The organism is Frigoribacterium salinisoli, from assembly GCF_054781095.1.
In genome coordinates this window covers 56,094-168,531 of sequence record NZ_BAAGVB010000001.1, presented here as the reverse complement: position 1 = coordinate 168,531, position 112,438 = coordinate 56,094, and the positions used below count along the sequence as shown (strand labels likewise).

105 protein-coding genes, 2 tRNA genes and 1 riboswitch (2 of these 108 only partly in view) are annotated in these 112,438 nt (G+C 73.8%); of the genes, 39 read left to right on the top strand and 68 right to left on the bottom strand.

Going from position 1 to position 112,438, the window contains the following annotated elements; translation table 11 throughout:
- The 3 genes from ACYVHQ_RS00815 to ACYVHQ_RS00805 all read right to left on the bottom strand — a co-directional run.
- Positions 1–101, bottom strand: partial view of an SDR family oxidoreductase gene (locus ACYVHQ_RS00815; protein ID WP_460510009.1) — the 5' portion only. The gene continues 910 nt to the left of window position 1, outside the view; the window shows 101 of its 1,011 coding nt (coding positions 1–101); the start codon lies at positions 99–101; its stop codon lies beyond the left edge, outside the window.
- A gap of 85 nt (positions 102–186) precedes the next feature.
- Positions 187–984, bottom strand: a complete 798-nt coding sequence (locus ACYVHQ_RS00810) for a hypothetical protein (RefSeq protein WP_460510007.1) — start codon at positions 982–984, stop codon at positions 187–189.
- 166 nt (positions 985–1,150) lie between these two features.
- Entirely contained in the window at positions 1,151–1,828 is a 678-nt protein-coding gene (locus tag ACYVHQ_RS00805) for a DedA family protein (protein ID WP_460510005.1), read from the bottom strand.
- A gap of 195 nt (positions 1,829–2,023) precedes the next feature.
- On the opposite strand from ACYVHQ_RS00805, the gene ACYVHQ_RS00800 reads away from it, so the two are divergent.
- Positions 2,024–2,350 (top strand): DUF7882 family protein, encoded by a 327-nt coding sequence (locus ACYVHQ_RS00800; RefSeq protein WP_460510003.1) that lies wholly within the window; start codon positions 2,024–2,026, stop codon positions 2,348–2,350.
- Here ACYVHQ_RS00800 and ACYVHQ_RS00795 read toward each other — a convergent pair.
- The 10 genes from ACYVHQ_RS00795 to mnmA form a co-directional block, all read right to left on the bottom strand.
- Positions 2,347–2,715 (bottom strand): DUF3054 domain-containing protein, encoded by a 369-nt coding sequence (locus ACYVHQ_RS00795; protein ID WP_460510001.1) that lies wholly within the window; start codon positions 2,713–2,715, stop codon positions 2,347–2,349. The two genes, ACYVHQ_RS00800 and ACYVHQ_RS00795, sit on opposite strands and share 4 nt — an antisense overlap.
- A complete protein-coding gene (locus ACYVHQ_RS00790) occupies positions 2,712–3,371 on the bottom strand; it encodes a spermidine/putrescine ABC transporter substrate-binding protein (RefSeq protein WP_460510000.1) in 660 nt (219 codons plus the stop codon). Before ACYVHQ_RS00790 ends, ACYVHQ_RS00795 begins: the two co-directional genes overlap by 4 nt.
- 64 nt (positions 3,372–3,435) lie before the next feature.
- Positions 3,436–4,269: a DUF3097 domain-containing protein gene (locus ACYVHQ_RS00785; RefSeq protein ID WP_460509998.1), complete on the bottom strand. Its 834-nt coding sequence runs from the start codon at positions 4,267–4,269 to the stop codon at positions 3,436–3,438.
- Positions 4,262–5,107, bottom strand: coding sequence for a hypothetical protein (locus ACYVHQ_RS00780; RefSeq protein WP_460509996.1), 846 nt, complete (start codon positions 5,105–5,107; stop codon positions 4,262–4,264). The genes ACYVHQ_RS00785 and ACYVHQ_RS00780 overlap by 8 nt, the downstream gene beginning before the upstream one ends.
- Before the next feature lie 88 nt (positions 5,108–5,195).
- Entirely contained in the window at positions 5,196–6,695 is a 1,500-nt protein-coding gene (gene gatB / locus ACYVHQ_RS00775) for an Asp-tRNA(Asn)/Glu-tRNA(Gln) amidotransferase subunit GatB (protein ID WP_460509994.1), read from the bottom strand.
- Positions 6,695–8,242 carry an Asp-tRNA(Asn)/Glu-tRNA(Gln) amidotransferase subunit GatA gene (gatA, locus tag ACYVHQ_RS00770; protein ID WP_460509992.1) on the bottom strand — a complete coding sequence of 516 codons (1,548 nt, stop codon included), beginning with the start codon at positions 8,240–8,242 and terminating at the stop codon, positions 6,695–6,697. Before gatA ends, gatB begins: the two co-directional genes overlap by 1 nt.
- Before the next feature lie 2 nt (positions 8,243–8,244).
- Positions 8,245–8,544: an Asp-tRNA(Asn)/Glu-tRNA(Gln) amidotransferase subunit GatC gene (gatC, locus tag ACYVHQ_RS00765; protein WP_460509990.1), complete on the bottom strand. Its 300-nt coding sequence runs from the start codon at positions 8,542–8,544 to the stop codon at positions 8,245–8,247.
- A gap of 79 nt (positions 8,545–8,623) precedes the next feature.
- A complete protein-coding gene (locus ACYVHQ_RS00760) occupies positions 8,624–10,075 on the bottom strand; it encodes an alpha/beta hydrolase (RefSeq protein ID WP_460509988.1) in 1,452 nt (483 codons plus the stop codon).
- 132 nt (positions 10,076–10,207) lie between these two features.
- Positions 10,208–12,631, bottom strand: coding sequence for an NAD-dependent DNA ligase LigA (gene ligA, locus ACYVHQ_RS00755; RefSeq protein ID WP_460509986.1), 2,424 nt, complete (start codon positions 12,629–12,631; stop codon positions 10,208–10,210).
- 7 nt (positions 12,632–12,638) lie between these two features.
- Positions 12,639–13,757: a tRNA 2-thiouridine(34) synthase MnmA gene (gene mnmA, locus ACYVHQ_RS00750; protein WP_460509984.1), complete on the bottom strand. Its 1,119-nt coding sequence runs from the start codon at positions 13,755–13,757 to the stop codon at positions 12,639–12,641.
- A 46-nt stretch (positions 13,758–13,803) separates the two neighbouring features.
- Here mnmA and ACYVHQ_RS00745 point away from each other — a divergent pair, with 46 nt between their 5' ends.
- Positions 13,804–15,114 carry an MFS transporter gene (locus tag ACYVHQ_RS00745; protein ID WP_460509982.1) on the top strand — a complete coding sequence of 437 codons (1,311 nt, stop codon included), beginning with the start codon at positions 13,804–13,806 and terminating at the stop codon, positions 15,112–15,114.
- Positions 15,115–15,144: 30 nt separating this feature from the next.
- Positions 15,145–15,227 (top strand) — tRNA-Leu (locus tag ACYVHQ_RS00740).
- 45 nt (positions 15,228–15,272) lie between these two features.
- Here the strand turns inward: ACYVHQ_RS00740 and rdgB are convergent.
- Genes rdgB through murI form a run of 3 tightly spaced genes read right to left on the bottom strand, consistent with a single transcriptional unit; the run spans position 15,273 to position 17,486 of the window.
- Positions 15,273–15,869, bottom strand: a complete 597-nt coding sequence (gene rdgB, locus ACYVHQ_RS00735; protein WP_460509980.1) for an RdgB/HAM1 family non-canonical purine NTP pyrophosphatase — start codon at positions 15,867–15,869, stop codon at positions 15,273–15,275.
- Positions 15,866–16,594 carry a ribonuclease PH gene (gene rph / locus ACYVHQ_RS00730; protein ID WP_460509978.1) on the bottom strand — a complete coding sequence of 243 codons (729 nt, stop codon included), beginning with the start codon at positions 16,592–16,594 and terminating at the stop codon, positions 15,866–15,868. Before rph ends, rdgB begins: the two co-directional genes overlap by 4 nt.
- Before the next feature lie 58 nt (positions 16,595–16,652).
- The gene (murI, locus tag ACYVHQ_RS00725; RefSeq protein WP_460509976.1) at positions 16,653–17,486 is read right to left on the bottom strand and encodes a glutamate racemase; all 834 of its coding nucleotides are present in this window, start codon (positions 17,484–17,486) and stop codon (positions 16,653–16,655) included.
- Between the two features lie 100 nt (positions 17,487–17,586).
- On the opposite strand from murI, the gene ACYVHQ_RS00720 reads away from it, so the two are divergent.
- Entirely contained in the window at positions 17,587–18,876 is a 1,290-nt protein-coding gene (locus ACYVHQ_RS00720) for a nicotinate phosphoribosyltransferase (RefSeq protein WP_460509974.1), read from the top strand.
- Between the two features lie 12 nt (positions 18,877–18,888).
- Here ACYVHQ_RS00720 and ACYVHQ_RS00715 read toward each other — a convergent pair whose 3' ends face one another.
- From ACYVHQ_RS00715 to ACYVHQ_RS00705, 3 genes are read right to left on the bottom strand one after another with little or no spacing between them, the layout of a single operon-like run.
- Positions 18,889–19,149, bottom strand: a complete 261-nt coding sequence (locus ACYVHQ_RS00715; protein ID WP_460509972.1) for a DUF3039 domain-containing protein — start codon at positions 19,147–19,149, stop codon at positions 18,889–18,891.
- A 46-nt stretch (positions 19,150–19,195) separates the two neighbouring features.
- Positions 19,196–20,761 carry an ABC transporter permease gene (locus ACYVHQ_RS00710; protein WP_460509970.1) on the bottom strand — a complete coding sequence of 522 codons (1,566 nt, stop codon included), beginning with the start codon at positions 20,759–20,761 and terminating at the stop codon, positions 19,196–19,198.
- Complete coding sequence (locus ACYVHQ_RS00705) at positions 20,737–22,719, bottom strand: ABC transporter ATP-binding protein (RefSeq protein WP_460509968.1); 1,983 nt, start codon at positions 22,717–22,719, stop codon at positions 20,737–20,739. The genes ACYVHQ_RS00710 and ACYVHQ_RS00705 overlap by 25 nt, the downstream gene beginning before the upstream one ends.
- A 301-nt stretch (positions 22,720–23,020) precedes the next feature.
- Between ACYVHQ_RS00705 and ACYVHQ_RS00700 the strand changes: the two genes are divergently transcribed.
- The 5 genes from ACYVHQ_RS00700 (at position 23,021) to ACYVHQ_RS00680 (ending at position 26,496) form a co-directional block, all read left to right on the top strand.
- Positions 23,021–23,713 (top strand): phosphocholine cytidylyltransferase family protein, encoded by a 693-nt coding sequence (locus ACYVHQ_RS00700; protein WP_460509966.1) that lies wholly within the window; start codon positions 23,021–23,023, stop codon positions 23,711–23,713.
- Between the two features lie 32 nt (positions 23,714–23,745).
- Positions 23,746–24,540: an ABC transporter permease gene (locus ACYVHQ_RS00695; RefSeq protein WP_460509964.1), complete on the top strand. Its 795-nt coding sequence runs from the start codon at positions 23,746–23,748 to the stop codon at positions 24,538–24,540.
- Positions 24,540–25,316, top strand: a complete 777-nt coding sequence (locus ACYVHQ_RS00690) for an ABC transporter ATP-binding protein (RefSeq protein WP_460509962.1) — start codon at positions 24,540–24,542, stop codon at positions 25,314–25,316. Before ACYVHQ_RS00695 ends, ACYVHQ_RS00690 begins: the two co-directional genes overlap by 1 nt.
- A 9-nt stretch (positions 25,317–25,325) precedes the next feature.
- Entirely contained in the window at positions 25,326–26,138 is an 813-nt protein-coding gene (locus ACYVHQ_RS00685) for a hypothetical protein (protein ID WP_460509960.1), read from the top strand.
- A 76-nt stretch (positions 26,139–26,214) separates the two neighbouring features.
- Positions 26,215–26,496, top strand: a complete 282-nt coding sequence (locus ACYVHQ_RS00680; RefSeq protein WP_460509958.1) for a hypothetical protein — start codon at positions 26,215–26,217, stop codon at positions 26,494–26,496.
- Between the two features lie 24 nt (positions 26,497–26,520).
- Here the strand turns inward: ACYVHQ_RS00680 and ACYVHQ_RS00675 are convergent, their stop codons facing one another.
- The 6 genes from ACYVHQ_RS00675 to ACYVHQ_RS00650 all read right to left on the bottom strand — a co-directional run bounded on the left by ACYVHQ_RS00675 (position 26,521) and on the right by ACYVHQ_RS00650 (position 32,956).
- Positions 26,521–26,814: a helix-turn-helix domain-containing protein gene (locus ACYVHQ_RS00675; protein ID WP_460509956.1), complete on the bottom strand. Its 294-nt coding sequence runs from the start codon at positions 26,812–26,814 to the stop codon at positions 26,521–26,523.
- A 102-nt stretch (positions 26,815–26,916) separates the two neighbouring features.
- A complete protein-coding gene (locus tag ACYVHQ_RS00670) occupies positions 26,917–28,152 on the bottom strand; it encodes a CDP-glycerol glycerophosphotransferase family protein (protein WP_460509954.1) in 1,236 nt (411 codons plus the stop codon).
- Positions 28,153–28,242: 90 nt separating this feature from the next.
- Positions 28,243–29,118 carry a glycosyltransferase family 2 protein gene (locus tag ACYVHQ_RS00665; RefSeq protein WP_460511202.1) on the bottom strand — a complete coding sequence of 292 codons (876 nt, stop codon included), beginning with the start codon at positions 29,116–29,118 and terminating at the stop codon, positions 28,243–28,245.
- The gene (locus tag ACYVHQ_RS00660; RefSeq protein WP_460509952.1) at positions 29,115–29,921 is read right to left on the bottom strand and encodes a CDP-alcohol phosphatidyltransferase family protein; all 807 of its coding nucleotides are present in this window, start codon (positions 29,919–29,921) and stop codon (positions 29,115–29,117) included. The genes ACYVHQ_RS00665 and ACYVHQ_RS00660 overlap by 4 nt, the downstream gene beginning before the upstream one ends.
- 4 nt (positions 29,922–29,925) lie before the next feature.
- Positions 29,926–30,969: a glycosyltransferase family 2 protein gene (locus tag ACYVHQ_RS00655; protein ID WP_460509950.1), complete on the bottom strand. Its 1,044-nt coding sequence runs from the start codon at positions 30,967–30,969 to the stop codon at positions 29,926–29,928.
- A 151-nt stretch (positions 30,970–31,120) separates the two neighbouring features.
- Positions 31,121–32,956, bottom strand: a complete 1,836-nt coding sequence (locus tag ACYVHQ_RS00650; RefSeq protein ID WP_460509948.1) for a S1C family serine protease — start codon at positions 32,954–32,956, stop codon at positions 31,121–31,123.
- A gap of 135 nt (positions 32,957–33,091) precedes the next feature.
- Between ACYVHQ_RS00650 and ACYVHQ_RS00645 the strand changes: the two genes are divergently transcribed.
- On the top strand, positions 33,092–34,291 hold the full coding sequence (locus tag ACYVHQ_RS00645) for an aminotransferase class I/II-fold pyridoxal phosphate-dependent enzyme (RefSeq protein ID WP_460509946.1): 1,200 nt from the start codon (positions 33,092–33,094) through the stop codon (positions 34,289–34,291).
- A 65-nt stretch (positions 34,292–34,356) separates the two neighbouring features.
- Here ACYVHQ_RS00645 and ACYVHQ_RS00640 read toward each other — a convergent pair whose 3' ends face one another.
- The 5 genes from ACYVHQ_RS00640 to ACYVHQ_RS00620 all read right to left on the bottom strand — a co-directional run bounded on the left by ACYVHQ_RS00640 (position 34,357) and on the right by ACYVHQ_RS00620 (position 40,775).
- Complete coding sequence (locus ACYVHQ_RS00640; protein WP_460509944.1) at positions 34,357–35,199, bottom strand: carbon-nitrogen hydrolase family protein; 843 nt, start codon at positions 35,197–35,199, stop codon at positions 34,357–34,359.
- A gap of 9 nt (positions 35,200–35,208) precedes the next feature.
- Positions 35,209–36,348, bottom strand: coding sequence for a glycerate kinase (locus ACYVHQ_RS00635; protein ID WP_460509942.1), 1,140 nt, complete (start codon positions 36,346–36,348; stop codon positions 35,209–35,211).
- Between the two features lie 98 nt (positions 36,349–36,446).
- Positions 36,447–36,520, bottom strand: a tRNA-Met gene (locus ACYVHQ_RS00630).
- A gap of 86 nt (positions 36,521–36,606) precedes the next feature.
- On the bottom strand, positions 36,607–39,531 hold the full coding sequence (locus ACYVHQ_RS00625; RefSeq protein WP_460509940.1) for a UPF0182 family membrane protein: 2,925 nt from the start codon (positions 39,529–39,531) through the stop codon (positions 36,607–36,609).
- 119 nt (positions 39,532–39,650) lie between these two features.
- Positions 39,651–40,775 (bottom strand): YlbL family protein, encoded by a 1,125-nt coding sequence (locus ACYVHQ_RS00620; RefSeq protein ID WP_460509938.1) that lies wholly within the window; start codon positions 40,773–40,775, stop codon positions 39,651–39,653.
- Between the two features lie 99 nt (positions 40,776–40,874).
- Here ACYVHQ_RS00620 and ACYVHQ_RS00615 point away from each other — a divergent pair, with 99 nt between their 5' ends.
- Positions 40,875–42,239, top strand: coding sequence for a zinc-dependent metalloprotease (locus ACYVHQ_RS00615; RefSeq protein WP_460509936.1), 1,365 nt, complete (start codon positions 40,875–40,877; stop codon positions 42,237–42,239).
- A gap of 849 nt (positions 42,240–43,088) precedes the next feature.
- On the opposite strand, the gene ACYVHQ_RS00610 is transcribed toward ACYVHQ_RS00615, so the two are convergent.
- Together ACYVHQ_RS00610 and nudC are read right to left on the bottom strand one after the other, a co-directional pair.
- The gene (locus ACYVHQ_RS00610) at positions 43,089–44,801 is read right to left on the bottom strand and encodes an ATP-dependent helicase (protein WP_460509934.1); all 1,713 of its coding nucleotides are present in this window, start codon (positions 44,799–44,801) and stop codon (positions 43,089–43,091) included.
- Positions 44,798–45,730, bottom strand: a complete 933-nt coding sequence (gene nudC, locus ACYVHQ_RS00605) for an NAD(+) diphosphatase (RefSeq protein ID WP_460509932.1) — start codon at positions 45,728–45,730, stop codon at positions 44,798–44,800. The genes ACYVHQ_RS00610 and nudC overlap by 4 nt, the downstream gene beginning before the upstream one ends.
- Positions 45,731–45,803: 73 nt before the next feature.
- On the opposite strand from nudC, the gene ACYVHQ_RS00600 reads away from it, so the two are divergent.
- Complete coding sequence (locus tag ACYVHQ_RS00600) at positions 45,804–46,802, top strand: phosphotransferase (protein ID WP_460509930.1); 999 nt, start codon at positions 45,804–45,806, stop codon at positions 46,800–46,802.
- A gap of 72 nt (positions 46,803–46,874) precedes the next feature.
- On the opposite strand, the gene ACYVHQ_RS00595 is transcribed toward ACYVHQ_RS00600, so the two are convergent.
- Positions 46,875–50,135, bottom strand: coding sequence for an ATP-dependent helicase (locus tag ACYVHQ_RS00595; RefSeq protein ID WP_460509928.1), 3,261 nt, complete (start codon positions 50,133–50,135; stop codon positions 46,875–46,877).
- Positions 50,132–53,290 (bottom strand): PD-(D/E)XK nuclease family protein, encoded by a 3,159-nt coding sequence (locus ACYVHQ_RS00590; RefSeq protein ID WP_460509926.1) that lies wholly within the window; start codon positions 53,288–53,290, stop codon positions 50,132–50,134. Before ACYVHQ_RS00590 ends, ACYVHQ_RS00595 begins: the two co-directional genes overlap by 4 nt.
- Before the next feature lie 107 nt (positions 53,291–53,397).
- Between ACYVHQ_RS00590 and ACYVHQ_RS00585 the strand changes: the two genes are divergently transcribed.
- On the top strand, positions 53,398–53,622 hold the full coding sequence (locus tag ACYVHQ_RS00585; protein WP_460509924.1) for a DUF3107 domain-containing protein: 225 nt from the start codon (positions 53,398–53,400) through the stop codon (positions 53,620–53,622).
- 2 nt (positions 53,623–53,624) lie between these two features.
- The gene (locus tag ACYVHQ_RS00580; RefSeq protein WP_460509922.1) at positions 53,625–53,909 is read left to right on the top strand and encodes a hypothetical protein; all 285 of its coding nucleotides are present in this window, start codon (positions 53,625–53,627) and stop codon (positions 53,907–53,909) included.
- Between the two features lie 69 nt (positions 53,910–53,978).
- Here ACYVHQ_RS00580 and ACYVHQ_RS00575 read toward each other — a convergent pair whose 3' ends face one another.
- Positions 53,979–54,617 carry a ferritin-like fold-containing protein gene (locus ACYVHQ_RS00575; RefSeq protein WP_460509920.1) on the bottom strand — a complete coding sequence of 213 codons (639 nt, stop codon included), beginning with the start codon at positions 54,615–54,617 and terminating at the stop codon, positions 53,979–53,981.
- 162 nt (positions 54,618–54,779) lie between these two features.
- On the opposite strand from ACYVHQ_RS00575, the gene ACYVHQ_RS00570 reads away from it, so the two are divergent.
- Positions 54,780–56,258 (top strand): DEAD/DEAH box helicase, encoded by a 1,479-nt coding sequence (locus tag ACYVHQ_RS00570; protein WP_460509918.1) that lies wholly within the window; start codon positions 54,780–54,782, stop codon positions 56,256–56,258.
- Positions 56,259–56,321: 63 nt separating this feature from the next.
- On the opposite strand, the gene ACYVHQ_RS00565 is transcribed toward ACYVHQ_RS00570, so the two are convergent.
- Entirely contained in the window at positions 56,322–57,176 is an 855-nt protein-coding gene (locus ACYVHQ_RS00565; RefSeq protein WP_460509916.1) for a PHP domain-containing protein, read from the bottom strand.
- A gap of 104 nt (positions 57,177–57,280) precedes the next feature.
- Between ACYVHQ_RS00565 and ACYVHQ_RS00560 the strand changes: the two genes are divergently transcribed.
- A complete protein-coding gene (locus tag ACYVHQ_RS00560; RefSeq protein ID WP_460509914.1) occupies positions 57,281–58,303 on the top strand; it encodes an endonuclease/exonuclease/phosphatase family protein in 1,023 nt (340 codons plus the stop codon).
- A 49-nt stretch (positions 58,304–58,352) separates the two neighbouring features.
- Positions 58,353–59,840 carry an aminopeptidase P family protein gene (locus ACYVHQ_RS00555; protein WP_460509912.1) on the top strand — a complete coding sequence of 496 codons (1,488 nt, stop codon included), beginning with the start codon at positions 58,353–58,355 and terminating at the stop codon, positions 59,838–59,840.
- Positions 59,841–59,900: 60 nt separating this feature from the next.
- On the opposite strand, the gene ACYVHQ_RS00550 is transcribed toward ACYVHQ_RS00555, so the two are convergent.
- The 4 genes from ACYVHQ_RS00550 to ACYVHQ_RS00535 form a co-directional block, all read right to left on the bottom strand.
- Positions 59,901–60,680, bottom strand: coding sequence for a copper resistance CopC family protein (locus ACYVHQ_RS00550; protein WP_460509910.1), 780 nt, complete (start codon positions 60,678–60,680; stop codon positions 59,901–59,903).
- Positions 60,677–61,483 (bottom strand): YcnI family copper-binding membrane protein, encoded by an 807-nt coding sequence (locus ACYVHQ_RS00545; protein ID WP_460509908.1) that lies wholly within the window; start codon positions 61,481–61,483, stop codon positions 60,677–60,679. Before ACYVHQ_RS00545 ends, ACYVHQ_RS00550 begins: the two co-directional genes overlap by 4 nt.
- A gap of 109 nt (positions 61,484–61,592) precedes the next feature.
- Positions 61,593–62,195 (bottom strand): hypothetical protein, encoded by a 603-nt coding sequence (locus ACYVHQ_RS00540; RefSeq protein ID WP_460509906.1) that lies wholly within the window; start codon positions 62,193–62,195, stop codon positions 61,593–61,595.
- A 4-nt stretch (positions 62,196–62,199) separates the two neighbouring features.
- Positions 62,200–62,697, bottom strand: coding sequence for a YflT domain-containing protein (locus tag ACYVHQ_RS00535; protein ID WP_460509904.1), 498 nt, complete (start codon positions 62,695–62,697; stop codon positions 62,200–62,202).
- Between the two features lie 47 nt (positions 62,698–62,744).
- Between ACYVHQ_RS00535 and ACYVHQ_RS00530 the strand changes: the two genes are divergently transcribed.
- From ACYVHQ_RS00530 to ACYVHQ_RS00520, 3 genes are read left to right on the top strand one after another with little or no spacing between them, the layout of a single operon-like run.
- Positions 62,745–64,073: a magnesium transporter MgtE N-terminal domain-containing protein gene (locus tag ACYVHQ_RS00530; protein WP_460509902.1), complete on the top strand. Its 1,329-nt coding sequence runs from the start codon at positions 62,745–62,747 to the stop codon at positions 64,071–64,073.
- Positions 64,054–64,593: a DUF1003 domain-containing protein gene (locus ACYVHQ_RS00525; protein WP_460509900.1), complete on the top strand. Its 540-nt coding sequence runs from the start codon at positions 64,054–64,056 to the stop codon at positions 64,591–64,593. The genes ACYVHQ_RS00530 and ACYVHQ_RS00525 overlap by 20 nt, the downstream gene beginning before the upstream one ends.
- Positions 64,583–65,737 carry an Mrp/NBP35 family ATP-binding protein gene (locus ACYVHQ_RS00520; RefSeq protein WP_460509898.1) on the top strand — a complete coding sequence of 385 codons (1,155 nt, stop codon included), beginning with the start codon at positions 64,583–64,585 and terminating at the stop codon, positions 65,735–65,737. Before ACYVHQ_RS00525 ends, ACYVHQ_RS00520 begins: the two co-directional genes overlap by 11 nt.
- Before the next feature lie 219 nt (positions 65,738–65,956).
- Here the strand turns inward: ACYVHQ_RS00520 and ACYVHQ_RS00515 are convergent, their stop codons facing one another.
- A complete protein-coding gene (locus ACYVHQ_RS00515; protein WP_460509896.1) occupies positions 65,957–66,079 on the bottom strand; it encodes a hypothetical protein in 123 nt (40 codons plus the stop codon).
- Positions 66,080–66,260: 181 nt separating this feature from the next.
- On the opposite strand from ACYVHQ_RS00515, the gene ACYVHQ_RS00510 reads away from it, so the two are divergent.
- Entirely contained in the window at positions 66,261–67,178 is a 918-nt protein-coding gene (locus ACYVHQ_RS00510; RefSeq protein WP_460509894.1) for a LysR family transcriptional regulator, read from the top strand.
- 30 nt (positions 67,179–67,208) lie between these two features.
- On the opposite strand, the gene ACYVHQ_RS00505 is transcribed toward ACYVHQ_RS00510, so the two are convergent.
- Positions 67,209–67,673: a Sec-independent protein translocase family protein gene (locus ACYVHQ_RS00505; protein WP_460509892.1), complete on the bottom strand. Its 465-nt coding sequence runs from the start codon at positions 67,671–67,673 to the stop codon at positions 67,209–67,211.
- Positions 67,674–67,734: 61 nt separating this feature from the next.
- Between ACYVHQ_RS00505 and ACYVHQ_RS00500 the strand changes: the two genes are divergently transcribed.
- Entirely contained in the window at positions 67,735–68,361 is a 627-nt protein-coding gene (locus ACYVHQ_RS00500) for an O-methyltransferase (RefSeq protein WP_460509890.1), read from the top strand.
- A gap of 65 nt (positions 68,362–68,426) precedes the next feature.
- Here the strand turns inward: ACYVHQ_RS00500 and ACYVHQ_RS00495 are convergent, their stop codons facing one another.
- From ACYVHQ_RS00495 to dapE, 3 genes are all read right to left on the bottom strand, one after another.
- Entirely contained in the window at positions 68,427–68,597 is a 171-nt protein-coding gene (locus ACYVHQ_RS00495) for a DUF3117 domain-containing protein (RefSeq protein WP_460509888.1), read from the bottom strand.
- A 114-nt stretch (positions 68,598–68,711) separates the two neighbouring features.
- Positions 68,712–69,956, bottom strand: coding sequence for a hypothetical protein (locus tag ACYVHQ_RS00490; RefSeq protein WP_460509886.1), 1,245 nt, complete (start codon positions 69,954–69,956; stop codon positions 68,712–68,714).
- On the bottom strand, positions 69,941–71,020 hold the full coding sequence (dapE, locus tag ACYVHQ_RS00485) for a succinyl-diaminopimelate desuccinylase (protein ID WP_460509884.1): 1,080 nt from the start codon (positions 71,018–71,020) through the stop codon (positions 69,941–69,943). Before dapE ends, ACYVHQ_RS00490 begins: the two co-directional genes overlap by 16 nt.
- Positions 71,021–71,112: 92 nt before the next feature.
- On the opposite strand from dapE, the gene dapD reads away from it, so the two are divergent.
- A complete protein-coding gene (gene dapD / locus ACYVHQ_RS00480) occupies positions 71,113–72,081 on the top strand; it encodes a 2,3,4,5-tetrahydropyridine-2,6-dicarboxylate N-succinyltransferase (RefSeq protein ID WP_460509882.1) in 969 nt (322 codons plus the stop codon).
- Between the two features lie 69 nt (positions 72,082–72,150).
- Here dapD and ACYVHQ_RS00475 read toward each other — a convergent pair whose 3' ends face one another.
- The 10 genes from ACYVHQ_RS00475 to ACYVHQ_RS00430 form a co-directional block, all read right to left on the bottom strand.
- Positions 72,151–73,443, bottom strand: a complete 1,293-nt coding sequence (locus ACYVHQ_RS00475; RefSeq protein ID WP_460509880.1) for a citrate synthase — start codon at positions 73,441–73,443, stop codon at positions 72,151–72,153.
- 91 nt (positions 73,444–73,534) lie between these two features.
- Positions 73,535–74,635 carry a succinyldiaminopimelate transaminase gene (gene dapC, locus ACYVHQ_RS00470; RefSeq protein WP_460509878.1) on the bottom strand — a complete coding sequence of 367 codons (1,101 nt, stop codon included), beginning with the start codon at positions 74,633–74,635 and terminating at the stop codon, positions 73,535–73,537.
- A 6-nt stretch (positions 74,636–74,641) separates the two neighbouring features.
- Positions 74,642–74,971: a ferredoxin gene (gene fdxA / locus ACYVHQ_RS00465; protein ID WP_460509876.1), complete on the bottom strand. Its 330-nt coding sequence runs from the start codon at positions 74,969–74,971 to the stop codon at positions 74,642–74,644.
- Positions 74,968–76,239, bottom strand: coding sequence for a PIG-L family deacetylase (locus ACYVHQ_RS00460; protein WP_460509874.1), 1,272 nt, complete (start codon positions 76,237–76,239; stop codon positions 74,968–74,970). Before ACYVHQ_RS00460 ends, fdxA begins: the two co-directional genes overlap by 4 nt.
- Positions 76,240–76,255: 16 nt before the next feature.
- Positions 76,256–76,762: a hypothetical protein gene (locus ACYVHQ_RS00455; protein ID WP_460509872.1), complete on the bottom strand. Its 507-nt coding sequence runs from the start codon at positions 76,760–76,762 to the stop codon at positions 76,256–76,258.
- A 143-nt stretch (positions 76,763–76,905) separates the two neighbouring features.
- Complete coding sequence (gene typA, locus ACYVHQ_RS00450; protein ID WP_460509870.1) at positions 76,906–78,813, bottom strand: translational GTPase TypA; 1,908 nt, start codon at positions 78,811–78,813, stop codon at positions 76,906–76,908.
- 138 nt (positions 78,814–78,951) lie between these two features.
- Positions 78,952–80,706 (bottom strand): dipeptide ABC transporter ATP-binding protein, encoded by a 1,755-nt coding sequence (locus ACYVHQ_RS00445; RefSeq protein WP_460509868.1) that lies wholly within the window; start codon positions 80,704–80,706, stop codon positions 78,952–78,954.
- Positions 80,703–81,659 (bottom strand): ABC transporter permease, encoded by a 957-nt coding sequence (locus ACYVHQ_RS00440; RefSeq protein ID WP_460509866.1) that lies wholly within the window; start codon positions 81,657–81,659, stop codon positions 80,703–80,705. Before ACYVHQ_RS00440 ends, ACYVHQ_RS00445 begins: the two co-directional genes overlap by 4 nt.
- Positions 81,649–82,578 carry an ABC transporter permease gene (locus ACYVHQ_RS00435; RefSeq protein WP_460509864.1) on the bottom strand — a complete coding sequence of 310 codons (930 nt, stop codon included), beginning with the start codon at positions 82,576–82,578 and terminating at the stop codon, positions 81,649–81,651. Before ACYVHQ_RS00435 ends, ACYVHQ_RS00440 begins: the two co-directional genes overlap by 11 nt.
- A 137-nt stretch (positions 82,579–82,715) precedes the next feature.
- The gene (locus ACYVHQ_RS00430; protein WP_460509862.1) at positions 82,716–84,344 is read right to left on the bottom strand and encodes a peptide ABC transporter substrate-binding protein; all 1,629 of its coding nucleotides are present in this window, start codon (positions 84,342–84,344) and stop codon (positions 82,716–82,718) included.
- A 297-nt stretch (positions 84,345–84,641) separates the two neighbouring features.
- Here ACYVHQ_RS00430 and ACYVHQ_RS00425 point away from each other — a divergent pair, with 297 nt between their 5' ends.
- Positions 84,642–85,412, top strand: coding sequence for a CPBP family intramembrane glutamic endopeptidase (locus ACYVHQ_RS00425; protein ID WP_460511201.1), 771 nt, complete (start codon positions 84,642–84,644; stop codon positions 85,410–85,412).
- Positions 85,413–85,481: 69 nt separating this feature from the next.
- Here ACYVHQ_RS00425 and gcvP read toward each other — a convergent pair whose 3' ends face one another.
- From gcvP to ACYVHQ_RS00405, 4 genes are all read right to left on the bottom strand, one after another.
- Entirely contained in the window at positions 85,482–88,307 is a 2,826-nt protein-coding gene (gcvP, locus tag ACYVHQ_RS00420) for an aminomethyl-transferring glycine dehydrogenase (protein WP_460511200.1), read from the bottom strand.
- A 98-nt stretch (positions 88,308–88,405) separates the two neighbouring features.
- Positions 88,406–88,783 (bottom strand): glycine cleavage system protein GcvH, encoded by a 378-nt coding sequence (gene gcvH / locus ACYVHQ_RS00415; protein ID WP_460509860.1) that lies wholly within the window; start codon positions 88,781–88,783, stop codon positions 88,406–88,408.
- Entirely contained in the window at positions 88,780–89,955 is a 1,176-nt protein-coding gene (gene gcvT, locus ACYVHQ_RS00410) for a glycine cleavage system aminomethyltransferase GcvT (RefSeq protein WP_460509859.1), read from the bottom strand. Before gcvT ends, gcvH begins: the two co-directional genes overlap by 4 nt.
- 148 nt (positions 89,956–90,103) lie before the next feature.
- A riboswitch (glycine riboswitch) is annotated at positions 90,104–90,209 on the bottom strand.
- A 162-nt stretch (positions 90,210–90,371) separates the two neighbouring features.
- Positions 90,372–90,812, bottom strand: a complete 441-nt coding sequence (locus ACYVHQ_RS00405; RefSeq protein WP_460509857.1) for an SseB family protein — start codon at positions 90,810–90,812, stop codon at positions 90,372–90,374.
- 77 nt (positions 90,813–90,889) lie between these two features.
- Between ACYVHQ_RS00405 and ACYVHQ_RS00400 the strand changes: the two genes are divergently transcribed.
- Entirely contained in the window at positions 90,890–91,291 is a 402-nt protein-coding gene (locus ACYVHQ_RS00400) for a hypothetical protein (protein WP_460509856.1), read from the top strand.
- A gap of 32 nt (positions 91,292–91,323) precedes the next feature.
- Here the strand turns inward: ACYVHQ_RS00400 and ACYVHQ_RS00395 are convergent, their stop codons facing one another.
- Positions 91,324–92,142, bottom strand: coding sequence for a putative protein N(5)-glutamine methyltransferase (locus ACYVHQ_RS00395; RefSeq protein ID WP_460509854.1), 819 nt, complete (start codon positions 92,140–92,142; stop codon positions 91,324–91,326).
- Positions 92,143–92,225: 83 nt separating this feature from the next.
- Between ACYVHQ_RS00395 and ACYVHQ_RS00390 the strand changes: the two genes are divergently transcribed.
- From ACYVHQ_RS00390 to ACYVHQ_RS00380, 3 genes are all read left to right on the top strand, one after another.
- Positions 92,226–92,708: an FBP domain-containing protein gene (locus ACYVHQ_RS00390; protein WP_460509852.1), complete on the top strand. Its 483-nt coding sequence runs from the start codon at positions 92,226–92,228 to the stop codon at positions 92,706–92,708.
- A complete protein-coding gene (locus ACYVHQ_RS00385) occupies positions 92,705–93,181 on the top strand; it encodes a MarR family winged helix-turn-helix transcriptional regulator (RefSeq protein ID WP_460509850.1) in 477 nt (158 codons plus the stop codon). Before ACYVHQ_RS00390 ends, ACYVHQ_RS00385 begins: the two co-directional genes overlap by 4 nt.
- A 139-nt stretch (positions 93,182–93,320) precedes the next feature.
- Positions 93,321–93,704 carry an antibiotic biosynthesis monooxygenase family protein gene (locus tag ACYVHQ_RS00380; RefSeq protein ID WP_460509848.1) on the top strand — a complete coding sequence of 128 codons (384 nt, stop codon included), beginning with the start codon at positions 93,321–93,323 and terminating at the stop codon, positions 93,702–93,704.
- Positions 93,705–93,770: 66 nt separating this feature from the next.
- Here ACYVHQ_RS00380 and ACYVHQ_RS00375 read toward each other — a convergent pair whose 3' ends face one another.
- Positions 93,771–94,031 (bottom strand): glutaredoxin family protein, encoded by a 261-nt coding sequence (locus ACYVHQ_RS00375; RefSeq protein WP_460509846.1) that lies wholly within the window; start codon positions 94,029–94,031, stop codon positions 93,771–93,773.
- A gap of 83 nt (positions 94,032–94,114) precedes the next feature.
- Here ACYVHQ_RS00375 and ACYVHQ_RS00370 point away from each other — a divergent pair, with 83 nt between their 5' ends.
- The 4 genes from ACYVHQ_RS00370 (at position 94,115) to ACYVHQ_RS00355 (ending at position 96,887) form a co-directional block, all read left to right on the top strand.
- Positions 94,115–94,888: an aldo/keto reductase gene (locus tag ACYVHQ_RS00370; protein ID WP_460509844.1), complete on the top strand. Its 774-nt coding sequence runs from the start codon at positions 94,115–94,117 to the stop codon at positions 94,886–94,888.
- Between the two features lie 79 nt (positions 94,889–94,967).
- Positions 94,968–95,297 (top strand): hypothetical protein, encoded by a 330-nt coding sequence (locus ACYVHQ_RS00365; protein ID WP_460509842.1) that lies wholly within the window; start codon positions 94,968–94,970, stop codon positions 95,295–95,297.
- A gap of 25 nt (positions 95,298–95,322) precedes the next feature.
- Positions 95,323–95,613 carry a hypothetical protein gene (locus ACYVHQ_RS00360; RefSeq protein ID WP_460509840.1) on the top strand — a complete coding sequence of 97 codons (291 nt, stop codon included), beginning with the start codon at positions 95,323–95,325 and terminating at the stop codon, positions 95,611–95,613.
- Positions 95,614–95,669: 56 nt separating this feature from the next.
- Positions 95,670–96,887: a cysteine desulfurase-like protein gene (locus ACYVHQ_RS00355; RefSeq protein WP_460509839.1), complete on the top strand. Its 1,218-nt coding sequence runs from the start codon at positions 95,670–95,672 to the stop codon at positions 96,885–96,887.
- Positions 96,888–96,957: 70 nt separating this feature from the next.
- Here the strand turns inward: ACYVHQ_RS00355 and ACYVHQ_RS00350 are convergent, their stop codons facing one another.
- From ACYVHQ_RS00350 to ACYVHQ_RS00340, 3 genes are all read right to left on the bottom strand, one after another.
- The gene (locus ACYVHQ_RS00350; RefSeq protein WP_460509837.1) at positions 96,958–97,815 is read right to left on the bottom strand and encodes a hypothetical protein; all 858 of its coding nucleotides are present in this window, start codon (positions 97,813–97,815) and stop codon (positions 96,958–96,960) included.
- Between the two features lie 88 nt (positions 97,816–97,903).
- Positions 97,904–98,563 carry a response regulator gene (locus ACYVHQ_RS00345; protein WP_460509835.1) on the bottom strand — a complete coding sequence of 220 codons (660 nt, stop codon included), beginning with the start codon at positions 98,561–98,563 and terminating at the stop codon, positions 97,904–97,906.
- Positions 98,560–99,942: a sensor histidine kinase gene (locus tag ACYVHQ_RS00340; RefSeq protein WP_460509833.1), complete on the bottom strand. Its 1,383-nt coding sequence runs from the start codon at positions 99,940–99,942 to the stop codon at positions 98,560–98,562. Before ACYVHQ_RS00340 ends, ACYVHQ_RS00345 begins: the two co-directional genes overlap by 4 nt.
- Positions 99,943–100,029: 87 nt before the next feature.
- On the opposite strand from ACYVHQ_RS00340, the gene ACYVHQ_RS00335 reads away from it, so the two are divergent.
- The 3 genes from ACYVHQ_RS00335 to ACYVHQ_RS00325 all read left to right on the top strand — a co-directional run bounded on the left by ACYVHQ_RS00335 (position 100,030) and on the right by ACYVHQ_RS00325 (position 102,287).
- The gene (locus ACYVHQ_RS00335) at positions 100,030–100,614 is read left to right on the top strand and encodes a DinB family protein (protein ID WP_460509831.1); all 585 of its coding nucleotides are present in this window, start codon (positions 100,030–100,032) and stop codon (positions 100,612–100,614) included.
- Positions 100,615–100,951: 337 nt separating this feature from the next.
- Positions 100,952–101,548, top strand: a complete 597-nt coding sequence (locus tag ACYVHQ_RS00330; protein ID WP_460509829.1) for a Pycsar system effector family protein — start codon at positions 100,952–100,954, stop codon at positions 101,546–101,548.
- A gap of 7 nt (positions 101,549–101,555) precedes the next feature.
- Positions 101,556–102,287: an adenylate/guanylate cyclase domain-containing protein gene (locus ACYVHQ_RS00325; RefSeq protein WP_460509827.1), complete on the top strand. Its 732-nt coding sequence runs from the start codon at positions 101,556–101,558 to the stop codon at positions 102,285–102,287.
- A 9-nt stretch (positions 102,288–102,296) separates the two neighbouring features.
- Here the strand turns inward: ACYVHQ_RS00325 and ACYVHQ_RS00320 are convergent, their stop codons facing one another.
- Complete coding sequence (locus ACYVHQ_RS00320; protein ID WP_460509825.1) at positions 102,297–102,992, bottom strand: hypothetical protein; 696 nt, start codon at positions 102,990–102,992, stop codon at positions 102,297–102,299.
- 218 nt (positions 102,993–103,210) lie between these two features.
- On the opposite strand from ACYVHQ_RS00320, the gene ACYVHQ_RS00315 reads away from it, so the two are divergent.
- Positions 103,211–103,828: a recombinase family protein gene (locus ACYVHQ_RS00315; RefSeq protein WP_460509823.1), complete on the top strand. Its 618-nt coding sequence runs from the start codon at positions 103,211–103,213 to the stop codon at positions 103,826–103,828.
- A 346-nt stretch (positions 103,829–104,174) separates the two neighbouring features.
- Here ACYVHQ_RS00315 and ACYVHQ_RS00310 read toward each other — a convergent pair whose 3' ends face one another.
- On the bottom strand, positions 104,175–105,020 hold the full coding sequence (locus tag ACYVHQ_RS00310) for a hypothetical protein (RefSeq protein WP_460509821.1): 846 nt from the start codon (positions 105,018–105,020) through the stop codon (positions 104,175–104,177).
- Entirely contained in the window at positions 105,017–106,108 is a 1,092-nt protein-coding gene (ychF, locus tag ACYVHQ_RS00305; protein ID WP_460509819.1) for a redox-regulated ATPase YchF, read from the bottom strand. The genes ACYVHQ_RS00310 and ychF overlap by 4 nt, the downstream gene beginning before the upstream one ends.
- Before the next feature lie 109 nt (positions 106,109–106,217).
- Between ychF and ACYVHQ_RS00300 the strand changes: the two genes are divergently transcribed.
- Both ACYVHQ_RS00300 and ACYVHQ_RS00295 read left to right on the top strand, forming a co-directional pair.
- Entirely contained in the window at positions 106,218–106,823 is a 606-nt protein-coding gene (locus tag ACYVHQ_RS00300; RefSeq protein WP_460509817.1) for an exonuclease domain-containing protein, read from the top strand.
- A gap of 183 nt (positions 106,824–107,006) precedes the next feature.
- Positions 107,007–108,281 carry a DNA recombination protein RmuC gene (locus ACYVHQ_RS00295; protein ID WP_460509815.1) on the top strand — a complete coding sequence of 425 codons (1,275 nt, stop codon included), beginning with the start codon at positions 107,007–107,009 and terminating at the stop codon, positions 108,279–108,281.
- Positions 108,282–108,335: 54 nt separating this feature from the next.
- Here the strand turns inward: ACYVHQ_RS00295 and glpX are convergent, their stop codons facing one another.
- Positions 108,336–109,334 (bottom strand): class II fructose-bisphosphatase, encoded by a 999-nt coding sequence (glpX, locus tag ACYVHQ_RS00290; protein WP_460509813.1) that lies wholly within the window; start codon positions 109,332–109,334, stop codon positions 108,336–108,338.
- A gap of 140 nt (positions 109,335–109,474) precedes the next feature.
- On the opposite strand from glpX, the gene ACYVHQ_RS00285 reads away from it, so the two are divergent.
- Positions 109,475–112,438 carry the 5' portion of an SdrD B-like domain-containing protein gene (locus tag ACYVHQ_RS00285; protein WP_460509811.1) on the top strand. The gene runs 606 nt beyond the window's last position, so only the first 2,964 of its 3,570 coding nucleotides appear in the window; the start codon lies at positions 109,475–109,477; the stop codon falls past the right edge of the window.

Below are 112,438 nucleotides of genomic sequence, written 5' to 3'. Positions count from 1 at the left end.
AGGATCGCGACGTCCCAGCCGCGGTCGGCCAGCTCTCGGACGGCGGCCCGGCCCAGGCCGGCGGTGCCACCGGTGACGACGGCGATCTTGGACGTGCTCATGCTGCTCCTCGCTGACGGCTCCGTGAGGGCGGCCCGTCTCGTACGGTCGTGGGAGGGCCACGGTAGTCCGCGGCCCCTGGTGACGTCAGATGTCGAAGCCGCCGAGATCGCCGCCGCCGAAGCCGTCGCCGAAGCCGCCACCGTCGCCGCCCCACCCACCGTCGCCGGAGCCGCCCCCGCCGTCGCCCCACCCGCCGGCGTCGCCGGCCGGGTCGCCCTCGCCCCCCGCGAGCGAGGGGTCGTCCCCGGCCGCGTCCGCCGAGCCGTCGCCGGCGTCGCCCTCGGCACCGCCGTCGGCCGTGCCGTCGACGGGAGGCAAGAACGACCCCACGATCGCCGAGCCGATGACGTACCCGGCCACCGTGCCCAACAGGCTGCCGCCGATCATCGAGCCCAGGCCGGGCCCCTGGCGTCGGCCGCCCTGCTGGGGGTCGCCCTGCGACGCGCCGCCCTGCTGCGGGCCGAGCGTCCGCTCGAGCGTGCCCGGCTGCCGCAACTCCGACCGCGTCGCCGCCTGCGCGAGCGACGCCGGGTCGTCGCCCCGCGGCGCCTCGCCCTGCGGCGCGTCGGCACTGAGCTGGTCGAACACCAGGCGCCGCTGCTCGGGGGTGAGCCGGCCGAACGCCTCGGCGTGCACCTGCTCGATGGCCTCCGGCGGAGCCGTGCGCAGCAGGTAGCGGTACCGCTCGACCGCGATCTCGTCCTCCGACCGCGGCGACGCGGGGGCCTGCCGGGCCGACGGCTGCTGCCCGTACTGCTGCTGCCCGTAGGGCTGCTGCTGGCCGTACTGCTGCTGGCCGTACTGCTGCTGCCCGTAGGGCTGCTGCTGGCCGCCCTGGGGGCCGGCCGGCTCGCGTCCGAGGAGCCTGTCCAAGAATCCCATGCTGTCGTCCCGTCGCTCGGTGGTGTGACCCCCGAGCGTAGGCACGGGCAGGAGGCCGCGCCTGGGCGGGGGCCGGGCGTCGCCTCCGAGACGCCCCGGCCCTGCGGGACGGACGGGGCGGGTCGCCCGTGGGGGCGGGCGGACCGTGGGCTGCTCCCCGCGGGACTCAGGCCGTCGTGCCGCGGTCGCGTCGCCGTCGACGGAGGCGGCGCACGACGAGGGCTGCGAGGACCCCCGCGAACGCTGCGTACACGACGTAGTCGAGGTACCCCGACCACTGGTCGACGAGGTGGTACTGGCTGCCGAGCAGGGCGCCCGCCGAGATGAGCAGGCCGTTCCAGAGCCCGCTCCCGACGATCGTGAAGACCGAGAACGCGAACAGCGGCATCCGCTCCGCGCCGGCCGGCAGCGAGATGAGGCTCCTCACCCCGGGGATGAAGCGACCGAAGAAGACCGCACCGCGCCCGTGCCGCGAGAACCAGCCCGCGGCCCGCTCGAAGTCCTCCCGGTCGACGAGGGGCAGCCGCGCCAGCCAGCCGATGCTGCGCTCGAGCCCCGCCCAGGCGCCCAGGCCGTAGAGCACCAGCGCGCCGAGGTACGCGCCGACCGTGCTGAGCACGACGAGCAGCACGAGGTCGAGGTCGCCCGTGCCGGCCAGGACGCCCGCGAGCGGCAGCACGACCTCGCTGGGGATCGGTGGGAACACGGTCTCGACGAAGGTGAGCAGGCCCACGCCCCACTCCCCGAGGGCGGCGATGACGCGCGCGGCGATCCCGACGAGGCCTCCCTCGTCGGTCGGGCTGCTGCTCGCGGCGAGGAGGAGGAGGTCGGGGGCGGCGCTCATGGGGTCCCTGTGGTCGGTACGGGTGCCGCCGCCGGGTCGTCGGCGGCGATCGGCTCGGATCGGCAGGCCCAGGGTGGCAGGTGCTCCTGGGGCGGAGCCCGGAGCGGTGCCCGCCGATCCGACGCGGTCCCGTGCCGGGGAGTACGGTCGGACCAGCACGTCCGCCCCCCGCCGGGGCACAGGAGACAGGAACGCATGGGCTCGCTCACGTACGGCACCTCGGGCACCGAGGTCCACTTCGACGACCGCACGCTCGAGCACCTGCAGGTGGTGATCGCCACGAAGCTGCGTCGTCGCGAGTCGTTCTTCTTCTCGTGGCGGGGCACGGGCGACGGTGGGGGCGGCCGCAGCAGCATCTGGCTCGACCCCGCGATCCCGCTCTGGTTCGACTACGAGGGCGACCGGGTCCCCGCGCTGAACCGCGAGTGGCTCGGCGAGCTGACGGCGTCGTCGAACAGCAGCAGCGGGCTCGTCCTCACCGACGAGCCCACCCCCGGGTCCGGGTCGGGCCAGGGCCGCTAGCGGCTCCTCCGGCGGCGCCGCACGACGTGCGCCACGGACCGCCAGCCCAGCAGCAGCAGCACCCCGAGCACGACCGTCGCCACGACGACGAAGCTCGCCTGCACGCCCTGGTCGCTCGCGACGCGCAGCAGCATGCCGATCCCGACGGTCACGGGCCAGACGACGAGCCCCGAGGTCGGTGCGGACGCGCGGCGTCGCAGGGCGAGCAGGAGGCCGTGGCCGGCCAGGGCACCGAGCGCGAACGGCCAGAGGGTGGTCAGCAGGCCGAGCAGGGCCTGGCCCTCGTCGTGGCTGCGCCGCCCCACGACCACGAAGAGCAGCACGGCGGCCAGGTCGACCGCGAGGGGGACGCCGCGGGTCCTCACGGCGCCCCCGGCACGTCGAGGGTCTGCGACAGCTCGGCGAGGAGCGCCTCGACCTGGGGCTCGACGAGCCGCTCGACGGCGTCGGCGATGCGCTCGCGCTGCTCGAGCAGGGCGAAGCAGACGGCGGTGCCGACGCTCCGGGCGTGCTCGTCGGCGAGCTCGAGCTCGCGCCGCAGGGCTGCCTTCGCCTCGTCGCTGTACTCGGTCGGGGCGGGCGGCGGGAGCGGCGGCGGCTCGGCCGCCTCGCCCGTCGGCGCTCCCGTCAGCTCCGCGAGGGTGAACAGGAACGGTTGGTCCGGCTCGGGCTCGGGATCGAGGTCGAGCCCCTGGAACTCGAGCGCCAGGCCCTCCTGCGGCTGGTAGCCCTGGTCGCCCGGTCGCTCGGCGCGGCGCAGCTCGCGGTCGACGAGCGGCAGGTTGCGCGTCGTGTACACGTCGACGGCGTCGTCGACGACGACGCGGAGCCGGTTGAGCAGGGCGTGCTGCACCGCGTGCGGGACCTCGTGGTCGAAGCCCGCGGCGGTGGCGACCGGCGAGCCGAAGCAGACGCGGCACACGCGGGTGCGGGCACGGGAGGTCCCGATGGTCCAGCGGGGCAACCAGCGCAGCCAGGCGTCGACGGCGTCGCGGACGCGCCCCTCGATCTCATCGGCCATGCACCGACTGTACGGCCGACGCGCCCGACGGGCGCGGCGCGCACGGGGCGAGCCGTCGCCCCGCTCAGGCCGTGGTGACGAAGTCGATGAGCTCCTCGACCCGGCCGAGCAGGGCCGGCTCGAGGTCGGCGTAGGTGCGCACGCGCGACAGGATGCGCTGCCAGGCCCGCGCGATGTCGGCCTGGTCCTCGTGCGGCCAGCCGAGCGCGTCGCAGATGCCGTGCTTCCACTCCACGCTGCGCGGCACGACGGGCCAGCGCTCGAGCCCGAGGCGACCGGGCTTCACCGACTGCCAGACGTCGACGTAGGGGTGGCCCACGACGAGCACGTGCTGCCCGAGCGGGCTGCGGGCGACCTGCTCGGCGACGCGGCTCTCCTTCGAGCCCGGGACGAGGTGGTCGACGAGCACGCCGACGCGCCGGTCGCTGCCGGGCCGGAAGTCGCGCAGCACCTCGGTGAGGTGGTCCACGCCCTCGAGGTACTCGACGACGACGCCCTCCACCCGGAGGTCGGCGCCCCAGACCTTCTCCACGAGCTCGGCGTCGTGCCGGCCCTCGACGAAGATGCGGCTCTGCCGGGCCACGCGGGCCGTCTGCCCCTCGACGGCGAACGAGCCCGACGCCGTGCGGGCCCGCCCCTGGCGCACCGCGGGCCGCTGCAGGCGGACGGGCTGCCCGTCGACGAGGAACGACCCCGTCACGGGGAAGGTCCGCACGCGGCCCTTCCAGTCCTCGAGCTCGAGCGTCCCGGCCTCGAGGCGCACCACGGCCCCCGTGAAGCCCGATGCCGCGTCCTCGAGCACCAGGTCGAGCACGAGGTCCGTCGGCGTCGGCTCGGGGCGCCCCGCCTGGCGCCAGCCCGACGCGAGCACGTCCCGTCCGTACCTGTCGTCATCCACGTGGTGTCCTCCCGTCCGTCCCCCTGCTGGTGCCCCCGGTGGCTCCGGGCCGCTTGGGCACCGGCTGGTAGGGCCGTGCCGGTCGTCCCGCACCCTGCTCCCCCGTGCCTCGTGCGGGGCCCCCCGCGGTCCCGGTGGAGCGGGCCCCGCGGGCCGTCGCGCGCCCCGCGGCGGCGTCGCCCCGTGTCGTCCCCTGCGGGTTCCACGAGCTGGTGTCCCGGGCTCCGGTCGCCCGCGCGGGACGGGCCGGCCGCTCCGCCGCCGGGGGGCGCGGCGGCACGGGGGTCGTCCGGGACCGCGCCGGCGGCGGCACTCGGGCGTCGCCCCCGACGTCGCGCACGCCCCGGGTCGCGGGGGTCCGTCGGGCGACCGGGTCCGCCGCGCTCCGCGCCGGCGGCGTCCACCTCGTCAGCAGGAGGAGCCCGCCGCCGACCAGCACGAGCACCGTGACGGCCGAGATCGCGGCCGGGACCCACCAGGCGGCCAGCGGCCCGCCCCGCTGGGCGAGGACCGTCGCGACGAGCTGCAGGGCGAGCGACCACCAGACCACGGCGACGCCGAGCGAGACGTGGTGCAGCAGTCGCGCGCGCAGGACCGGCCGTCGCGACGGCACCTTCCAGTGCGCCGCGTGGGGCACCCACACGTGGCGGGCCGGCGTCAGCAGCACGGCGGCCGCGGCCACGACCCACGCGATCGCGAGCCCCACCACGACGAGACCGGCCACGAGCAGGAGGTCCGACCGGCTCGCGGCGAGGCCGCTGCCGCCCGACTCGGCCAGCTGGACCAGCACCACGCGCCGCGGCAGCGTCGACCGGGCCGCGAGCAGGGCGACGAGCACGGCCAGCAGGCCCGCCCCGGCGGGGCGGGCCGAGCGCAGCGTGCCCAGGAGGCGCGCGCCGGGTCGGGTGGTCGTGGTCCGGCTCCGGTCAGGCCTGGGCGCGCTCGAGGACGAGCTCGCGCACGCGCGCGGCGTCGGCCTGGCCCTTCATGGCCTTCATGACCGCACCGATGACGGCACCGGCCGCCTGGACCTTGCCGTCGCGGATCTTCGCGAGGACGTCGGGCTGCTGGGCCAGCGCCGCGTCGATCGCCTCGACCAGCGCGCCGTCGTCGGAGACGACCTTCAGGCCGCGCGCCTCGACGACCTCGACGGGCGAGCCCTCGCCCGCGACGACGCCCTCGAGCACCTGGCGGGCCAGCCGGTCGGTGAGGTCGCCCGACTCGACGAGCGCCACGATCTCGCTCACGTGGAGCGGCGACACGAGCGACGACGGCTCGACCCCGCCCGCGTTGGCGAGACGGGCGATCTCGCCCGTCCACCACTTGCGTGCGGCCTGCGGGGACGCCCCCGCGGACACGGTGTCGACGATCTCGGTGAGCAGGCCGCCGTTGACGACGTCCTGGAACTCGAGGTCGGTGAAGCCCCACTCCGCCTTGAGCCGGCGGCGACGTGCGACCGGGGCCTCCGGCAGGGCGAGCCGGAGCTCCTCGACGAGCTCGCGGGAGGGCACGACGGGCAGCAGGTCGGGCTCCGGGAAGTAGCGGTAGTCGTCGGCGTCGCTCTTGGGGCGACCGGCCGACGTGCGCCCGGTGTCCTCGTGCCAGTGGCGCGTCTCCTGCGTGATCGTGCCGCCCGCGGCGAGGACCGCGGCCTGGCGCTGGATCTCGTACCGGACGGCCCGCTCGACGGAGCGGAACGAGTTGACGTTCTTCGTCTCCGTGCGCGTGCCCAGGGCCTCCTGGCCGCGGGGGCGCAGCGAGACGTTGGCGTCGCAGCGCAGGTTGCCGCGCTCCATGCGCGCCTCGCTGACGCCGAGGGCGCGGACGATGTCGCGGATCGTCGAGACGTACGCCGCACCCAGCTCGGGGGCGCGGTGCTCGGCCCCGAAGATCGGCTTCGTGACGATCTCGACCAGCGGGATCCCGGCACGGTTGTAGTCCACCAGGGAGTACTCGGCGCCCTGGATCCGGCCCGTGCTGCCGCCGACGTGCGTGAGCTTGCCGGCGTCCTCCTCCATGTGCGCCCGCTCGATGGGCACCGTGAAGAGCGTGCCGTCGGCGAGCTCGACCTCGACCGAGCCCTCGAAGGCGATCGGCTCGTCGAACTGGCTGATCTGGTAGTTCTTCGGGTTGTCCGGGTAGAAGTAGTTCTTCCGGGCGAAGCGGCTGCTCTCGGCGATCGAGCAGCCGAGCGCGAGGCCGAGGCTGATCGAGTACGTCACCGCCTGCTCGTTGACGACCGGCAGCGAGCCGGGCAGGCCCAGGTCGACCGGCGTGACGTTCGTGTTCGGCGCGCCGCCGAAGGCGTTCGGCGCGTCGCTGAACATCTTCGTCGCGGTGCCGAGCTCGACGTGCACCTCGAAGCCGAGCACCGGCTCGTAGCGGCGGAGCGCCTCGTCGAAGTCCATGAGGTCTGCGCGGGCCATCAGACTGCTCCCTCGGTCGCGGCGTGCTGTTCGGTGGCGGTCAGGTCGGGCGCCCTGGAGATCAGGGTGTGGCCCCAGCGCTGCTCGAGCAGCTGCTCGAGCGCCGCGCCGTACTCGTAGAGGCGGGCGTCCTGGCGGGCGGGCGCCATGAACTGCAGCCCCGTCGGCAGGCCGTCCTCGGGCGCGAGGCCCATGGGCACCGTGATGCCGGGCACGCCCGCGAGGTTGGCGGGGATCGTCGTCAGGTCGTTGAGGTACATCGACAGCGGGTCGTCGACCTTCTCGCCGATCGGGAAGGCCGTCGTCGGCGCCGACGGCGAGACGAGCACGTCCACCTGCTCGAACGCCGCGGCGAAGTCGCGCTGCACGAGCGTGCGCACCTTCTGGGCACTGCCGTAGTAGGCGTCGTAGTAGCCGGCGCTGAGCGCGTACGTGCCGAGCACGATGCGGCGCTTCACCTCGGGACCGAACCCGGCCTCGCGGGTCGCCGCCATGACGTCCTCGACCGTGCTGCGCCCGTCGGGCACGACGCGGAGGCCGAAGCGGACGCTGTCGAACTTCGCGAGGTTGCTCGACGCCTCGGCCGGGAGGATCAGGTAGTAGGCGCTGATCGCGTGCTCGAAGCTCGGCGCCGAGACCTCGACGATCTCCGCACCGGCCGCCGCCAGGAGCTCGAGGGCCTCCGTGAAGCGCGTGCGGACGCCCTCCTGGAAGCCGTCGCCGCCGGCGATCTCGCGGACGACGCCGACGCGCACGCCCTGGAGCGCGCCTCCGGCCATGCCGCGGCGCGCCGCGTCGGCGAAGGACGGCCACTCGTCGCGCAGCGAGGTGGAGTCGCGGGGGTCGTGCCCGCCGATGACGTCGTGCACGAGCGCGCTGTCGAGCACCGTGCGGCTCACCGGACCGATCTGGTCGAGGGAGCTGGCCAGGGCGATCGCGCCGTAGCGGCTCACGCCGCCGTAGGTCGGCTTCACGCCGACGGTGCCCGTCACGGCCCCGGGCTGCCGGATCGAGCCGCCGGTGTCGCTGCCGAGGGCGATCGGGGCCTCGTAGGCCGCCACGGCCGCGGCCGAACCGCCGCCCGAACCGCCGGGGATCCGGTCGAGGCTCCAGGGGTTGTGCGTCGGGCCGTAGGCCGAGTACTCCGTCGACGAGCCCATCGCGAACTCGTCCATGTTGGTCTTGCCCAGGGGCACGAGGTGCGCGGCCTTGAGCTTGGCGACGACCGTCGCGTCGTACGGCGGCACCCAGCCCTCGAGGATCTTGCTGCCCGAGGTCGACGGCATGCCGACCGTGCAGAGGACGTCCTTGAGGGCGATCGGCACGCCCGCGAGCGGCCCGAGCGGCTCGCCCGCGGCACGGCGGCGGTCGACGTCCGCCGCGGTCTCGAGCGCCGTGGCGTCGACGTGGAGGAACGCGCGCACGTCGCCGTCGACGGCGGCGATGCGGTCGAGGTGCGCCTGCGTCACCTCGACGCTCGAGACCTCGCGCGCGGCGAGGGCCTCGCCGAGCTGGGCGGCGGTCGACCTGATGAGGGAGTCGGTCACGGTCACTGCTCCTCTCCGAGGATCGCGGTCACGCGGAAGCGCGAGCCGTCGTGGTCGGGAGCGCCCGAGAGGGCCTGCTCCGCGGTGAGCGTCTCGCCGGGCACGTCGGGGCGCGTGACGTTCTCGAGCGGGATCGGGTGGCTGGTCGCCGGGACGTCGTCGGTCGCGACGGCAGAGACCTTCGCGACGCTGTCGACGATCTGGACGAGCTCGCCGGTGAGCCTCTCGATCTCGTCGGGGGTCAGGGCGATGCGGGCGAGGCCGGCGAGGTGCTCGACCTGCTCACGCGTGATCTCAGACATGGGGCTCCGTCACGGTAGGGCTCGGGGTACCGGTCGATCTTACGGGGCGGCGACGGCACGGGGGCCCGACGCGTGCGCGTCAGTCCCGCGGCCAGAGCTCCTGGGGGCGCACGAGCGTCAGCCCGGGCGGACCGGGCCGGGGCTGGTCCGGTCCCGTCGGCGCCGTCGACGGGCGCCCCACGAGGTCGCCCCTGCCGAGCGCCACGAGGGCGATGTCGCGCACCGTCTCGGTGCCCGGGAGCAGGTAGTCGTTGTGGCCCAGGGCGGCGCCGAGGCGGACCCGCGTGACGGGGTCCACCGTGCCCCCCGTGTGCAGCACGACGCCGCCGAAGGCCGCCACCGCCGGGTCGGCGCCGAAGAAGGCCGAGCCGGCCACGGGGTCGAAGCTGCCCGCGGCCGCGTAGACGTCGGCGTGGCGCACCGCCAGGTCCGAGGCCCGGCCCACGACGCTGCCCGGAGAGCCGAGCACGACGAGCGAGTCGACCGCGATGCGGCCCGACGACAGCGCGAGCGTCGACGTCGTCGAGCCGTACGAGTGGGCGACGACCGTCACGCGGGCGGGGGCGTCGGCCCGCGACGCGTCGAGGCCGAGCAGGGCGTCCTCCAGCTGCCCCGCGCCCGTGCGGGCCAGGTCGAGCGTCGCGAAGTTGGTGAGGTCGGGCGTGCGGTAGCCCATCCAGGCGACGACCGCCGTCCCGGCGCCGGGTCCGTCCCCCGGGTCGAGGCGCTGAACCCAGGTCGCCTCCTCCTGCTGCACGTGGCCCGCCGTCTCGGACCAGTCGACGAGCTGGCCCGTGACCGTGAACAGCATGCCGGGCACGAGGACGGTCACGTCCTCGGCCGCGTCGAGGTCCCCGACCGACACCGCCGCGCGGCCCGGGAGCACGGGGTCGAACGCGACCAGGCTCCGGTCGGCCCAGCCCGACGAGCGGTCCTGCACCGCCCGGAGCACCTGCTGCAGCATCGCGAGCCGGGCGGCGTCGTCGTCGCGCTCGCGGTCGGTGCCGAGACGCGCGGCGGTCGCTCCCAGCACCGAGGCCAGCTGCCGTTCGTTGGCCGCGGCGCGGTCCGCGTAGGGCAGCCCCTCGAGGTTGCCGACCACGCCCGGGAGGGCGTCGACGAGCAGGTCGCGCCGGTCGGGCGGCAGGGCGTCCCACCACGCCTCGGTGCGCCGCGCGTCGAGCCGAGGGGCCAGGGCCGCCGCCAGCGACGCCGCGGCCTCCCCCGTGTCGTCGACGGCAGCGGGCGCCCCGTGCACGGCTGCGGGCGGTGCCGAGCCCAACGCCCCCAGGCAGCGGGAGGCGCCCGTCCCCTCGTCCACGACCTCGTCGCAGGCGGCCAGCGCCCCCGGCGACGTGGGCGGGCGCGTGCGCGGAGCCCCGGCAGGAGGGTCGTCGAACGCCCGCCACGGGGCCTGCTCGACGACCGCGACGGTCGACGGAGGTGGGGGCGGGTCCGTTCCGACCTGTCCGCCGAGGCCCACGATCTGGGCCGAGGTGGACAGGACGGCTGCAACGGTCAGCAACAGCACGTCGGGTCTTCCCCTTCAGCACGTGCTCGGCCACCGCCTCCCTACTGGCGGTGTCGACACGTCCTCACATGCTAGGAGGCGAGACGGCCGACATGCCAGGGCGAGGAGCGGGGCACCCCGTGTGCCGGCGCCTCAGCTCGCGGACGGGCTCTCGCTGCCGGCCTCGGCGGCATCGGCGGGGTCGGCCTCGGTGCCGGCGGCGTCAGCCGTGTCGGCGGCATCGGCCGCGTCGGCGGCATCGGCGGCATCGGCGGCATCGGCGGGTCCGGGCTCGATCGCCGACGGACCCTCCGTGACGAGCAGGGCGAACTGGGCCGCGTCGATGACGCGCACGCCCAGCTGCTCGGCCTTGGCGAGCTTCGACCCCGCGCCCGGCCCCGCCGCGACGTAGTGGGTCTTCTTGCTCACGCTGTTGCCGGCCTTGCCGCCCGCGGCGAGGATCGCCTCTTGTGCTCCCTCGCGGGTGAAGCCCTCGAGCGAACCCGTCGCGACGACCGTGAGGCCGCTGAGCACGCCGCCCGCTGCGGCGGCGGCCCCGGGACCGGGGTGGTCGGGGGTCGTGAACCGCACGCCCGCGGCGGTCCAACGATCGAGGATCTCGCGGTGCCAGTCGACCTCGAACCAGGCCAGGAGGGCGTCGGCGATGATGCCGCCCACGCCGTCGACCGCGGCGAGCTCGTCACGGCTCGCGGCACGGATGGCGTCGAGCGAGCCGAACCAGTCGGCGAGCGCCCGGGCGGCCACCGGGCCGACGTGCCGGATGCTGAGGCCGACGAGGATCCGCCAGAGGGGGCTCTGCTTCGCGGCGTCGATGTTGGCCAGCATCTCGAACGCGTTCTTGGAGGGGTACCGGCCGGGCTCGCCCCGGTGGTCGGCGCCGCGCGCCCCGGGGTCGAAGGGCGGATCGGTCTTCTTGCGCGCCCGGCTGAACGGCGTGACGCGCTTGGGCTGGCCGTCGTCGGTGAGCCGGACCATGCCGGTCTCGGCGTCGCGCACGACCACCTCGATGCCGACGATGTCCTGCATCGTGAGGTCGAAGAGACCCGCCTCGGTGCGCAGCGGGGGCGCCTCGGGCACGAGCGGCTGCGTGAGCGCCGCCGCCGCGACCTCGCCCAGGCCCTCGATGTCGAGCGAACCGCGCGACGCGATGTGCTCGACCCGGCCGCGCACCTGCGCGGGGCAGCTCTCGGCGTTGGGGCAGCGCAGGTCGACGTCGCCCTCCTTCGCGGGCCGCAGCGGCGTGCCGCACTCGGGGCAGTCGGTGGGCATGACGAACTCGCGCTCGGTGCCGTCGCGGAGCTCGACGACCGGGCCGAGCACCTCGGGGATCACGTCGCCGGCCTTGCGCAGCACGACCGTGTCGCCGATGAGCACCCCCTTGGCCTTGACGACCTGCTGGTTGTGCAGGGTCGCCTGCCGCACCTCGCTGCCGGCGACCTCCACCTTCTGCATGACCGCGAAGGGCGTGGCCCGGCCCGTGCGACCGACGCTCACGACGATGTCGAGCAGCTCGGTGTGCACCTCTTCGGGCGGGTACTTGAAGGCCGTGGCCCACCGGGGCGCCCGGGAGGTGGACCCCAGCTCCTCGTGCAGGCCGAGGTCGTCGACCTTGACCACGATGCCGTCGATCTGGTGCTCGACGCTCGCGCGTCGCTCCCCGTAGCGACGGATGAAGTCCTGGACCTCGGCGATCGTGTCGAAGACCCGGTAGTGGCTCGAGGTCGGCAGCCCCCACCCGGCGAGCAGGTCGTAGACCTCGGACTGGGCGTGCACGCCCGCGTCGCGCTGGAGCTCGCGCACCGGCCACGCCCCGATGCCGTGCACGAGCATGCGCAGCCGGCGCAGCCGGTCGTGCATCAGCGCCCGCTTCTCGGGCGACTTGCCCTCCTCCTTCTGGCGGAGGCTGCCGGCGGCGGCATTGCGGGGGTTGGCGAAGACGCGCTCGCCGGCGTCGCGCTGGCGCGCGTTGAGCTCGTCGAACTCGGCCACGGGGAAGAAGATCTCGCCGCGGACCTCGACGAGCGCCGGGTGGCCCTCGCCGGAGAGGCGCTCGGGGATCGTGCCCATCGCGAGCACGTTGCCGGTGACGTCCTCCCCCACGACGCCGTCGCCGCGCGTCGCCGCCGTGACGAGGCGACCGTGCTCGTAGCGCAGGTCGATGGCCAGGCCGTCGATCTTGAGCTCGGTGAGGAACCGCACGCGCTCGCTGCCGGCGTCGCGCTCGACCTTCGCGGCCCACTCCGCGAGCTCGTCGTCGTCGAAGACGTTGTCGAGGCTGAGCATGCGCTCGGCGTGCTCGACGGGCGCGAACTGCGTCGTCTCGGCGCGGCCGCCCACGGTCTGCGTCGGGCTGTCGGGCTTCTGCAGCTCCGGGTGCCGCCGCTCGATCGCGTCGAGCCGGCGCACCAGGGCGTCGTACTCGGCGTCGCTGACGGTCGACGCCGAGGCGCCGTAGTACTCGTCGCGCAGCTGCAGCACGCGCGCGGTCAGCGCCTCGGCCTCGTCGCGGGCGGTGGCGAGGTCGTCGGGCACGGGCCCGGTCCCGGCGTCGCTCACGGCGGGCCTAGGCGGGGACGGGCACGGCGCTCACCGTGCGGTCGATGGTGCACTGGCCGAGCACTCGCGTGCCGACGTAGACCACGGCCGTCTGCCCGGGGGCGACGCCGTCGAGGGGGGTCCGAGGGGTGATCACGAGTTCGTTCTTACCCTCAGCCGCCGACACGCGGGCCACCGCGGGGACCGGGTCGGCGTGCGCGCGGATCTGCACGTCGCAGTCGAAGGCCTCGGTCGGGTCGGCAGGAGGCCGTCCCGCCCAGGTGAAGGAGGTCCCGGCGATCTCGCCCACCGCCAGGGCCTCCTTGGGCCCGACGACGACCGTGTTCGACACCGGCCGCACCTCGAGCACGAAGCGCGGGCGGCCGTCCGGGGCCGGGCGCCCGAGGGAGAGGCCGCGGCGCTGGCCCACGGTGTAGGCGTGGGCGCCGTCGTGCTGCCCGACGACCGAGCCGTCGCGCTCGACCACGTCGCCCGGAGCGCTGCCGACGCGCTCGGCGAGCCAGCCGCGGGTGTCGCCGTCGGGGATGAAGCAGATGTCGTGGCTGTCGGGCTTCGACGCGACGCTGAAGCCGCGCTCGGCGGCCTCGGCGCGCACCTCCGCCTTCGACGGCGTCGCCCCGAGCGGGAACACAGCGTGCGCCAGCTGCTCGGCCGTGAGGACGCCGAGCACGTAGGACTGGTCCTTCGCCCAGGCCGACGCCCGGTGCAGCTCGCGGTCGCCCTCCGCGGTGGTGACGATGTCGGCGTAGTGCCCGGTGCACACCGCGTCGAAGCCGAGGGCCAGCGCCTTCTCGAGCAGCGCCGCGAACTTGATGCGCTCGTTGCAGCGCATGCAGGGGTTGGGGGTGCGACCCGCCGCGTACTCGGCGACGAAGTCGTCGACGACGTCGAGGGCGAAGCGCTCCGAGAAGTCCCAGACGTAGAACGGGATGCCGATCAGGTCGGCGGCCCGGCGGGCGTCCATGGCGTCCTCCACGGTGCAGCAGCCCCGGCTGCCCGTGCGGAGGGTGCCGGGCATCCGGCTCAGGGCGAGGTGCACGCCGACCACGTCGTGGCCGGCCTCGACCGCCCGTGCCGCGGCGACCGCCGAGTCGACGCCACCGCTCATCGCTGCCAGGACCTTCATCCGTCCAGTGTAGGTCGACCCCCGCAGGGCGTAGCGTTGTCCCGTCATGACCTCGGACCAGCCCGCCTTCAGCTTCCGGTCCGTGGCCCTCTCGGCCTTCCTGCCGGCCGCGCTCTTCGCCATCGGCGAGGGCGCGATCATCCCGGTGATCCCGGTCGTCGCCGACCGCCTCGGCGCCTCCCTCCCGCTGGCGGGCTTCGTGGCCGCGCTGATCCTCGTCGGCGAGCTCGTCGGCGACGTGCCGAGCGGCTGGCTCGTGGCCCGCATCGGCGAGCGCACGGGCATGATCGGCGCGGCCCTGGCCAGCATCGTCGGCCTCGTCACCTGCCTCCTCGCCCCCACCACGTGGGTGCTCGCGATCGGCGTCTTCGTGATCGGCCTCTCGACCGCGGTCTTCGCCCTCGCGCGGCACGCCTTCATGACGACCCACGTGCCGTTGGCCATCCGCGCCAGGGCGCTGAGCTCGCTCGGCGGCGTCTTCCGCCTGGGCGCCTTCGTGGGTCCGCTGATCGCCGCGGGCGTCATCCACCTCACGGGCACGGCCCAGTCGGCGTTCGTCGTGCACGTCGTCGCCTGCCTCGGTGCCGCGGCCGTGCTGCTCGTGGTGCGCGACCCGGCCGCGACCGCCGGGACCGGGGCGGGCCTCCGGCCGTCGTCCCCCGCGACCGCCACCGCCACGGCGAGCGCGGGCGAGCAGGCCGAGCGGGCCGTGCGCGGGCTGTTCCCGACCCTCTGGGCGAACCGCGGCGTGCTCGTCAAGCTCGGCAGCGGGGCCGCGCTCATCGGTGCGATGCGCTCCGGTCGCCAGGTGATGCTGCCGCTCTGGGCCGTGAGCATCGGGCTCGGCGACTCGACGACCGCGCTGATCATCGGCATCGCGGGCGCGGTCGACTTCGCGCTCTTCTACACGAGCGGCCAGATCATGGACCGCTGGGGACGCCTCGCCAGCGCGCTCCCCTGCATGCTCGGGCTGTCGGCCTCGTACCTCGCGCTCTCGGTCACGCACGACGCCGACGCCCGCGTGCAGCTGTTCGTCGTCGTCGCGCTCGCGATGAGCCTCGCGAACGGCATCGGCAGCGGGATCCTCATGACCCTCGGCGCCGACCTCGCCGACCCGCGCGACCCCGCGCCCTTCCTCGGGGCCTGGCGCTTCACCGGCGACGCCGGCAGCGCCGCCGCGCCCCTGCTCGTGTCCGGGCTCACCGCCGTCGCGTCGATCTCGGTCGCGAGCGCCGCGATGGGCGTGCTCGGGCTCGTCGGTGCGGGCGTGCTGCTGCGCTACGTGCCACGGTACGTGCCACGGCACCGCCCCCGACCGGAGGCGGACCCGCCGCCGGCCAGCGACGACCTCACCTGATCCGCCCCTGCTCGCTACACTCGTCGTGCCGCGGGAGTGGTGGAACTGGCAGACACGCAGGATTTAGGTTCCTGTGCTCCGAGAGCGTGAGGGTTCGAGTCCCTTCTCCCGCACCGCGCCTCCGTCAGGAGGCCCGCCACCGGCCCGCCCCGTCGAGTTCAGCCCGCCAGCCGGGCCACGACCGGCGCGATCGCCCGGAACGCGCGCGAGCGGTGGCTGCGGGCGTTCTTCTCGGCCGGGCTCAGCTCGGCCGCGCTGCGGTCGTCGCCCTCGCCCCGGAAGACCGGGTCGTAGCCGTGCCCGCCCGTGCCCGTGCGCCGCTCGAGCACGGCGCCCGGCCACTCGCCGTGCTCGACGTGCTCGACGGACGGAGCGCCGTCGGTGCCCGGCACGACGAGCGCCGCCGCGCAGCTGAAGTGCGCGGCACGGTCGTCGGCGCCCTCGAGGTTCGCCAGCAGCAGGTCGATGTTGTCGTCGTCGTCGCGCGTCCCGGCGTACCGCGCCGAGTGGATGCCGGGCGCACCACCGAGGGCGTCGACGCTGATCCCGCTGTCGTCGGCGAGCGCCGGGAGCCCCGTGTGCTCGGCGGCCGCGCGGGCCTTGATGAGCGCGTTCTCGGCGAAGGTCGCGCCGTCCTCGACGGGCTCCGGCCCGTCGTACCCGACGAGCTCGACGCCGGGCGCGGTCTCGCCGAGGATCGCGCGCAGCTCGGCCACCTTGCCCTGGTTGTGGGTGGCGATGACGACCCGGGTCACGACTCGAGCACCTCGCGCTGGATGCGGCTGAGGTCGACGGCGCCCGCGAGCGCCAGGTCGAGCAGGGAGTCCAGCTCGGCGCGGTCGAAGGGGGCGCCCTCGGCCGTGCCCTGCACCTCGACGAAGCGGCCGTCGCCCGTGACGACGACGTTCATGTCGGTCTCGGCGCGGACGTCCTCGACGTAGGCGAGGTCGAGCAGCGGCACGCCGTCGACGATGCCCACCGACACGGCCGAGACCGAGTCCTTGAGCGGGCTGGCCTTCTGCCCGACGAAGCGGTGCTCGCGGCCCCACTCGATCGACTGGGCGAGGGCGACGAACGCGCCCGTGATGGCCGCCGTGCGGGTGCCGCCGTCGGCCTGCAGCACGTCGCAGTCGAGCACGATCGTGTTCTCGCCGAGCGCCTTGGTGTCCACGACGGCCCGCAGGCTGCGCCCGATGAGGCGCGAGATCTCGTGGGTGCGCCCACCGATCTTGCCCTTGACGCTCTCGCGGTCGTTGCGGCTGTTCGTGGCGCGCGGGAGCATCGAGTACTCGGCCGTCACCCAGCCCTTGCCCTTGCCGGTGAGCCAGCGCGGCACGCCGTTCGTGAACGACGCGGTGCAGAGCACCTTGGTGTCGCCGAAGGAGACGAGGGCGCTGCCCTCCGCCTGCGTGCTCCAGCCCTTCTCGATGGTCACGGGGCGCAGCTGGTCAGCGGTGCGGCCGTCGGTGCGTTCGGTCATCGGTGCTCTCTCTCGGTGGGGCTGTCGGTGGTCGTGGGGGCCGGGGCGCAGGAGGCGCTCAGCGGCCGGGCAACGGGATCGCCCCGGTCGCGAGGTGGCCGACGTGCGACACCTCCGGTCCGAGGAACCGCTTCGCGAGGCGCAGGAAGGTGGTCTGGTCGGGCGAGGTCGCCTCGAACTCGTAGCGGGGCGGCACCGCACCGGAGGCCTCGAGCCCGTGCGCGACGAGGGTGCGGTAGACGTCGCTCGCCGTCTCCTCCGCGCTCGAGACGAGCCGGACCTCCTGGCCCATCACGTACTGGATCGCCGCCGAGAGCAACGGGTAGTGGGTGCAGCCGAGCACGACCGTGTCGACGCGCGCCTCGCGCAGCGGCGCCAGGTACTGCTCGGCCACGGCGCGCAGCTCGGGGCTCGAGGTGTCGCCGCGCTCGACGAACTCGACGAAGCGCGGGCACGCCCGCGTGACGAGCTCGAGCCCGGGGGCCGCCGCGAAGGCGTCCTCGTAGGCGCGGGAGCGGATCGTGCCCACGGTGCCGATGACGCCCACGCGACCCGTGCGGGTCTGCCCCACCGCGGCGCGCACGGCGGGCTGGATCACCTCGACGACGGGGATCCCGCTGCCCTGCGTGTAGCGCTCGCGGGCGTCGCGGAGGACCGCCGCCGAGGCGGTGTTGCAGGCGATCACGAGCAGCTTGACGCCCTGCGCGACGAGGTCGTCCATGACGGCCAGCGCGTACTCGCGCACCGCCGCGATCGGCTTCGGCCCGTAGGGCGAGTGCGCCGTGTCGCCGACGTAGAGGATCGACTCCCGGGGCAGCTGGTCGATGATCGCCCGCGACACCGTGAGCCCCCCGACGCCGCTGTCGAAGACTCCGATGGGTGCGTCCGTCACGGTGCCCCAGCCTACCGGCCGCACACGGCGCGCCCGTGGCCCGACGGACGACGCGGCAGGAGGCCGTCCGCCCGGGCCGACGCGCCCCTAGGCTGGCCGCGTGAGCAGCGCACTCCTGACCGACCGCTACGAGCTGACCATGCTCGAGGCCGCCCTCAAGTCCGGCACCGCCGGGCGCGACAGCGTGTTCGAGGTGTTCGCGCGACGTCTGCCCGAGGGGCGCCGCTTCGGCGTCGTCGCCGGCACGGGGAGGTTCCTGCAGCTCCTGACCGACTTCCGCTTCGGCGACGAGGAGCTCGCCTGGCTGCGCGAGGACCGTGTCGTCGACGGCCCCACGCTCGACTGGCTCGCCGACTACCGGTTCTCCGGCGACGTCCGCGGCTACCGCGAGGGCGAGCCGTACCTGCCCGGCTCGCCGCTGCTCGTCGTCGAGTCGAGCTTCGCGGAGGGCGTCCTGCTCGAGACGCTCGCCCTCAGCGTCTTCAACCACGACTCCGCGGTGGCCAGCGCGGCGGCGCGCATGGTCTCGGCGGCCGACGGACGCCCGCTCGCCGAGATGGGGTCGCGGCGGACCGGCGAGCGCAGCGCGGTCGCCGCCGCGCGTGCGGCCTTCGTCGCGGGCTTCGGCGCGACGAGCAACCTCGAGGCGGGCCGCACCTGGGGCATCCCCACGATGGGCACGGCCGCCCACGCCTTCACCCTGCTGCACGACAGCGAGGAGGACGCGTTCCGGGCGCAGGTCGCCACGCTCGGGAGCGGCACCACGCTGCTCGTCGACACGTACGACATCGCCGAGGCGGTCGAGACCGCCGTGCGGGTGGCGGGCACGGGGCTCGGCGCGGTGCGCATCGACAGCGGCGACCTGCCGATCGTCGTCGCCCGGGTCCGGGAGCAGCTCGACCGGCTCGGCGCGACGGGGACCCGCATCACGGTCACCAACGACCTCGACGAGTTCACGATCGCCGCGCTGCGCGCCGCCCCCGTCGACGGCTACGGGGTGGGCACGAGCGTCGTGTCCGGCTCCGGCCACCCCGCCGCCGGCATGGTCTTCAAGCTGGTCGCCCGCCGGGGGGACGACGGCGAGTGGCTCTCCGTCGCCAAGACGTCCGCCGACAAGGCGACCGTCGGCGGCCGCAAGCACCCCGTGCGCGTGCTCCGCGACGGCGTCGCGGTGGAGGAGCGCATCAAGGTCGGCACGGAGGCCACCGACGACGACGAGCGTGCCCTGCTGGTGCCGCTCGTCACGGGCGGCGTCGTCGACGAGCGCTGGACGGGCCCCGGGGGCACGCGCCTCGCCCGCGAGCACCACGCCCGCACGATCGCCGAGCTGCCGCCCGAGGCGTTCCGCCTCGGACGCGGCGAGGCGGTCCTGCCGACGGTCTACGCCTGAGCGGGCGCGCGACTACTCGTCGCGCATCTTCTCGTAGATCTCCTTGCAGGTCGGGCACACCGGGAACTTCTCCGGGTCGCGGCCCGGTGTCCACTTCTTGCCGCAGAGCGCCTTGACGGGCTTGCCGCTCAGCGCCGACTGCATGATCTTGTCCTTCTGCACGTAGTGCGAGAAGCGCTCGTGGTCGCCCGGGTCGAGGGCCTCCTCCTCGAGGAGCTTCTCCAGCTCGCGGTCGAGGACGTCGAGGCCACCGCCGGTCTGCGTGTCGTTCATGCGCCCATCGTACGTCGTCGAGCAGGACGCGACGCGGCCGAGGGGGTCAGGAGCGCATCGTGAAGGCGAGCAGCTCGGGCGCGCGCCGGGCGAAGACGCGAGCCCCCACCAGGACTCCGAGCACGAGCACGACGACGCCCGTGCCGAGGCCGGTCCAGAGCGCCGTGCTGGCGCCGTCGGGGTCGAGGCCCAGCACCTGTCGAGCGGCCGGCCAGGCCGTGGGCAGCGTGAGGAGCAGGGCGCCGCCGACCATGGCCGTCTGCGCCCAGCCCGCGCTCGATCCGGTGGACTGGGGCTGCTGGAACGGATCGTCGTGCGGGCGCACCGCGGCGTAGGGCAGCGCCGCGGAGACGATGCTCGACAGACCGAGGCCGCAGAGCAGCAGGCTCGCGCTGACGCCCAGCTCGCTGCCGAGCACGGCCCGGTCGCCGTGCACCCAGGTCGCGACGAGAGAGCCGAGCACCGCGATCGGCGCGCCGAGGAGCAGCGCCGGGACGAGGCGACCGACGCGGTCGGCCAGCCCCGATGTGTCGGCCACCACGTGCAGCCAGAGCGCCGTGCTGTCGTAGGCCACGTCGTTGTGCGGCAGGAACCCCAGGAGCAGGCACATGACGGGCACGGGGACGAGCGCCAGCCAGTGCCAGCTGACCCCGGCGACGCCGAGCGGCAGGACGAGGAGCGGCAGGAACGGGATGATCGCGAGCGAGACGCGGTAGCGGGCGTCGCGCAGCCAATACGTCAGGCTGCGCGCCGCCACGGCGCCGGTCGGCGTCGCCCGCACGAACTCGAACCACCCCAGCCCGCTGGGCTCCTCGGACACGTCCGGCTCGGGCCCGTCGAGGAACGCCCGGGCCACCAGGAGCCGCCAGGCCCACCAGAGGAGGGCGATGCCCGCGAGCGCGATCACCACGTCGGCGACGACGCGCGCGGCGTCGCCCTCGGCGGCGTGCCCGGGCAGCGCGAGGGCGGCACCGAAGGGCGTCCACGCGAGCACGCCGGCCAGCACCCCCGAGCCCTGGTCGCCGGGCAGGACGGTGCGCACGCCGTCGACGACGAGCGGCACGAGCAGCAGGACGAGCACCACGGCACCGACGACGAGCGAGCGCCGGGCGGCGCGCGTGGTCAGCACGACGGCGTCGAGGGCCGAGGCGACGAGGGCGAGCAGCAGGGCCGTCACCCCGGCGAGGACCGCGGCCACCACCGCGAGCAGCGTGACGCCCGAGCCCGCGTCCCAGGCGCGGACGTAACCGGTCGAGAGCACGACGAGCGCGAGCGCGGGCAGCCCCACCGCTCCGCCCAGCGCGAGGCCGAGGGCCGCCCGGCGCTCGGGCACGCCGAGGGTCGCCAGGCGGCGCGGATCGCTCCAGGCCGGTCGCACCCGGGCGAACGGCACCACGGCGAAGCCGAGGAGCAGCAGCGACCCGCCGCCGACCACGAGGGCGCTGACCTCGGAGAGGTCGGCGCCGCGGAGGCCGCTGACGAGCAGGGCGACCGCGAGGGACGCGACGAGCACGAGCAGCGCCGCCGTGACCGACCCGGCCCAGCGTCGCGGCCCGGTGCGCACGTCGTTCGCGAGCGAGTGCAGCCTCAGTCGGAGAAGTTCTGCAACCATTCCATGCCCTCCGTGACGGCGCGGCCACCCGCGAGCTCGACGAAGCGCTCCTCGAGGCTGCGCCCCTCGCGCACCTCGTCGACGGGGCCGGAGGCGAGGACGTGGCCGTCGACGATGACCGCGACGCTGTCGCAGATCCGCTCGACGAGGTCCATGCTGTGGCTGGACAGCAGCACCGTGCCACCACCGGCGACGTAGCGCTGCAGGACGTCCGTGACGGTCGCGGCCGAGACCGGGTCGACGGACTCGAACGGCTCGTCGAGCACGAGGACCCGTGGCGAGTGGATGATCGCGGCGGCGAGCGCGATCTTCTTGGTCATGCCCACGGAGTAGTCGCTCACGAGGCGCCCGAGGGCGTCCTGCAGGCCGAAGGCCACCGCCAGGTCGCTCGAGCGCTTGCGGGCCGTGGCCCCGTCGAGGCCGCGCAGGGTCGCCGAGTAGTAGAGCAGCTGGGCACCGGTGAGCCGGTCGAACAGCCGCAGGCGGTCCGGCAGCACGCCGAGGGACCGCTTCGCGGCGGCGGGATCGGCCCACACGTCGGCACCGAGCACCGTGACCGTGCCGGCGTCGGGGCGCAGGAGCCCCGTGACGATGGAGAGCGTCGTCGTCTTGCCGGCGCCGTTGGGCCCGACGATGCCCGTGAAGGACCCGGCCCGCACCTCGAGGTCGACGCCCTCGACGGCCGTGGTCGAGCCGTACCGCTTGACGAGGCCCGCGATGCTGAGCACGACGGGGGCGTCGATCGCGGGGGCACGCGGCGCCGGGCGCGGCGCGACGGCAGGAGGCGCGACGGCCACCGGCACGGCCACCGGCTCCGCCTCGGGCTCCGGCTCGGGCACCGGCTCCGCCTCGGGCTCGGGCTCGGGCTCGGGCTCGGGCTCGGGCTCGGGCGGTGCGTCGCCTCCTGCGGCGGGGCTCGGGCGCACGTCCGCATCGGCCTCCGCCCGTGCCTCGGTGGCGACGTCGGGGTCGTCCCGGGTCTCGGGTGCGACGCCGGCCTCGCCGACCTCGGCCGCCACGTCGGTCAGGCGGTCCGTCGGGTCGGCGGCGCCCAGGCCGTCGGCAGAGCTCGCGAGCGGGGGCTGCACGAGCGGTCGAGGGCCCGCGGCCGCGCCCCGCGACGACGCGACCGCCCGGTCGACGGCGGCGCGGGCGCGGCGGAGGAGCCCGCCGCTGCTCCGCGCAGGCCCGGTCGTCGCGGGGACCGTGGCCGCTGGTGCTCCCCGGAGGGGCTCGGCGGCGGACCCGACGCGCGCGGGATCGTCCTCGTCGGCGGTGCCGTCGGCGGGCACCGGGTCGACGGCGGCGCCGTCCGTGGGAGCACGGTCGGCGCCCGTGGCAGCCGTTCCCCCATGACCGGCCCCGTCGGCCTGCTCCACCTGGTCGGCCCCGTCGGCCTGCTCCACCTGGTCGGCCCCGTCGGCCTGCTCCACCGGAACGGCTCGATCGGCCCCGGCGGGCGCGTCGGGCAGGACGTGCTCGGCTGCGGCGGCCCCCGCGGACTCGACCGCGTCGTCGTCCGTGGATGTCGCGGGCACGGGCGTGGGGCCGCCGGCGCTCCCGTCGGCGTCCTCGACCACGGCGTCGTCGACCGCCCGGCCCGGGGACTCCCCGGTGGGGGTCGCCGCCTGGGCGGCGGCGGCGGCCACGGCCGCCGCCTCGGCCCGGGCGCGCGCGTTGGCCGCGCGCGTCGCGGCGGCCTTCTTGGCGGCGGCGGAGCGCTCGGCCGCCGTGCGCGGTGGCTTGCGGGCGCGCCCCGACGCACTGCGCGGACCCGTCGCGGCCGGCCTCGGGGACGGCTCGCCGGCTCCGGTCCCGGTGGCCGGCACGTCCGTGCCGACGCTCGTCGTCGAGTCGTCCTCGTGCACGTCGTCCCCCTGCCTGACCGCCTCGTCGGTGCCGCTGCTCGTCGCGTCGGCGGCGTCCGCGGGCCGACGGTCGTCCTCGTCGTCGTGCACGGCGTCCTCCCCTGACCCTCTCGCGCGGAAGCGTCCGGACCACCGTACCAAGGCGTGCAGGCCCCGGAGCACGGGCGGGCGGCATCACGAACAGGACACGGATGCCGCGCGGACCTTACCGTGAACGCCCCGTTCGGGGTATCGTGACGCTGCACGACGACGTGTCCAGAACGAGGCTCCGCGGTGACGTCCGCGTGAACGCGCTCCAGCGATCCGACGCCCTGCTCCACGGGGCTCGGCGGGCGCTGTGACCGGCGGGGCGAGAACGCGGGCCCCTGGCCCCGCCCCAGAGGAGACAGACGTGAGCACTCAGATCGTGATCCTGGCCGCCGGCCTCGGCAGCCGGCTCGGCCGCTCCCTGCCGAAGGCGCTGACCGAGCTGCACGACGGCCGCACCATCATGCGCCAGCAGTTCGACAACATCGAGGAGGCCTTCGGCGGCGACGTGCGCGTCACCGTCGTGGTCGGCTACAAGTTCGAGCACATCGTCGAGGCCTTCCCCTCCGCGTCGTTCGTCTACAACGAGCAGTACGACCAGACCAACACCTCGAAGAGCCTGCTCCGCGCCCTGCGCGCCACGGGCTCCGCCGGCGTCCTGTGGATGAACGGCGACGTCGTCTTCGACCCCGAGGCCCTCAAGCGCGCGGCGCACCTCGTGCGCGAGGACCGCTCCTTCGTCACGGTCAACACCTCCAAGGTCTCCGACGAAGAGGTCAAGTACACGACCGACGCCGAGGGCTACATCGCCCAGCTGTCCAAGCAGGTCGAGGGCGGCCTCGGCGAGGCGGTCGGCATCAACTACGTCTCCAAGGCCGACAAGGCCGTCCTCGCGCGCCAGCTCCAGCGCGTCGACGCGCAGGACTACTTCGAGCGCGGCATCGAACTGGCGATCGAGCACGACGGACTACGCTGTGAGCCCGTGGACATCTCCGATCTCTACGCCGTCGAGGTCGATTTCGCAGAAGACCTGGAGCGCGCGAACCTGTTCGTCTAGGCCGGAGGGTCCCACCGACCCGAGAGGCCCCCGTGAGCAGTGACGTCGCCCGGCGCCGCCCGTCCCGTGCGGCCCGGTACCGCCGCACCCTGTGGCTGCTGACCTCGCGCGACCTCAAGGTCCGCTACTCCACCTCGGCCCTCGGCTACGTCTGGTCGATCCTCGACCCCCTCGTGATGTCGGGGATCTACTTCTTCGTCTTCACCGTGGTGTTCCGCCGCGACGTGGGCGAGGAGCCCTACATCGTGTTCCTGCTGAGCGGCCTGCTCGCGTGGATGTGGTTCAACGGTGCCGTCTCGGACAGCACGCGGGCGTTCCTGCGCGAGGCCAAGCTCGTGCGCTCGACGAAGATCCCGCGCACGATCTGGGTCGGCAGGCTCGTCGCCTCCAAGGGCGTCGAGTTCGTCCTGAGCCTGCCCGTGCTGGCCGTCTTCGCGGTGGTCGCCGGGGCGGAACTGCACTGGCAGGTCGTGCTCTTCCCGCTCGCGATCGTGCTGCAGGCCGTGCTCGTCACGGGCGTCGGCCTCATCGTGGCTCCGCTCGTGGTCTTCTTCCGCGACCTCGAGCGGGCCACGAAGCTCGTGCTGCGGTTCCTCTTCTACGCGTCGCCGGTCATCTACGGCACGCAGAACCTGCCCGAGGAGCTCCACCTGGCCGCGGCGTTCAACCCGCTGAGCGGCATCTTCGGCCTCTACCGCTCGGCCTTCTTCCCGGACCAGCTCGACCTGCTGGAGGTCCTGGTCGGGGCCGGCGTGAGCCTCCTGCTGCTCGCGGTGGGGCTGCTCGTCTTCCGTCGCGCCGAGCGCGCCGTGCTGAAGGAGATCTGATGACCGCCCCCGCGTCCCCGTCCGTCGGCGCGACGCCCGTCATCCGCGTCGACGGGGTCGGCATCCGCTTCCGTCGCAACCGGCGCGGCCGCCGGTCCTTCAAGGACCTCTTCGCGGGCAGCGCGCGCCGCAACCGCCCCGGCGAGTTCTGGGCGCTGCGCGACGTCAGCTTCGAGGTCGCCCCGGGCGAGGCCATCGGGGTCGTCGGCCGCAACGGCCAGGGCAAGTCGACCCTCCTGAAGCTGGTCGCCGAGGTGATCCTGCCCGACACGGGATCGGTGCGCGTCTCGGGCGGAGTGGCCCCGCTCATCGAGATCACGGGCGGCTTCGTGGGCGACCTGAGCGTGCGCGACAACGTGTACCTGACCGCCGGCCTGCACGGCATGAGCCGGTCCGAGATCGACGACCGCTTCGACGAGATCGTCGACTTCGCCGAGATGGCCGACTTCGTCGACACCCCGTACAAGCACCTGTCCAGCGGCATGAAGGTGCGCGTGGCGTTCGCGGTCATCTCGCGCCTCGAGGAGCCCGTGATCCTCGTCGACGAGGTGCTCGCCGTCGGCGACCGGGCCTTCCGCGAGAAGTGCTACCGGCGCATCGAGTCGCTCCTGGCCGAGGGGCGCACGTTGTTCCTCGTCTCGCACAACGAGAAGGACCTCAAGCGGTTCTGCCAGCGGGGCCTGTACCTCGACGGTGGGCGCCTGGTCCACGACGGACCGCTGCAGGAGGCCCTCGACCGGTACGCGGCCGACCACCCGCCCCGCCCCACGGCGTAGGGTCGAGCGATGCGCTGGCCCTCCCGCTCCGACCGCCCCGACCGAGGAGCCGTCGCCCGACGCGGCGCCGACGACCTGGAACCGCACCGGCTCGCGCCGGTCATCGGGCAGGACGACGCCCCTCGTGGCGACCCGGCCGCCACCGACGAGTCCGCCTGGGTGCGTCGTCTCGACGCGCTCCTCAGCGTCCAGCGGCCGGTCGTGCTGCGCCACGTCCGTGCGCTCCGCAAGCGCCACCCGACGGCGTCGCCCGCCAGGCTCGTCACGATCCTCGAGCGCGAGTACCTCGCCGCCGTGACGACGGGAGGCGCGGCGGTCGGCGCCAGCGCCGTCGTGCCCGGCGTGGGCTGGGGCGTCTCGCTCGCCCTCTCGGGCGTCGAGACGGCCGGGTTCCTCGAGGCGAGCGCCCTCTTCGCGCAGTCCGTCACGGAGGTGCACGGCATCTCGGTGTCCGACCCCGAGCGTGCCCGGACGCTCGTCATGGCGATGATCCTCGGCGCTCCCGGCGCACAGCTGGTCCGGCAGTTCGCGGGCGAGGCCGTCGGCACGGCCCCGGCCCGTCAGGCCTTCTGGGGCGAGCTCGTGACGTCGCGCGTCCCCAAGGCAGCCCTGACCAACATCAGCGGATCGCTGCGCAAGCACTTCGTCCGTCGGTTCACCGCCTCCCAGGGGGCGACCGCGCTCGGGCGCGCGGTCCCCTTCGGCGTGGGCGCCGTCATCGGGGGCGTGGGCAACCACACCCTCGGGCGCAAGGTCGTGCAGAGCGCACGGTCCGCCTTCGGACCGGCACCGGCGGCCTTCGCACCCGGACTCGAGCGCTAGCGACTCCTCCCCCGCAGTCGGCGTCGCTCCACAGGCCCGCGGCGCCGGTGTCGGGGCCCGGCCCTAGCCTCGGGCCATGCCGACGACCAGCACCGCGTACCGCGTCCCGTTCGAGATCGACCGCTCCGCCGGGCCCCGCCGGTACCGTCTCGTGAACACGGGTGACGAGACGGTCCACGGGCTCCGGATCACCCTGCTCGGCACGGGGCTCCTCGTGCCCGTCGCGACCCAGCGGCTCCTGCCCGGCGAGGGTCTGGCCGTCTCCGTGATCGGCGTCGACCTCGCCCGCAGCGGCATCGCCGTCGTGCGCTGGTTCCGACCCGACCGCTCCGAGTACCTCTGGCGGTTCAGCTTCTGAGCGGGTCGACCGACCGTGAGGGGCCTAGCGTGCCCGGCGCTTCTTCTCGGCGACGTAGTCCGCGGCAGTGAAGGCATCGAGCACGGGCGGCAAGTGGCTCGCGTCGAGGCCGGTCACGAGCGTGGCGGGATCGACGCCCAGCACGACGGCGAGCCGCACGATGGTGTGCAGCACGGGGTTCCCGATGCCCCGCTCGATCTTGCCGTAGTTCGACACGTTCATCCCGGCGAGGTGCGCCACCTCGTCCTGGCTGAGCCCGATCCGGTTGCGCTCGGCCTTGATCCTCTCGCCGAAGAGGCGGGCGGCGTCACTCGTCACGGCAGGCACGCCTCATCATCTCGTGGCTCGTGCGTCACGCTCCAGATGCCACGCGCCCGGGGCCTGGGCGCCTCCCGGCCGCACCATCGAGGCCGTCATGCCTCACGCCTGCGAGCCCTCCCGGGCCGCGTACTCGTCGCGCCGCTCGACGAGCACCCGGACGGCCTCCTCGAAGCGTCGCGTCGCGGCGCCGGGCGTCGTGTCGCCGAAGTAGTGCGCCACCCAGCGCTGCAGGCGGTCGGCGGCCTCGACGTCGTCACCGAGGGCGTCGACGATGTCGACGATGCGCACGGCGTCCTCGGCCGACAACCACTCGGCGGCACCGAGGTACCCGTTCTCGTCGATCTCCGCCTCCGGCGCCACGGGTCGCGTGACGAGCAGCGGCTTGCCGGTCGCCAAGCGGTCGTAGACCATCGCCGAGATGTCGCTGATGGCGACGTCCGCAGCGCCGAGCTGCCAGCCGAGCTCGGCCCCCAGGTCCACCACGTGCCCCGCACCCGGGTCCGCCGCGTCGGCCTCCTGGATCGCCGCCACGATCTGCTCGTGCGCACGCCGGTACTCGCGGTCCAGCACGCCGCTGCGAGGGTGCGGGCGGTAGACCACGCGGTGCCGCCCCGACGCGAGGAGCGCCGAGACGAGCGACAGGCCGTGCGAGGCGATCGACCCGTACGCCGCGGCGGCCCGGTCGCCCTCCCAGGTCGGCGCGTAGAGCACGACGACGCGGTCGTCCGGCTCGAAGGGCGGGTCGCCCGCGACGTGGTCCGCCTGCGGCCGCCCGATCGAGAAGGTGCGCGCGTCGAGGTCGTAGTCCCAGAGCACCCCCGCCAACCGTGCCCGGGCCGCGTCGCCCGCCACGAAGGCGTAGTCGTACGCCTTGAACTGGTTGGTCGTCATGTACATCTTGTCGCTCTCGCCGTGGTTGACGAAGACGTGCCACATGCGGCCGTACCGCATCATCTGGAAGTTCTTGGCGTTCTGGTTGACGTAGAGGGTCACGGCCACGGGGTGCGAGGCCACGAAGGCCTCGAGGTCGACGACCTGGCGCGCGTAGACGACGGGCACGGGCGACTCGTCGAGCAGGGCGAGCATGGTCCCCGGCGACCGGACGACGATCGCGACCGGCACCGTCCGCGCGAGGGCGGCGAGCGGGGCGTACCACTGGCGGATCTGGTACAGGTTCACGGCGGTGTCGGCGAAGTAGACGGCGACCCGCACGGTCCCGTCGGCCGGTCCCGCACCGGCCGTGCCCCGCTTCTCGAGGGCGCGTCGTGCGGCCCGGGAGCGGACGGCACGACGCCCCAGCGTCCAGGCCTGGACCAGTTCGGTGGGGAGCGGCACGAGGAGGTCCTTCCAGGAGGAGGTGGTGGTCGGGAGCTGGTGCGTGCCTGCCGGCGCGGGCGCGACCCGAGGGGGTGGTGCGAGGGGGTCTCAGACCACGGGAGGACGACCCGCGCGGGTCATGCGCAGCACGCCGGCCCAGCCGACGGACCGTCGACCGCCCGGCCGCGTCCGCCACCCCTCGGCCTGACCTGCCAGCCAGGTCCGGAGGAGCTCGGGTCGCCGCCACCAGCGGAGCACCTGCACGCCCGTCCACGATGCCACGTAGAGGGGGACGACGGGCCACGGCAGGTTGCGCTTCGCCAGCCACACCCGGTTGCGCGCGTTCAGCCGGTAGTACTCGCGGTGCCGGGCAGGGTCGATGGCGGGGTGGTGCGCGACCAGGTCGCCCGCGTACCAGGTCGTCCTGCCCTGGCCCCACACGCGCCAGGCCAGCTCGATGCCCTCGTGCGCGTAGAAGTAGGGCTCGCCCCAGCCCTCGCACGCGTCGAAGGCGTCGCGCGGCAGCAGGGTCGCGCCCTCCCACACGGAGAAGACCGGGCCGGGCGACGCCGGATCGCCCTTGCGCAGCCGCGGTACCCATCGCCGGGGCGCGGCGACGCCGGTCGGGTCGACCACGCGCGGCTGCAGGAGGCCCACGTCGGGCCGCGAGCGGAGGAACGCCACGGCGTCGGCCAGGAACGTCTCGCTCGGCAGCGACGCGTCGTCGTCGAGGAAGAACACGTACTCCCCCGCGACCTGCTCGGCACCGCGGTTGCGCCCCGCGGGGATCCCCACGTTCTCGGGGAGGGCGAGCGCGCGCACCCCCTCGGGCAGGCCGCTGGGCTGCCAGCCGTTGCCCACGCAGACCACGTCGAGCTCGACGTCGCGCTGCGCGAGCAGCGTGGCGAGCCCCCGCGCGAGGTCCTCGGGGCGCCGCCCCTGCGTGAGGCTGACGACGCCGATCCGGGGCACCGCGGCGCTCAGGAGCGCACCCGCCGCGACGAGAGGATGGCCACGAAGTGCCCGACGAGCGCGAGCACCGACAGGGGCAGGAGGACCGACACCAGCACGCGGTCGGCCGTCGGCTGGCCGACCACGAGGCCCACGAGGGCGGCCAGGACGACGAGCATCGTCAGCTCGACGGAGTGGTACAGACGGTGGAACGGCACGAAGCGGGCCACGCTGCGGAGCCGGGCCAGGAGCCTCCTGCCGGGCACGGTGGCACCGCCCCGCTTGTCCTCCAGGCGGGTGAGGCCCGCGTGGGCCCTGGCCACGTGCACCATGTCGTTGAGGGCCTTGTTGAGCACGACGACGAGCGCGAGCGCGAAGCCGAGCGTCGTCCAGCGGTAGTCCTCCGGAGCGTCGAAGGGCAGGCCGGCGGCGCGGAGGCCCAGGACGACGGGGATGAGCGCCTCGGTGGTGTAGTGGCCCACCTTGTCGAGGAACACCCCGGCCGGCGAGCTCTCGCCGCGCCAGCGGGCGACCTCCCCGTCGCAGCAGTCGACGAGCATCTGCAGCTGCCCGAGGACGAGGGCGAGCAGGGCCCCGCCCAGGCCCGGCACGAGCAGGGCGAGGGCCGTGCTCCAGCCCACGAGGATCATCAGCCCGGTGACGCCGTTCGCCGTGACGCTCGTCCGCAGGAGCCACCACGTGAGGTAGGGCGAGAGGTCGCGCAGGTAGAGCGAGGCGGTCCAGTGCTCGGCGTTGGCGCGGCTCCGCACCTCGGGCGGCTGGGCGACGCGGCGCAGCTCGGCGATCGAGGCGGGCGGCGGTGTCGAAGGGCTCATGCGGTCATCTCCCCGTGTGGGACGTGATGTCGTCGGTGAGCGACAGCGCCCCCGCCAGGAACCCGGTGCCCCAGCCGACGTGGATCGTGGGCAGCACCACGAGCAGCCAGCCGCGCCCGGCTGCGCCCAGGCCGCGCGGGGCGGCCACGGCGGCGGCGGCGACGACGGCGAGGTAGGCCCCGGGCACGACGAACCCGACGGTCGCCCCGGCGAGCGCCGTGCCCGTGGCGACGCCGACGAGGCCCACGAGCCCGGCGGCGGTGCCGATCCCGAGCGCGACGACGGCGACGGGAGGCGCGAGGTAGCGGAGCGAGTTCGCCCGCGGGTAGCGCCGCGCGAGCTCGCCGCGCCACAGTCCCGTGGCCACGAACTGGCGGGCCAGGCGGCGCAGGCTCGGTCGCGGACGGTAGGTGACGACGAGGTCGGGCGTGAACCACACGGTGCCGCCCGTGGCGCGGAGGCGCCGGTTGAGCTCCCAGTCCTGGCCGCGCTTGACGCCCTCGTCGAAGAGGCCCACCTCGAGCAGGCGCTCGCGCCGGAAGACGCCGAGGTAGGCCGTCTCCGCGGGGCCCTCGCGGCCGCCGACGTGGTGCGGGGTGCCACCGAGGCCCACGCGGCTGCCGTAGGCGTGCGCGACGGCGCGCTCGAAGGGCGTGCGGCCCTCGGCGCGCATGATGCCGCCGACGTTGTCGGCGCCGCTGCGCCGCAGGGCGGCGACCGCGAGGCGGGTGTAGTCGGGCGGCAGCACGGAGTGCGCGTCGACCCGCACGACGACCGGGTGCACGGAGGCGCGGATCGCGACGTTCAGCCCCGCCGGGGTCGAGCCCGCCGGGTTCGGGACGCTCCGCACCCGCGGGTCGATGCGGGACAGCTCGGCGACGACGCGGTCGGTGTCGTCGACGCTGGGCCCGAGCGCGAGCAGCACCTCGAAGTCGCCCTCGTAGTCCTGGGCCACCAGGCTCTCGACGGCGGCCCGGATCTCGCGCTCCTCGTTGAGGACGGGCATGACGTAGGAGACGCCCGGCAGGGCGCCGTCCAGTGCTGCCATGTGCCCGCCTCGAGTCTCGGCGCCGTCCGGCGCGGCCGGGCGCACCTGCGCCCCTGATCCGCTCGACTCTAACAGGCGGTCGGCGGGCTCCCGCGGCGCGCCGAGGGGCGGACGGCCCGCGCCGTCCGCCCCTCGTCGCCGGTGCCGGGCCTCAGGACTCGAGGGTGCCCAGGGTCACCGTCGTCGTCGCCTCGCGGCCGTCCCGCACGTAGGTGAGCTCGGCGTCGGCACCGCCCGCGAGGAAGCGCACCTGGGCGGTGAGGTCCGTGCGGTCGGTGATGGGGATGCCGTTGAACTCCGTGACGACGTCGCCCTTGCGCAGGCCGGCCGCCTGGGCGGCACCGCCCTGGCTGATCTCGGCGATGAGGGCGCCCACGCGGTCCGCGGTGGGGTCGGCCGTGGCGTCGTTGACGCTCGCCCCCAGCAGCCCGTGCGTGGCCGACCCGTCGGCGATGATCTCCTTGGCGACCCGCTCGACCAGGTTCGACGGGATCGAGAAGCCGACGCCGATGCTGCCGGAGGACTCCCCCGAGCTCGCGATCGCGACGTTCAGCCCGATGAGGCGACCCTCGCTGTCGAGCAGCGCGCCGCCCGAGTTGCCCGGGTTGATCGAGGCGTCGGTCTGGATGACCGGCAGGGAGATCACCGAGTTGGCCTGGTTCTGCGGGGTGCCCTCGCCGTTGTTGAACGAGAACGGCCCACGACCGTTGTTGTCGCCCTGCTCGCCCTGCTCGGAGCCGTCGGCGGGAGCCGCGGAGCTCTGCACCGTGATGCTGCGGTTGAGCGTCGAGACGATGCCGTCGGTGACGGTGTTGGACAGGCCGAGCGGAGCACCGATCGCCACGGCACGGTCGCCGACGTTGAGCTCGCTGGAGTCCGCGAACGTGATGGGGGCGAGGTCCGTCGCGTCGACCTTGAGCACGGCCAGGTCGACCGTCGGGTCGAGGCCGACGACCTCGGCGGGCAGGATCCGGCCGTCGCTCAGGGTGACGCTGACGGTGCCGTCGGCGCTCGCGCCGTCGAGCGTGACGACGTGCGTGTTGGTGGCGATGTACCCGTCGTCGGTGAGCACGACGCCGGAGCCCGTGCCGCCCGAGCCGCCGGAGGACACGCTGATGGTGACGACCGACTCGGTGGCCTTCGCCGCGACGGCCGTCACGACGGTCGCGTCCTGGTAGTCGTTGACGGTGAGGTCACGGGCGGGGCCGGCCGCCACGGAGCTCGTCGAGCCGCCGTCGAGGGCGGCCGTGACGCCGGCGCCGCTGACGCCGCCCACGAGGGCCCCCACGGCGAGGGCGGCGAGGAGCGCGCCGGCACCTCGGCGCCGTCCCGGCTGCGCCGGCCCGGAGGCCGGGGCCGCCCAGGTCGACTGCGGCGGGGCAGGAGGCTGGTGCCCGGCCCCGGCGTGGGACTGCGGCGCCTGCTGGCCCGGGGCACCGGCACGCGGCGCCTGGCCGTAGGGCTGCTGGCCGTAGGGCTGCTGGCCGTAGGGCTGTTGACCGTAGGGCGCACGGCCGTAGGGCTGCTGCCCGTACGACTGCTGCGGACTCGCCGCCTGCTGGCCGTAGGGCTGCTGGCCGTACGGCGGCCGGTGGCCGGACGTCTGCTGCCCGTAGGGCGCCTGCTGGGCCGAGCCGGGCTGCTGCCCGTACGGCTGCTGCTGGGCCGAGCCGGGCTGCTGCCCGTACGACTGCTGCTGGGCACCGGCGGGGCGGAAGCGGTCCGGGTCACCGGGGGCGGCCGCGGACGACGTCGGGGGCAGCTGCTCCGTGGGGGCGGTCGGTGCCACGCGCTCGTCGAGCGAGCGCGGCGTGCTGCCGGGCAGGGGCGGGGCGCCGAAGGTGACGTCGCCCGCGTCGCCGGAGCCGGACCGGCCCGCGGGCTGGTCCGCGCCTCCTGCGTGGGCGTCGGTGCCGCGCTGCTCGTCGCGGTCGTCGGGCCGGGGCTCGCGGTCGGCCTCGTGGGGGTCGCGGGGTCCATCGTGCATGTCTGGGTGCTCCTTCCAAGCGTGTCGATCCTGGTCGCCGCAGCTGTGCGGCGTGCAAGACGCGCCTGGGAGCCGGCTGGACGCGAGCCATGACCCTGCCCGGCGGGGGCGCCCGGCGGGCTAGCGTGAGGCCCCATGACCGCCCCCGCCCCCTGGTCGCGTGCCGCGTCCGGCGCCCAGCTGCTCGACGCCTCCGGCCGGCTCGCCCCCACGATCTTCGCCGAGATGACGGCCCTGGCCACGGCCACCGGCGCCGTCAACCTCGGCCAGGGGTTCCCCGACGACGACGGCCCGGCCGAGGTGCTCGGAGCCGCACGCGAGGCCATCTCCGCCGGCGTGAACCAGTACCCGCCCGGTCGCGGGCTGCCCGTGCTCCGCGAGGCGGTCGCCGCGCACCAGGAGCGGTTCTACGGCCTCTCCCCCGACCCCGACCGCGAGGTCCTCGTCACGGCCGGTGCCACCGAGGGCCTCGCCGCCGTGCTGCTGGCCTTCGTCGAGCACGGTGACGAGGTCGTGGCGTTCGAGCCCTTCTACGACGCCTACGGCGCCCTCGTCGCCCTCGCGGGCGGGACCCTGCGGACCGTGCCGCTCCGACGGCCCGACTTCCGGCCCGACCCCGACGAGCTCCGCGCCGCGTTCTCGGACCGCACGCGCGTCGTGCTCGTCAACGACCCGCACAACCCCACCGGCGCCGTGCTCGACGACGAGACCCGGGCCCTCGTCGTCGAGCTCGCCGAACGCCACGACGCCCTCGTCGTCACCGACGAGGTCTACGAGCACCTGCTCTTCGACGGGCGACGGCACGTGCCCCTGGCGACCCTGCCCGGTGCCGCCCACCGCACGCTCACGCTGTCGAGCGCCGGCAAGACCTTCTCCGTGACGGGCTGGAAGGTCGGCTGGCTCACGGGCACCGCCGAGCTCGTGGAACGCGTGCTCACCGTCAAGCAGTACCTGACCTACGCGGGAGGGGCGCCCTTCCAGCCCGCGGTGGCCGTCGGGCTCGGACTGGCCGACGCGTTCTACGCCGATCTCGCCCGGTCGCTGCAGGACCGCCGGGACCTGCTGGCCGCCGGGCTCACCGCGGCCGGCTTCGACGTGCTGCCCTCAGCGGGCACCTACTTCGTGGTCGCCGACGCGGGTCCCCTCGGCCACCCCGACGCCGCCGAGCTCTGCCGACGGCTGCCCGCGCTCGCCGGCGTCGTCGGCGTGCCCGTCAGCGCGTTCTGCCACGCCGAGCTCGCCCGCGAGCACGCGTCGCTCGTGCGCTTCGCCGCGTGCAAGCGCGTCGACGTCCTCGAGCGTGCGGTCGCGGGACTGGCGGGCATGGCAGCCTAGGGCGGCTCGGCCCGGTCCGACGCGCCCTCGGGCCCGGCACGGGCCGACGCGCACGGCTCCGTGGCTCAGCGCGGCGCGACCCGCCAGCGGCGCAGCGCCAGGGACGGGTTCGTGCGGCGCACCTCGTCGAGCCGGGCGGTCGACACCTCGGCCACCGCCACGGCCTCCGCCTCGTCGCCGATGCAGACCAGGGCCACGCCCATCGGGTCGACCACGAGGCTCGTGCCCACGCCCACGGGCGGTGCGTGGTCGGCCGCCGCGACGTAGACGGTGTTCTCGATCGCGCGCGCGGTGACCAACGTGCGCCAGTGGTGCTCCTTGAGCGGCCCGCGCACCCACTCGGCCGGCAGCAGCACGACCTGGGCGCCCGCGTCGACGAGCGAGCGCGTCACCTCGGGGAACCGCACGTCGTAGCAGGTCTGCATGCCGAAGGCGACGCCGTCCACGACGAACGTCTCGGGCGGGCCCACCGGGCCGGGCTCGACCCAGTCCGACTCGCGCTGCCCGAAGGCGTCGTAGAGGTGCTGCTTGCGGTAGGTCGCCACGACTCCCCGCCCAGGCGCCACGGCGACGAGGGCGTTCGAGAAGCGGGACGGGTCGCCGGCCGTGGCGACGAGGCCGGCCACGAGCACCAGGTCGAGCTCGTCGGCGATCGCCGCCAGGCCCTGCACGAACGGCCCGTCGAGGTCCTCGGCGGCGGCGACCGTCTCGGCCCCGAGCTCCGGCGTGAACGACGACGAGTACTCGGGCAGGACGAGCACCCGCGCGCCCCGCGCGACGGCGGTCCGCGCCAGGCGCTCGGCCGTGCGCAGGTTCTCCCGGGGGTCGGCGACGGGCGCGAACTGCCCCACCGCGATGGTCGTCGTGCTGCTCGCGGCCCGCGCCGTCGACTGCTCGTCCGTGCTCACGCGCACACCCTACGACCCCTCGGTGGTGAGCCCCCGCGCCGCGGGGAGCCTCTCGGGCACGACCTCGGCGAGCTCGACCCCTGCCCGCCGCAGCCAGGGCGTCGGTCGGCGCAGGGACTCCGCCACGTCGCCCGCCAGCTCCCCCGTCGCCCGCACGGCGACGAACGGCGCCGCATCGCCGGAAGGATCCACCCGGCCCGCGACGAGCGCCACGGGGACGCCCGCGGCCCGCGCGAGGCCGACGACGTGCGACACCGCCTTCCCGTCCGCGGTCTGCCGGTCGAAGCGCCCCTCGCCCGTGACGACGAGGTCGGCCTCGGCGATCGCCGGGTCGAGCCCCAGGGCCTCACCCACGGCGGGCGCACCGCCCACGATCTGCGCGCCCCACGCGAGCAGGCCGAAGGCGACGCCTCCTGCCGCTCCCGCGCCGGGGGTCGAGCCGTCCGCGGCCACCAGCGCGGCCCAGTGCTCGAGGCCCGACTCCAGGGCCAGCACGTCGTCGGGGTCGGCGCCCTTCTGCGGGCCGTACACCGCCGCCGCGCCTCGGGGCCCGAGCAGGGGCGCCGCCACGTCGGTGAGCAGGACGACCCCCCGCGCGGGCAGGGGCAGGAGGCCCGTGAGATCGAGCCGGACGGCCGACGACAGCCCCCTCCCGCCGTCTGGCACCTCCTCCCCCAGCGAGTCCAGGAGGCGCGCCCCGAGCTCACGGAGCACGCTCGCGCCCCCGTCCGTCGAGGCGCTGCCACCGAGGCCGACGAGCAGGCGCGTGGCGCCGGCGCCGAGCGCCGCGGCGAGGACGCGCCCCAGGCCCCGGGCATGGGCGTCGAGGGGGCGCGGCTCCGCCAGCAGCGGGAGCCCGCTGGCAGAGGCCAGCTCCACCACGGCCGTGCCGTCCGGCAGGGCGAGCCACTCGGCCTCGACGGGGCGGTCGTCGGGCCCCGGCACCGTGGTCCTGTGGACGACGGCGTCGGGCAGTGCCCTCCGGAAGGCCTCGACGGTCCCTTCGCCGCCGTCGGCGAGGGGCACCTCCTGCACCAGGTCGGCAGGGCGGACCGAGCGCCAGCCGTCCGCGATCGCCGCGGCGACGTCGGCGGCGGAGGCCGTGCCCTTGAAGGAGTCCGGGGCGACGACGACGCGGAGGCTGCTCATGGGGACACTGTGCCAGTCGCCCGCCCGTCACGAGGGGGGATACGCGAAGAACCCCTGGTCCAGAGGACCAGGGGTTCTTCGTCTGTGTCGCGTTCTCGTTGCGGGGGCAGGATTTGAACCTACGACCTCTGGGTTATGAGCCCAGCGAGCTACCGAACTGCTCCACCCCGCGGCACAAGAAGAAACACTAGCACGGGTTCTGAGCGAGCACCAAATCGAGGTGTCGGGCGGGGACCGCGTCGCGGTCCCCGCCCCGCGTCACTCGCCCCCGGAGGCCGCGACGGCCGCCTCGAGGGCGTCCTGCAGGCGGGCGTCCGCCTGCGCGGCCGCCACGAGGTCGTTGTCCGCGTACGCGGACTGACGGTCCGAGAGCGCCTGCTGGGCGTCGGCCAGGGCCGCGTCGAGGTCGGCGTTGCCCGTGCTCGCGCCCGCGCCCGGCGTCGTCGTGCCCTCGTCGGCCGCGCCGTCGTCGGTCGCGCCGTCGTCCGTCGCTCCCTCGTCGGCGCCGCCCGCGGTCTCGTCGTCGGGCGTCGACGTCACGGGGACGTCGCCGTCGCCGGCCTGCGCCCCCGAGTTGCCGCCGAAGAGGCTGTCGAGCGACGCGTCGAGGGTGTCCTCGAACGCGATCTGCTCGCCGAACGAGGTGAGCACCTTGCGCAGCACCGGGTACGACGTGTCGCTGTTCGACTCGACGTAGATGGGCTGCACGTAGAGCAGGCCGCCGCCGACGGGAAGCGTGAGCAGGTTGCCCCGCACGACGTTCGTGTCGCCGCGCTGGAGCAGGGCCAGCTGGTTCGCCACCGCGGTGTCGGTGTTGAAGTTGGCCTGCACCTGGCCGGGCCCGGGCACGCTGTCCGTCGCCGGAACCGTGAGCAGGCTCAGCCGGCCGTAGTCACCGCCGATCTCGCCGGGCGTCCCGCCCGCGTCGCTGTTGGCGGCGAGGTAGCCGGTGAGCACGTTCCGCGCGTTGTCGCCCGTCTGCTGCGGGATGTACGTCGAGTACATCGAGAAGGCGGGGTCCTGCCCGGGCAGCTGCAGCGTCAGGTAGTACGGCGGCTGCAGCGCGCGGTCGGCGGCCGTGCTCGTCGGCTCGTTGGGCGTGACCCACGCGTCGTCGGACGAGTAGAACGAGTCGGCGTTGGTCACGTGGTAGGTGCCGAGGATCGCGCGCTGGACCTTGAACATGTCCTGCGGGTAGCGCACGTGGTCCATGACGTCCTCCGACATGTCGGAGAGCGGGCTCAGCGAGGTCGGGAACACCTTCTGCCAGGTCTGCAGGATCGGGTCCTCGGTGTCCCAGGCGTAGAGCTCGACGGAACCGTCGTACGCGTCGACCGTCGCCTTGACCGAGTTGCGGATGTAGTTGATCTCGTCGGTCGCGAACGTCGGGCGGGGCGTGTACGTGTCCGCGATGGCGTCCGAGAGGGCGCGCTGGCTCGAGTACGGGTACTCGCTCGTCGTCGTGTAGGCGTCCACGATCCACTTGATGCCGCCGTCGACGACCGCCGGGTAGGGCTCGCTGTCGATGGTGAGGTACGGCGCGACCTTCTGCACGCGCTGCGCGGGGTCACGGTCGTAGAGGATCTGCGAGTCGTCGTTCACGGCGTCGGAGAGCACGATCTGCTCGGACTGGAACTTGATCGCGTAGATGAGCCGCTTGAAGACGTTGTCGAGCGTCGGACCACCGTCGCCCTCGAAGGTCGTGGTGGCGTTGTTGCTCTCCTCGTTGCCCTCGGAGGGGTAGTCGAGCTCGATGTCGCGCTCGCCGTTCCCACCGACGACGGAGTAGGCCGGCGACTCCTGCCCGAAGTAGACGCGCGGCTCGTAGCCGTCCTCACCGCCGAGCGCCCCGTTCACGGGGATGCCCGACTCCAGGAAGACGGGCTGCCCGTCGGGCGAGCGCTGGTTGCCGTAGGCGGCCACCACGCCGTAGCCGTGCGTGTAGACGAAGGCGGTGTTGTAGGGCGTGGCCGAGCCGCCGAGCTGGTCGACGTTGAGCTCGCGGACGGCGATGACGGTGTCCTGCTGGGCGCCGTCGATCTCGTAGCGGTCCACCGAGAGGCGCTTCGGGAAGCTGTAGTACTGGCGGTACTGCTGCAGCTGCGCGAAGGCGTCCGTCACGAGGGCGGGGTCGATGATGCGGATGTTCGCCGTCGTGGCCGCGTCGCCGGCCAGGGCGCCGGCCTCGGCGTCGGAGGTCGCGTCGTAGGGCTCCTCCTGCACGTCCGCGACGCCGTAGGCCTCCCGCGTGGCCTCGATGTTGCGCGAGATGTAGGGCGACTCGACCGTCCGCTCGCTCGGGTCGACCTGGAACCGCTGCACGACCCAGGGGTAGACGCCGCCGACCACGATGCTCACGACGATGAGGCCCGCGGTGCCGATGATCGGCAGGCGCCACCGACCGATGATGGCGGTGACGACGAAGAAGAGGGCCACGACGATCGCGATGCCGGCCAGGATCTGCTTGCCCGGGATCCCCGCGAAGACGTCCGTGTAGGTGGCACCGGTGACGACCTTGCCCGTGCCGTCGGCGAGGGTCGCGTACTGGTCGAGCCAGAGGCTCACGCCCTGCAGGGCGAGGTAGACCGCCGCCGTGACGGCGAGCTGCACGCGCGCGGTGCGCGAGATGCGCACCTCGCGGCCGGTGAAGCGCAGGGCTCCGTAGAGGTAGCTCGTCGCGAGCGCGGCGAGGCCCGAGAGGAGCACGACGGCCGAGGCGAACGCCACGACGCCCTGGTAGAAGGGCAGCGAGAAGACGTAGAAGCCCAGGTCGAGGCCGAACTGCGCGTCGGTGCTGCCGAAGGGGGTCCGGTTCAGCCACTGCAGCGCGACCGGCCAGCGCGCCGACGACGCGATGCCGCCGAAGAGGCCGAGCACGACGGGGACGCCGATCATGACCACCCGTCGCAGGGGCTCGATGACCTGCTGGTACCGGTCGAGCTGCGCGTTGAGCTTCGCGTAGACCGGCCGGAACCGGAACGCGACCTCGATGCTGACGTAGACGGGGACGGCCATCGCCAGGAAGCCGACGAGGAACATCACCGCCCCGGCGATCCACTGCGTGGTGAGCACGTCGGCGAAGCCGAGCTGCTGGTACCAGAGGAAGTCCGTCAGCAACGACGAGAAGATGAAGAACGCGATCACCAACGCGGCCAGGACGGCGACGGTGACGAGGACGGGCAATCGGGGCGAACGTCGAACGGGTCGCGACGATGCGGATGACGTCAAGAGGGGGCTCCTGGCTGATCGTGGATGGTCCGCGCCATCCTACGGCGTCGCCCTGGGGCGGGGCCTGGGCGTCGTCAGCGGGCGTCGCAGGTGGGCAGGCTCGACGCGTCGCCGCCCCCGCCGACCGTCTCGAGCGTGGTCACGGCCTGGTCGAGCGTGTCGACGGCGTAGACGTCGAGCCCGTCAGGCACGTGCCCCACGACCTCGCCGCAGTTGGCCTCGGGGGCCAGGAACACGTCGGCCCCGGCGTCGAGTGCTCCGTACATCTTCTGGCGGATGCCGCCGATGCCGCCGACCGTCCCCGACGCCGTGATGGTGCCCGTGCCGGCGACGTCGAGGCCGCCGTTCAGCTGGCCGGGCGTCGTCTTGTCGATGATGCCGAGCGCGAACATCATGCCGGCGCTGGGGCCGCCCACGCGGTCGAGCCGCAGCTCGACGTCGAAGGGGAACTCGTAGTCGACGCTCACGCCGACGCCGAGGAGGGGCGGCGACCCGTCGGTCGACGCGGGCGTCACCTCGAGCTCGCGGCGCTCGCCGTCGCGCTCGACGACGACGTCCGCGGGGGCGTCCGTGCCGGCCTCGGCCACGAGGCCGCGGAGGCGGTCGACGTCGGCGCCGGTCTCCAGGCTCGTGCCCGACACGGCGAGGATCCGGTCGCCGACCTCGAGCACGCCCTCGGCGGGCCCGCCCGCGGAGACCTGGCTGACCACGACGCGGCTCGGGACCGTCGTGCCCTCGTGCACGAGGGCGGCGGCGATGGCCGCCTGCTGGCTGTTCTCCATGTCGACGGCGTTCTGCTCGTCGACCTGCTCGTTCGAGACGCCGCTCGGGTAGATCGCCTCGACGGGCACGACGGCCAGGCTCGGCCGGAACCAGGCCGAGAGCACCTGGGCCCAGGTCGGTCGCTGCTCGACGTTGCCCTGCACGCTCACGGTGAGCAGGTCGAGGCTGCCCGCCGTCGGGTAGGTCTCGGTGCCCTCGATCGTGATGAGGGGGACGTCCTCCCCCTCGTACTCGGCCGAGCCGAGGGTGTCGAAGACCGGGCCGGGCCGCTCGACGAGGTAGGGCGAGGGCAGCACGGCGACCACGACGGCGGCGAGCACCGCCAGGAGGAGCGCCGACCAGCCGACGAGGCGACGGCGGCGGGCACGGCGGTCGGCCGGGGCGTCCGCCGGGGCCGGAGGCTCGAAGAGGGCCAACGGAGTCCTTCCATCTGTTCGCCACGGGCGCATCGGAGGGAGCTGGGGGCGTGTTCCCCGTCCAGCCCGACGTCGTGGCCAGCGGCTAGCGTAGTCGGCATGTCTGATGAATCGCAGCGGGAGCCGGAGGACGAGTTCCGCGACATGCTGCGCCAGTTCCTGTCCGGTGACTCCGAGATCGACCCCTCGAAGCTGGCCGGTGCGGCCGGCCTCCCCGACGACCCCGCGTTCGTCGCGCGCCTGATGAGCCAGCTCCAGGCCGCGGTCGCTCGCAGCGGCGACGGCATCGACTGGAGCGTCGCCGTGCAGCAGGCGACGGCCCTCGCCGGTCAGGGAGCCCTGGCCACCGGTCCCGCCGACACCGCCTCGCTCGACCAGGCCTTCCACGTCGCGGCCCTGTGGCTGGCCGACGTCACGGGCGTGGCCGAGCTCACGGTCGCCCCGCGCCTCCTGACCCGCGCCGAGTGGGCGACGGCCACCATGCCGGTCTGGAGCCAGCTCGCCGAGCCCGTCGCCGCGTCGATCGCCGACAGCCTCACCGAGGTCCTGCAGCAGCAGGCCCCCGACGAGATGAAGGGCATGCTCGCCGGGGCGGGCCAGATCATGCGCAGCGTGGGCGGCACGCTCTTCGCGATGCAGCTCGGCCAGGTCGTGGGGCAGCTCTCGACCGAGGTCGTGTCGGGCGGCGACGTGGGCATCCCGCTCCTGGACGACCAGCAGGCGGCCCTCCTCCCCCAGAACGTCGCGGCGTTCGGCGAGGGCCTCGACCTCGAGCGCGACCAGGTCGAGCTGTACCTCGCGGTGCGCGAGCTCGCGCACGCCCGGCTCTTCCGTCACGCGCGCTGGCTGCGCCTGCACCTCATCTCGTCCATCCGCGAGTTCGCACAGGGCATCCGCATCGACACGTCGCGCCTCGAGGAGCTGGCCGTCGACCTCGACCCGTCGAACCCCGAGCAGCTGCGCGAGGCCATGGCCAGCGGTGCCCTCATCCCGCCGAAGTCCGACGAGCAGCTCGCGGCCCTCGCGCGGCTCGAGACGACGCTCGCCCTCATCGAGGGCTGGGTCGACGTCGTCACCGCGCAGGCGACCGCCCGGCTCCCCCGGTCCGGCGCGATCGCCGAGACCGTGCGTCGCCGCAGGGCCTCAGGAGGCCCGGCCGAGTCCGCGTTCTCCACCCTCGTCGGCCTCGAGCTCCGGCCGCGCCGCCTCCGCGAGGCCGCGGTCCTGTGGCAGGCGGTCACCGACGCCGTCGGGCACGAGCGTCGCGACGACCTCTGGTCGCACCCGGACATCGTCCCGACCGCCGCGGACATCGACGACCCCGACGCGTTCGTCGCCCGGCTCACGTCGACGGAGCCCCGCTTCGACGACGTCGACCAGGCCATCGAGGACCTCCTCAACGACACCAGCGACGACCGCCCGCGCGAGGCGGAGGACGGCTCCGCGGAGGACCCGGAGCGCTGACCGCCCGGGGAGGGGGCTCCTCCGAGCCTCCCTCCCCAGGGCCCGTCGACGTCCGGCCCGACGACGGCCCTGTGGACAAGTCCGAGGGCGACCCTCGCCGACGGCATCCTCGTCACGTGCTCCTCCGTCTCGATCCTCGTCATCCGGTCGCCTGGCGCGACCCGTCCACCCTCCAGCTGGGCGTCGACCACGTGGTCGCCGTGCTGACCGACGTCGACGGCGCCGACGAACGCCTCCTCGCCGCGCTGGCGCGGGGCGTCCGCGGCGGCCCGTCGGCGCTCGCGGTCCTGGCGAGGGCGCCCGCCGACCAGGTGGCCCGGCGCCTGGCCGAGCTCGCTCCCGCGTTGGGCCCCGCCCGCCCGGGACCGCCCGCGCCGGAGGTCGCCGTCGTGGGCGACGGGCTCCTGGCGGCGGCCGTGGCGGACCTCGCCGCGGCCTCCGGCCTGCTCGTCCGCCGGGCGGGCCACGACGACGAGGGCCCCGCCGCCCGGGTGGCCGTCCTCGTGGCCGACCACGTCCTCGCCCCGCGCGACGCGCACCGGTGGCTGCGCGACGACGTCCCCCACCTGCTCGTGCGCCGCGGCGACGCGCACGTCGACGTCGGTCCGTTCGTGCACCCGGGGGCCACGGCGTGCTCGCGCTGCCTCGACCTGGACCGCACCGACGCCGACGCGTCCTGGCCGGCCCTGGCCGCCCAGCTCTGGCGACGGACGGCACCGCCCCTGCCCCGTCTGCCCCGCGACCTGGCGTCCGCCCTCGCCGTGCAACGGTTGCGCACCGAGCTCGGGCTGCCCGGGCCCGTGATCGCCCCCGGCACCGTCCTGCGCGTCGACGTCGTGACGGCTGCGGTCAGCGTCCGCGAGACACGGCCGCACCCGGCGTGCGGGTGCGCAGCTCCTCCAGGAACCTGCTCGGGCGACGCTCCCCGCCACGCCCTTGACCGGAGCGGCTCCACGACAGCCGCAGGCGCCGTCGCGCGCGCGTGACCCCCACGTAGAGCAGGCGGCGCTCCTCGTCGACCGCACGCTCGTCCGTGGCGTACGTGATCGGCACGAGGCCCTCGCTGAGTCCGACGACGTGCACGCTCGTCCACTCCAGGCCCTTGGCGGAGTGCATCGTCGCCAGGGTCACGGCGGGCAGCGTCGGCTCGTGCTGGCCCGCCTGCCTCGTGAACAGCTCGTCGACGAACTGCCGGAGGGTCGTGCCCGCGGGCGAGGCCTCCGCCAGTCCCAGCAGGGCCGACAGCGACTCCCACCGGTCGCGCACGGCACCGCGCTGCTCGGGCGCCTCCTGCGTCCAGCCGAGGGAGCGCAGGACGTCGCTCACGGTCTTGAAGAGGGGCTCGTCGACGATGCTCACGGCGGCGCCCTTGAGCATCATGAGCGCCTCCTTGACCTCGCGCTGGTCGAAGAACCGGGTGGCCCCGTGCACGCGCGTGCTGATCCCGAGGTCGCCGAGGGCCCGTTCGAGCAGGGCGGCCTGCACGTTGACGCGGTACAGGACGGCGATCTCCTGCGGCGGGGTGCCCGAGCGGATCTCGGCGGCGACGGCCTCGGCGACGCCGCGGGCCTCCGCGCCGTCGGACGGGTACTCGACGACCGGTGGGGGCGTCCCCTCCACGTCGACGGCGGGCTGGAGGTGCAGGGCACCCGGTCGACCGCGCATCAGCTGGTTCGCCGCGTCGACGATGGGTCGCGCGGAGCGGTAGTTCTGCTCCAGGCGCAGGACCGTCGCGTCGTGGTACCGCGATGCGAAGCCGAGCAGGTAGTCGCTCGACGCGCCCGCGAAGGAGTAGATGGTCTGGCTGGCGTCACCGACCACGCAGAGGTCGGTGCGGTCGCCGAGCCACAGGTCGAGGAGGTCCTGCTGGAGCGGCGAGACGTCCTGGTACTCGTCGACGACGAAGAAGCGGTACTGCTCGCGGACCTGCTGGGCGACCCGGGGTTCGAGCTCGAGCATGCCCACCGTCGCCAGGAGGACGTCCTCGAAGTCGATCTGCCGGCGTTCGTCCTTGATCCTCTCGTAGGCGTGCTGCAGGTCGATCGCCTGCTCCGCGCTCACGTTCTGCGGCAGGCTGCGGTCGGGCAGGGCGCGTTCGTAGTCCTCGAACGTCAGCCGGGACACCTTGCGCCACTCGATCTCGGCGGCGAGGTCGCGCAGCGACGCGGTGTCGATGCGCAGGCGGAGGCCCTCCGCGGCGTGGGCGAGGAGCTTGGCCTTGCCCTCGAGCAGCCTCGGCACCTGACCGCCCATCGTCTGGGGCCAGAAGTACGACAGCTGGGACAGCGCCGACGCGTGGAAGGTCCGCGCCGACACGCCGCCGGCGCCGAGCAGGCGCAGTCGACCGCGCAGCTCGGCGGCGGCCCGCGACGTGAACGTCAGCGCCATGACACGGCCCGGCGTGTAGACGCCCGTCGCCACGCCGTAGGCGATGCGGTGCGTGATGGCCCGCGTCTTGCCCGTGCCCGCCCCGGCCAGCAGGCAGACGGGTCCCAGCAGCGTGTGGGCGGCCACGCGTTGCTGGTCGTCGAGGCCGGCGACGAGGTCGGCGGCGCTCGTCACTGGTCGAGCTCGCCCCCGTACCAGTCCTCGATGACGGCCCGCGCGATCGACGTGCGCCCCGGCAGGAGGATCGAGGGCAGGGCGTCGCGGAGCTCGTCGCGGCTGAACCAGCGCAGGTCGAGGATCTCCGCGCCGTCGGGGGTCAGCGTGCCCGGGTCGACCGGGTCGACGACCGCCCGGAAGCCCAGCATGAGGCTCGCCGGGAACGGCCAGGGTTGCGACCCCAGGTACGTCGCGTCGGTGACCCGCACGCCGGACTCCTCGAGGACCTCGCGCTCGACGGCCTGCTCGAGGGACTCCCCCGGCTCGACGAAGCCGGCGAGCAGCGACCAGCGGTTCGACTCCCAGAGCGCGTTGGACCCGAGCAGGAGGCGGTCCTCGGCGTCCGTGACGGCGACGATGATCGCCGGGTCGGTCCGCGGGAAGACCTCCTGCCGGTCGTCCGGGTCGCGGCGCACCCAGCCGGCCTTGTCGCTGACGAGCGGCCGGCCGGTCCGCGGCGAGAAGCGGTGCGAGGCGTGCCAGTTGGCCAGGGCCACGGCTTCGACGGCCAGCCCCACGTCGCGGTCGCTCAGGGTGGTGCCGAGGGCGCGGAGCGTCTGCCAGGCGTCGTCGTCGGCCTCCAGCGCCGCGGCGCCGGCCTCGTCGTAGAAGGCCGCGACGACCGGGGTGCCGACCGGCTCGGGCGAGTCGGGGTCGAGCGAGCGGCCCAGGTAGACGTGGTCGGTGGCCGGCGGCAGGCCCGTCGGCGGGAGCAGGGCGAGGCCGCCCTCGGGACGGACGAGCGTGCGGCCGTCACGGAGCGGGAGGACCCGCGTCGCGTCGTCCGCGAGCAGCTCGGCCACGGCCTCCGGTCGTTCGCGCGTGAGGTAGTCGCGGTCCACGCGGTGCCGGGCGAGCGGGAGGCGGGGCGTCAGCGGCGCGGGCATGGAGGACCAATCATCGCGAGTTGTCAGCGTGGCGCGGGGCGGGGCACCGCGTGGCTCGGCCTACCCTGAGGGCATGGCCCGATCCCACTTCACTCTAGCCGCGTTGGCCACGGCCGCCGTCGCCGAGCTCGACGTCACGGCCGCCGCCCCGCACGGCTCGTCGGGCGCCGGCGACTACGACTCCGCGCTCCTCACCGCCCGCGACGGCCACCACTTGATCGTGCGCGTCCCCCGCCAGCAGCGGGCCGAGGCGAAGCAGTCGGCCGACCTCGTGGCCCTGCGTGCGCTGAGCGTCGGCGTGCGCGGCCGCCTCCCCTTCGGCGTGCCCGCCTACAAGGGCCAGGCACCCCTCGGCCGCACCCGCGGGATCGTCTACGACGTCGTCCCTGGCCGCCACCTGCGGGTCCGCGACGTCACCGTGGGCAGCGGCCTGCCCACCTCGATCGGCCGCGCGCTCGCCGCCGTCCACGCCCTCCCGACGAGCTTCGTCACCGACGCCGGCCTGCCCAGCCGGACCCCGTTCGAGGCCATGCGCCAGGCCGCGTCGCTCGTCGACCGCGCCGCGGCGACGAAGCTGCTCCCGGCCGCCCTGCTCGAGCGCTGGGAGGCGGCGATCCAGAACGCGTCCCTGTGGCAGTTCCAGCCCACCGTCGTCAACGGCGACCTCGAGGCGTCGTCCCTGCTCGTCGACGACGGCGCGGTCACGGGCGTGCTCGGGTGGCACGACCTCCAGGTCGCCGACCCCGCCGCCGACCTCGCCTGGCTGCTCGGCGCGGCCCCCGCCGCCGCCGACGAGGCCTTCGACGCCTACGCCACGGCGCGCGGCCAGAGCGACCAGCAGCTGCGCCACCGCGCCGAGCTGCACCGTGAGCTGGACCTGGCCCGGTGGCTCCTGCACGGCACCTCGACGAAGGACACCGAGGTGGTCGACGACGCGGTGCGCCTGATGACCGCCCTCGTCGACGCCCTCCACGACGACGACCGCGGCGCCATCGGCTCCGGCGACACGGGCGCCCTCGACGTGCACGACGTCGAGGAGCTCCTCGCGACCACCGAGCGCCGCCACCACTGACGACCGGGACGAGCACCCGCACCGACGCCACCGTCGCCGCCCCGGCACACGGCCTTCAGGCCGGGGCGCGGCTCAGGCCCAGAGCGCTGCGGCGCCCTCCACGCCCGCCCAGAGCGCACGGAGCTCGTCGAGGTCGGCGACGTGCCGCGGTCGGAGCGCCACGTCGTCGGCCACGTAGTAGAGGACCGCGTCGATGAGGTCCGGGTCGATGTCCCGGTGCGCGGCGTACGCCTGGCGGTACAGGGCCAGCTGCAGCTGACGGAGCTCGAGGTCGTCGTCGTCGGTGGGGGCCCGCCCGGTCTTCCAGTCGACGACCTGCCAGCGCCCGTCGCGCTCGAAGACGGCGTCGAGCTTGCAGACGACCGTGCGACCGCCGAGCGGCAGGTGGATCTCGACCTCGACGTCGACGGGTTCGAGCGTGGCCCACTCCGAGCGCTCGAAGGTCGCCTGCAGCTCGGCGAGCCGGCGAGCGTCGTCCGGGTCGACGAGGCCCCGCACGCCGCCGGCGCGCTCGTCGTCGAGGTCGGTCTCCCCGGCCCAGGCGTCGAGGGTCTCGGTGCGGCCCTCGGGCCGGTAGCGCTGCTCGACCCACTCGTGGAACAGCGTGCCCAGGCGGGTGGCGCGGTACGGCCGCTCGGGCAGGGGGCGGCGCAGTCCGGCGGCGACCGCCGCGGGGTCGGAGACGTAGTCCTTGAAGCGCGAGGCCGGGACCCGCTGGGGCAGCCCGACGGCCGCGGCGCCCCGTCGGAGGGCGTCGCGCTCGCGCAGCAGCAGCTCGATGTCCGCCGCCCTCGTGCCGGGCTCAGGAGGCTCCGGCTCGCCCGCCGAGGCACGGTCCCGTCGGGCGCGCCCCACCATCGCCGCGGCACGCTCGACCTCGTCGCGTCGGCCCCCGAACGGCTCGACCGGCCAGGCGAGCTCGCGCCCCTGCTCGGCGAGCGGGTTCCCGTCCGCCTCGGGCGCCTCGGGGAGGACCCCCTCGGGCAGCACGCCCTCGGCGACGAGGTCGACGAGGTACCGGCTGGCCGGGCGGGGCTTGACGGCGGAGGCCCAGAACGAGCCGCTGAGCAGGAGCCGGTCCCGGGCCCGCGTCAGCGCCACGTAGGCGAGGCGGCGTTCCTCGGCCTGGTGGCGCTCACGGAGGGCGTCCTTGAACTCCTCGAGCCCGTCTGCGAACTCCTTCTGGTCGGCCACGCCGCGCCAGGCGAGCACGGGCAGCTCGGCCGCGTCCCCCCGGAAGTCGTAGGGCAGCTCGCCGAAGCCGAGCCAGCCGGAGCCCTCGCGCGGGGTGCCGGGCAGCTCGCCCTCGACGAGCCTCGGCACCGCGACGGCGTCCCACTCGAGCCCCTTGGCGCCGTGGATCGTCAGCAACTGCACCGTGCCCGCCTCGCCCGGTTCGGAGCGGGGCCCCATGTCGTCCCGGCGCTCCGCCGCGGACAACCAGGAGAGGAACCCGCCCAGGCTGCCGGTGTCGTCGGTCGAGAGGTACCCCGCGAGCTCGTCGTGGAACGCCTGCAGCCAGGGCCCTCCCCCGCCGGCCCCGGTGGCCGCGTGCACCTCGACGTCGAGCAGCATCTCCTGTTCGACGAGGGTCACCAGGTCGAGCAGGTCGAGCCCGACCCGCCCGCGCAGGAACTGCAGGTGCGCCCCGAGCGCGCGCAGACGTCGCAGCCCCTCGGGGCTGAAGGTCCCGAGCTGCCCGTGGTCCTCGGGCGCGGTGGTCACGAAGTCGAGCGCGTCGACGATCGAACCGTGCTCGCCGGCCGCGACGGAGGCCCGGAACCGCTGCGCGACGACGTCGTCGAGCCGCTGCTGGGCGTGGTCGTGCGAGAAGAGCCACGACGACAGGTCGCGGAGCGCACCCACGTCGTGCACGCCCAGGCGCCAGCGGGAGCCGGTGAGCAGGCGCAGCAGCTCGGAGCCGGCGGCCGGGTCGTGCAGCACGCGGAGGCAGGCGACGAGGTCGACGACCTCGGGCCGTTGCAGCATGCCCCCGACGCCGAGGACGTGGTGCGGGACGCCGCGCGCGGCGAGCGCCTCGACGAAGACGGGCAGCGTGCGCTTCGACCGGAACAGGAGGGCCGCGGAGCGCGGTGCCCCGTCGTCGCGCGGGACGGCGAGCTGGTGGGCGAACCAGTCGGCGACGGCCGCGGCCTCGTCGGGCAGGGTCTGCTGCCAGCTGACCTCGACGGTGCCCCGCGGGGCTCCCGGCCGGGGCTCGAGCCGGCCGACGGCGGCGTCGGCGGACCGACCGAGCTCGGCCACCACGGCGTTCGCGGCCTCGAGCACGTGCTCGGCGTTCCGCCAGCTCGTCGACAGGCTGTAGACCGCCCCGGGCTCGGCCCGGAAGTCGGCGGGGAACCGCCCGAGGTTGGCGGCGCTCGCCCCCCGGAACCCGTAGATGGACTGGTGCGGGTCGCCGACCGCCATGACGCCCGTGCCGGCGAAGAGCCGTGCCAGCAGCCGCGTCTGCACGACGCTGGTGTCCTGGTACTCGTCGAGCAGCACGACGCGGTAGCGGTCCCGCAGCTCGGCCACCACCTCGGGCGCGGTCTCGCACACCTCGAGGGCGAGCGCGACCTGGTCCGAGTACTCGACCAGGCCGCGTCGCGCCTTCTCGGCGGCGAAGGCCTCGGCGAGCTCGAGCAGCGGGGGCAGGGCCTGCACGCTGCCCACGGCGTCGAGCACGGCCTTGTAGGGCGTGCCCTTCGTCGAGGGCAGCCCGGCGAGGCCGAGGAACTCCTCGGCGAAGCGGCGGACCGGTCCCGCCTCGGTGACGTTCTCGCTCAGGGCGTGGGCGAGCCGGAGGACCGCCTCCGTGAGGGCGTCGACCGAGCGGCCCAGCGCGGCCAGCCGCTCGTCGGTGCTCGTCACGACGAGCGAGCGCGCGAGCTGCCAGGCGGAGGCGTCCCCGAGCACCTGGGACTCGGACTCCCGGCCGACCCGGAGGGCGTTGTCCCGGAAGATGCCGTTGGCGAACGCGTTGTAGGTGCTCACGGTCGGCACGTCGAACGGGTCGGCGGCCGCGGCGAGCAGGCCGAGGCGCTCGAGGTCGCCGATGCGCGCCTGGACGCGCTCCCCCAGCTCGCCGGCGGCCTTGCGGGTGAACGTCAGCCCGAGCACCTGCGAGACGGCCACGTGCCCGTTGACCAGCAGCCAGACCACGCGGGCGGCCATGGTCTCGGTCTTGCCGCTGCCGGCGCCCGCCACGACGAGCGCGGGCTCGAGCGGTGCCTCGATGACGGCGCGCTGCTCGGGGGTCGGCTCTGGCCGGCCCAGCAGCCGGGCGATCTCGACGGCGTCGAGCGGACCCCGGACCTCGTCGCCGCTCATCGCCGCGCCCCCGTCACGTCGCCGACGACGTGGATGCGGCAGGACCCGCCGTAACGTCCTTCGCAGTGGTCGTCGAGGCGGGCCACGAACACCTGCCCCGCCATGCCGCGCGCGGCCTCCTGCACGCGCCGGCGGAACGCCTCGAGGCCCTCGCCGTCGAGGACGCCCTGGCGGGACTCGCGGTACGGCTTGCCCCGCACGCCGTGCGAGACGAAGAGCAGCGAGGCGCCCCCGCTCGCCGCGCCCTCGCCCGCCGCCTCGACGGCACCGGAGGCCAGCGCCAGCTGGTACGAGGCGAGCTGCGGGTGCTCCTGCACGGCGGCCCCGGTCGGGGCGCTGCGCCCCGTCTTGAGGTCGACGATGAGGACGCTGCCGTCGGCGAGCCGCTCGACGCGGTCGATGGAGCCGCGCACCGTGGCCGGGGCGACGTCCAGCTCGAACCGGGACTCGGCCCCGAGCAGCTCTCGCCCCTCGGCGAGCGCGTCGCGGAGGTAGGCGGCGAGGGCGTCGGTCATCGTGCGGGCACGACGCCGCTCGGCCTCCGCGATCCAGGGCGACTCGAAGTGCAGCTCGTGCCAGCGGGCCTCGACGACCTGCCACAGGGCCTCGGCGTCGACGCCCTCGGCGTCCTCCAGGGCCGCGTGCAGGACCGTGCCGAGCCCCATCGAGGCGGTGGGCGCTCCACCGCCGAAGCGCTCGACGAACCAGTGCAGCGGGCACTCCTCGAAGGTGCCGAGCTGCGACGGCGAGACGGGCACGCGCGCCTCGGCGTCGGCCAGGTCGACGAGCGGGGCCGTCGTGCTGGGCTCGAGCAGGCCCCACCACTCGTCGGGCGCCGCGCCGGCCACGCGCTCGTCGGCGAGCCGCGCGAGCGACGCGGCGGCCTCGGCCGCGACGGTGGACGAGCGGCTCGTGACGAGCTGGTGGCGGAGGTGCCCGACGAGTCCGCGCAGCGACAGGGGGTGCCCGGTCGGGGCCGAGGGGAGGTCGCCGGGCAGGAGGCGGTGGAACGCGGAGGGGGCCTCGTCGTCGTTCTCGGTGCAGGACAGCACGACCTGCTGGGTCGCCCGCGACACGGCCACCGTGAACAGGCGCAGCTCGTCGGCGAGCACCGCCCCCCGCGCGTCGACCGACGAGGCCGCGGCCGAGCGCGGGTCGGTGCCCTCCGCGGCGAGCGCGAGCTCGTCGGGGGCGAGCAGCGCGCCGCGGAGCCGCAGGTTCGGCCAGACGCCGTCCTGGAGGCGCGCGACGACGACCACGTCGACCTCGGTGCCCACCGCCCCTGACGGGCTGCAGACCAGCACGCTCTCGGCGCGCGCCTGGGGCGAGAGGGTGTCCTCCGGGACCTCCGCGTCGAGGAGGGCGTCGAGGAACCCGACCGCGGGCGCCTCGGGGCTGCGCTCGACGAAGCGCTTGGCGGACGTGAAGAGCGCCACGACGCCGTCGAGGTGCCGGTCGGCCTCGGCCGCGAGGATCCCGTGGCCCCCGGACCGGGCCGACCACTCGGCGGCGAGGCCGCTGCGCTCCCAGAGCCCCCAGAGGACCTCCTCGATGCTCGCCCCGGACGCCGCCGCGCGCCGGGCGCGATCGAGGCTGACCGCGAAGCGGCCGGCCCGGGCGGCGGGGCGCGAGTCGATGGTGGCGAACCGCCCCGGCCCCGACAGGGCCTCGACGAGCAGCTCGTCGGCGCCGCGGTCGCCGCCCGCCGCGAGCTCGTCGGAGCGCAGCGCGAGCCGGAGGCGGCGCAGGGACAGCGCGTCGAAGCCCGCGAGCGGTCCGAGGAGCAGCTCACCGGCGATCTCGGCGGTGAGGGCGTCGCGGCCCACGGCGACGGACGCCGCGAGCAGCAGGTGCTTCGCCCCGTGCTCGTCGCGCACCGCGCGCCCGGCGAGCGAGGTGCGGGTGGGCACCTCGGCCGAGCCCAGCCCGCGGGCCACGCCCTCGACCTGACCACCGCTGCGGACGACGACCATCATGCGGGACCACGGCACGCCGCGCAGGAGGTGGTGCTCGCGCAGCACGCGGGCGACGGACGCGATCTCGTGGGCGGGGCTGTCGGCCCGGACGGTCAGCAGCGGCGGCACCTCGCCCTCGCCGGACGGGTCGTCGGCGTCGCGCCCCGCCGGGGACGCGTGCTGCTGCCCGGCGGCCGCGGTGCCGATCCGCGCCGTCACGCGCTGCACGAGGTCGCGCAGCGCGGGCCCCTGACGGTGGGCGCGCTCCAGGTGCAGGGTCGTCACGTCGGCGACGCCCAGGCGGGCGCCCAGCCGACCGAGGACGTCGGGGGACCCGCCGCGGTAGGAGGTCGTCGCGAGGTCGGGGTCGCCGAAGGCGACCACCGCGACCCCCCGGCGGACCAGCGCGCGCAGCAGGGCGAGCGTCGACTCCGTCGCGTCCTGCGCGTCGTCGAGCACGACCAGGCGCAGCCCCTCGACCACGGGGGCGGTCTCGCCCCGGTCGAGCGCGGCCACCGCGTAGTCGACCAGCTCGGCGGAGTCGAGGTGGGCGCCCCTCCAGGAGCCGAGGACGTCGTGGTACTCGTCGGCGAAGTCGGCGGCGGCCGCCCACTCGGGCCGGTCGAGGGCGGTCCCGAGCCGACGCAGGCCCGCGCCGTCGACGCCGTGCTCCGTGGCGCGCATGAGGAGCTCGCGCAGCTCGGTCCGGAACCCGCGCAGGGCCCGCACGGTGGGCCCGAGGTGGTCGGGCCAGGCCGGCCCGGCGCCCGCCGCCTCGTGGCCGGCCAGCAGCGTGCGGAGCACGGCGTCCTGTTCGCCGCCCGTCACGAGGGTCGGCGGGGCCTGCCCGGCGAGCCGCGCGGCGTGGCCGACGACGTCGAAGGCCAGCGAGCTGACGGTCCGCGCCAGCGGCCCGGGCGTGGGCACGTCGAGGCGTCGGGCGATCTGGTCGCGCAGGCGCGTGGCCGTGGAGCGGGCGGGCGTGAGCGCGAGCACCGAGCCGGCCCCGTGGCCGCGGCCCTGGACGTGCTCCACGACGAGCTCCACGAGGGTCGTGGTCTTGCCCGAGCCGGGTGCTCCGATCACGGCCGCCGTCGTGCCGTCGGGCAGTCCGAGGACGGCCCGCTGCGACGCGTCGAGCCGCACGCCGCGCCTCTCCGAGGACGGGGCGTCGGCAGCGGCCGGGGCGGTGGTGGTCACGCGCCCACGGTAGCGACCCCCCACCGTCAGCGCCGCCGTCCGCACCGTCGCGTGCGCTGTCGGTGAACGCGGGGGCGGCCGGTCGGAGGGTCGGTTATCGTGACGACGTGGACATTCGCATCGGCATCGCCAACAGCCCCCGTGAGATCACCTTCGAGACGTCGCAGAGCGCCTCCGAGGTCGAGAAGGTCGTCGCCGACGCGCTCGCCGGCGGCGGCACGCACGTCACCCTCTCCGACTCCAAGGGCAAGACCTTCATCGTGCCCACGGCCGCCCTGGCCTACGTCGAGGTCGGCTCGGAGGAGAACCGCCGCGTCGGCTTCGTCAACTGACCGTGGAGCTGCTCCCCGTCGCGGTCGGCGCGCTCCTGGTCGGCCTCCTGGCCCACGCCGCGCTGCCCGGCCGTGACACGCGGGGGCTGCTGCTCGTGCCCGGGCTCACGGTCGCCGTCGCGGCCGGGGCCTGGGTCGCCCTGGGCTGGGCGGGCCTGCCCCCGGGCGCGGCCTGGGCCGTGACGACGCTGCTCGCGGTGGGCGTCGCCGTCGTCGTGCCCCTGCGGCTCACCGGGCGGCGTCGGCGGGCCGACACGGAGCTCTTCGCGCGGCTCGTCCGCTCCTGAGCGACCGGTCCGCCGGCCGGGCGTCGTCCCCCCGGGACGGCTGCGAACCGACGCGCTCGCGGACGACGGTCAGGCCGTGAGCCCCAGGGCGTCCATCCGTCGCGTGTGCGCCGCGATGAGCTCGGTGAAGACGGGCTCCAGGCGCTCGTCGTCGGCGGACTCGTGCGAGGCCTCGATCGCGGCGCGCGCGACCAGCAGGGTGTCGCCCACGAGCCTCCTGCCCCACAGCGCGAGCCGGGAGGCGAGCTTCGGGTCGGCCTCGAAGGCCCTCGACAGCTCGGCCACGATCAGCTGGTCGTCGTCGCCCGGGTCGAGCACGGCCGCCACGCGCGTGCGGTGCTCCGAGGGCAGGCCGGCGGCGAGGCGCGAGAAGACGTCGTTCAGGAGGCCGGCGCTCACGTAGCTGGCGAGGATCGCCTCGTACCAGTCGCGGCCTGCCGTGCGGCGCCGGAACTCGTCCACGGCGCCCGCGTGCGGGGCCATCGCGTCGGCGGCGTCGAGGTCGGAGCGGGACAGCTCGCGGACGAGACCCTCGTGGCGCGCCAGCGTCGAGGTCGCGACCCGGCCGGTGACGGCCTTGGCGCGGACGTGCGGCGCGAGCGAGGCGGCGTGGCCGAGCGTCTCGAACAGCGACAGCTGGAGGTACGCGGCCTGACCGAGGTACACCGCGAGGTCGGGCGTGAACTCGCCCAGCTCGACGCGGGCCACGCGGAGCGGCTTCGCCGACTGGCGCGGTCGCGGACGAGCGGGGACGCCCCGTCTCGCTCTCCGTCCCGGCCATGACACCACCCCCACAGCCTAAGGGGTCGCGGGCCGGGGGTGCGCGAGCCGCTAAACTGTCGTGGATCCCTCAACGAGACAGGCGACCACGTGACTTTCACAGACCTCGCGATCGACCAGGACATGGTCGACGCACTGGCGGCGAAGGGGATCGTCGAACCGTTCCCCATCCAGACCCAGACCATCCCGCTGGCCCTCACCGGTCAGGACATCATCGGTCAGGCCAAGACGGGCACCGGCAAGACGTTCGGCTTCGGCCTCCCCATCATCCAGCGCATCGGCACCGACCCGGCCCCCGGCGTCAAGGTGCTCGTCGTCGTCCCCACCCGCGAGCTCTGCGTCCAGGTCGCGGAGGACCTCGAGGTCGCGACCTCGAACCGTCCGACGAGCGTCGTGAGCATCTACGGCGGCAAGGCCTACGAGGGCCAGGTCGAGCAGCTCAAGGCGGGCGCGCAGATCGTCGTCGGCACCCCCGGGCGCCTCCTCGACCTCGCCGGCCAGCGCCTCCTCGACCTGAAGCAGGTGCAGGAGGTCGTCCTCGACGAGGCCGACAAGATGCTCGACCTCGGGTTCCTCTCCGACATCGAGAAGATCTTCCAGCAGGTGCCGGCGACCCGGCACACCATGCTCTTCTCCGCGACCATGCCCGGCCCGATCGTCGCGCTCGCCCGACGCTTCATGACGAAGCCGGTGCACATCCGCGCCACGGACCCCGACGAGGGCCTGACGCAGGCCAACATCAAGCACGTCGTCTACCGTGCGCACTCGCTCGACAAGGACGAGGTCGTCGCCCGCATCCTGCAGGCCGAGGGCCGCGGCAAGACCGTCGTCTTCACGCGGACCAAGCGTGCCGCCGCCAAGCTGGTCGAAGAGCTGAACGACCGCGGCTTCAACGCGGCCGCCGTGCACGGCGACCTCAACCAGGAGCAGCGCGAGCGCGCCATGGCCGCCTTCAAGGCGGGCAAGAAGGACATCCTCATCGCGACCGACGTCGCCGCGCGCGGCATCGACGTCAACGACGTCACGCACGTCATCAACCACACGGTGCCCGACGACCACGACACCTACCTGCACCGCGCGGGGCGCACGGGCCGTGCCGGCAAGACCGGCATCGCCGTGACCTTCGTCGACTGGGACGACCTGCACAAGTGGGCGCTCATCGACAAGGCGCTCGGCATGGGCATCCCCTCGCCCGTCGAGACCTACTCGTCGAGCCCGCACCTCTACGAGGACCTCGACATCCCGGCCGGCACCCGTGGGCGGCTCAAGCCGTCCTCGGCGAGCGCCGCCGCGGCCTCCGGGGGCTCCCGCCGCGAGGGATCGGGCGAGCGCCGCACGGGCGAGCGCTCGAGCGAGCGCTCCGGCGAGGGCGGCGGCCGGTCCCGGGGCCGCTCGCGCTCCGCGGACCGCTCGCGCGGCAGCTCCGGCACGGCGACCGAGGCCGGCACGCCGGCGACGGAGGGCGCCCCCGGCGCGACCGGGTCCTCGGACGCCGAGGGCGGTCAGGCCCGCCGTCGCAGCCGCAGCCGCCGTCGGCGCCCTTCGGGCGAGGCTCCCCAGGAGTCCTGACACCGCAGCACCGTCGTGAGCGCCGGGCCCTCGGGCCCGGCGCTCCGTCGTCCCGGGGGCCGGTCAGCCCTGGACGGGCGAGCTGCCGGTCGCGGCCTCGACGATGCGGGCGAACTCGGCCGGGTCGGTGCTGTTCTCCCCCAGGCGGTTGGGCTTGCCGTCGCCGTGGTAGTCGCTCGAGCCGGTGACGACGAGGTCGTGCCGGTGGGCGAGCTCGAGCAGGCGGGCCTTGCCCGCGGCGGTGTTCTCGCGGTGCCGCACCTCGACGCCCAGGAGGCCCGCGTCGACGAGCTCGAGGAAGCTGCGCTCGGAGATGTTCGGGTCGCGACCGTGCGTCGCCGGGTGCGCGATGACCGGCACGCCGCCGGCGGCACGGATGAGCCGCACGCCGTCGAGCGGCGTGGGCGCCTCGTGCGGCTCGTAGTACCCGGCACGCCAGTGCAGGATCCCGGCGAACGCGGCGCTGCGGTCGGGCGCGTGGCCCTTGGCGACGAGAGCGTCGGCGATGTGCGGGCGGCCGAGCGTGGAACCGGCGCCGGACTGCGCGAGGACGTCGTCCCAGGTGAGGTCGTAGTCGGCGGCGATGCGCTCGACGATGCGCTCGGCGCGGTGCAGGCGGGCCTCGCGGGTCCGGGCGGTCTCGGCGACGAGCCCGGGGTGCGCGGGGTCGAAGAGGTACCCGAGGACGTGCACGCTCATGAACCCCAGCCGGGTGCTCAGCTCCATGCCGGGCACGAGGGTGAGGCCCGTGCCGGCGACGGCGCGGCTCGCCTCGGCCCAGCCCGCGGTGGAGTCGTGGTCCGTGAGGGCGACGACCCCCAGGCCCGCGCGCACGGCACTGGCGACGAGGTCGGCGGGGCGTTCGGTGCCGTCGGAGACGCTGCTGTGCGTGTGCAGGTCGATGGCGCGGGCGGGCATCCCCCCATCGTAGGCCGCGCGCCGGGCTGCCCCCCGTGCACGAGCGCGACCGGCCGGGGGCCGCCTCGCCGACGGCGGGCGGCGTCCCCTAGGCTCGGCCCGTCATGATCCGTCGCCTCGTCGCCCTCGTCCTCGTGCTCGCCCTCGCGGGCGTCCTCCTCGTGCTGCTCTGGCCGCAACTGCTCGACTGGCAGCGGATGCCGGTCGTGGCCCACGGCGTCGCCCTGCGCGGCGCGGCGGTCGCGGTGGCCGTCGTGCTCGTCGTGGTCCTCTTCGTCGTCGGGCTGGCCGCGCGACGTGCGCGCCCCCTGACGTCGTCGGCCGCCGTCCTCCTGCTCGTCTTCGCCGCCGTCCAGACCGGGATCGTGGGCGTGCGGGGCATCGGGCGGGACGACTTCAGCGAACCGGTGCCGAGCGACGTGACGGTGCTCGCCTGGAACACCCTGGGCGGCGCGCCGGGGGCGGAGCGGATCGCCCAGGTGGCGATCGACCACGAGGCCGACGTGGTCGCGCTGCCCGAGACCGACGCCCAGACCGCCGAGGCCGTGGCGGCCCTCATGGCCGAGCAGGGCCGCTCGATGTGGTCCCACACCCGCGACGGCCGGGCGCCCACCTCGATCCTCGTCGACACCGCACTGGGCGAGTACCGCCCGGCGACGACGGAGGACGGCACGACCGAGCTGGACCCGACGCCCGGCATGCCGACGCTCGTCGTGGTGCCGACCTCGGGCTCGGGCCCGACCTTCGTGGCCGCGCACCCCATCTCGCCGGTGCCCGGACGCATCGACGACTGGCGCACCGGGCTGGGGGCCCTCGCGGAGCTCTGCCGGGACGGTGACGCCGACGTCGTCGTCGCGGGCGACGTGAACGCCACCCTGGACCACATGGCCGGGCTGGGGATCGGTCGCGGTGCGCTCGGCCGGTGCCGCGACGCGGCCGTGGGCACGGCGAACGGTTCGGTCGGCACCTGGCCGACCGACCTGCCGCCGCTGCTGGGAGCGCCGATCGACCACGTCCTCGCCACCGCCCAGTGGCTGCCCACCGGGTTCCGGGTCCTCACCGACGTCGACGACTCCGGCAGCGACCACCGCCCGGTCGTCGCGCAGCTCAGCCGCACGGGAGCCTGACCGCGCCGCCGGCTCGCACCGCGCGCGACGGCACGAGAGAATGGTCGGCATGGCTGAGCAGCAGGCGCCCCGCGCGACGACGAACCGATCGACGACCCCCGGGTCGGACACCTTCAAGGACTTCATCTCGTCCCGGTGGGCCGACCGCGGCGAGCCGACGCCCTCCCCCCGGGAGCAGGCGGTGTACGCGGCGGCACGCCGGTCGCGCCTGTCGGCGCAGCGTCCCGGCGAGCGCCTCGTCGTCCCCGCCGGCAGCACCAAGGTCCGCTCCAACGACTGCGACTACCCCTTCCGGGCCCACTCGGCGTTCTCGCACCTCACGGGCTGGGGCTCCGACACCGTGCCCGGCTCGGTGCTGGTGCTCGAGCCCGTGGGCGACGGCCACGAGGCGACCCTGTACTTCCGGCCCTCGGCGGGTCGCGACTCCGACGAGTTCTACGCGAACCCCGAGATCGGCGAGTTCTGGACGGGGCCGCGACCCTCGCTCGCCCAGGTCGGGGCCGACCTCGGCCTGGCGACGCGCGACCTCGCCGAGCTCGACGCCGTCGTGGCCTCGAGCGACGAACGGACCCGCCTGGTGCGCGAGGCCGACGACGCGCTGACGCGGCGCTTCGACGACGTGCACGCGGTCGTCTCCGAGACCTCGGGCGGGGCCTCCCCCGTCGACCTCGTCGCCGAGGGCGAGGCGCTGGCGCGCGACCTCAGCGAGCTCCGCCTCGTGAAGGACGAGTACGAGATCGCCCAGATGCGCCAGGCGGTCGCCGCCACCGGCCGCGGGTTCTCCGACGTCATCGCCGACCTCGACGCCGTGCTGGCGCACCCCCGCGGCGAGCGCCTCGTCGAGGGCACCTTCAACCGCCGTGCCCGTGCCGACGGCAACACCGTGGGCTACGACACGATCGCCGCGGCCGGCGACCACGCCTGCGTGCTGCACTGGACCCGCAACGACGGGCCGGTCCGTGACGGCGACCTGGTCCTGCTCGACGCGGGCATCGAGCTCGAGAGCCTGTACACGGCCGACATCACCCGCACGCTGCCCGCCTCGGGCCGCTTCTCCGACGTGCAGCGCCTCGTCTACGACGCGGTGCTCGACGCCGCGGACGCCGCCTTCGCGGTCGTCCGGCCGGGCATCCGGTTCCGCGAGATCCACGCCACGGCGATGCGCGTCATCGCGGAGCGCACGGCCGAGTGGGGCTTCCTGCCGGTGAGCGCGGAGGAGAGCCTGCAGCCCGACCACCAGTACCACCGCCGGTACATGGTGCACGGCACCAGCCACCACCTGGGGCTCGACGTGCACGACTGCGCGGCCGCGCGCCGCGACCTCTACCTCGACGGCGTGCTCGAGCCGGGCATGGTCTTCACGATCGAGCCGGGCCTGTACTTCCAGCCCGACGACCTCACGGTGCCCGAGGAGTTCCGCGGCATCGGCGTGCGCATCGAGGACGACATCGTGGTGACGGCCGACGGTGCCGAGAACCTCTCGGTCGGCATCCCCCGCACGGCGTCCGACGTCGAGGCCTGGGTCGCCCGCGGCTGATCGCGACGACGACGAGAGGGGCGCGGACCACCAGGTCCGCGCCCCTCCGTCGTCGCCGGGTCAGTCCTCGGTCGGACCGCCCTCCGCGTCGGCGGCGTCGCGCGGTCCGTCCGCGGCGCGGCCCCGACGACGGGCCGTGAGCAGCACGATCGCGACGGCGGCCAGCGCGAGCACGACGATCGCGACGGCGACGCCCACGACGAGGCCCGCGTCGACCCGGGCGGCGTCGGCCCCCGTCCCGGCGTCGGGCTCGGCGGCAGGCGTGGCCTGCGTCGTCATCTCGGGTCCGGCCGCCTCCGGCACGGTCGTCTCCGAGGGCTCGGTCGCCGCGTCCGTCGCGGCCGTCCCGCTGCCCTCCCCGGCGTCGTCGCAGGTCGGCCTCGTCGCGCTGCCCTCGGCGGCGGGCGTGCCCTCCGGCGGCGCGTACTCGAAGGTCTGCGAGTCGGAGACGGTGTGCCCGTCGCTCGAGACCACCTGGTACGTCGACGTGTAGGTCCCCGCTCCCCCGAGCGCGACGGGCACCGAGGCGGTCGCCCCGGACACGGTCGCCACGCACGCCGTCTCGTGGTGCAGGCCGTCGGGTCCGACGACCTCGAGCACGTTCGACGAGCCCGTCCCGGACAGGTCGAGGATCGGCGCGTTGAAGGTGTACGACACCTCGTCGAGCGGCACCTCGACGACGGCTCCCTCGCCGGGATCGCTGGCGACCACGTAGTCGTGGGCCGAGGCCGGACCGGCGGCGAGCAGCGTCCCCGCCGTCACGAGGCCGAGGACGACCGCCGCGGCCCCCGGGCGCAGGAGGCCCCGACGCAGCAGGCCGTGCCGGGTCGCGCCCGTCATCGTCCCGCCCCGGCGCGACGTGCGCGCGTGAGCCCGAGCACGCTCAGCACGAGCGCCACGGCACCGAGGGCGAGGCCGCCGAGGCCCAGGCCGACGGCCAGCGGGTCGCTCCCGGCGGACGCGGTCGCGCCTCCTGCCGTGCCCTCGGCCGAGGCGTCGTCCGTCGCGCCGCCGTGCGCGCCGTGCCCGCCGTCGGTCGCGGCGGTCGTCACGACCAGCTCGGGCGCCGGGTGCTCCGGCTCCTCGCCGGAGGCCGGGGTCGGCTCGTCCCAGTCGACGACGGTGCCGTCGGAGTACCCCTGGTGCACGGGCAGGAGGATCGAGTCGGTCGCGGGGACCGGCCCGGCCGACATGCTGAAGCGCTGGAACTCGCCGTCCGAGAGCTGCACGCCCGGATCGGCGGTCCAGGTCACGGTCGTCGGCGCCTCGGTGACGGTGGCGCCGCCGATCTCGACCGGCTCGGGCAGGTCCGCCCGGGTGACCTCGGCCGTCCAGCCGGGCACGGGCTCGGTGCTCACCGAGGTGAACGGCTGGTCGGTGGGCAGGTCGACGACGACGCTCGTCGTGCCCGCGGTGGCGGACTCGTTCGGCACGCGGAAGGTGAGCACGGTCCAGCCGCCGGCGGTGGCCTCGCCGGGCTCGACGTGGACGTGGGCGGAGGCGGCGAGCGGCGCGGCGACCGCGAGCACGGCCGCGGCGCCGAGGGTCGCGGCCAGCCGGCCGGCGACGCCGAGGGGCGTGCGCGGCGTCCGGGCGCGGGTGCGGGTCGTGCGGGTGGTGGTGGGCATGGTGGTGCTGGGCATGGTGGTCCTGTCCTGGTCGCGGGGCGACCGACGGCGGCGCGGGGCCGCATCTCCTGGGCTGTGCGCGCACGCGCACGACGCCGCCGACGGTCGTCGGCGACGTGGGGGCTCAGGCGGGCAGGGGCGGACCGCGCCGCGGGAGGGCGACCAGGAACCGCGCGGCGACCGGACGGCGCACCGGCGCGACCACGGGCAGGAGGCGCGCGCCGGCCACCGGGGGGCGCCAGGTCAGCAGCGCCACGACCCGGACGAGGCCTCCGGCGAGGTCGACGAGCCGCCCGAGGGCCTGCTCACCCCGGCGCAGCGCGAGCACGGTGAGCACCGCCGCGACGAGGTGCGCGACCCACGGCCCGGCGGCGGCGCCGTCGAGGACGGGCACGACCTCGCCGCCGGGCGAGGCACGGAGCACGAACGGCGCGTGGTGGTGCGCCCCCGCGGGGCTCGACGACGTCACGCCGCCGGCCGCGGTCCCCAGGCCGAAGAGCGCGTGCAGGGCGACCTGGCTGAGCAGCACGGACGCGACGAGGCGACCGAGCGCGAGCCGGCGCCCGCCCAGCGCGACGCAGAGGGGCGTGGCGAGCACGAGCGCGAGGACCACGCCGAGCACGCCGGGCGAGCCCGCCCCGCCGGCGACGTGCGACAGGGCCGCGAGGAGGACGGAGGCGACGGCCGTCGCGCCGCCGCGGACGACGCGGGTCCAGCGTGCGGGCACGGCGTCAGCGCCCGTCGCCGTCGCGCGCGAGCGCGTCGCGGGCACGGGCGGCCAGGCCGGGTTCGACGACGACCTGGTAGTCGCTCGCCAGGACCTGGTGGGTCGAGGTGAAGTCGCGACGTCGGCGCGCGATCGCGGAGCCGGCGACGCCGTAGAGCATGCCGAAGCCGGCGCCGATGAGGGCCGCGGCGCCGAGCGAGGCGACCGACGCCTCGTCGGGGGCGAGCAGCACGAGCACGACGCCGAAGAACACGCCGAGCCAGAGCCCGCCGGCGGCTCCGCCGAGGGCGGCGCGGCCGTAGGTCTGCCGCCCCGTCACGCGCTCGACGGTCTTGAGGTCGTTGCCCACGATGGCCACCGACGCGACGGGGAACTCCGCGTGCGCGAGCCGGTCGACCACGCGCTGCGCCTCGGGGTAGGTCTCGTAGGTGCCGAGCACCTCGCCGCGAGGGAGGGTCGGCAACGTCGCCGTGCGGCGGCGGAGCGGACCCTGGTTCGTCATGCACACATTGAAACACGGCCCGCTGGCACGGTGGCTACAGTGGACTGGTGAGTGCGTCGAGGATCTTCGTCGCCCGGTTGGCCGGGTGCTCCGTCTTCGACCCCGCCGGCGACCGGGTCGGCAAGGTGCGCGACGTGCTCGTCGTGTACCGCCGCACGCAGGCCCCACAGGTCGTCGGGCTCATCGTCGAGGTCCCCGGCAAGCGCCGCGTCTTCGTCAACATCAACCGCGTCACGAGCATCGGCTCGGGCCAGGTCATCACGACCGGCCTCATCACCCTGCGCCGCTTCGAGCAGCGCGGCGGCGAGGTGCGCGTCATCGCCGAGCTGCTCGGGCGCAAGGTGTCCCTGCGCGCCGACGGCAGCACCGGCACCATCGAGGACGTCGCGATCGAGGAGCACGCCGAGGGCTCGTGGGAGGTCGGCCAGCTCTTCCTCCGCAAGCCGCGGTCCACGCCCTCCCCGTTCGGCAAGGGCCCGACCCTCTTCGCCACCTGGGGCGACGTCCGCGAGGAGCACGAGCCCGGCGAGGCGCAGAGCGCCGAGCAGCTGATCGCGGCCTACAGCGACCTGCTGCCCGCGGACCTGGCCAACACGCTGCTCGACCTCTCGGCCGAGCGGCGCCTCGAGGTCGCCTCCGACCTGCCCGACGACCGGCTCGCGGACGTGCTGGAGGAGATGCCGGAGGACGAGCAGGTGGCGATCCTCGACCAGCTGGGCGACCAGCGGGCGGCGGGCGTGCTCGACCACATGCAGCCCGACGACGCCGCCGACCTCATCGCGCAGCTCACCGACGACCGCGGCGAGGCGCTCCTGCAGCTCATGGAGCCCGACGAGGCCGACGACGTGCGCATGCTGCTGAGCTACGGCAGCGACACCGCCGGTGGCCTCATGACGACCGAACCGGTGATCGTCTCGGCCGACGCGACCGTCGCCGAGGGCCTGGCCCTCATCCGCCGGCACGAGCTCGCGCCCGCGCTCGGTGCCGCCGTCTGCGTGACCCTGCCGCCCTACGAACCGCCGACGGGCCGGTTCCTCGGCATGGTGCACTTCCAGCGGATGCTGCGCTACCCGCCGCACGAACGCCTGGGCACGCTGCTCGACCAGCAGCTCGAACCGGTGCGGGTCGACGCGTCCGCCCTCGAGGTGACCCGGATCATGGCCACCTACGACCTCGTCTCCGTGCCCGTCGTCGACGCGGCGCACCGGCTCGTCGGGGTGGTGACCATCGACGACGTCCTCGACCACGTGCTGCCCACCGACTGGCGCAGCCACGATCCCGACCACCCGCTCACGAGCGCCCGCTCGCGTTCCCGACGAGCACCGCTCGCCACCAGCACCGGAAGGAGGCCGTCGGATGGCCCGCACCGATCGTGACGTCCGCCTGGACTCCCCCAAGGGGCTGAGGACCCGCGTCCTCACCGGCCGCGCGGGCCGACCGAGCCGCGACCGGTTCGGTCGGGCGACGGAGTCGATCGCCCGCAACATGGGCACCCCGTACTTCCTCATCGGCCTCACGCTCTTCTGCGTGCTCTGGATGGTCTTCAACACCGTCGCGCCCGAGGCGTGGCGCTTCGACAGCGCCGCGATCGGCTTCACGGCGCTCACCCTCATCCTGTCGCTGCAGGCCTCGTACGCGGCGCCGCTGATCCTGCTCGCGCAGAACCGGCAGGACGACCGCGACCGCGTGCAGTTCGAGCAGGACCGCCAGCGCAGCGAGCGCAACCTCGCCGACACCGAGTACCTCGCGCGCGAGGTCGTCGCCCTCCGCATCGCGATGCGCGACATGGCGAGCAAGGACTTCATCCGGGCGGAGCTGCGCTCGCTGCTCGAGGAGCTCGACCGGCGCGACGCCGACGAGGTCGTCCCGGGAGCGGAGCAGCGCGGTGAGCGCTGACGCCACCGCCCTCGAGGGCGCGGTCCGCGCGGCCCTGACGCGCGTGCTCGACCCCGAGATCCGCAAGCCGATCACCGAGCTCGACATGGTGGGCGACGTCGCGGTGACGGCAGGAGGAGCGGCCACGGTGGGCGTGAAGCTCACGATCGTGGGCTGCCCCGCCGCGGACGTCATCGAGCGCGACGTCGCCGCCGCCGCGGCCGGCGTGCCGGGCGTGACCTCGGTGGCCGTCGACGTGAGCGTCATGACGGCCGACGAGCGGCGCGCCCTCACCGAGAAGCTGCGCGCCGGGCGGGGGCCGCGCGTGGCCCAGTTCGGGGCCGACAGCCTCACCCGCGTCGTGGCCGTCACGAGCGGCAAGGGCGGCGTGGGCAAGTCGACCGTGACGGCGAACCTCGCCGTCGCGCTGGCCGCGCGGGGCCTGGCCGTGGGCATCGTCGACGCGGACGTGCACGGCTTCAGCATCCCGGGCCTCCTGGGCCTGGTCGACGGGGACGGCGCCACGGTCCGGCCCACGCAGGTGGACGACATGATCCTGCCCCCGGTGGCGCACGGCGTGAAGGTCATCTCGATCGGCATGTTCGTCGACGACTCCTCGACGGCCGTCGCCTGGCGGGGCCCCATGCTGCACCGGACGATCCAGCAGTTCCTCACCGACGTGTTCTTCGGCGACCTCGACGTGCTGCTGCTCGACCTGCCGCCGGGCACGGGCGACGTCGCGATCAGCGTCGGTCAGCTGCTGCCGCAGGCCGAGGTGCTCGTCGTGACGACGCCGCAACCGGCGGCGGCCGACGTGGCGGAGCGCAGCGGGCTCGTCGCGCGCCAGACCGGCCAGACCCTCCTGGGCGTCGTCGAGACGATGGCGGGGCTCGTGCAGCCCGACGGCAGCGTGCTCGACCTGTTCGGCTCGGGCGGCGGAGAGGAGACCGCACGGCGGCTCTCACGGGGCCAGGAGGCGCCCGTGCCCCTGCTGGCGAGCGTGCCGCTCAGCGTCGCGCTGCGCGAGGGCGGCGACGCGGGCCTGCCCGTCGTGCTCGGGGCTCCCGCCGACCCGGCCGCGGTGGCCATCGACGACCTCGCGGGTCGGCTCGCGGTGCGGGAGCGCGGCCTCGCGGGCCGTCGGCTGGGGCTGCGCGTCGGCTGACCCCGTCGTCGCCGAGGGTGGCGCCCGGGTCGGCGATGGACGACCGCGGCCGTCCGGTCCTCGGGTCCGGGAACGGGGAAGGGGCGCCCTGCATCTGCAAGGCGCCCCTCGTCGTGCATCGCGTCCGCGGGGGACGGCGACGACGCGCGTGCGTCGCGACCCGGCACGGGCGCGACCACGGGGTCGGGTCCGCTCAGGAGTGGACGGACCGGACCGGGTCTAGGACCAGCGGCTGTAGGTGCGGGTCGGGATGGCGCGGTAGCCGTCGCGGGCGACGACGACGATGCTGCCGGTGATGCCGACGAGGGCGGCGACGGAGAGGACGATGAGACCGGTGAACACGGGTGTTTCCTTTCGGCGCGCGGACGCACCGCGCTGATCAGCACTGAGGGAGGGAGTCACAGACCGGGACCAGGTCGACCGGACTGGGGGCGCTCACGCGCTCTGAAGACTTGTCCATCCTGCGCCTTCTGAAGCAGTAGCGCAATCGTGTGCTCCTTGCCTCACCGTGTAGTTTTGCTACATGGACGTCAAGCGCCTCGAACTGCTCCGCGAGCTCGCCGAGCGGGGCAGCATCGCCGCCGTCGCGAAGGCGACGCACCGTACCCCGTCCGCCGTCTCGCAGCAGCTCAAGGTGCTCGAGCGCGAGGCCGGGGTCGCCCTCACGGAACGCTCCGGCCGCGGCATCGTCCTCACCGGCTCGGGCCGCGTGCTCGCGCAGACGGCCACCGACGTGGCGGTCGCCCTCGAGCGAGCCCAGGCGACCTGGGAGGACTTCGTGGCGGCCCCGCAGGGCGAGGTGACGCTCGCGACGTTCCCCACCGCGGGGCAGATGCTCCTGCCCGGCCTGCTCCGGACCATCGCGGAGGCCCCCGGCCTCACGGTCGTCGCGAGCGACCACGATCCCTCGACCCTCGCCTTCGCCGACCTGGCCGCCGACCACGACGTCGTCATCGCGCACTCCCCCGACGGGCGCACCTGGCGCTCGAAGAAGGGCCTGCTGACGATCCCGCTGCTCACGGAGCCCCTCGACGTCGCCCTGCCCGCCGACCACCGGCTCGCGCAGCGCGCCTCCCTGGCGCCCCACGACCTCGTCGACGAGTCGTGGATCGGGGTGCCCAGCGACTGGCCGTTCGAGTGGGTGTACCGCGAGATCGAGCGCATCACCGGGCAGCCCACGCGCATCCGGCAGCGCTTCAGCGACACGAAGGTCACCGAGGCGCTCGTGGGGGCGGGCCTCGGCATCGCGATCCTGCCCCGCTTCACGACCATCGGCGTGCGCGACGACCTCGTCCTGCTGCCCCTGGAGGGCCTGCGCGCCGTGCGCTACGTCTCGGTGCTCATGCGCCGCGACCGTGCCGAGCGGCCGTCCGTCCGGCGCGTGGTCGACGCCCTGCGAGCCGAGGCCTCGCGCGTGGCGGCGCTCCACGGCGGGGTCTGAGCCGTCAGGAGGCGCGGTGCCGACCGCCGGTCAGGTCGCCTCGGAGTCGTACGGCGGCACCTCGCCCGCGGCCAGGGGCACCACCTCGCGCGGTGGCGCGGAGGAGGGCAGGCCGACGATGCCCGACCGCACCGGCGACCCGCTCGCCCCCGCCGCCCCGGCGACCGAGGCTCCCGTGGCCGCGCCGGCCGCCGCCGTCCCGAGGCGTGCACCCCGCGCGGGCGCGGGCGCCTCGGGCCCGTCGAGCAGCGCGTCGCGGATGATGCGCCGGGGGTCGTACTGCCGGGGGTCGAGCTTCTGCCACTCGACCTCGTCGAACTCGGGGCCCATCTCGTCGCGCATGCGGTTCTTCGCCGTGTCGGCCATGGTGCGCAGCGTGCGCACGAACTGGGCCAGCTTGGCCGCGTACCCGGGCAGCCGGTCGGGGCCGAGCAGGAACACGGCGATCACCCCGATGACGAGGAGCTTCTCGAACGACAAGCCGAAGACGGACACGGCAGCAGACTAACCGCTCGCCCCCTGTGCCTGCCCCTAGAGTGGGCGGCTGAGGAGTGACGTGTCGCACATCGAACAGAGCTGGAAGTACGCCGAGGACCTGGTGGTCGAGGACGACGTCGTCGCCGAGGCCCGACGCCATTCCCTCGAGGCGGGCGTGGAGCCCGTCTCCCCCGCCGTCGGGGCGCAGCTGGCCGTCGTGGCCGCCGCCTCGGGCGCGCGGTCCATGATCGAGATCGGCACGGGCCTCGGCGTGAGCGGTCTCTGGCTGAACCGGGGAGCGCCCGCCGCCACGCTCACGACCATCGACCGCGAGATCGACCACCAGCAGTCCGCACGCGAGTCGTTCCTCCGGGCCGGCGTCCCCGCGGCCCGCGCCCGCCTCATCACCGGCCGCGCCCGCGACGTGCTGCCCCGCATGAACGAGGCCTCCTACGACCTCGTGCTCGTCGACGGCGACCCGGCCGACGTCCTGGAGCACGCCGAGCACGGCCTCCGGCTCGCCCGGCCGGGCGGCGTCGTCCTCGTGCCGCACGCCCTGTGGCACGGCTCCGTGGCGAACCCGGCCCGCCGGGACCCCGTCACCACCGGGTACCGCACGCTGCTGACCGAGGTGTCGACCTCGCCCGCCGTGCTCGCCTCGCTCTCGACGGCCGGCGACGGCCTCCTGCAGCTCGTCAAGCGCTGACGGCACGACGCAGCCCCCGTGGTCCCTGAGGTCCACGGGGGCTGCGTCGGTGCTGGAGTGGCTGACTAGGCGTTCACGACGCCTGCGAGGGCGGCGTGGAGCTCCTTGGCTTCGTCGTCGTTGACCGACACCACGAGGCGGCCTCCACCCTCGAGCGGTACGCGCACGATGATGAGGCGGCCCTCCTTCACGGCCTCCATAGGTCCGTCGCCGGTCCTCGGCTTCATGGCTGCCATCAGTTGACCCCTTTCGTGGATGCTGCCACCATCATCCCGCATGCCGCCCCGATACCCCAAACGGCCGCGCGCGTCGCGACGGGCGCGGGGTCACGTCCGCTCCGGGCCGTCGGGTCACGGGGGCGTCCAGTCCGCTCCGTCGACCCACCAGCACCAGTCGATCCAGACCCACTGCAGGAGGAGCGACGCCACGACGAGCAGGACCCGCCACGTGCGGGACCGGGGCACCGCGAGCGCCCCGAGCAGCGGGAAGAGCGGCAGGAGGATCCGGAAGGTGCTCGACTGCGGGAACCACACGGCGAGCAGGTACAGGGCGTAGGCCGCGCTCCACAGGCGCAGGTCGACGCCGAGGCGACGGCCCCAGGGCGACAGCAGGAGGCCGGCGAGGGCGAGGACCAGGACGACGAGCACGACCAGGCCGAGCCCGCCGGGCAGCCACCAGTTCGCGCCCTGCACCCAGGGCGCGAAGGGGACGAACGGCTGACGGCCGATGTACGCGCTGCGCCAGGCGAGCTCGGTCTCCTCGTAGGCGCTCGGCACGCCGGTCACGATCCCGGCCACGACGGGCCAGGCCAGGCCGAGCAGGCCCGTCGTCACGGTCGCGACGGCCGCGTGGACGCGCTCGCGCAGCGGGAACGGGTCGCGGTCGCGGTCCCGCAGGCGCAGCAGCGCGTGCACGCCGATGGCCAGGGCGAGCGGCAGCGCGCCGGGCCGGGTGAACGACAGCACGAGCACGACGGGCAGCATCGCGACGTAGCGTCGCCGCACGAGCAGCAGGAGGGCGAGGCAGAGCAAGAACGCGAACATCGCCTCCGCGTAGCCCAGCTGCAGCAGCGGCGACACGGGCGCGACGCAGAACAGGACGACCCCGAACGTCGCGGACCCCTCGGGCAGCACGGTGCTGAGCAGGCGGTGGAGCAGCAGCGCGGCCCCCGCGCCGAAGGCCACCGAGACGACCACCGCGAGCGGGGCGAAGCCGGCGCCCGTGAGCTCCATGAGCGCCCGGATCGTGAACGGGTAGGCGGGCATGAACGCCCAGGCGTTCTCGGCGACGTGCCCGTCGGGCGTGACGGGGAGCGTCGTCGGGTAGCCGACGACCGCGATGATCTCGTACCAGCGGGCGTCCCAGAGGTTCGCGAAGGCCACGTAGCCGGGGTGGGCCAGCGTCCAGGCGTTGACCTCCTGCCGACCGGCGAACGACAGCAGGAACGCCGTGCTCACCGCCCTCGACGCCGCGAGCACGACGAGCACGCGGAGCCACCACGGGGCGGCCCGCCACCGGTCCGCGACGAGACGGGCCGGTCCTCCTGCCGTCGGGGTCCGCGGGGCGGCGTCGGGAGGGCTCAGGCGGACAGCCACGCCCGCAGCCCGCGCTCGTTCTCGAGGACCTGCTCGACGGGCACGCGCTCGTGGTCGTGGTGCGCCAGCTGCGGGTCGCCGGGGCCGTAGTTGACGGCGGGGACGCCGAGGGCCGAGAAGCGGGCGACGTCCGTCCAGCCGTACTTGGGGCCGGGCTCGCCGCCGACCGCGGCCACGAACTGCTGCGCGAGCGGCGCGTCGAGGCCGGGCCGCGCGCCGGGCGCGAGGTCGACGACGCGCACGTCGAAGCCGTCGAAGAGCTCGCGCAGGTGGGCCACGGCCTCGTCCGTGCTGCGGCTCGGCGCGAAGCGGTAGTTGACGTGCACCATGCACTCGTCGGGGACCACGTTGCCCGCGACGCCGCCCGTGATGCCCACGGCGTTGAGCCCCTCGCGGTACACCAGGCCGTCGACCTCGACCTCGCGCGCCTCGTACGACGCCAGGAGGTCGAGGACCGGTGCGGCGCGGTGGATCGCGTTGTCGCCGATCCAGGACCGGGCACTGTGCGACCGGCGTCCGAAGGTGCGCACCTCGACGCGCAGGTTGCCGTTGCAGCCCCCCTCGACCCTGCTGTTCGTGGGCTCGCCGAGGATCGCGAAGTCGGCCTCGAGCAGCTCGGGGCGCGTGCGGGCGAGGCGGCCCAGGCCGTTGAGCGAGTCCGCCACCTCCTCGTGGTCGTACCAGACCCACGTGACGTCGACGACGGGGTCGACGAGCTCGACCGCGAGCGCCAGGTGCACCGCGCTGCCGGCCTTCATGTCGACGGTGCCGCGGCCCCAGAGGTACTCCACCCCGCCCTCGGTCTCGTACCGGCAGGGCAGGTTCACGTCGTCGGCCAGGGGCACCGTGTCGATGTGGCCCGCGACGACGACGCGCTGGTCGCGGCCGAGGTGGGTGCGGGCGACGAGGGCGTCGCCGTCGCGCACGACCTCGAGATGGGCCGCCTGCGCCAGGGTCTCCTCGATGCGGTCGACGATCGTGGCCTCGTCCCCCGAGACGCTCTCGACGTCGCAGAGCTGCCTCGTGAGGTCGACGGTCGAGGTGCTGAGGTCGAAGGCGGCCATGCACCCGAGTGTAGGGGCGGCTCCCCGGGACGCCGCCGGGGCTCCGGGCGGGGCTCGGGGCGGCGTCCGGGCGGGGCACTACCCTCGGGGGCATGACCACCGACGCCACCGCCCCCACGCACGCCCACGGCTACGGGCTCGCCACCGTGTCCGCCGGCGGCACCACGCTCGACACCTGGTACCCCTCCCCCGCGCTCGGCGCGCTGCCCGCCGACCGCGACCCCGAGATCGTGCCCGCCGAGCTCGCCGACGCCGCCGGCCCCGACGCCCGCCGGGCCGTGGAGCTCGTCCCCGTGACGACCGAGATCGACCTGGCCGCGCCTCCTGCGTCGACGCCCGACGCCTACCTGCGCCTGCACCTCCTCAGCCACCTGCTCGTCGCCCCGGGCACGATCAACCTCGACGGCGTCTTCGCCCACCTGCCCATCGTCGTCTGGACCACCGCGGGCCCCGTGCACCCCGACGACTTCGTGCGCCTGCGTCCCGGCCTGCAGCGCGCCGGCATCACGACCACAGGCGTCGACAAGTTCCCGCGCCTGCTCGACTACGTGTTCCCCGACCGGGTGCGCATCGCCGACGCCTCGCGCGTGCGGCTCGGCGCCCACCTGGCGCCCGGCACGACCGTCATGCACGAGGGCTTCGTCAACTTCAACGCGGGCACGCTGGGCGCGTCGATGGTCGAGGGACGCATCTCGCAGGGCGTCGTCGTGGGCGACGGCTCCGACATCGGCGGCGGCGCCTCGATCATGGGCACGCTCTCGGGCGGCGGCACGCAGCGCATCACGATCGGCGAGCGCTCGCTGCTCGGCGCCAACAGCGGCATCGGCATCTCGATCGGCGACGACAGCATCGTCGAGGCCGGCCTCTACGTCACCGCCGGCACGAAGGTCGTCGTCGTCGGCGGCACCCCCACGCACGACGGTCGCCCGCAGACCGTCAAGGCCGTCGAGCTCTCCGGCCAGCCCGGGCTGCTCTTCCGCCGCAACTCGCTCACGGGGGCCGTCGAGGTCCTGCCGCGCAGCGGCCACGGCATCCAGCTGAACGCCCAGCTGCACGCGTAGCCCCCGGCACGACGACGGCCCCTGCTCCGCGGAGCAGGGGCCGTCGTCACGAGCGGCAGGAGGCGCGGCTCAGCGGGTGGGCCAGTCGCGCTGCGCCTCGCCCAGGTACAGCTGCTGCGGGCGGCCGATCTTCGTGGTGGGGTCGGTGGCCATCTCGCGCCAGTGCGCGATCCAGCCGGGCAGGCGGCCGATGGCGAAGAGCACCGTGAACATGCGGGTCGGGAACCCCATGGCCTTGTAGATGACGCCCGTGTAGAAGTCGACGTTGGGGTAGAGCTTGCGCTCGACGAAGTAGTCGTCGGCGAGGGCGATCGCCTCGAGCTCCATGGCGATGTCGAGCAGGTCGTCCTTCACGCCGAGGGCCTGGAGCACCTCGGTGGCGCTCTCCTTCACGAGCTTCGCGCGCGGGTCGTAGTTCTTGTAGACCCGGTGGCCGAAGCCCATGAGCTTGACGCCGTCCTCCTTGTTCTTCACCCGCTCGACGAAGCGCTCGACGCCCTCGCCCGAGCGCTTGATGTCGGCGAGCATGGTGAGCACCGCCTCGTTGGCGCCGCCGTGGAGCGGGCCGTAGAGGGCGCTGATGCCGGCGGAGACGGACGAGAAGAGGTTCGCCTGGGTCGAGCCGACGAGGCGGACGGTCGACGTCGACGCGTTCTGCTCGTGGTCCTCGTGCAGGATCAGGAGGCGCTCGAGCGCCTTCGAGAGCACCGGGTCGACCTCGTACGGCTCGGCCATGGTGCCGAAGTTGAGCTTGAGGAAGTTGTCGGCGAAGCTCAGCGAGTTGTCGGGGTAGAGGAACGCCTGGCCGAGGCTCTTCTTGTGGGCGTACGCCGCGATGACGGGCAGCTTCGCGAGCAGGCGCACGGTCTGCAGCTCGATCTGCTCGGGGTCGGTGACGCTCATCGAGCCCTGGTAGAAGGTGCCGAGCGCACCGACGGCGCTGGACAGCACCGACATGGGGTGCGCGTCGTGCGGCAGGGCGTCGAAGAAGCGGCGCAGGTCTTCGTGCAGCAGCGTGTGGCGGCGCACGCGGGCGTCGAAGTCGGCCAGCTCGGAGGCGCTCGGCAGCTCGCCGTGGATGAGCAGCCAGGCCGTCTCGAGGTAGTTGGAGTTCGCCGCGACCTGCTCGATCGGGTACCCGCGGTAGCGGAGGATCCCCTCGTCCCCGTCGATGTAGGTGATCTTGGACCGCGTCGCCGAGGTGTTCACGAAGCCCGTGTCGAGCGTCGTGAAGCCCGTCTGCTTGGTGAACGTCGAGATGTCGATCGCCGACGCTCCCTGGGTGCTCGGCACGATCGGGAACTCGGCAGTGCCCCCCGGGAACTGCAGTGTGGCCTTCTGAGCGTCATTGGCAACAGTCACGTCGCCCACCCTACCGGGCAGGAGGTCCGGGCCGGGGCCTCGTCCGGGTCCGGCCCGTCGGTCCGCCGGTCGACCGCTCGGTGGTGCCGGGTCAGACGGCCAGTCGTCCGGCGGCGGCCGCGATGCGCTCGTCGGTGGTGGTCAGCGCGACGCGCACGTGCCGTCTCCCGTCGTCGCCGTAGAAGGAGCCCGGAGCCACGAGGACGCCCCGCTCGGCGAACCACGCGACCGTGGCGTCGGCGGGCTCGCCCCTGGTGGCCCAGAGGTAGAGGCCGGCCTCGCTGCGGTCGATCGTGAAGCCCGCGGCCTCGAGCGCGGGGCGCAGCACGGCGCGGCGCGCGGCGTAGCGGGCCTTCTGCTCGGCGACGTGGGCGTCGTCGGAGAGGGCGACGCGCATCGCCTCTTGCACGGGTGCGGGCGGCATGAGCCCGGCGTGCTTGCGGACGGCGAGCAGCTCGGCGACGACGCGCGGGCAGCCCGCGACGAAGCCGGCCCGGTAGCCGGCGAGGTTCGACTGCTTGCTCAGCGAGTACACCGACACGACGCCGTCGAGCGAGTCGCCGACGACGGCGGGGTCGAGCACCGAGGGCGTGGGACGCTCGGCCCACTCGCCCTCCCAGCCGAGCTCGGCGTAGCACTCGTCGCCGGCCAGGACGGCACCGAGCTCGCGGGCGCGCTCGACCGCGGCCCGCAGGGCCGGCACGTCGAGCACGGCACCGTCGGGGTTGCCCGGGCTGTTCAGCCAGACCAGCCGGGTGCTCTCGGGCCACTCGGCGGGGTCGTCGCTCGCCAGGACGTCGGCGCCGACGAGCGCCGCTCCGAGCGCGTAGGTCGGGTAGGCGTTCCGCGGGTGCACGACGGTGTCGCCGGGGCCGAGGCCGAGCCACAGCGCCAGGCCCGCGATGAGCTCCTTCGAGCCGATGGTGGGTAGCACGTGCCGGTCGTCGAGCCCGGGGACCCCGCGCCGCCGGGCGTACCACTCGGCGATCGCGGCGCGGAGGGCCGGGGTGCCGGCGACCTGCGGGTAGGCGTGCGCGTCGGTGGCGTCGCGCAGGGCCTCGCGGATGACGTCGGGCGTGGGGTCGACCGGGGACCCGACCGAGAGGTCGACGAGACCGCCCTCGTGCGCTCGAGCGGTGGCGGCGTGGGCCGCCAGCGAGTCCCAGGGGAAGTCGGGCAGGTCGAGCGCCACGGTCGACTACGCGCCGGGCGTGGCCTGCGGGGGCAGGGCGGAGACGAGCGGGTGGTCCTTGTCGATGACCCCGACCTTCGCGGCACCGCCGGGCGAGCCGATCCCGTCGAAGAACTCGACGTTGGCCTTGTAGTAGTCGGCCCACTGGTCGGGGACGTCGTCCTCGTAGTAGATCGCCTCGACGGGGCAGACGGGCTCACAGGCGCCGCAGTCCACGCACTCGTCGGGGTGGATGTAGAGCATGCGGTCGCCCTCGTAGATGCAGTCGACGGGGCACTCGTCGATGCACGCGCGATCCTTCACGTCGACACAGGGCAGGGCGATCACGTACGTCACGGCTGGGGGGTTCCCTTCGATCCGGGCAAGGAGTCCATCGTAGCCCCGCGCCCCTCCAGGCGCGGCCAGGCGAGCACGAGCCCCAGCGCGACGGCGGCCCCGAAGGTCCAGAGCAGCCCTCGGTCGTCGGCGGGCACCAGCACGGAGCCGCCCGCGCTGGGGAACGAGAAGAGTACGATCACGGCCAGGGCGCCGACGCCGGCCGCGGCCACGACACGGCGCGAGCCGAACACGAGCCGGAACCCCACCCCGAGCAGCACGACGGCGGCCAGGCTCAGCACGAGGCCGGTCCAGAGGGGCTGCCCGGCGACGGTCGTGGTGATGCGGTGCCCGACGGTGCCGATGGCGGCGAACAGGGCGCCGGCGACGCCGGCCAGCACGAGCGCGGTGGCCTTCGACCCGGTCGGCTCGCCCGCCCAGTCGACGCTCGTCCGCCCGCGGGCGCCGCCCGGCTCGGCCAGGTGGCGGAACGTCTCGCTCGCGGCGACGGGCGTCACGGCGCCGTGCGGCCACCGCAGGCCCGGTCGCCCCTCGGGGAGGTCGACGACCTCGACCTGGCTGCGGTGGTCGCGGAGGGCCGCCAGGAGGCGCGAGGCGACGGGCCGGACGTCCACGCGGACGACGTCGGGGTCGACGGCCAGGGCCTCGGCCTCGGCGCCCTCGGCCTCGGCGGCGCCGGCCAGCACGGCGAAGAACGGCACGCCGGTGAGCCGGGCCACGCGGAGGGCGACGCGGTGGACGCGGACGTGGTCGGGGTGGTGGTAGCCGCCGTCCTCGTCGTAGCTGACGATGGCCGTCGGACGCAGCGACTCGACGACCGCTGCCAGGTCGGAGACGAGCTCGCCGGACTCGGCGGCGCAGAGGGCGTCGGGGTGCAGGTCGGGGGTGGGGCCCGCGACGCCCTCGGCCTCCCACACCATGCCGCTGTCGCGGTACCGGCGGGCGGGCAGCCCGGCCGTGCGGGCCTCCGGCGCCCCGAGGAACCGGTGGTCGCGCACGCCGAGGTCCCGCATGGCGGCCTCGATCTCGCTCTCGCGGTGGACCCCGAGGGCCTCGGGGTCGCCGCGCAGGGCGGCCAGGTCGTCGGGCAGCACCTCGCCGAGCTCGCCCCGCGTGCAGGTCACGACGGCGACCGACGCGCCCGCCGCGACGAGCGTCGCGATGGTGCCGCCCGTCGTGATGGTCTCGTCGTCGGGGTGCGCGTGCACGAAGAGCACGCGTTCGGCGGGGCGGGGCCCGGGCGCGGCAGAGGGGGTCGAGAAGGTCATGTCGGCTGTCTCCGGCTCAGAGCGGCGTGACGACGTACGTCGCGAGGACGTCGCCGCTCGAGGCCTCGGTCGAGAAGGTGAGCACGACGCGGTGCGTCGGCCCCGTGAAGGTGCCGAAGCCGCTGTCGGCGTCCGCGTCGACGCCTGCCGCCTCGTAGCCGGCCGCCTCGAGCTGCTCCTGCGCCGTCGCGAAGGTCGTGCCCGCGTCGACGCGGACCTGGGCGACCCAGCCGGCACCGTCCGGGGCCGCTCCCCCGCCGCGCACCTGACCGGGGGCGAGCGGCACGGACTCGGAGGGGAACGTCGGCGGCAGCGTGCCGTCGGCCGACACCGCCGCGCCCCCGAGGACGTCGCCGACGGCGTCGCCGAGCACGCGCTCGGCCTCGCCCCGCAGGCCGTCGACGGCGCTGCCGACGACGTTCTCGACCGGCGAGCCGTCCCCGCAGCCGGCGAGCCCGGTGACGAGGGCACCGGCGAGCACGGTCGACGTCGTGAGTCGGACGAGGCGGGATCGGGTCGGCATCACCCGACGAGGGTACCCGTCCCGTGCGCAGGAGGCGCTGGGAGGGCCAGCGGGGACGGACCGGCGAGCGACGACCCGCCCCGGACGCGACGACGCCCCCGCGCCGAGGCACGGGGGCGTCGTCGGTCGACGGGCAGCGAGTGCTACGCGTTGGCCTTCTTGAGGCGCGCGGTGCTGCGCTGGCGGGCGCTGGCGTCGAGCTCGACCTTGCGGATGCGGATCGCCTCGGGGGTGACCTCGACGCACTCGTCGTCGCCGGCGAACTCGAGCGACTCCTCGAGCGAGAGGACGCGCGAGGGCGTCATCGACTCGAAGTTGTCGGCCGTCGACTGACGCATGTTGGTCAGCTTCTTCTCCTTGGTGATGTTGACGTCCATGTCGTCGGCGCGCGAGTTCTCGCCCACGACCATGCCCTCGTAGACCTCTTCCGTGGGCTGCACGAAGAAGGTCATGCGCTCCTGGAGGTTGATGATGGCGAAGGGGGTCACGACACCAGAGCGGTCCGCGACGATCGAGCCGTTCGTGCGGGTCGAGATCTCGCCGGCCCAGGCACCGTAGCCGTGGCTGATGCCGTTGGCGATGCCGGTGCCGCGCGTCTCGGTGAGGAACTGCGTGCGGAAGCCGATGAGGCCGCGCGACGGGACGATGAACTCCATGCGGACCCAGCCCGAGCCGTGGTTCGCCATGTTCTCCATGCGGCCCTTGCGCGCCGCCATGAGCTGCGTGATCGCGCCGAGGTACTCGTCGGGCACGTCGATCGTCATGTGCTCGAAGGGCTCCTGCAGCTTGCCGTCGACGCGACGCGTGACGACCTGCGGCTTGCCGACGGTGAGCTCGAAGCCCTCGCGGCGCATCTGCTCGACGAGGATCGCCAGGGCGAGCTCGCCACGGCCCTGGACCTCCCACGCGTCGGGGCGTCCGATGTCGACGACCTTGATCGAGACGTTTCCGATGAGCTCGCGGTCGAGGCGGTCCTTGACCATGCGGGCGGTGAGCTTGTGGCCCTTGACCTTGCCGATGAGCGGCGAGGTGTTGGTGCCGATCGTCATGGAGATGGCGGGGTCGTCGACCGTGATGGTCGGCAGCGGCCGCACGTCGTCGGGGTCGGAGAGCGTCTCGCCGATGGTGATGGTGTCGAAGCCGGCGACGGCGACGATGTCACCGGGGCCCGCGCTCTCGGCCGGGTAGCGGTCGAGGGCCTTCGTGATGAGCAGCTCGGTGATGCGGGCGTTGACGGTCGTGCCGTCCTGCTTCACCCAGGCCACGGTCTGGCCCTTCTTGAGCGTGCCGTGGAAGACGCGGAGCAGGGCGAGGCGGCCGAGGAACGGCGAGGCGTCGAGGTTCGTGACGTGCGCCTGGAGGGGGTGCTCGTCGTCGTAGGTCGGCGCGGGCACGTGCGTGAGGATCGCGTCGAACAGCGGCTCGAGGTCGTCGTTGTCGGGCAGCGAGCCGTCGTCGGGCTTGTTCGTCGACGCGGCGCCGTTGCGGCCGGACGCGTAGACGACCGGGACGTTGAGGATCGCGTCGAGGTCGAGGTCCTCGACCTCCTCGCTGAGGTCGCTCGCGAGGCCCAGCAACAGGTCCTGCGACTCGGCGACGACGTCGTCGATGCGCGCGTCGGGGCGGTCGGTCTTGTTGACCAGCAGGATCACGGGCAGCTTCGCCGCCAGCGCCTTGCGGAGCACGAAGCGCGTCTGGGGCAGCGGGCCCTCGGACGCGTCGACGAGCAGGACGACGCCGTCGACCATGGAGAGGCCGCGCTCGACCTCACCACCGAAGTCGGCGTGGCCGGGGGTGTCGATGACGTTGATGGTGATGGGGCCGTCGGTCGCGTGGGCACCGTTGTAGAGCACGGCGGTGTTCTTCGCGAGGATCGTGATCCCCTTCTCGCGCTCGAGCTCGTTGGAGTCCATCATGCGGTCTTCGGTGTCGAAGTGCGCGTCGAAGGAGTTGGTCTGCTTGAGCATGGCGTCGACGAGGGTCGTCTTGCCGTGGTCGACGTGGGCCACGATCGCCACGTTGCGCAGGTCGCTGCGGATGGCAGTCGCCATGGATGTGTTCCTCACTGGAAGTGGAGTCTGGGGAGAGGCACGGGCACGAGCCCGGCCGTCGCAGTCTACGGCACGCGACGAAAGGGCCCCTCCGACACCGCGGGACGGCGTCGGAGGGGCCCTGACGGAGCCGGTGGATCAGCGCCCGAAGGCGAAGTTCGCTCCCGGGATGGCCTCGAGCAGCTCACGCGTGTACTGCTCGCGCGGCGACGCGAAGATGTCGTCCGTCGTGCCCGACTCGACGATGCGCCCCTTCTGCATGACCGCGACGTTGTCCGCGACGAGGCGGACGACCGCGAGGTCGTGCGTGATGAAGAGGTAGGTCAGGCCGAGCTCGGTCTGCAGGTCGGTGAGCAGGTCGAGGATCTGCCCCTGCACGAGCACGTCGAGGGCCGAGACGGCCTCGTCGAGCACGATCACGTCGGGCTTGAGCGCGAGGGCGCGCGCGACGGCGATGCGCTGGCGCTGGCCGCCGGACAGCTCGTTCGGGTAGCGGTTGACCGTGGACGCGGGCAGCGACACCTGGTCGAGCAGCTCGCGCACGCGGGCCTGGCGGCTCGCGCGGTCGCCGACGCCGTGCGTGACCAGCGGCTCGGCGATCGTGTTGCCGACGCTGTACATCGGGTCGAGGGAGCCGTACGGGTCCTGGAAGACCGGCTGGACTCGCCGACGGAAGTCGAACAGCTCTCGGCCCGAGAGCGCGCCGACGTCGCGGCCGTCGATGCGCACGGAACCCGACGTGATCGACTCGAGCTGGAGCACCAGCTTCGCGACGGTCGACTTGCCGGAACCCGACTCGCCGACGAGCGCCATCGTCGTGCCCTTGGGGATCGAGAACGAGACGTCGTCCACGGCCCTGAGATCGGTCGTCCTGAAGCCCTGCTGACGGATCTTGTACACCTTGGACAGGTTCTGCACGGTGATGTAGTCGGCGGCCCGCTTGCCCGCCTCCTCGCGCTCCCGCGCCTTCGCCAGCAGCTCCTGGTCGTCCGACCCCTCCGCCGAGACCGCAGCGCCGTGCGTGACCGACGGCGTGAGCTTCGACTGGATGCGCCGGCTCGCGAGGCTCGGAGCCGCCGCGACGAGGCGCTGCGTGTACGGGTGCCGGGGGTTCGCGAGGATCTCCTGCGAGGGACCCGACTCGACGACGCGACCCTTGTACATGACGACGAGCTTCTCGGCGCGCTCGGCGGCGAGGCCGAGGTCGTGCGTGATGAAGAGCACCGAGGTGCCGTAGTCGCGCGTGAGGGTCTCGAGGTGGTCGAGGATCCGCCGCTGCACCGTGACGTCGAGCGCCGAGGTGGGCTCGTCGGCGATGAGCAGCTTGGGCCGCGAGGACAGGCCGATGCCGATGAGCACGCGCTGGCGCATGCCGCCGGAGAACTGGTGCGGGAACTGCTTGAGGCGGTCGCCCGCGTCGGCGAGGCCGGCCTCCTGCAGCACCTCGATCGCCCGCTGGCGGACCTCGGCCTTGCCGGTCGCGATGCCGTTGGCGCGGATCGCCTCCTCGACCTGGAAGCCGATGCTCCAGACCGGGTTGAGGTTCGACATCGGGTCCTGCGGCACGTAGCCGATCTCGCGCCCGCGGATCGACTGCATCTCGCTCCGCGAGGCCTTCGTGAGGTCCTTGCCGTCGAAGAGGATCTGGCCGCCGGTCACGGCGCCCGTGCCGGGGAGCAGGTCGATGATCGACGTCGCCGTCGTCGACTTGCCCGACCCGGACTCGCCCACGATCGCCAGGGTCTCGCCCTGGTTCATCGTGATGTCGACGCCGCGGACCGCGTCGACGTAACCGTTCTGCGTCTTGAAGCCGATCTTGAGGTCGCGGATCTCGAGCAGCGGCGCCCCGGGGGTGCCGGAGCGACGCTGCGTCGTCGTGGAGGTGTTCGTCATCGACGGGCCCTCGCCTTCGGGTCGAGGGCGTCGCGCACGACGTCGCCCATCATCAGGAACGACAGCACCGTGATCGACAGTGCGGCCGCGGGCCAGAACAGGGTCATGGGCGCCGTGCGGATGCTCACGCTGGCCTGGCTGATGTCGTTGCCCCACGACATCGTGCCGCTGGGGAGGCCGATGCCGAGGAACGACAGCGTGGCCTCGGCCACGATGAACGTGCCGAGCGACACCGTCGCCACGACGATCACGGGCGTGATGGCGTTGGGGACCACGTGGCGCAGAAGGATGCGGAAGCGCGAGACGCCCAGGGCGACCGACGCGGTCACGTAGTCGCTGCTCTTGGCGCCCAGCACCGAACCTCGCATGACGCGCGCGATCTGCGGCCAGGCGAACAGCGACAGCACGAGGGCCACGGTGAGCGGCGTGCGCGAGGGCAGGACCGACATGAGGACGATCGCGCCGAGCACGGTCGGGATCGCGAAGAAGATGTCGCCGATGCGGGAGACGACCGCGTCGAGCCAGCCGCCGTAGAAGCCCGCGAGCGAGCCGACGATCACGCCCATCAGGGTCACGAGCACGGTGGCCAGGAGGCCGACCGTCAGCGACGCGCGGGCACCGTAGATGACGCGCGCGTACACGTCGAGCCCCTGGCGGGTGTACCCGAAGGGGTGACCGGCCTCGGGACCGGCGTTGCTCTTCTGCAGCTCGGCGCCCGACGTCGGCGACGTCGCGGTGAACAGGCCAGGGAAGAGCGCGACGACGACCACCAGCAGGATGAGCACGGCGCTGATCCAGAAGAGCGGGCGCTTCTTCATCGAGTCCCACGCGTCGTTCCAGCTGCTGCGGGGCTTCTCGGACTCGTCGACGGCGTCGACGGCCCGGATCGGGGTCTCCTCCAGGTCGGCGACGAAGTGGTCGGCCGAGCGGGGCGAGGTGTCGTTACTTGGCATAGCGGATCCTCGGGTCGAGAACGGCGTAGAGCAGGTCGACCAGCAGGTTGGCGAGCATGAAGATGATCACCATGACGGCGACGAACGACACGACGGTCGGTCCCTCGCCGAGCTGGATGGCGCGGTACACCGTGCCGCCGACGCCCTGGATGTTGAAGATGCCCTCGGTGACGATGGCACCGACCATGAGCGAGCCGATGTCGACGCCCAGGTAGGTGATGACCGGGACGAGGCTGTTGCGCAGGATGTGCACGCCGACGACGCGCTGGCGCGTGAGGCCCTTGGCGGTGGCGGTCCGGACGAAGTCGGCGCTCATGTTCTCGCTGACCGAGGCCCGGGTCAGGCGGACGATGTAGGCGAACGAGACCGAGGCCAGCACGATCGCCGGGAGCACCAGCTCGGACCACGGCGCCTGCGAGCTCACCGTCGTGCGGAAGATGCCGAGGTTGATCGCGAAGACGTACTGCAGCAGGAAGCCCGTGACGAAGACGGGCACCGAGATCAGCAGCAGGCTGAGCACCAGGGCGCTCGTGTCGAAGATCTTGCCCTTGCGGAGACCGGCGACGAGGCCCACCACGATGCCGATGACCGACTCGAAGAGGAGCGCCAGCATGGCCAGGCGGAAGGTGATGGGGAAGGCACGGAGGAGCTCGTCGAGGACGGGCCGCCCGGCGAACGTCGTGCCGAGGTCACCGGTGAACAGGCCGCCGATGTACAGCAGGTACTGGACGAGGAACGGCTTGTCGAGGTTGTACTGAGCGCGGATCTGCTCGAGGACCTGCGGGCTCGGCTGCTTGTCGCCGAAGAGCGCGGCCACGGGGTCGCCCGGCACGGCGAAGACCATGAAGTAGATCAGGAAGGTCGCCCCGAAGAAGACGGGGATGAGCTGGAGGAGGCGGCGTCCGGTGTACCAGAGCATCAGGCCTCCTCAGGGACGAACGGGAGCATCGTGTCGCAATCGATCGAGGTGTCGGGGACGCCCGCCGAGGGGGTCCGGAGCAGATGTCTCTGCTCTGGACCCCCTCGGGAGCGCAGGTGTGGGCGGGTGCCCGAGCGCTACTCGCCCTTCGTCACCTCGTAGTAGAGGGGGACGGAGTTCCACCCGAACTCGACGTTGTCGACCGAGTCACCGTAGACACCGGTGACGTTCGAGTACCACAGCGGGACGACCGGGAGGTCCTCGAGGAGGAGCTCCTGGGCTTCCTGGAAGGTGGCGTTGGCGTCCTCGACGGTGTCAGCCGTCGCACCCTCGGCGAGCAGCTCGTCGAACTCGTCGCTGGAGTAGCGACCGTAGTTCGAGCCCGCGCCCGTCTGGTACAGGGGCGCGAGGAAGTTGTACGCCGAGGGGTAGTCGGCCTGCCAGCCGGAGCGGAAGGCACCGGTCATCGCGTCCTTGTCCTCCTCGTCGAGGAGGGTCTTGAAGTCGGGGTACGACTTGCCCTCGGCGCTGATGCCCAGCGTGTCGGCGATGCTGTTCGCGGCAGCGTCGACCCAGGCCTGGTGGCCACCGTCGGCGTTGTAGGCGATGGAGAACGTGGTGTCGCCGTAGGGCGCGATCTCCTCGGCCTGCTCCCACAGCTCCTTCGCGCGGTCCGCGTCGTAGTCGAGGACGTCGGAGCCCTCGAGGTCCTCCGTGTAGCCGTCGATGACGGGCGAGGTGAAGTCCTTCGCCGGCGTGCGCGTGCCCTGGAAGATGACGTCGGTGATGTCGTCGCGGTTGACGGCCAGCGAGATCGCCTGGCGGCGGAGCTTGCCCTCCTCCGTGGCACCGTCGAAGTGCTCGAGGTACTGCGGGATCGTGAAGGACTGGAAGATGGCGGCCGCCTGGTTGACGTTGCCGTCCGGGAAGTCGTCCTGGTAGGTCTCGAACGCGCTGTCCGGGACGGCGTCGAGGATGTCGAGGACTCCCGACTGCGCGTCGGCGTAGGCCGCCTCCTGCGTCGTGTAGAACGTGATGGTCAGGCCACCGTTCTGCGGCGTGCGCGGGCCGTCGTAGTCCTCGTTCGTGACGAGCTTGATGTCCTGGTTGTGCGTCCAGGCGCCCTCGCCGGCGAGCTTGTAGGGACCGTTGCCGACGGGGTTCTCACCGAAGGCCTCGGGGTCGTCGTAGAACGACTCCGGCAGCGGCACGTAGGCGGAGTAGCCCAGGCGCAGCGGCCAGTCGGCCTCGGGGGCCGAGAGCTGCACCGTGAACTCGGTGGGGCTGACGACCTCGAGGGCGAGGTCGCTGTCCTCGTCGTAGCTGAAGCCCTCGATGTTGTCGAAGAAGTAGCTGGCGCCCTGGGCGTTGCTCAGCTGCGCGGCCCAGTTCCAGGCCTCCGTGAACGACTCGGCGGTCACGTCGGTGCCGTCGGTGAAGGTGAGGCCGTCGCGGATCTTGACGTTCCAGAGCTGGTTGTCGTCCGACGAGATGTCCTCGGCGACGTCGTTGACGGACTCGCCCGAGGCGTCGTACGTCGTCAGCCCCGAGAAGATCGAGTCGATGATCTTGCCGCCGCCGACCTCGGTCGTGTTCGAGGGGATCAGCGGGTTCTGGGGCTCGTTGCCGTTGGTCGTGATGACGGCGGTGCTGTCACCGCTGGACGAGCTGTCGCCCGTGTCTCCGCCACTGGCGCAACCGGTCAGGACGAGTGCCGTCGTCCCGAACACGGCGACGGCCGAGAGGGCCATGCGCTGCTTCTTCAATGTTCCTCCTGATGCAAGGTGTACGCAGATCGGCCCTGATGAGCGACATGCGTGGGATGGAAGTACCCTAAGCGGCGCTGGGAGCTTCGCCAAACACTCCGCCGAACGGTTACACGACGGAAACCAAAGCGCGGGATCCTTGCTCAGCCGTACCATTCGTTGCGCGACCGCCCACCACGGCGCAAGGATCGGCTTCCCCGGGCAGACCAGGTGGCAGGTATCATCCGCCGTTCACCGGCGCGACACCTCGCGCGCACCAGGTGGTCACGGGCCTCCTGCCCTAGCATCGCCCGGGTGATCGACGCCGCCCCGACCCGTGCACGACTCCGCACCGAGATCGCGATCGTGCTGGGCCTCTCGCTGGGCGCCAGCGCCGTCTACTCGCTCGTCGCCCTGGCCTCGCGCCTGACCCGCGACGCGCCCCTGTCGCAGCAGACAGCGACGCTCAACACGTCGCTCAGCGACCGCGCGCTCTTCGACCTCGTCTACCAGCTGCTCGCCGTCGCGACGGACCTCGTGCCCGTGGCCCTGATCGCGTACCTCCTCTGGAGCACCGCCCGACCGCACCTCGGCCGCCTCGGGCTCGACGGCTCCCGCCTCGGACGCGACGCCCTGGGCGGCGTCGGGCTCGCCCTCGTCATCGGCGTGCCCGGCCTGGCGCTCTACCTCGTCGGCAAGGCCCTCGACCTCACGGTCACGGTCGTGCCCACCGACCTGGGTGCGCAGTGGTGGACGGTGCCCGTCCTCCTGCTCTCGGCCCTGCGCGCCGGCCTCACGGAAGAGCTGATCGTCGTCGGCTACCTCTTCACCCGTCTGCGCGACCTCGGCTGGCGGACCTGGCCGATCATCGTCGCCGCGGCCCTGCTGCGAGCCACCTACCACCTGTACCAGGGGTTCGGGGGCTTCGTGGGCAACCTCGCCATGGGGCTGCTCTTCGGCTGGCTCTACGCACGGACCGGTCGCGTGCTGCCGCTCGTCGTCGCCCACGTGCTCATCGACGCCACGGTGTTCGTCGGGTACCCCTGGGCCGCGAGCACGTTCCCCGCGCTCTTCGGCCTGCCCGGCTGACCGGACGCGCCTCGACGCAGCGCCGCCGCCCTCGTCGAGGGCGGCGGCGCTGGTGCGTGGGGCCGTGCGTCAGGCGAACGCCTCGATCGGCGGGCAGGCGCAGGTGAGGTTGCGGTCCCCCCACGCCTGGTCGATGCGGCGCACCGGCGGCCAGTACTTGCTCCGCACGAGCGACGGGACCGGGTAGACGGCCTCCTCGCGCGTGTACGGGTGCGCCCACTCCCGCGTGACGGCCGACTGCGCCGTGTGCGGTGCGTGCCGCAGCGGGCTCTCGTCGATCGACCAGCGGCCGGCGGCCACCTCGTCGGCCTCGCGCCGGATGGCGATCATCGCGTCGACGAAGCGGTCGATCTCGGCGAGGTCCTCCGACTCGGTCGGCTCGACCATGAGCGTGCCCGCGACCGGGAACGACATGGTCGGGGCGTGGAACCCGTAGTCGACCAGGCGCTTGGCGACGTCGTCGACGGTCACGCCCGTCGCGTCGCGCAGCGGGCGCAGGTCGAGCACGCACTCGTGCGCGACGAGGCCGCCCTCGCCCGAGTAGAGCACGGGGTACGAGTCGCGCAGGCGTGCCGCCACGTAGTTCGCGGCGAGCACCGCGGCGCCCGTCGCCCGCGTGAGCCCCTCGGTGCCCATCATGCGCACGTAGGCCCAACTGATCGGCAGGATGCTCGGCGACCCGTAGGGGGCGCTCGACACCGGGACGCCGCCGTGGGCGAGGCGACCGCCGTCGGTGCCCGCCGCGCCGGGGCGACGGTCCGCCTCCTGTGCCATCGGGTGCGAGGGCAGGTAGGGCGCCAGGTGCGCCTTGGCCGCGACCGGACCGACGCCCGGGCCCCCGCCGCCGTGCGGGATGCAGAAGGTCTTGTGCAGGTTGAGGTGCGAGACGTCGCCGCCGAAGTCGCCGAACCGGGCGACCCCGAGCAGGGCGTTGAGGTTCGCGCCGTCGACGTAGACCTGGCCTCCCGCGGCGTGCACGGCGTCGGTGACGTCGCGGATGTCGTGCTCGTAGACGCCGTGCGTCGACGGGTACGTCACCATGAGCGCCGCCAGCTGGTCCGCGTGCTCGGCGACCTTGGCGCGCAGGTCGGCGAGGTCGACGTTGCCGCCCTCGTCGCAGGCGACCACGACGACGCGCATGCCCGCGAGCACGGCGCTGGCCGCGTTCGTGCCGTGCGCGCTCGACGGGATGAGGCAGACCGTGCGGTCGGCGTCGCCCCGGTCGAGGTGCCAGCCCCGGATCGCGAGCAGGCCGGCGAGCTCGCCCTGGCTGCCCGCGTTCGGCTGCAGCGACACGGTGTCGTAGCCGGTGAGCTCGGCGAGCCAGCCCTCGAGCTGCCCGATCATCTCGAGCGAGCCCTGCACGTCGCTCGCCGGGGCGAACGGGTGCAGGCGGGCGAACTCGGGCCAGGTCACGGCTGCCATCTCGGTCGCCGCGTTGAGCTTCATGGTGCAGCTGCCGAGCGGGATCATGCCGCGGTCGAGCGCGTAGTCCTTGTCGGCGAGGTGCTTGAGGAACCGCATCATGCTGGTCTCGCTGCGGTGCGTGCGGAAGACCGGGTGCACGAGGTAGTCGCTCGTGCGCAGCAGCGCCTGCGGCAGGGCGAGGGCGGCGTCGCCCTCGTCGCGCGCACCGAGCTGGACCCCGAGCACCTCCGCCACCACCGCGACGTCGTCGTCGGTGGTCGTCTCGTCGAACGACAGGCGGACGCAGTCCTCGTCGACCTGGTGCAGCAGGTAGCCCCGGGCGTGCGCGTCGGCGACGATCTCGGCCGCGCGGCCCGGCGCGAAGACCTGCAGCGTGTCGAAGAACGCGTCGGCCTCGAGCTCGAGCTCGCTCGCCGCGAGCGCGTCGGCGAGGCGACGCGCGTGGCCGTGGGTGCGGCTCGCGATGTGCCGCAGGCCCCAGGGGCCGTGGTAGACCGCGTACATGGCCGCCATCACCGCGAGCAGCACCTGCGCCGTGCAGATGTTCGACGTGGCCTTCTCGCGGCGGATGTGCTGCTCGCGGGTCTGCAGGCTGAGCCGGTAGGCGGGGTGCCCGTCGGCGTCCTGCGAGACGCCCACGAGGCGGCCCGGCAGCTGGCGCTCGAGGCCCGTGCGCACCGCCATGTAGCCCGCGTGCGGACCACCGAAGCCCATGGGCACGCCGAACCGCTGGCTGGTGCCGACGGCGACGTCGGCCCCGAGCTCGCCGGGGGCGCGCACGAGCGTCAGCGCGAGCAGGTCGGCGGCGACCACCGCGAGCCCGCCGTGCGCGTGCGCCGCGTCGACGATCGCCGACGGGTCCCACACCGAGCCGGAGGCTCCGGGGTACTGGACGAGGACGCCGAACGACTCCGGCAGCTCGGCCGGGTCGAGGGAGGCCAGCTCGAGCTCGACGAGCCGGATGCCGACGGCCTCGGCGCGACCGGCGAGCAGGGCCTTGGTCTGCGGCAGGGCGTCGGCGTCGACGACGAAGACGTCGCTGCGCACCTTCGACGCCCGACGGGCCAGGAGCATGCCCTCGACGACGGCCGTGCCCTCGTCGAGCATCGACGCGTTCGCGGTGGTGAGGCCCGTCAGCTCGGCGACCATCGTCTGGAAGGTGATGAGGGCCTCGAGCCGGCCCTGCGAGATCTCCGGCTGGTACGGCGTGTAGGCCGTGTACCAGCTCGGGTTCTCGAGCACGTTCCTCTGGATCACGGCGGGCGTGACGGTGTCGTGGTAGCCGAGCCCGATCATGCTGCGCTGGACGACGTTCTTGCGCGCCAGGAGCCGCAGCTCGTCGAGCGCCTCCGACTCGCCCACCGGTGCCGGCAGCACCGACGCGGCGACGGCCTCGGCCTGGACGGCGTCCGGCACGGCCGCGCGCACCAGCGACTCGACGCTGTCGTGCCCGAGCACCGCGAGCATCGCGGCGTGGTCGGCGGTCGTCGTGCCGACGTGGCGGTCGACGAAGCCCTCGGCCGCGCCCTGCGGCCAGTCCTCGTGCGCCGAGCGCTCGGGCGCGGTCACGAGGCGGTGAGCGCGACGTACTCGTCGCGCGTGAGGAGTCCGCTGCGGTCGTCCGAGCCGAGCGTGATCGTGATCAGCCAGCCGTCGCCGTAGGGGTCGGCGTTGACGAGGTCGGGGGCGTCGACGACGGCCTGGTTGACCTCGGTGACCGTGCCGAGGGCGGGGGCGAAGAGCTCGCCGACGGACTTCGTCGACTCGATCTCGCCGACGACGCTGCCCGGCGTCACCTCGGTGCCCACCGAGGGCAGGTCGACGTAGACGACGTCGCCCAGCTTGTCGGCCGCGTGGTCGGTGATGCCCACGACGGCGGTGCCGCCGTCGATGCGGAGCCACTCGTGCTCCGACGTGTACAGGAGGGACGTGAGGTCGGTCATGCCGTGCCTTTCGGGGAGAGGGGGGTCGAGGAGCGCTTGTAGAAGGGCAGGGGGGTGACCGTGGCGGGCACGGCCGTGCCGCGCACGTCGACGGCGAGCTCGCCGGCGACGACGCCGGGGTCGACGTAGGCCATCGCGACGGGGTGGCCCAGCGTGGGCGAGAGCGCCCCGCTCGTGACCTCGCCGACGACCGCGCCCGCGGCCGTGACGACCGGGTAGCCGGCGCGGGCCGCACGGCGGCCGTCGAGCGCCAGCCCCACGAGCACGCGCGCGTCGACGTCCGGCTCGACGGCGTCGCGGCCGACGAACTCCTTGGTCGTGTCGACGACCCGGCCGAGCCCGGCCTGGCCGGGCTTCACGTCCAGGCCGAGCTCGTGCCCGTAGAGCGGCATGCCCGCCTCGAGGCGGAGCGTGTCGCGGCAGGCGAGACCGGCGGGGACCAGGCCGCGCGGGCCTCCTGCGTCGATCAGCGCGCGCCACAGGTCGGGGGCGAGCTCGGGCTGCAGGTAGAGCTCGAAGCCGTCCTCGCCCGTGTAGCCGGTGCGCGCGACGAGCACGGGGGCGTCGTCGAAGGTGCCCTGCAGCACCCGGTAGTAGCGCAGGGTCGACAGGGGCGCGTCGGGCGCGAGCCGGTCCGCCGTGACGAGCGCGTCGAGCACACCCTCGGACTCGGGCCCCTGCACGGCGATCAGCGCCGTGTCGTCGCTCTCGTCGTCGACCGTGACGTCGAAGCCGGAGGCACGCCGGGCGAGCGCGCCGAAGGCGGCGTCGCGGTTCGACGCGTTGGCCACGACGAGGAAGTCGTGCTCGTCGAGGCGGTACACGACGAGGTCGTCGACGATGCCGCCCTCGGGCGAGAGCAGGAGCGAGTACTTCGCCCGACCGACCGGCATCGTGGACAGTCGCCCGGCGAGGGCCGCGTCGAGGAACGCCCCGGCGTCGGGACCGACGACGGCGATCTCGGCCATGTGCGACAGGTCGAACAGGCCCGCGGCGGTGCGCACGGCGTGGTGCTCGGCGAGGTCGGACGCGTAGCGGACGGGCATCTGCCAGCCCGCGAAGTCGGTGAACGAGGCGCCCGCCGCGACGTGGACGTCGTGCAGCGGGCTGAAGCGCTCGTCGTCGTCGTCGAGGGACGGCTCGGGGGCGGGCGGGACGGGCTGGTCGGTCATCGGACGGCTCCGGTCGGGACGGTCCCGGCACCGACGGTCGTCGGGCGGGACTCCCCCTCTGTCATGGGCCTGAGAGCTTCGACGGCCGGAGCCGGCTTTCACCGTGGGCGAGCGGTCGGCGCGGCCGACTGCTGCTTTTCAGAGTGGCCAGTCCGTCGCGGTACGCGTACCTGAGAGATTGGCGGGGAGTGCTTGCTCCTTCGGTGCCCGGTCGCGGTGCAGGTGCACCGCCGGGGCTCTCCCGCGACGTGTTCGTGGCCCGGTGTTCGGTTGTGGGCAGCAGCCTAGCGGGCGCACGTGTCGAACACGTCGCGGGCAGGTCTCGGCACGACGACGCCCCGCCGGCGGTGCCGGCGGGGCGTCGGGTCGGTCGGGGCACGGGCCCGGTCGGGCGAGGCCCGTCCGGGCGGGAGGCGTCAGACGGCGTCGGGCGAGGGCGAACCCGCGGCCTCGTGCTCCGCGACGAGGCGGCGCACGTCGTCGGCGAGCTGCGCGACGCCCTCGGGGAGCATCTCGAAGCCCTCGCTGTTGCCGGGGTTGAGCACCAGGCCGGTCTGCGGCGGGATGGCCTGCACGAGCTCGGCCGCGTGCAGCACGGCGGTGTTCGGGGCGACGCCGCGGACCTGCTCGCCGACGCGGTCCTCGTGGGTGAAGGCCGCGAGCATGGGCGTGCCGTCACGGTCGAAGAGCACGGGCTGGAGGGCGTTGAGGTCGCTCGTGACCTCGGTGGCGCTCGGCACGACGACCTCGGAGTTCACGAACTCGGCGAGGACGGCGTTCATGTCGCCCTCCCCGGCCTGGCCCTTGCTGATCGCCTGCTCGAGGATGGTCTTGTCACGGTCTGCTGAACCAGTCATCCGACGAGCCTGCCACCGACTCCTGCACGACGCCCGCGTGCCCTATCTTGGACGCCACGACCAGCTGGAGGAGCACCGTGCCGAGCCCTGCCCCCGTCCGCGCCGTCGCGGTGGTCCTCGCCGCGCTCGCCGTGACCGCCCTCACGGGCTGCATCGCCAACCCTCCGAACGCGGCGGCCCCCGCGACGCCCGTGCCCACCGAGGTCCCCGGCCCCGCGCCGACCCCCGCGGTCGAGGCTCCCCCGGCCTGGGGCGCGTGCGCGCGCGCCGTCGAGGAGCAGTACCCCGACGAGGCCACCGCCGACGACCTCGTGCCCTACGAGCAGGGCGACGTGCGCGACGGCGAGAGCGGCGGCGCGGTCGTCGACCTCGCGTTCGGCGAGGGCCTCGACGGCGAGCCCGTCGCCGCGTTCACCTGCTCCGTCTCGGGCACCCCCGAGGCGCCCGTCGTCGACGGGGTGCAGCCCGCCACGAGCTGACGCGGGCCCGTCGCCCCCGTCGCCCCCTTCGCTCAGGAGGCCCGGAGCACGCCCACGACGACGGTCCCGTCGACGAGGTCGTCGCGCACCGTCCGCGCCGTGAACCCCGCCGCCGCGAGCAGCCGTCTCGTCCCCTCCGCCTGCGCGGCGCTCGTCTCGACCGCGAGCACGCCGCCGGGGCGCAGCCACGCGGCGGCGCCCCGGGCGACGCGCGCCTGGACCGCGTGCCCGTCGGCCCCACCGTCGAGCGCGGCGTGGAGCTCGTGCTCGCGCGCCTCGGGGGGCATCGTCGCGATCGCCGCGGTCGGGACGTAGGGCGCGTTGGCGGCCGCCACGTCGACCCGGCCGCGCAGCGCCCCGGGCAGGGCCTCCCAGAGGTCGCCGACGACCACGCGATCGGGTCGTCGGAGGTTGGCCCGGGCCGCGTCGGCCGCGACGGGGTCGAGGTCGGCGGCCCACGCCTCGACGCCGGCCACGTCGCGCTCGACGACGGCCGCGACGGCGCCCACCCCGCAGCAGAGGTCGAGCACCACGGGCGCGCGGCCCTCGGCGAGCGCCGCCGCCCGCGCCTGCTCGACGGCCACGCGCGACAACAGCTCGGTCCGGCGCCGGGGCACGAAGGCGCCCGGGGCGACGACGAGGCGCAGGCCCGCGAACGCCGCCCAGCCGACCACCTGCTCGAGCGGGGCGCCCGCGGACCGCCGGGCCACGGCCTCCTGCAGCCAGCCCGGCTCGTCCTCGTGCTCGCGCGCCTCGGCGAGGAGCAGGTCGGCCTCGTCCTCGGCGAAGACGCAGCCCGCGTCGCGCAGGCGACGCACGAGCAGCTCGCGGTCGATCGGGGGCACGGGCACGGCCCGAGCGTAGTGACTAGGCTGTGGCGATCGCAGGCCGGGCCGGAGCACGCCGTGCGCGCACCGTGCCCCGAGAGGAGATCGTGAAGCCGCTCACCGAGTCCGACATCCGCGGATCGTTCGTCAACGCCCTCCCCGGCGACCTCGACAGGCTGCCGATCCCCGGCCTCCACGAGGTGCTGTGGGACGAGCGCGAGTTCCTCGGATGGCGCGACCCCCAGGCGCACCTCCGCGGCTACGTCGTGCACTGGATGGACGACCGCCCCGTCGGCCTCGTGCTCCGCTCGTCGTCGGCCTCGCTGCGCCCCGGCATCGCCGCCATGTGCTCCCTCTGCCACTCGCCGCAGCCGGCGACGCAGGTCAGGCTCTTCACCGCCCCCAAGGCGGGCGAGGCGGGCCTCGCGGGCAGCACGCTCGGCACCTACATCTGCGAGGACCTCGCCTGCTCGCTGCTGATCCGCGTCGCCCCGCCGCACCTCAACCCGCCCGAGCAGGTCCGGCGCCGGGCCGAGGGGCTCAGCGAGCGCGTGCAGGGGTTCACCTCGAACGTGCTGAGGACCGCGTGACCGCGGCGTCCCCGGCTGCGCCCACGGACCTCCTGACGCTCTTCGACGACCTCGTGCACCTGCACCGGGAGGTCTGGAACGGCGTCGACGTGCGCATGCGCCGCGAGTGCGGCGTGCCCGCCGAGTGGTACCGCTGCGTGGACTCCGTCGCGTCGCGCGACGGCTCCCGCGTCGCCGACGTCGCCACCGACCTCGTGCTCACCATCGGGGCCGCGGCGGCGCTCGTCGACCGCGTCGTCGAGGCCGGCTTCGTCACGCGCGGCCCGCACCCCGTCGACGGCCGGTCGTCGGTGCTGATGCTCGGCGAGACGGGCGAGCGCCTGCTCGCCCGCTGCCGGACGGCCATCGCGCGCGAGATCGGCGACGGCCTCGCCGGAGGGCTCACCGAGGCCGGCCTCTCCCGCTTCGCCGCGATGCTCGGGCACCTGCGGCAGCACGTGCCGGCCGTCGTCGCACCCGCTCCGCCGCGCTGAGCGGCGCGCCTGCTCCGCCTCCTGCCGCAGGGCGCCGGGCAGGCACGGCACGGGCCACGTCGGGTCGTCGCGGCCTGCGGCGACGCCCAGCGGGCCGTCGTAGGGTCGGGCCGACCGTCCACCGTCGAGAGGAACCACCGTGTCCGTCGTGAAGATCAACGCCATCCACGTGCCCGCCGGAGCGGGCTCCGAGCTCGAGTCTCGCTTCGCGGCGCGCAAGCACTCGGTCGACGGGGCCGACGGCTTCGAGGGGTTCCAGCTGCTCCGCCCCGTCAAGGGCGAGGAGCGCTACTTCGTGGTGACGACGTGGCGCGACGAGGAGGCCTTCCAGGCCTGGGCCGAGAACGGCGCGAAGGCCGCTCACGCCGGCCCCCCGGCAGGAGGCGCGGGCAGCGCCGCCCCCGCCGGTCACGGCGGCGAGGCGGCCCGCCCCGACGCCCCGCGCGGCGGCGACGAGGAGACCCCGCGCCGCCCGGTGGCGACGGGAGCGGACCTGCTCGAGTTCGAGGTCGTCGAGCTCTGACGCCCCGGTGACCCGCCGGCGCCTCCCGGGAGGAGGCCCGGTCGGGACGCCGCGGGACCGCTCGGGTCAGCCGCGCGCGGGCAGCTTCGCGGCCAGCTCGGCGTCGGTGGGCTCGACGAGGTGGCTGCCGTCGGGGAAGACGACGACGGGGATGTTCGTGCGACCGCTGATCGCGTGCGCACGGTCGGCGCCGTCGGCGACCTGCTCGAGGTCGACGTAGTCGTACGCGACGCCCTCCTTGTCGAGGAGCGCCTTCGAGCGGCGGCAGTCGCGGCACCACTCGGCGCCGAACAGGAGGATGCGGTCGGGGGCGGTGTCGGTGGCCATGCCGACATCGTACGTCCGGCCTCCGACGTGCCCGCCCCGAGGGCGCCCGGCCGCCGAGCGGGCGAGGGGCGTAGACGGGTGCCATGACCGACTACGCGGACCCCTCCGTCCTCCTCACCGCGAGCCGCCTGCCCCTGCTCGGCTTCGGCACCTGGCAGCTCACCGACGCCGAGGCCGAACCGGCCACGCTCGCGGCGCTCGAGGCTGGCTACCGGCACGTCGACACGGCGACCATGTACCGGAACGAGGCCGGCGTCGGTCGCGCGCTGCGGGCCTCCGGCCTGGCGCGCGAGGACGTCTTCGTCACCACCAAGCTGCCGCCGGACCGCGAGGGCCGCGAGCGCGAGACGATCGAGCAGAGCCTGTCCGCGATGGGCGTCGACGCCGTCGACCTGTGGCTCGTGCACTGGATGCCCCGCGACAGCGTCGCCGTGTGGCAGGAGGTCGTGCACGCCCAGCAGGACGGCCTCGTCACCGAGGTGGGCGTCAGCAACTACACGCTCGCCGACATCGACGAGCTCGTCGAGGCGACCGGCGTGACGCCCGCCGTCAACCAGATCCGCTGGAGCCCCGCCCTCTTCGACGCGGAGGTCGCCGCCGGCCACGCCGAGCGCGGCGTCGTGCTCGAGGGCTACAGCCCGTTCAAGACCACCGACCTCGGCGACCCGGTCCTCACGCGCATCGCGGAGGCGCACGACGCGACGACGGCGCAGGTCGTCGTCGCCTGGCACGTCGCGCACGGGTTCGTCGTGATCCCGAAGTCCGCGCGGCCCGAGCGCATCGTCGCCAACGCCGCGGGGGCTCGCCTCGAGCTCAGCGAGGACGAGGTGCGCGCGGTCGACGGCCTGGCGGGCTGAGGCCGGGCCTCCTGCACCCCCAGCGCCCGGGCGTCCCGCCCGGGCGCCGGTCCGGCGCGGCCGGCAGTACTGTGTTCGCGTGCGGTTCTGCGGGCGGTGGACGATCGACGGGCACGACCACGAGGTGTGCCTGTTCGACGACCACCTGCTGTGGGCCCGCACCCCCACCGGCACGCCCACCGGCGGCCTCCGCCGCCTCGAGCGCGACGACCTCGTCGAGGTGACCGGCGAGCAGGACGGCACCGTGCTGACCGTGCACGTCCGCCTGCGCTGGGGCGCGACCGCGAGCGTCCGCGTGCCGACCACCGTCGGCGCGGTGCTGCTGAAGCGGTGGGAGCAGGCCAGCGGCGCCGCGACGACGTCCGTCACCGCGTCCGCCTCCGGAGCCGGGCCCGACTGCTGCGCGTAGCGTGGACCCGCCCGGAAGGAGCACCGTGACCGACCCCACCCGCGTCCGCGACCAGCCCGCCCTGCGCACCTCGTCGGGAGCGCAGTGGCTCGTCGTGGGCGGCCTCCTCGCCGCCGTCGCCCTCGTCGTCCTCCTCGTGCAGGGCGAGGGCGTGACGACCGTCGCCGCCGTCGTCGTCGCGGTCCTCTTCGCCGCCATGGTCGTCGTGCGCTTCGCCGTCGGCGCGCGGCGTGCCCGGCTGACGGCCCTCGCCGTGCTCCTGGTGCTCCTCGCGCTCGTGCCCGTGGTCGCGCTGCTCGTCGTCCTGGCGGCCTGACCCGCCGGACCGTGCCACGCTGGGGGCACCGCTCCCGCTCCCCACCAGGAGGCCCCGTGCCCTTCGACGTCGCCGCGTTCCGTCGCGCGTTCCCCTCCCTCGCCTCCGGCATCGCCCACTTCGACGGGCCCGGCGGCACGCAGACGCCCCGCGTCGTCGGGGAGGCGATCGCCGCGGCCATGACGGCGCCCACGTCGATCCGGGGCACGAGCACGCTCTCCGAGCGCAACGCCGAGGCGACCGTGCAGGCGTTCCGCTCGGCCTACGCCGACCTGCTCGGGGTCGACCCGCGCGGCGTCGTGCACGGTCGCAGTGCGACGGCGCTCACCTACGACCTCTCCCGCGCCCTCGCCAAGGGCTGGTCGACGGGCGATGAGGTCGTCGTCTGCCGGCTCGACCACGACTCCGACGTGCGGCCGTGGCTGCAGGCGGCCGAGGCCGTCGGGGCGACCGTCCGGTGGATCGAGATCGACCCGACGACCGGCGAACTCGACGAGGCGTCGGTCGTGGCCGCGATCACCGGGCGCACCCGGCTGGTCGCGCTGACCGGTGCGTCGAACCTCCTGGGCACCGTCCCCGACGTGCGCGCGGTCGCGGACCGGGCGCACGCCGTCGGGGCCCTCGTCTGGGTCGACGCCGTGCACTTCGCGGCGCACGAGCTCGTCGACGCGACGGCGCTCGGGGCCGACTTCGTCGTCTGCTCGCCCTACAAGTTCTACGGCCCGCACTGCGGGGTGCTGGGAGCCGCGCCCGAGCTGCTCGAGACCCTGCGGCCCGACAAGCTCGAGCCGTCCACCGACGCCGTGCCCGAGCGCTTCGAGCTCGGCACGCTGCCCTACGAGCAGCTGGCGGGCGCCACCGCCGCGGTCGACTTCATCGCGGCGATCGCGCCCGACGCCGCCGGACCCGACGCCTCGCGCCGCGAGCGCCTCACCGCGTCGATCACCGCCGTGCACGAGCGCGAGCACGCCCTGCGCGGCCGCCTCGAGGAGGCCCTGCTCGCGGTCCCCGGCCTCACGCTGCACTCCCACGCCGCCCGGCGCACCCCCACGCTCTACGTGACGATCGAGGGGCACAGGATGCGCGACCTCGCCGCGCACCTCGCCACCCGCGACGTGCTCGCCCCGGCCGGGCACTTCTACGCCCTCGAGGCCGCGCGCGCCCTGGGCCTGGACGGCGACGCCACGGGCCTGAGGATCGGGCTCGCCGCGTACACGAGCGACGACGACGTCGAGCGGTTGCTCGCGGGCGTCCGGGAGTTCGTCGGCGCCTGAGCGCTGCGCCCGCGGCGCGCGACGGCCCCGCGGCAGGTGCCGCGGGGCCGTCGTGCCGTGGTGCCGTGCGTCAGCCGAGGGGCTGCGGCGCGATCGGGTCGGGCGGCACGGGCACCGAACCCCTGATGCGGTTCTGCGCCTGGCAGTCGCTCGTGCAGTTCGTCGCGCCTGCGCTGAGCTCGACGGCGTCCTCGCCCAGCACGCCGCCCAGGCGGCCGCCGGACTGCACGGTCCACGTGGTGGTCGTGGCCGTCTGCGAGGTCTTCGTCGCGGCCTGGGGGCTGTCCTTGCCGAGCAGCATCTGGTGGGCGCCCGTGCCCCCGGTCACCGCCGGGGTGCCGTCGCCGAAGTTGACCTTGCCGGTGTAGGGGTTCTCGAAGTAGGACAGCCCTGAGCCGAGCGTGTGGGTGAACTCGACGGGGGCGCCGAACTCGGACTCCATCTGGAAGATGCCGCCCTGGGCGCCGTCCTTGGCCTGGATCTTGAAGCTGCCGCCCGCGGTCGAGAACAGCACCACGACGCTGTCGTCCTTCACCTCGAGGCGCGAGATGCGCGCGCCGGCGCGCTGCGCCGCCGTGAGCGTGGGCACCTTCGAGGCGAAGACGACCGTCGGCCGCGTGACCATCCGCTGGGTGTCCGGTGCGCCGGTGAGCGTGTAGTCGTGGACGCCGAGGGTGGCGACGTCGATGTCGAAGCGGTTGTTGACGCCGCGCACCTGGATGCGCCCGCCGGGTGCGAGGTCGCGCAGGCGGACGTCCTTGCCGGGCGCCGGGTCGTAGGTGGTGCCCGCGACGGTCACGGCGTAGTCGCCGCCCGCGCTGGTCTTGCCGCTGGCGGCCGCGGGACCGGCGACGCCGATCGCGCTCGCGACGACCGCGGCGACGAGCAGCGCTGCGCGTCCGGCGCGGAACGAGGTGGAGACGGACATGGTGACCTCCCTGGTCGGTGCGACCCCCCTGGCGGGCCGTGCCCCCAGCCTCCTGCGCGCCGCCCGGCGCCACCATCGGACCTTGGTACTAGTACCCGTGGTCCCGCGCCCAGAGGGCGGCGCTCGTGCGGTCGGCGACCCCGATGCGACGGAACAGGCTGCCGGCGTGCGCCTTCACGGTGCGCTCGCTGATGCCGAGGCGCTGGCCGATCTGCTTGTTGGCGAGGCCCTGCGCGATGAGCCTCAGGACGTCGGCCTCGCGCCCGGCCACGGCGACGGGCGGTGCGGGCTCGGGGCGCACCTCCTGGCCTCGGTCCACGGTCGCAGGAGGCGCACCCCGCGCCGGCAGGACGGCCCTCGCCGCCCGCGGGTCGAGCGGCGCGTCCCCGGCGGCCGCCGCGCGGACGCCGGCGACGACGCTCGCCGGGTCGGCGTCCTTGAGGAGGTAGCCGACGGCTCCGGCCCCCAGCGCCTCGCGGACGGTGGCGGCGTCGGGCACGCTCGTGAGCACGACGACCCGGGCGTCGGGGTGCTCCTCGACGAGGCGACGGGTGGCTTCGACGCCGCCGATGCCGGGCATCGAGAGGTCCATGAGCACGACGTCGGGCCGGTGCTGCCGCCAGGCGTCGAGGGAGCGCTCGCCGTCGGCGGCCTCGGCCACGACCTGCACGCCCTCCTCGCCGTCGACGAGCGCGCGGAGGCCCGCGCGCACGAGCGGGTGGTCGTCGACCACGAGCACCCGGATCACGGCGTGCCCACCGTCAGGCGCCAGGTCGTGCCGTGGCCGGGAGCGGTCGCGAGCTCGAGGGTCGCGCCGCCCTCGCGCGCGACGTCGGCGAGGACGCGCAGGCCGAAGTGGTCGTGCTCCGGCCGCTCGAGCAGCACGGGGTCGAAGCCGACGCCGTCGTCCGTGACCGTGGCCACCACGCCGGGACCGACCCGCCGCACGACGACCTCGGCCGTCGCCGCGCGAGCGTGCTTGCCGACGTTGGCGAGGCACTCCTGCACGACGCGGAACACGAGCCGCAGGTCGTCGTCGCCCAGGACGACCTCGGGCTCGACCGTCGAGCGCGCCTCGACGCCGCGCGAGCGCAGCCCGCGCACGAGGTCGTCGAGTGCCGGACCGAGCCCGGCGCGCACGAGGTTCGGCGGGTAGAGGTCGACCAGCAGGGTGCGCAGCCCCGCGATGCTGCCGCGGACCGCACCGACGACGGAGCCCAGCCCGTCCGCCGCGGCCGTGTCGCCCCTCCTGCCCGCCGCGGCCTGCTCGGCGGAGAGCGCGAACGAGGTCGCGACGAGGTCCTGCACCACGCCGTCGTGGAGGGCGCCCGCGATGCGGCGCCGCTCCCCCGCGCTCGCGTCCAGGGCCCGCTCGAGCAGGGCCTCGCGCTGGCGCCGTCCGCGCTCGACGGCGGCGAGGAGGCGCCAGAGCACGGGCACCAGGAGCACCACGACCAGCACGATGCTGCCGATCGTGATGCCCGCGAAGCCCGCCCAGAGCTGCCCGCTGCGCTCGAGGACCTCGTCGTAGCGGAAGTACACCTCGAGCAGGAGGGGCGTGCCCTCGACGGTGCGGACGGCACGGTACGCCTCGAGCAGGCGGCCCTCGCCCCGCTCGTACGCGTTCTCGGGCTCGTCGAGATCGCTCACCTCGGCCTCGACGCCGTCGCTCTCGAGCGCCTGCGCGTCCTCCTCGGAGAGGGCGAAGACCTGGCCGACCAGGCGCGGCTCATCGCTCCAGGCGACGCGGCCCTCGGCGTCCCACAGCTTGACGCGGACGATGCTCGTGCTGAGCACGTGGTCGCGCACCTCGCGGTCGAGGGCGGCCACGGCCCCCGGATCGCCGTCGAGCAGCGCGTCGGTGAGCACGGGCTCGACGAGCGCGTCGGCGATGCGGTCGACGCGGTCGGCGGCGTCGCGCACCGACTCGCCCTCGGCCAGCGCGCGCGACGCGGCCGACGCCGCGAGCGACACGGCCACGATGACGAGCAGCGTCGCGAGCGCGACCCACGCGATCACGCGGCGCGGCCCGGGGGCGGGAGTCGCGTCGACGGTGGGCGCGGACGGTCGCGCGACCGTGACGAAGGGCGGGGCGGCGGTGCCGGCCCCGCGCGGGTCGGAGGGCATGGCGTCCATCATCGTGCACGGGCCGCCCGGCAGGGGGCTGGTGGAGGAGTGCTGGTGCCCGGCCTCGGGCCAGGGCAGTCTGGACGCATGGACGCCAAGGACCACCTGCACGCGATGCTGCGCCAGCGGCGCGCCGACCTGCTCGCGACGCTCGACGGGCTGAGCGAGCACGACGTGCGTCGCCCGCTGACCCCGACCGGCACGAACCTGCTCGGCCTGGTCAAGCACGTGGCGAGCGTCCAGCTCGGCTACTTCGGCGACGTCTTCGACCGCGTCCCCGACCGCACCTGGCCCTGGCTCGGTGAGCACGCGGACCACGACGCCGACCTCTGGGCGCCCGCGGACGAGTCCCGCGAGATGCTCCTCGAGTTCGTCGCGTACTCCGACCGGCACGCCGACGCCACGATCGAGGCACTCGACCTCGACGCGCGCGGCGTCGTGCCCTGGTGGCCGGAGGAGCGCCGCGACGTCACCCTCGGCCAGGTGCTCGTGCACGTCGTCGCCGAGGCGGCCCGGCACGCGGGCCACGCCGATATCGTGCGCGAGCTCGTCGACGGCCGTGCGGGACAGCGGCCGGGCGACGTCAACGTGCCCGACCTGGGCGTCGCGGGCTGGGGTGCGCACGTGACGCGGGTGCAGGAGGCGGCGGACGCCTTCGCCGCGCGGCCCTGAGGCCCCGCGGAGCCACGGCCCGCGAGCGTGGCACTCCTTCTCCGACATGACGCGCTCGGGGCCGGCCGCGTCACGCACGTCCCCGGACCGGTGCATTGCGGCGCGCGGGAGCGGGCAGCGTCAGTTGTTGAAGCGAAACTCCACGACGTTCCGTTACAGAACAACCTCTGGATCGACAGGTGATGTGTCCGTCGCGACTGCCCCGCAGCTGTGGGGGCAGCAGCGCAAACCTCTTCGGCCTAAGACTCGCGGCCGCCAGCCAGTGCATCTCGGAATCGAGACAATCGTGCAACCAAAGGGTCCGTGGTATCCGGGCCATCCTGAGTAGCCTAAAGTCATGTTTCGAATTCCGTCCCGGCGCGGTGGACGACGGGCCACCGGGGGCCATCTGCACATCTCGCCCACGCCCGTCAGCCCTCCCGAGCCGAACCCGGACCATGCGTGGAAGACGCTCGCATTGATGAATGAGTGGATTCGCCATTCGGATGCGAAAGCCGGCGTGACGCTAGCCTTCACTGGGGTGATGGCAACGACGACATTCAACCTCGTCAAGGACTTCACTCCTCGAACGGCGGTGTTCGACAGTCTGGTTGTCATCGCTTGCCTCTTGCTCATCTTTACGGGAGCTTTGTGCGGATGGACGCTGACACCACGGGTGAAGGATAAAGATGCTGATCGGGACGCGATTAACAGGCTCTTTTTCGCCAGCATCCATAAGAACTTCAGGGGCAAGCGGCAGGAGTACAGCGAGGTACTCCACTTACTCACCTCTGATCCTGTCGAACTGACGAAAGATCTCGCAGATCAGATCCATGTCAATGCGCGCATTGCCACGGCAAAGGCGACCGCGGCGAAATGGGCCATCCGGTGCGCTCTCGCTGCAGGTGCCGCGATCGGAGTCTTGGCCCTCGTTATTGGCGCTACGAACAGCTAGGGCGCAGATGGACGGCAACTACAGACCATACGACTGGACATCCAGCTCGGCCCGGATCAAAGCGATTCTGGATCAGCCGGCGGGGGCGTACGAGGAGGTTGACGGACTGCCTGACCGGGACAAGCTCACGTTCGCGAACGGCTTCTACGGCATGTGTTCGGCGATCTTCATCGACATCCGAGACTCCTCCGGCCTGACGTCGAAGCACAAACGGCCCGTTCTTGCGAAGATCTATCGGTCATTTATCTCAGAGATGGTCGCAGTCCTCAATTCCGACCTCTATGTGCGCGAGGTGAACATCGTCGGCGACTGCGTGTGGGCCTCCTATAAGACGACGCAGGTCAATCACATCGACGATGTTTTTGCTATCGCGGCGCAGGCCAATACCCTCCTTAGGCTCCTCAATCACCACTATGAGAAGGCTGGGATCACCCAGCTCAGCATCGGCATTGGTGTCGAGTACGGGCGAGTCCTCATGATCAAGGCGGGGTACAGCGGTAGCGCGATCAACGACGTGGTGTACATGGGAGACGTCGTCAACAGGGCAGCCCATCTGGCGCACCTGGCAGGGCGTGGCTGGGGATCGAGCCCGATCATCGTCGGCGACGTTTTGTACTCGAACCTGAACGAAAACAACAAGGGCCTACTACGACCGCACTGGACATCCGGCATCGGGACGGTGTACCAGGGGAACCCCATCATCCCGCCAATGGAAGAGTGGATCAGCGCCCTCGGTTGAGAATAGGTTTTAGACCGCCCACCAGAACGTCGACCCGTAGATCTGATAGCCCATGTCGGCAGTTCCCAGGTCAGTCCACATGTTCCGCTTCGGGTCGCCCCCGAACTTCGAGGCCTCGCGCAGCCTGTTGTACACGTCGGCAGTAATGTAGGTCGGGTAGCGAGGATCAAGCGCGGCCAGCTTCGCGGCATTGTTTGCCGCGTTTCCAACCCACACCAAATCGTTGCTGCCTCGGATGCCCGTTCTGGCGACGAAAAGCTTCGAGGTGTCAATGCCAACCCGCTGCTTAAGCACGAAAGTGCTCTTCGGGTACTTCTCGGCGATCTTCGCCGCCACGATGTTCTTGCATGCCCAGTTGATCTGCAACCCGCACTTCGCGGCGTCAGAGTTCTTCGAGTCCCCGATGAACACGCCCATGACGCGGTCCCCGTCGTAGGCAGTGACGATGCCACCCCGCGCCCGGATGATCTTCGCAGCGCAGAACAGGTAGCTCTTGTAGACCTCCGCAGCGAACCAATCCTTGTGCCCCTTGACCATCTTCGTCGACGACGCAAGATCCGCATAGAGGACCGTTGCGTCGAGCTCGACGGCGAGGTTCTTTAGAGGAAGGTCATCGGTGTCGGGCACCTTCTGACCTGCGCGACGCTCCCACTGCTCGTCGACAGTCTTCTGGACGTACGCATCCAGTTCTTCTTTCAGGCTCATGTCAAGCATTCTCCTCCGGGCGCTCGTCCGTTGGCTTGGTCAACCTGGCTACTGCATCCTGCAGCGCTCTCAATAGTGCCTGGAGATTCACGCACCACCCCGCACTGCCGTCAAGTTCCCGGGAGAGAGTTATGGCCGCCGCACTCAGATGTTGAAGCGCGAAGCGGAACTGCAACACGTCGCGTAGCGGATGACCGTCTCAGGTGTAAGGTCGGCGGATGGCTGAGCCCTCCACGCGCACTGCGATCTACCTACGCATCTCTATGGATCGAGAAATGGACGGCCTGGCCATCGACCGGCAGCGCGCCGACTGCCTGACCATCGCCGAGACCCGCGGGTGGGCAGTGGTTCGCGAGTATGTCGACCAGTCACGGAGTGCGACTGACAAGACGAAGCGACGTCCCGGATATGACGACCTGGTGAGCGGCTTCGAGGCGGGAGAATTCGACGCGATCATCTGCTGGGATCTCGATCGACTCACCGGCCAACCCCGACAGCTCGAGGATTGGATCGACGCTGCCGAGGCGCGCGGGTTGCGACTCGTCACCGCCAATGGTGAAGCCGATCTGACCACCGACGGCGGACGCCTGTTCGCTCGCGTGAAGGCCGCAGTCGCGCGGTCCGAGGTCGAGCGAAAGAGCGCTCGACAGTCGGCCGCTCAAGCTCAACGAGCGGCGCAAGGCCGAGCCCCGAAGGGTATGCGTCCTGTCGGCTACAGCGTCGCAGGCGAGATCATCAAGCATGAGGCCGAGGCCGTCCGCGCAGTCTTCACGGCCTTCCATGGCGGTAGCTCACTTAGAGCCATCGCGGCAGCTCTTTCCGGCGAGACCGGTTAACGTATCCCCGCGAGGGTGCCCGCGCTCCCCCGTCACACGCGGACTGTCACCTTTGAACGCAACTCCCGACGCGATGAGGAAAACAAGACTCTCCCTCCAGAGAAGCAGCGGAAGCTGCGGCCCGTGCCCGATGAAGCCCCGTGGCCACCGAGCACAGTACTCGGGATGCTTCGCAACCCTCGCTACGCCTAGGCCCGACCACTCAGCGGGCGTCTCAGCGCCGGAGACCTCTCCGCATGAGGGACACGCACTACGGACTCGCACGAACGAAAGCTCACTCCGGCCTTCTCACCTTGCCCCGCAGAATCGATTCCCTGAGGGAGGAAGTGCACCACGTCAACCCTCGTCACCTGACCGCCTTTTCAACCTTGCTCTGCACTGCTTCCGGCAATTGCTTACGGATAAAATCGTCTAAAGCAGCCGGGTCGGGTTCGACGCGGTCTGCCACAACTCTCTCATCCCAGGTTTCGTAGTTCGCCGGGTCGGCGAAGACGATGACGCCAATACCGTGTCGTCGCGCTTCTGTAATGACCGCGTCAAGCGCAGCCGGAGGTCGCTGATCGTCCGGAACATGTAAAAGAACGTAGGAATGGGTTGCGGCACGCCGGTGAGCCAAAGCTTCGTAGACCGCCGTCACGTCGATCATGTCGGACGGCTTGACCTCAAATGTATGGACCGAAAGAGTTTTTACGGGCAGATATGTGAACACCTGCACTTCGACTGCTGCCAAGTCCGGACGTGTCCACTTACCCCCAGTGAGGCGCCTCCCAGCCCGGGAAACGTCCTCAACTGCGAGGTAGTCATAGCCCTTTTCCGATTGCCAGTCACCAAAAAGCACCGCTCTTAACGGCCCATAGAGAATCTCTTCCGGCTGACGAGTTGCTACTTGATTGCCACTGCTATCGTCCGGCGAATCTCCTACGACGACAGAATCCGGCACCCGCGCGGTCGAGCCGCCTCGACCGCGCCCACGCACGGCACGGCCGCCCTCGACGAGAAGCTCACGAGCGTTCCAGAAGTCCTGCTTGTCTCCGCCAAGGCTTTTGAGTAACTCTGCGTTCGGTTTCAGCGACCCGTCTGCAGGCAGCAGAGCAAACAGCCGGTCTTCCAGCGACAAATCGGCGTCCACCGGTTGTGCGTCGTGAACAACGCTCCCAATCGGTGCCTGGTCGAGACCGTCGCCGCCGCTCATTTTGCACTCCCAGAAGTGACTCCGACGCGGAACTCCACCACGTCGCCGTCCTGCATGACGTACTCCTTGCCCTCGATGCGGGCCTTGCCGGCGGAGCGGGCCTCGGCGATGCTGCCCGTGGCGACGAGATCGTCGAACGAGATGACCTCGGCCTTGATGAAGCCCTTCTCGAAGTCCGTGTGGATCACGCCGGCCGCCTGCGGGGCCTTCCAGCCCTTGCCGATGGTCCAGGCGCGGGTCTCCTTCGGTCCTGCCGTGAGGTAGGTCTGCAGGCCGAGCGTGTCGAAGCCGATGCGGGCGAGCTGGTGCAGGCCCGACTCCTCCTGGCCGGTCGAGGCGAGCAGCTCGGCGGCGTCCTCGGCGTCGAGGCCGATCAGCTCGGACTCGATCTTCGCGTCGAGGAACACCGCCTCGGCAGGGGCGACGAGCGCCGCGAGGCGCTCCTTCGCGGCGTCGTCGGTGAGGATCGCCTCGTCGACGTTGAAGACGTAGATGAAGGGCTTCGCGGTGAGCAGGCCCAGCTCGCGGATCGGCTCGAGGTCGATGTTCGAGGCGCTCAGCGGCGTGCCCGCCTGCAGCGCGTCGCGCGCGGCGACCGCGGTCTCGTGCACGGTGGGCTCGACGCGCTTGAGCCTCAGCTCCTTCTCGTAGCGCACGAGCGCCTTCTCGACGGTCTCGAGGTCGGCGAGGATCAGCTCGGTGTTGATCGTGCCCATGTCGCCCTCGGGGTCGACCTTGCCGTCGACGTGGACCACGTCGGGGTCCTCGAAGCCGCGGACGACCTCGGCGATCGCGTCGGCCTCGCGGATGTTCGCGAGGAACTTGTTGCCGAGCCCTTCGCCCTCGCTCGCGCCCTTGACGATGCCGGCGATGTCGACGAACGACACCGGCGCGGGCAGGATCTTCTCGCTGCCGAACAACCCCGCGAGCACCGCCAGCCGGGGGTCGGGCAGGTCGACGACCCCGACGTTGGGCTCGATGGTCGCGAACGGGTAGTTCGCGGCGAGCACCTGGTTCTGGGTCAGGGCGTTGAAGAGGGTGGACTTGCCGACGTTGGGCAGTCCGACGATCGCGATGGTGAGGGCCACGGGGAGCCAGGCTACCCGGTCACGGGCGGGGCCGAGCCCGCGGGGCGGAGCCGGTACGCGCCTCCTGCGGGCGACACGTGGTGTCGTGGGCCCGTGCGACCATCGTCGTGTGCCCATCGACTTCACCGCGATCGACTTCGAGACCGCGAACCAGCACAGTGCGTCCGCCTGCTCCGTCGGCCTCGTCAAGGTCCGCGACGGCGTCGTCGTCGACCGCGTCGGCTGGCTGATCCGGCCACCGGCCGGGCACGACGAGTTCCTGTACTGGAACACGCGCATCCACGGCATCGTCGCGGGCGACGTCGTCGCCGCCGACGACTGGGCCGAGCAGTTCGAGCGCCTCTGCGCCTTCACCGGCGACGACGTGCTCGTCGCCCACAACGCCCGCTTCGACGTGGGCGTCATCACCGCGGCGTGCGCAGCGACCCAGGTCGCGCCTCCTGCCTCGCGGTACCTCTGCAGCCTGCAGGTCGCCCGCCGCACCTACGTGCTCGACTCGTACCGCCTGCCGGTCGCGGCGGCGGCCGCGGGGTTCCGGGACTTCCCGCACCACGACGCCCTCGCCGACGCCGAGGCCTGCGCCGCGATCGTCGTGCACGCCTCCGCGCACCACGGCGTCGACGACCTCGACGACCTGGCCGAGGCGGCCGGGGTGCGCATCGCGACGATCGCCCCGCGCGCGCGCGACGCGCAGCGCACCGTCACGTTCCGCTGACGCTCGCGGCTGCCGCGCGGGCTGCGGCGCGGGCTGCCGCGAACCAGTCCTCTGCCGCCGAACCAGGCAGACGACTGGTCCGAGCCCAGGTGCCTGGTTCGCGGCGGCCCGCGGCGGTCGCCCGGCCGAGCGGGCAGCACCCCGGCGACCGGCGGTGTCGGAGGCCGCTGCCAGACTCGCGGCATGTCACCGCTCGTCGCCCTGTTCCTCGGCCTGCTCGTCGGCCTCGTCCTCGGCGCCCTGCTCGGCCTGCTCGCCGCGCGCGCCCGCTCCACCGGCCGTGAGGCCTCCCTCGCCGCCGACCTCGCCGGCGCCCGCGCCACCTCCGAGGGGCTGCGCGCGCAGCTCGCGGCGCTCGACGAGCAGCACCGCCGCCAGGTGCTCGCGCAGGAGGCCCGGCTCGCCGAGTTCCAGGACCGCCTGCGCGACGTGCGCATCGCCGAGGCGGAGCGGCAGCGCACCGACGGGCAGGTGATGGTCGCCCTCAGCCCCGTCGCGGAGAGCCTGCGCACGGTCCAGCAGAAGGTCGCCGAGCTCGAGGAGCAACGCAGCCTGCAGTACGGGGCGCTCAGCGAGCAGCTGCGCACCGCGGCGGAGTCGGAGGAGCGCCTGCGCAGCACCGCCGAGGCCCTCGCCGCGGCCCTCCGCTCGAACAGCACGCGGGGCGTCTGGGGCGAGACGCAGCTGCGCAACGTCGTCGAGGCCGCCGGCCTGCTGGAGCGCGTCGACTTCGACGTGCAGGCGTCGGTGTCGAGCGACGCCGGTGCCGGTCGCCCCGACATGGTCGTGCACCTGCCCGGCGGCGGCGCCATCGCGGTCGACGCCAAGGTGCCCTTCAGCGCCTACCTCGAGGCGAGCGCGATCCCCGCCACGGCGACGGGCGACGAGGCCGCCCGCCGCACGAAGCTCGTCGCGCAGCACGTCCGTGCGCTCCGCGCGCACGTCGACGCCCTCTCGGCGAAGGAGTACTGGGCCGGCCTCGACCGCTCCCCCGAGCTCGTCGTCGCCTTCGTGCCGAGCGAGTCGCTCATCGCCTCGGCGCTCGAGGCCGATCCCGCCCTGCTCGACCACGCCTTCTCGAAGCGCGTCGCCCTCGCCTCGCCCGTGACCCTCTGGTCGGTGCTCAAGACCGTGGCGCTCAGCTGGCAGCACGACGTCGTCACGCAGGAGGCCAAGACGCTCTTCGACCTCAGCCGAGAGCTCTACGGACGCCTCTCCACCATGGCCGGCCACGTGGACAAGCTCGGCCGGTCGCTGCGCGGCTCGGTCACCGACTACAACCGGTTCGTCGGTTCGCTGGAGCGGACCGTGCTCCCCTCCGCCCGACGCCTCAGCGTGCTCGACGAGTCGAAGGTGCTGCCGACGCCCGCCACGATCGACGACGCGCCCCGTGAGCTGACGGCGCCCGAGCTGACGCGGGCACTGCTCGACGAGGGCTCGTCGCGGACCGACGCGTGACCGGCTGACGGCCGGAGGCGGGCCCGCGCCGCGCCTCCCGCCGTCACCCGCGGGTCAGGCGTCCTCGCCGTACCACTTCGACACGAGGTGGTCCGCCTCGACGCGGCGGATGGTGCCCGAGTGCGAACGCAGCACGATGCTCGAGGTGCGGATCATGCCCTGCTTGCGCTTGACTCCCGCGACGAGCGCGCCGTCGGTGACGCCCGTGGCGACGAAGTACGCGTTGTCGCCCTTGACGAGGTCGTCTTGGTCGAGCACCCGGTCGAGGTCGTGGCCGGCGTCGACCGCCGTCTGACGCTCGGCGTCGTCCTTCGGGGCCAGGCGCGTGAGGATCAGGCCGCCGAGCGCCTTGACGGCGCACGCCGTGATGATGCCCTCAGGGGTCCCTCCGATGCCCACGCACATGTCGATGCGCGAGTCGGGCCGGGCGGCGTTGATGCCGCCCGCCACGTCGCCGTCGAGCAGGAGGCGCGTGCCCGCGCCCGCCTCGTGCACCTGACGGATGAGGTCGGCGTGACGCGGCCGGTCGAGCACGGCGACCTGGAGGTCCTCGACGGCGAGGCCCTTGGCCGCCGCGAGCGCGCGCACGTTCTCGCCGATGGGCTTGTCGAGGTCGATCACGCCGATGCCCTCGGGCCCGGTGACGATCTTGTCCATGTAGAAGACGGCGCTCGGGTCGAACATGCTGCCGCGGTCGCTCACGGCGATCACGGAGAGGGCGTTCATGCGGCCGGCGGCCGTGAGGCTCGTCCCGTCGATGGGGTCGACGGCGATGTCGCAGGCGGGCCCGATGCCGTTGCCCACGCGCTCGCCGTTGAACAGCATGGGCGCCTCGTCCTTCTCGCCCTCGCCGATGACGACGAGGCCGTCGAAGGCGACCGTGCCGAGGAACTTGCGCATCGCGTCGACCGCGGCCTTGTCGGCGGCGTTCTTGTCGCCCTTGCCGATGAAGGGCGCGCTCCGGATCGCCGCCGCCTCGGTGGCCCTCACCAGCTCCATGCCCAGGTTGCGGTCGGGGTGCGAGTAGAGGTCTCCGGATGCGCTGTCAGCCATGCTCCCGACCTTACTCGCGGCGCACGCCGCGAGCAGTCGTCGCGCACGGACGTGCAACGACCGACATGTCGCATGAGGTGTAGACATGTCGTGCGAAACCCGTACGATGAGGCATGAAAGCCTCCGTCAGAAAGGCCCCCATGCACCTCGCCCCACCGTCCGACCGCCGGCACCTCCGATGGCGCCCCCTCCTCGCGACGACCGCTGCGCTCGCCCTGGTGGCGGGGGCCGCACCGTCCGCAGCCGTCGCGTCCCCCGAGCCCGCGTCCCTCGACGCCCCTCCGCGCCCCACCGCGAGCGCCGACCTCGTCCTGGGCATCGCCTCCTCGGAAGACGGGCACGGGCCCTTCACCCACGACTCCGAGCCGGGCGGTGACGGCTCCGGCCGCAACGGGCGCGTCCGGACGGCCGACGCGGTGACGTGGTCCGTGTCGGTCTCGCCCCGCGCGTCGTCGGCGGAGGACGCCGTCCTCACCCTGCGCGCGGCCGAGAACACGGTCTTCGACCGCCTGCCCGAGCAGTGCGCCGCGGGCTCGGAGCTCCGCGCGACCGAGCTCACCTGCCAGCTGGGCGACCTCGACAACGGCGTCACCGTGCTCCCCGTCGTCACGAGGGTCCCCCAGGAGGCCCACGACGGCAGCAGCGTCCGCATCGAGGGCGACCTCACCGCCGCGGGCGTGGAGGGCGTGAGCGCAGCGTCCGACTCGCTCACCGTCACCGCGGCACCCCGCTGGGACCTCGCGGCGACAACGGCGGTCCCCCTGTTCGAGCGTGCGACGGAGCCGGGCGGGGACCGCTCGGGCTTCCAGATCACCTACCCGGTCCTCCTGCACGGCAACAGCCTCGACCCCGCCCAGGGCACCCTCGGCCTCGAGGCCCTCGCGGGCGAGGTGACCTTCGTCGACGACGTCTCGAAGATGTACGGCTCGCAGGCGAGCCCAGCCGTCCTGGCGCCCCGGGGCGCGGAGGCACGGCCCTGCGGCGTCAACGTCGACGAGTTCCCCGGCCTCCCGGCAGGCCGGGGAGGCGGCGACCGCGCGGTCGTCGACTCCGGGACGATCACGTGCACGCAGGCCGCTCCGGGCGAGCCGGTCACGGTGAGGCTCACGGGCGTCGACTCGACGCTGTCGTCGGTGCCGACGGCGTCGGCCTCCGGCGGACCCGTCACGGGGGGCGTCAAGCCGTACGCCGTGTCGGCGTGGATCAGCCTCTGGGTCCCCGAGCCCCCGGTCGGCGACTCCTTCACGGCCCGCAACGTCTACCGCGACCTCGTCGCGCCGTCGGTCACGGGTCAGGAGAACTACCCGGGCGGTACCGAGCCCCTCGGCAACAACAGGGTCGACCGCAACATCGGCGCCTTCGACGGGGTCGTCGCCTCCCAGCGCTACTGGGGGGTCGAGCAGGGCACCACGACCACCTTCGTGGCCTCGGGCAAGTACGACGAGCCCTACGTCACGCCCGGTCAGGACGCCCTCGTGCGAGCGACCCTCCGCAACACCGGCACCGAGGCCTGGTCCGGGACCACCGTCTGCACGGTGCTCGACCGCGACGTGCAGTCGATCCGTCGAACGGGCCGCACCTGGGCGACGTCGTCCGCGCCGAAGGTCACGGGCGCCCCTCTCTTCGCGCCGTTGGGCTCCGACGACCCCGCCGACCTGCGCGACGCCACCTGCGACGACGACCACACCTGGTACGCCGATCCCGAGAAGGTGCCGGGCGGAGCCTCCGCCGTGGGCAAGGTGCGTTGGACCTACGACCACCCCGGCGACCAGCAGCTGGGGTTCACGACCCTGGTGGGCGTGCACGACGACCTGGCCGACCACACGCGCCTGCGGTCGTTCACCAGCGTGCAGCGCACCCCCAGCGCCGCCTGGGTGCACGACACGGCCTCCGCGGACGAGGCGAACGGCGGACTCTCCGACTTCCTCACCGTGACGGCGGACCTCGCTCGGGTCACGACCAAGATCGTCGACCCCGGGACCGACGCCGACAGCACGCGCGACGAGACGCAGTACGCCCAGGCGGGCGACGAGGTCGAGCTCGCCGTCTACCCCACCGTCACCAACGCCAAGGGAGGCGGCCTGTCCGACACCCTCGTCGTGCACGACCTGATCCCCGAGGGCTCGGAGTACGTGCGGGGCAGCGCCTCACCGGGTGAGCCCGAGGTCGACGAGGTCACGGTCGACGGGCGGCCTCGACAGCGCCTGACGTGGCGGTTCATTGACGTGCACCCCAACGACCCGCTGGCACCGGTCACCTTCCGCGTGCAGCTCGGCGCCGCCGTGGGCCCGGGCACGTCCCAGGCCGAGGTCGTGTGGGACCGCGACGTCTCCGAGTCCCCGCGCAAGCGCGCCACGAGGGGCCTGCACGTGCTCGCGGGGGCGGGGTTCACCGTACGGCAGGACGTCGACGCGCCCCTCCACGTCGTCCGCGACGACGTGACCTTCACGCTCCGCTACCAGGACCTCGCGCCCAGCGCCCTGCCGTCGTCCTCCCTCGTGACGGTCCTGCCCCACGACGGTGACGATCGCGGCACCGAGACCGGGGGTCGTGTCGTGCTCGCGAGCGCCGTCGACCCCGCCGACCCCTCCGAGACCGTCCGCTACACGCGGGCCCCTGCCGACGAGGTCCCCGCGGACCCCGCCGACGACGGGCCGCGCTGGTGCCCGGAGGCCGAGTTCGGCGCCGCGGGGTGCCCGGCCGCGCTCTCCGACGTCACGGCGGTGCGGATCGACCGCGCCAACCCCGTGGCCTCGGGCCAGGTCGTGCTGCACGACCTCGTCGTGCGCGTGGACGGCGGGCAGCCGGACGCACGCCTCGGCAGCGACTTCACCTTCCGCGCCGAGAGCGTCGCCACGGCCGTCACCTCGCGGACGGCACGCACGGCCTTCGCCTCGGGGGCCGTGGGCGGCCGCGCCTGGCTCGACGAGGACTCCGACGGCCTGCGGGGCGACGACGAAGCTGCTCTGCCCGGCACCGAGGTCGCCCTCAGCGGGACCGACGACCGTGGCGACGCCGTCACCGCGACGACCACGACCGACGAGGAGGGTCGGTACGGCTTCGACGCGCTCCGGCCCGGCGACTACCGCCTCGACTTCGGGCGG

What these genes read in the sequence shown, in the direction of transcription:
- ACYVHQ_RS00790 (WP_460510000.1), bottom strand. Translation starts at nt 3,371, where the DNA reads ATGGCCGATGAGATCGAGGGGCGCGTCCGCGACGCCGTCGACGCCTGG.
- ACYVHQ_RS00445 (WP_460509868.1), bottom strand. Translation starts at nt 80,706, where the DNA reads ATGACGAACACCTCCACGACGACGCAGCGTCGCTCCGGCACCCCCGGG.
- gcvT (WP_460509859.1), bottom strand. Translation starts at nt 89,955, where the DNA reads ATGACCGACCAGCCCGTCCCGCCCGCCCCCGAGCCGTCCCTCGACGAC.
- dapD (WP_460509882.1), top strand. Translation starts at nt 71,113, where the DNA reads ATGACCACCGACGCCACCGCCCCCACGCACGCCCACGGCTACGGGCTC.
- ACYVHQ_RS00545 (WP_460509908.1), bottom strand. Translation starts at nt 61,483, where the DNA reads ATGCCCAGCACCACCATGCCCACCACCACCCGCACGACCCGCACCCGC.
- dapE (WP_460509884.1), bottom strand. Translation starts at nt 71,020, where the DNA reads ATGGCCGCCTTCGACCTCAGCACCTCGACCGTCGACCTCACGAGGCAG.
- ACYVHQ_RS00330 (WP_460509829.1), top strand. Translation starts at nt 100,952, where the DNA reads ATGTTTCGAATTCCGTCCCGGCGCGGTGGACGACGGGCCACCGGGGGC.
- ACYVHQ_RS00560 (WP_460509914.1), top strand. Translation starts at nt 57,281, where the DNA reads ATGATCCGTCGCCTCGTCGCCCTCGTCCTCGTGCTCGCCCTCGCGGGC.
- ACYVHQ_RS00800 (WP_460510003.1), top strand. Translation starts at nt 2,024, where the DNA reads ATGGGCTCGCTCACGTACGGCACCTCGGGCACCGAGGTCCACTTCGAC.
- ACYVHQ_RS00535 (WP_460509904.1), bottom strand. Translation starts at nt 62,697, where the DNA reads ATGACGAACCAGGGTCCGCTCCGCCGCCGCACGGCGACGTTGCCGACC.
- ACYVHQ_RS00435 (WP_460509864.1), bottom strand. Translation starts at nt 82,578, where the DNA reads ATGCTCTGGTACACCGGACGCCGCCTCCTCCAGCTCATCCCCGTCTTC.
- ACYVHQ_RS00635 (WP_460509942.1), bottom strand. Translation starts at nt 36,348, where the DNA reads ATGAGCAGCCTCCGCGTCGTCGTCGCCCCGGACTCCTTCAAGGGCACG.
- ACYVHQ_RS00495 (WP_460509888.1), bottom strand. Translation starts at nt 68,597, where the DNA reads ATGGCAGCCATGAAGCCGAGGACCGGCGACGGACCTATGGAGGCCGTG.
- gcvH (WP_460509860.1), bottom strand. Translation starts at nt 88,783, where the DNA reads ATGACCGACCTCACGTCCCTCCTGTACACGTCGGAGCACGAGTGGCTC.
- ACYVHQ_RS00375 (WP_460509846.1), bottom strand. Translation starts at nt 94,031, where the DNA reads ATGGCCACCGACACCGCCCCCGACCGCATCCTCCTGTTCGGCGCCGAG.
- ACYVHQ_RS00660 (WP_460509952.1), bottom strand. Translation starts at nt 29,921, where the DNA reads ATGAGCCCTTCGACACCGCCGCCCGCCTCGATCGCCGAGCTGCGCCGC.
- ACYVHQ_RS00455 (WP_460509872.1), bottom strand. Translation starts at nt 76,762, where the DNA reads ATGCCGACCCGATCCCGCCTCGTCCGACTCACGACGTCGACCGTGCTC.
- ACYVHQ_RS00715 (WP_460509972.1), bottom strand. Translation starts at nt 19,149, where the DNA reads ATGAACGACACGCAGACCGGCGGTGGCCTCGACGTCCTCGACCGCGAG.
- ACYVHQ_RS00350 (WP_460509837.1), bottom strand. Translation starts at nt 97,815, where the DNA reads ATGTCCGTCTCCACCTCGTTCCGCGCCGGACGCGCAGCGCTGCTCGTC.
- ACYVHQ_RS00310 (WP_460509821.1), bottom strand. Translation starts at nt 105,020, where the DNA reads ATGAGCGGCGGCGACGGTCTCGACCAGGCACCGATTGGGAGCGTTGTT.
- ACYVHQ_RS00550 (WP_460509910.1), bottom strand. Translation starts at nt 60,680, where the DNA reads ATGACGGGCGCGACCCGGCACGGCCTGCTGCGTCGGGGCCTCCTGCGC.
- ACYVHQ_RS00460 (WP_460509874.1), bottom strand. Translation starts at nt 76,239, where the DNA reads ATGACCTTCTCGACCCCCTCTGCCGCGCCCGGGCCCCGCCCCGCCGAA.
- ACYVHQ_RS00710 (WP_460509970.1), bottom strand. Translation starts at nt 20,761, where the DNA reads ATGGTTGCAGAACTTCTCCGACTGAGGCTGCACTCGCTCGCGAACGAC.
- ACYVHQ_RS00595 (WP_460509928.1), bottom strand. Translation starts at nt 50,135, where the DNA reads ATGAGCGGCGACGAGGTCCGGGGTCCGCTCGACGCCGTCGAGATCGCC.
- ACYVHQ_RS00645 (WP_460509946.1), top strand. Translation starts at nt 33,092, where the DNA reads ATGACCGCCCCCGCCCCCTGGTCGCGTGCCGCGTCCGGCGCCCAGCTG.
- rph (WP_460509978.1), bottom strand. Translation starts at nt 16,594, where the DNA reads ATGACCGAACGCACCGACGGCCGCACCGCTGACCAGCTGCGCCCCGTG.
- ACYVHQ_RS00650 (WP_460509948.1), bottom strand. Translation starts at nt 32,956, where the DNA reads ATGCACGATGGACCCCGCGACCCCCACGAGGCCGACCGCGAGCCCCGG.
- ACYVHQ_RS00295 (WP_460509815.1), top strand. Translation starts at nt 107,007, where the DNA reads ATGTCACCGCTCGTCGCCCTGTTCCTCGGCCTGCTCGTCGGCCTCGTC.
- gcvP (WP_460511200.1), bottom strand. Translation starts at nt 88,307, where the DNA reads ATGCTCGCGGTGCTCGGGCACGACAGCGTCGAGTCGCTGGTGCGCGCG.
- ACYVHQ_RS00335 (WP_460509831.1), top strand. Translation starts at nt 100,030, where the DNA reads ATGGACGCCAAGGACCACCTGCACGCGATGCTGCGCCAGCGGCGCGCC.
- ACYVHQ_RS00600 (WP_460509930.1), top strand. Translation starts at nt 45,804, where the DNA reads ATGGCCCGATCCCACTTCACTCTAGCCGCGTTGGCCACGGCCGCCGTC.
- ACYVHQ_RS00565 (WP_460509916.1), bottom strand. Translation starts at nt 57,176, where the DNA reads ATGCCCGCCCGCGCCATCGACCTGCACACGCACAGCAGCGTCTCCGAC.
- ACYVHQ_RS00325 (WP_460509827.1), top strand. Translation starts at nt 101,556, where the DNA reads ATGGACGGCAACTACAGACCATACGACTGGACATCCAGCTCGGCCCGG.
- ACYVHQ_RS00685 (WP_460509960.1), top strand. Translation starts at nt 25,326, where the DNA reads ATGCGCTGGCCCTCCCGCTCCGACCGCCCCGACCGAGGAGCCGTCGCC.
- ACYVHQ_RS00405 (WP_460509857.1), bottom strand. Translation starts at nt 90,812, where the DNA reads ATGACTGGTTCAGCAGACCGTGACAAGACCATCCTCGAGCAGGCGATC.
- ACYVHQ_RS00315 (WP_460509823.1), top strand. Translation starts at nt 103,211, where the DNA reads ATGGCTGAGCCCTCCACGCGCACTGCGATCTACCTACGCATCTCTATG.
- gatC (WP_460509990.1), bottom strand. Translation starts at nt 8,544, where the DNA reads ATGTCTGAGATCACGCGTGAGCAGGTCGAGCACCTCGCCGGCCTCGCC.
- ACYVHQ_RS00615 (WP_460509936.1), top strand. Translation starts at nt 40,875, where the DNA reads ATGTCTGATGAATCGCAGCGGGAGCCGGAGGACGAGTTCCGCGACATG.
- ACYVHQ_RS00555 (WP_460509912.1), top strand. Translation starts at nt 58,353, where the DNA reads ATGGCTGAGCAGCAGGCGCCCCGCGCGACGACGAACCGATCGACGACC.
- ACYVHQ_RS00340 (WP_460509833.1), bottom strand. Translation starts at nt 99,942, where the DNA reads ATGCCCTCCGACCCGCGCGGGGCCGGCACCGCCGCCCCGCCCTTCGTC.
- ACYVHQ_RS00690 (WP_460509962.1), top strand. Translation starts at nt 24,540, where the DNA reads ATGACCGCCCCCGCGTCCCCGTCCGTCGGCGCGACGCCCGTCATCCGC.
- ACYVHQ_RS00745 (WP_460509982.1), top strand. Translation starts at nt 13,804, where the DNA reads ATGACCTCGGACCAGCCCGCCTTCAGCTTCCGGTCCGTGGCCCTCTCG.
- ACYVHQ_RS00680 (WP_460509958.1), top strand. Translation starts at nt 26,215, where the DNA reads ATGCCGACGACCAGCACCGCGTACCGCGTCCCGTTCGAGATCGACCGC.
- gatB (WP_460509994.1), bottom strand. Translation starts at nt 6,695, where the DNA reads ATGGCCCGCGCAGACCTCATGGACTTCGACGAGGCGCTCCGCCGCTAC.
- ACYVHQ_RS00810 (WP_460510007.1), bottom strand. Translation starts at nt 984, where the DNA reads ATGGGATTCTTGGACAGGCTCCTCGGACGCGAGCCGGCCGGCCCCCAG.
- mnmA (WP_460509984.1), bottom strand. Translation starts at nt 13,757, where the DNA reads ATGAAGGTCCTGGCAGCGATGAGCGGTGGCGTCGACTCGGCGGTCGCC.
- ACYVHQ_RS00525 (WP_460509900.1), top strand. Translation starts at nt 64,054, where the DNA reads ATGGCCCGCACCGATCGTGACGTCCGCCTGGACTCCCCCAAGGGGCTG.
- ACYVHQ_RS00370 (WP_460509844.1), top strand. Translation starts at nt 94,115, where the DNA reads ATGACCGACTACGCGGACCCCTCCGTCCTCCTCACCGCGAGCCGCCTG.
- ACYVHQ_RS00320 (WP_460509825.1), bottom strand. Translation starts at nt 102,992, where the DNA reads ATGAGCCTGAAAGAAGAACTGGATGCGTACGTCCAGAAGACTGTCGAC.
- ACYVHQ_RS00655 (WP_460509950.1), bottom strand. Translation starts at nt 30,969, where the DNA reads ATGGCAGCACTGGACGGCGCCCTGCCGGGCGTCTCCTACGTCATGCCC.
- glpX (WP_460509813.1), bottom strand. Translation starts at nt 109,334, where the DNA reads ATGGCTGACAGCGCATCCGGAGACCTCTACTCGCACCCCGACCGCAAC.
- nudC (WP_460509932.1), bottom strand. Translation starts at nt 45,730, where the DNA reads ATGCCCGCGCCGCTGACGCCCCGCCTCCCGCTCGCCCGGCACCGCGTG.
- typA (WP_460509870.1), bottom strand. Translation starts at nt 78,813, where the DNA reads ATGGCGACTGCCATCCGCAGCGACCTGCGCAACGTGGCGATCGTGGCC.
- ACYVHQ_RS00510 (WP_460509894.1), top strand. Translation starts at nt 66,261, where the DNA reads ATGGACGTCAAGCGCCTCGAACTGCTCCGCGAGCTCGCCGAGCGGGGC.
- ACYVHQ_RS00805 (WP_460510005.1), bottom strand. Translation starts at nt 1,828, where the DNA reads ATGAGCGCCGCCCCCGACCTCCTCCTCCTCGCCGCGAGCAGCAGCCCG.
- ACYVHQ_RS00440 (WP_460509866.1), bottom strand. Translation starts at nt 81,659, where the DNA reads ATGCCAAGTAACGACACCTCGCCCCGCTCGGCCGACCACTTCGTCGCC.